Genomic DNA, 114601 nt, shown 5'->3' with positions numbered 1-114601 from the left:
CGCTGTGGCCCGTCAGATCAACCCTGATCTGAGCGCCCGCGAGCTCTCCCAGAAAGTGCGCGAGCTCAAGAGCAAAACCGGTGCCGCCGGCACCGCTCGCAATGCCGGCACCCGCCCTTCCGGCCCCAACCGCCACGGCGCCAAGCAGGCCGCCGAAGCCTCCCTCAAGGTGGGCGTGAGCGAAACCCTCTCCGGCCAAGTCGTCACCGGCACCCAAGCCAACCGTTCGGTGAAGACCACCGGCAACGAGGCCGCCACCTGCCGCACCATCACCGGCACCGAATATCTCGGTGCGGAGGTGTTCCAAACCTTCTGCGGCACCCAACCCGCCGCTCCGATCCAGCCGGCCAAGGTGCGTGTCACCGCCACCACCCACGGCAACCGCGTGACCGGCAACGAAGTGGGTCGCAGCGAAAAAGTCACCGGTGATGAGCCCGGCACCTGCAAGAGCATCACGGGTACGGAGTACGTGTCGGCCAACCAGTCCGCCGCCTATTGCGGCGGTGCCACCCCCTCTGTGCGCAAGGTGGGTCGCAGTCAGACCCTGGGCGGTCAGGCCGTGAGCGGTGTGATGGTGGGCCGCAGCGAGAAGGTCACCGGTGATGAGCCCGGCTCCGGCCGTCAACTCACAGGCGATCAATACCTGGGCGCCGAGGCTCCGGCCGCGGGTCAAGCCCCCGCGAAGGTGAACAGCTTCAACACCCTGCGCGGCACCGGTGTGACCGGCACCGCCGTGGGCCGCAGCCAGAACGTGACCGGTGATGAACCGGGCAGCTGCCGCAATGTGACCGGTGACGAATACATCGGTAGCGAGCAATTCCAGGGCTTCTGCGGTGATCGCCCCGCGCCTGAAGCGGCCAAAGTTGGCTTCAGCATCACCAACCGCAACCAGGTGGTAAGCGGCACCCGCACCGGCCGTTCCTCGAAGGTGACTGGCGATGAGCCCGGCACCTGCAAGGTGGTGACCGGCACTCCCTATGCAGGCCTCGAGCAAGCCGGCGACTTCTGCAACGCCAACGCCGTGCGCGCCACCCGCGAACGCACCGCCGTGCGCAACGCCAGCCGCATGACCGGCATTCAGCCCGGGATCGGCGGTGTGATGACCGGCGCAGAGCGTGGCGCCTGTGAAGACGTAACCGGTACCCCCTATGTGGGTGCTGATCAGCAGACCGCCGCCTGCGGCACTGCCCCCAGCCGCGATGCTGATTTTCCTCAGGCCCTGAATCAGGCCGCCTGGCAGCAGTTCAGCGTTCAATCCCCCGCCCGCGCTGCCCAAGTGGAGCGTGAGCGCACCGGCGCGGTAACCGGCAGCACCTACGAGCAAGGCGGGAGAATCACCGGCCCTTTTGACATGGCCGGCGGCAAGGTGACCGGCACGGAGCAATTCCGTTTCGATCGCCGCGCCGACCAGCGTCTTGCCGCCGCCAACGACATGGCTCCGGTGAGCATGGATGAGGATCTGCGCCCCGCCTCCCGGGTCACCGGTGAGGGCTCCGGCACCAAGATCACCGGCGACGACTGGGATCGTGGTGAGCGCGTGACCGGCACCGAGGGCAGCTCCGCCCGCCGGCGCAATCCCACCCGTGTGGGCCCGATGAGCGCCATGCCTGGTCAACAGAACAAGCGCAACCAGGACGTTCCCCCTCCCAACAGCAAGATCACCGGCTCCAGCGGCAGCACCGATCAGGGTTCCCTGATCACGGTGTCCGGCGGCGCCCGCGGCTGAGGGGAGAGAGACAATGCGTCGGAGAACCGCTACCAACGAGCGGGCCATGAGCCCTACGGCTCCCCGACGCCGCTTCGGCAGCAACGGGAGTACCGAGGCTCAAGATCAACCGCTCGCTGAGCTCAATCCCAGCTCTTCACTGAGCAAAGTGCTGCGGCAGCGCGAACTGGCCAACGCGGCCCGCGTGGGGAATTCCCGCAGCAGCCGCATGGCGGCCGCAACAACCGCACCCCCCCAGACCAGCAGCAGCTCGCCTCGGAGGGTGCGTCCTGTGGCGACTCAGGTGGTGATCAAGCCGGCCCAGCGCTCCTTCGGTGGGTTGCATCCCCTGAGCAATGGCCAAGCCAACGCCGCTCTGCGGGCATACGAAGAGCGCACCCTCGGTGCCTTTGATCGGGTGGTGCCGGTGCTGAAGCGGATTTCCGCTCTGCAACACGAGCCTGATTTCATCGCCCAGGCGCAACGCCTGGCCGTGGCTGAACTAGGCCACGAGCTGCCCCAGCCGGTGCTCGACACGGCCTGGACCAGTCAGCTCGACATGCGCACCCTGTTTGCCTGGTGCGTGTTCGAGGCCTATGAGCAAACCAGCCTCGCCTTCTTCAACAACGACCCTCTCGCTGCCCAGGCCGGCAGCACCGACGCAGAAGCCTTCAACGCCTTCCTGTTGGAGTGCGGGTTCCATCTGCTCGACATCACCCCCTGCGCCGATGGGCGCCTAGCCCACGCCATCGCCTACGCCCTTCGCCTCCCCTTCAGCTCCGTGCGTCGCCGCTCCCACGCAGGCGCCATGTTCGATGTGGAGAACACGGTGGATCGCTGGGTGAAGACCGAGCACCGCCGCTACCGCGAAAGCGTTCCCAACCCAGCCCACAACGACACCCGCTACCTGAAGGTGGTGGTGTACCACTTCAGCTCGAAAGATCCCTGCCACGAGGGCTGCGCCGCCCACGGCAGCGACGACAAGGCTGCAGCGGCCCAGGGACTGCAACGCCTCAAGGATTTTCAGCAGGCCGTGGAGAACAGCTTCTGCTGTGGTGCCTCCGTGGATCTGCTGCTGCTGGGCATGGACACCGATACCGACGCGATCCGTGTGCACGTGCCAGGCCGCGATGGCAGCACCGACCTCGAAACCTGGCTCGATGCCCAGGCGGTGTACGACGCCACCCGCAACCTGCCGGCGGAGCAGGCCCGCACCACGATCCAGGAGCTGGTGCATGGCGCCGCGGCCGCCACGCCCGACGCCGGGATGGTGCAGCTGATCGCCCGCTTGATCGAGCACAACCTCTCCCAGATCGACTACGTGCGCCAGTACCACGGCGGCAGCTACAGCGATTTCGGCCATGCCGAGCGCTTCATTGGCGTGGGAATCGGCTTCAAGGAAGTGCACCTGCGCAACCTCACCTATTTCGCCTACATGGACACGGTGGAAGAGGGTGCTCCCGATCTCGATGTGGGGGTGAAGATCTTCAAGGGTCTGAATGTGTCGCGCGGGTTGCCGATCCCCGTGGTGTTGCGCTTCGACTACCACGGTGCCGTTCCCGGTGCCCGTGAGCGAGCGATTACCCACTGCGAGCGTGTAAAGAGCGCCATCGAGGCGCGCTACAGCGACCTCTGCGCCCAGGGGCTGCTGCACACGTTGCTCACCGTGCGCGATCGCGACCGGCACGTGCCGGCCGAAACCGTAAGTTCCTCAATCACGTTCAACACCGGAGGGGGGCACTGAGATGTTGATCTGCAAAGTGGTGAAGCCGCTGGTTTCCACCAACCGCATCGCTGATTTCCAGCACAAGCACCTGCAGGTGGTTCTCGATGGCAGCACCCAGAAGGTGGCTGTGGATGCGGTGGGTGCGATCCCTGGCGACTGGGTGATCTGTGTGGGCAGCTCCGCTGCACGCGAGGCCGCCGGCAGCAAGTCGTATCCCAGCGATCTCACGATCGTGGGGATCATCGACCACTGGGATCCGGATGCAGCCAAGGAGATGGCCGCCGGCAAGCCGGCCAACCCTGCCGCTCCCAGCGGCAGCGGGGGTGCCCAGTAATGGAAATCATGCAGGTGATGGGCTCGCTGGTCTGCACCAATCGGGTGGAGGGCTTTGCCCACCAGAACCTGCGCATCCTGCGCACCTCCAAGGGCAAGCTCAACGTGGCCTGCGACCCGGTAGGAGCCTCTCCCGGGAACTGGGTGTTCACCGCCAGCGGGTCCGCCGCCCGCCATGCCACGGGCAACGCCAACCTTTTCACCGATCTCACGATCGGCGGAATCATCGACCACTGGTCGCCCGACGGCTAAGGAACAGCTCTCGCTTTGTTCCTCCCGGCCTGAGCCGGGTCCACTCCGTTTCTCCGCGACCGCTCACGGGCACCGCCCATCACCGCCATGGCCACTCCCAGATCCCGAGCCACCAACACCTCGGCCTCCGGTAAGGCGGCAGCTGCCAAACCAGCTGCCACCACGACCACGCCGGTGACGGCCATCCCTGCACCGGCCTCCACACCGGCGGCTACCCAAGCCGCGGCCCCCGCCTCCAAGGCGGTGACCGTTACGGCGCAAACCGTGGCCACCACCGCCGTTGCCAGCAAGCCCGCCGGCACCAGCCGGACCGCAGCGGCCAAGCCCGCCGCCACCGCCCGCCGCGGCGGTGGCAGCAGCGCCAGCGGTGGCGGCAACAACCGTTCTTCCTCATCCAGCAGCATCTCCCCCATGGCCTCTTCCGTTCAGGGCATCGCCCTCGGCATGATCGAAACCCGCGGTCTGGTGCCGGCCATCGAGGCTGCTGACGCCATGACCAAGGCTGCCGAAGTGAGCCTGATCGCCCGTGAATTCGTGGGTGGTGGCTATGTGACCGTGCTCGTCCGCGGTGAAACCGGCGCCGTGAACGCTGCGGTGCGCGCCGGCGCCGATGCCTGCGAGCGCGTGGGCGACGGCCTGGTGGCTGCTCACATCATTGCCCGCCCCCACAGCGAAGTGGAGCCCGTCCTGTCCGGCACCAACAACCGCCGCGCCTGATGAGCATGGACGCCGTTCATCCGCGCGTCCTGGCCTATCTGGGCCGCGCTCTGAGCCTTGAGCTCACCGCCGTGCAGCAGTACATGACCCAGGCCTCCCTCGTGGGGCTCTGGGGTGATGAGGCCTCCGCCGAGCGCTTCCGCGAGGAAACGGTGGAGGAGATGCAGCACGCGGAACGGATCGTGCAACACATGCTGCAACTGGGGGTCGCACCGGCGGCCTCCCAGCTGCAGCCCGTCACCCACGCCCCTGATCTGGTGGGTCTGCTCGAGCAGAACGCTGATCTCGAACAGCAACTCGTGGATCACTACGACGAAGCCTCGCGCTTCTGCCGCGTGATCAACGATGAGGCCAACGGCGCCTTCTTCCAGGCCCTCCTGGAGGACGAGCAGCACCACAGCAGAGACCTGGAAGCCTGGCTGCAGCAGCTCGGTGGTCGCCGCCGCCGCGGCTACGCCCGTTATGGCACCCGCAGCAACGCTCGCCGCGATCCCCGCGCCCGAGCCAGCTTCTAAAGCTGCTTAGAGTCCGCCCCCAACAGGTCAACGCTTTTTGAGCGACGCTCTCCCGCTTCCGCTGCAATTGATCTGGCTGGTGCCGCTTTACGGCTTCAGCGGCATGCTGCTGTCGCTGCCCTGGGCCACCGGCTGGATCAAGCGCAACGGGCCTCGGCCCGCGGCGTATCTCAACCTGCTGGTCACCCTGCTGGCGGTGTTGCACGGCAGCCTGGCCATCTCCGAGGTGGTGGCCCTTGGCCCCCAACACCTCGACTTTCCCTGGTTTCAAGCGGCCGATCTCGATCTGCGCATCGGCTTCGACCTCTCCCTCACCAACCTGGCCGCCCTCGAGCTCGTCACCACGATGAGCCTCGTGTGCCAGGTGTTCGCGCTCGGCTACCTCGATAAGGAGTGGTCGTTGGCCCGCTTCTACGCCCTGGTGGGCTTTTTCGAAGGTGCCATGAGTGGCGTGGTGCTGAGCAGCAATCTGTTCATGAGCTATTTCCTGCTGGAGATGCTCACCCTCTCCACCTATCTGCTGGTGGGCTTCTGGTACGCCCAGCCCCTGGTGGTCACAGCCGCCCGCGATGCCTTTCTCACCAAGCGCGTGGGGGATGTGCTGCTGCTGATGGGCGTGGTGGCCGTATCGGCCTGGGCCGGCTCGATGGAGTTCGACGACCTCTATGCCTGGGCAGCCCAGGCCCGCGAACAAAACCTGATCACGCCCCTGGCCGGCACCCTCCTGGGCCTGGGCCTGATCGCCGGCCCCATGGGCAAATGCGCCCAATTCCCCATGCACCTCTGGCTCGATGAAGCCATGGAGGGGCCCAACCCCGCCTCGATCCTGCGCAACTCGGTGGTGGTGACCTGCGGCGCCATCGTGCTGTTGAAGCTGATGCCGGTGGTGGCTGTGTCGCCGATCGCCACCGATGTGTTGCTGGTGGTGGGCAGCATCAGCGCCGTTGGTGGTGGCCTGGTGGCCATCGCCCAGGTGGATCTCAAGCGCGCCTTCAGCTACTCCACCACGTCGTATCTGGGGCTGGTGTTCATCGCCATCGCCCTGCAGCAACCGGGGCTGGCGCTGCTGCTGCTGTTCGCCCACGGCCTGGCCCGTGCCCTGCAATTCATGAGCGTGGGCAGCATCATCGCCACCACCAACTGCCAAGACCTCACTGAACTCGGCGGCATTGGCACACGGATGCCGGCCACGGCCACGGCCTTTCTTGTCGGAAGCGCCGGCGTGGTGGGGCTCCTGCCCCTGGGGGGGTTCTGGTGCTACGGGCTGCTGGTGGAGGATTTCAGCCATCTGGCACCCGGCTTTGCCGTGATCTTCCTGATCACCAACGTGCTGGCTGCCGCGAATGTGGCGCGGGTGTATCGCTCGGTGTTCCTGGGCCCGGCCATGCCCAAAACCAAACGAACCCCTGAAGCCAACTGGCTGATGGCCCTGCCGATGGTGAGCCTCACGGTGATCGTGCTGTTGCTGCCGGCGATCATGCAGCGCATTGATCCCGTGCCTGGCATCAATGCCTTTTCCCTGCCCGTGGCCGCAGCGGTGGTGGCCAGTGGCGTGCTGGGCGTGGTGCTGGGAACGCTCACTCCACTCGACAGCTTCTGGTCACGCTCCCGCCAGCCCGTGGTGCGTGTGGTGCAAGACCTGCTGGCCTACGACTTCTACACCCCTGAGATCTACCGGCGCACCGTGGTGAACCTGGTGGCCTCGATGGCCCGCTTCACCCGTTGGTTCGACATTCAGGTGATCAAAGGGGGCGTAGACGGCATTGGCCGCCTGTCGATGGCCACGGCCAATGGCCTGAAGCTCACCGTGAGCGGCCAACTGCAGAGCTATGTGCTCACGGTGATTGTGGCGGTGGTGGTGTTCATCGGCGCTTTGCAAGTGGTGCGCGGCGGAGTGTGACCACGATGTTGTTGACCTCCCTGCTGCTGATCCCCTTCCTCGGGACCCTGGCTCTCCTGGCTTGGCCCGGCAGCCCCACGCCTGCACAACTGCGGCAGATCACGATCGGGATCCTGGTTGCCCAGCTGGCGCTGAGCCTGCTCACCGCCCTGCAGTTCGACCCCAGCGTGGCGGGATTGCAGCTCACGGAACACCACAGCTGGGTACCGGGCATCGGCCTGGATTACGCCCTGGGGGTGGATGGCCTGTCGCTTCCGTTGGTGCTGATCAATGGAGCGCTCACGCTGGTGTCGGCCGTGATCACGCGCGACATCAACAAGCGCCCGCGGCTGTATTTCGCGATGCTGCTATTGATCAGCGGTGCGGTGAATGGGGCCTTCCTGGCCGACAACCTGCTGCTGTTCTTCCTCTTCTATGAGCTGGAGCTCATCCCACTCTGGCTGCTGATCTCGGTGTGGGGCGGCGTGAACCGTGCTTATGCAGCCACCAAATTTCTGATCTTCACGGCCGTGTCGGGGATGCTGATCCTCGGCGCCTTCCTGGGGCTGGCCCTGCTCACCGGCAGCGTGGATTTCAGCCTCACGCCGGTGCTGAGCGAACGGCTGGCGATGGGCGGCCAGTTGTGGCTGCTGGGGGCCATCCTGATCGGCTTCGGCATCAAGATTCCATTGGTGCCGCTGCACAACTGGCTGCCCGATGCCCACACCCAGGCCTCCACGCCGGTGTCGGTGTTGCTGGCCGGGGTGCTGCTGAAGCTCGGCACCTATGGCCTGCTGCGCTTTGGCCTGCAGCTGTTCCCGGAGGCCTGGGCCTTGCTGGCACCAGGTCTGGCGATCTGGGCCGCCGTATCGGTGCTCTATGGATCTCTCGCTGCCATCGCCCAGACCGACATGAAGCGGATGGTGGCCTACAGCTCCGTGGGCCATATGGGCTACGTGCTGCTGGCAGCGGCGGCCGATACCCCCGTAAGCCTGCTAGGGGCGGTGTTCCAGATGGTGAGCCACGGTTTGATCTCGGCGTTGCTGTTCCTGCTCGTGGGCATCGTGTACCGGAAAACCGGCACCCGTGATCTCGAGGTGCTGCGGGGCCTGCTGAATCCGGAGCGGGGCCTGCCCCTCACGGGCTCGCTGATGATCGTGGCGGTGATGGCCAGTGCGGGCCTGCCGGGCATGGCGGGCTTCATCTCCGAGTTTCTGGTGTTCCGCGGCAGCATTGGTGCCTTCCCCTTGGCCACGCTGCTGTCGATGGTGGGCTCGGGCCTCACAGCGGTGTATTTCCTGCTGCTGGTGAACCGCGCCTTCTTCGGGCGGCTGGCGATCACCCCCCCCAGTGGCGATGCCACTGCCGACGCACGCCTGGATGTGCAGCTGAGCTCGGTGGCCCCCCGTGAAACCATCCCCGCCCTGGCCCTGGCGGCCAGCATCGTGTTCATCGGCGTGGTGCCCAGCAGCCTGGGGAACCTGAGCGAAGTGGCCAGCACAGCCCTGGCCAACCTCACAGCAGGAGTGAGCTGAGATGCCCGTTGTTTCCAAAGATCTCGTTCAGGCGAATCTCTCCATCGATCAGGTGGAGGTGAAGCGCCGCCTGCTGGCCGGGCAAACCCTGCTCACCGACACCCCCGATCACGTGTTGGAGGTGGTGGGCGTGCTCGAGAGCTATGGCGAGGTGCTCGATGCCTACAGCATCAACCTCATCTATCAAGCCGAGCAGCAGTTTTTGAACCCATTTCCGGTGTTCAAATTCCTCGATGGCGATCTCAACCCCGCCAAGATCTGGCGCCATCTCAACCACGACCGCATCAACTTCGAATACGCCGAGTACTGCCAGAAAGCGATGTTCTGGCATGCCACTGGTGGCATGGATGCCTACCTCGATTCGCCGGAGTTTGCTGAGAACTGCCGGCGGATCATCGCGGCCAAACGCCGCCGCGACCCGCTGCTGGCGCTGCTCAACCCGCTCTTCCCGGGCTTCCTGCCGGAACTGATCCGCTCGGCCGCCACCACCCACGCCCTGGGCCAGTTCTGGCGGGTGATGAGCGATTTATTCCTGGATCTGGCGGCCGCCGAACGCGGTGGTCGCGTACGCACCATTCCCCAAGTGGTGGACTTCATCAAAGACGGCCTGGTGGCCGCCGCGGCCAATCCGATCCGATACGGGGTGGAGATCCACGGCGAGCACTTCTGGGTGCTGCCACCGGAGGCCGGCCTCACCTTCCTGGTGGATGTGGCCGTGCCCTATGTGGAGGCGGTGTTTCTGCGGGGCATGCCGTTCCTGGGCACCGTGAGCTTCAACGCCCAGGCCCAGCAGATCTCACCCGACCAGGCCAAGTTCACCTATGGCGCCCTCTACGCCGATGCCCTGCCGAGCATGGGTGCCGGGATCCCGCCGAGTTTGCTGATGCAGGACATGTATCGCCACCTGCCGGAGAAGCTGCACCAGTGGTATCTCGAGCGCACCCGCGGCGAGGGGGATGTGCGCGTGAAGATCTGCATGAGCTTCCAGAAGTCGATGTTCTGCGTCACCAACGCAGCCATTAACGGCACCATGCCGCACCCGCTCGACAGCAGCGATCCAGACGCGATGGCGGCCAACGAGGCCTATGCCGATGCCTGGGCCCAGCGGCTGGGCATCGCCCGCACCGATTGCCTGGCGGCCTAAGGTCGAGCCCATGGATCACCAGTGGAACCCTCGGCCCAAGCCCGATCGCGTGGAGTGGCTGGAGCGCCGGATTGAATTCGAGGATTACGCCAGCAATCGCGCCTTTCTCGATCGCCTCAACGACTTCTGCGAGGCGCAAGGCCGCTACCCCGACATCAGCTTCGGGCGTACATACGTGAACATCACCCTGCGCGCAGACGGTGAAGGGGCGGCCATCGGCGAGGCTGACCACGCCTTCGCCGCCGCGATCGATGGCCTCGTCTGAGCAACAGCCCGCGGGCCACACCCCCGACGACACGCCCGTGAACCTGCAGGCCGCCTACGAGGGCGCCCAGGTGCAGGACGTTCTCGAGCAGCTGGATCAGGAGCTGATCGGTTTGCGCCCTGTGAAAACGCGCATCCGCGAGATTGCGGCGCTGCTGGTGGTGGACCGGGCCCGCAAGCAGGTGGGGCTCTCCACCACAGCTCCTAGCCTGCACATGTCGTTCACCGGACGGCCGGGCACCGGCAAAACCACGGTGGCAGCAAGGATGTCGCAGATCCTGCACCGCCTCGGCTACGTGCGCAAAGGCCATGTGGTGACCGCCACCCGCGACGATCTGGTGGGCCAATACATCGGGCACACGGCGCCAAAAACGCGCGAAATGCTCAAAAAGGCGATGGGCGGCGTGCTGTTCATCGATGAGGCCTACTACCTCTACCGGCCTGAAAACGAGCGTGATTACGGCGCCGAGGCGATTGAGATCCTGCTGCAGGTAATGGAGAACAACCGCGACGATCTGGTGGTGATCTTCGCCGGCTACAAGGAGCGCATGGATGTGTTCTATCAGAGCAATCCCGGCCTCTCCTCCCGGGTGGCGAACCACATCGATTTCCCCGATTACACCGCTGACGAACTGCTGGCGATCGCGCGGCTGATCCTGGCGGAGGAAAACTACCGCTTCAGCGAGGAGGCGCTGGCTGCCTTCGCCGACTACATCCAGCGGCGGATGCAGCTGCCCTTCTTCGCCAACGCCCGCTCGATCCGCAACGCCATCGATCGCGCCCGCATGCGCCAGGCCAACCGCCTGTTCAACCGGATGCATGGCGGTGAGCTCACCAAGCTCGATCTGATGACGATCGAAGCTGACGACATCACCGCCAGCCGTGTGTTTTCCGGCCAGGTGGAAGGGCTGGATCCCAGCGAACCGATCACCGGCTGAAGCTCATTTAGTGCGGCGACGCGAATCGATCTGCAGCAGGTCGCGCACCTGCTGCACTTGCCGGCCGAGCTGCGGATCGGCATTGAGCTTCTTATCGATCTGCTCCACGGCATACATCACGGTGGAGTGATCTTTGCCGCCGAATTCATCGCCGATGCGGGGCAGCGACAGGTTGGTGCCCTGGCGCATCAAATACATCCCCACCTGGCGCGCCTGGCTCACGGCCCGCTTGCGGCTCGGGCTCTTCATCTCCTCCACACTCACACCAAACACCTCGGCCACCTTGCTCAGCACTTGAGCTGGGGTCACCTCCACCTCCACACCGGCGGGATCGAGCATCGGCGCCACTGATTCCACGGTCATCGGCAGGCCGGTGATTGAAGCAAACGCCACCGCACGGGTGAGTGCCCCCTCGAGTTCGCGGATGTTGGAAGTGAAACGGCCCGCCAGGTACTGGATGAGATCGCGCGGCAGATTCACGCGCTCGTGCTCGGCCTTCTTGTGCAGGATCGCCATGCGGGTTTCCAGATCCGGGGCCTGGATGTCGGCGATCAGCCCCATCGAGAAGCGGGAGATCAGCCGCTCCTGCAGCCTCGGGATTTGCGACGGGGGCCTGTCGCTGGCGATCACGATCTGGCGGCCGGCTTCGTGCAGGGCGTTGAAGGTGTGGAAGAACTCCTCCTGGGTGTACTCCTTGCCTTCGATGAACTGGATGTCGTCCACCAGGATCAGATCCGCAGCGCGGTAGCGGTCGCGGAATTTCTGCATGCCGTCCTTGCGGATGGCCTGGATCAGATCATTGGTGAAGGTTTCGGTGCTCACATAGGCCACCCGCGCCTCGGGATCGATCTCCAGCCGGTAGTGGCCGATCGCCTGCATCAGGTGGGTTTTGCCCAGGCCCACACCACCGCAGATGAACAGGGGATTGAATTCACGGCCGGGAGCCTCCGCCACCGCAAGGGCCGCCGCATGGGCCATGCGGCTGTTGGGCCCCACCACGAAACGGTTGAACACGTAGCGGGGGTTGAGGCCCGGGGCCAGCTTGCGGGGCGTTTCGCCCGTGGGCAGCCGCTGAGACGCAGCGGTCGCCCCACCCGGCAGCGATGACTCCCCAACCGGGCTGGCATCGCCCGGGGCCGGCGAGGTCTGGAAGCCATGGCCATTCAGGCCCTGGGCAACGTCTGGATCCGTGCCGGCCTCCACGTGCACGCTGATGGGGCGTCCAGCGATTTCGCTCGCCACCGACGCGATGGTGACCAGATAGTTCTTGCGCAGCCAGCCGCAGGCAAAGGCGTTGGGTGCCAGCAGCTGCAGCTCGGAGCCATTGAACCCGGCGCAACAGGCCGGGCGGATCCAGGTTTCAAAGGTGGGTTTGGAGAGATTGCCCTGGAGCGCTTCCTGCACCTGACGCCACAGCGTTTCCCCTTGCTGCACCGCCACTGAACCCCGCCGGGCCACGAATATAGGGGCAGTGCCCAGAGGCGTCCGTCTCCCATGATGCGCATCGCAAGCCGCCCATCCCTGCTCACGGCCGTGCTGCTGACAGGCCTGCTCAGCGCCTGCAGCGGCGGGCTGCCCGGCCGGCGCGGCGGCGACCCCACCCGTGTGAGCGATGCCCCACCGAGTGCGGCGTTGCAACCCGGCAACAACTTCATCGTGAATGCCGTCGACAAGGTGGGGCCGTCGGTGGTGCGCATCGACACGGTGCGGCGGGTGATCAACCCCCTCGGCGGCCTGTTCGGCGGCGGCCCCTCGATTCAGCAGCAGCAGGGCCAGGGTTCCGGCTTCATCACCCGCTCCGACGGGGTGATCCTCACCAATGCCCATGTGGTGGAAGGGGCCAGCGAGGTGGGGGTGACCCTGCCGGATGGGCGCAGCTTCCGCGGAAAGGTGCTGGGCAGCGATCCGATCACCGATGTCGCCGTGGTGAAGGTGGCGGCCGCCGGCCTACCGGTGGCGCCCCTGGGGGATTCAGCCAAGGTGCGCCCGGGTGAATGGGCGATTGCCATCGGCAACCCCCTCGGCCTCGACAACACCGTGACCGCGGGGATCATCAGCGCGGTGCAGCGCACCAATGCCGTGGGTGAAGGGCAACGGGTGCCTTACCTGCAGACCGATGCAGCCGTGAACCCTGGCAACAGCGGCGGCCCGCTGATCAACGAGCGCGGTCAGGTGATCGGCATCAACACCGCCATCCGCCAGGCGCCCGGTGCCGGCCTGAGCTTCGCGATCCCGATCAACCTGGGCCGCCAGATCGCCGCCCAGATCCTGGAGAGCGGCCGTGCCTCCCATCCCTATATCGGCGTACGCCTGCAATCGCTCACGCCCCAGCTGGCCCGCGAGGTGAATGCCACCAATGCCGAATGCAAGCTGCCGGAAACCAATGGCGTGGTGGTGGTGGAAGTGATGCCGGGCAGCCCCGCAGCCCGCGGTGGCCTGCGCTCCTGCGACCTGATCGAACGGGTGGGCACCACCGAGGTGGACAACCCTTCGGAAGTGCAGGTGGCGGTGGATCAAGGGCGGGTGGGAGACCCCCTCACCGTGCAGGTGCAACGGGGCGATCAACAGCTCAACCTGCAGGTGAGGCCCGCCGAACTGCCGCGCCAGAACTAACGCCATGGCCAATGCCCGGCGTCAGCTGGTGGTGCTGGCCCGCTGGCCGGCGCCCGGGCGCTGCAAGCAACGCCTGGCCGCCAGCTGCGGCTCCAGCGCGTTCGCTGCAGCGATGCAGCGGCGGCTCAGCTGGCATACCGTGCAAACCGCCGCCGCGGCCGCCCGCCACTGCAGCAGCGAGCTGCGGCTCTCGGCCTCGGGGTTGGGGCCGCGGGCCCTGCGCCGCTGGGGGCAGCACTTGCAGCTCACGCCGCAGCAGCTGGAGCTGCAACGGGGCGGCAACCTGGGCTGCCGCATGCACCGCCAGCTGCAGGCGGGCTTCAGCCGAGGTGTGCTGCAGATGGTGTTGATCGGCAGTGATCTGCCGGATCTGCAGAGCAGCGATCTCGAGCAAGCCTTCTGTGCGCTCGAGCAGCACGATCTGGTGCTGGGGCCCGCCAACGATGGGGGCTACTGGCTGATCGGCATGAGCCGGCGAGGCTTTCAGCGCAGTGGCGCCGCTCTGTTCACGGGGATCCCCTGGAGCACCGATCAGGTGCTGCCGCTCAGCCTGCAGCGCGCAGCGGCGCATGGGCTGCGGGTGGGGCTGTTGCGACACCAGAGCGACCTGGATCGCCGCTCGGCCTTAGCCCCCTGGCTCGAGCGCCTGCGGGATCGATGATGCGTGAACGCGCAGCACGCCGCTGATGATCTCCCCGCCACCCAAGCTGGCCCATCGCAATGTGCTGCGGGTGGTGGGGCAACTGGCGCTGCGCATGCGCTGGGATCTGCTGCTGATGGCGGTGCTCTGCGGCGCGGCCGTGCTGGTCGACCAGCTCAACCCCACCATGGAGGTGCGTTTGATCGATGGTGCAGGGCTCTCGATGCTCGGCATCGCGGTATCGATCTTTGTGGCCTTCCGCAACACCCAGGCCATCAACCGTTGGTGGGAAGCACGCATCCTTTGGGGAGCCATCACCAATTGCAGTCGCCACTGGCGCGACAGCTTGCAGACCCTGCTGGGGGGAGACAGTCGACGGCGGCCCCTCCAGCAGCAGCTAGTGGGCTTGCAGGTGCTGCAGTGCTGGCTGCTCAACTTTGAGCTGCGGGGCTTCTGGCGCATCGATGCGCACGCGCGGGTGAGGGATCTCTGCCGTGCTCTGGGCTTACCCGATGACATCACCGTGCAAGAGAGCATGACCGTGCGGGCGAACCTGATCAGCCAGCTGCACCAAGAGGGTGCCGTGAATGACTGGGGCAGGGACGCGCTGCTGCGGGGCATGGAGCAGTTCACCAATGCCATGGGTGGCTTGCAGCGCATCCGCAACACGCCGCTACCGCCCACCTACGACGTGTTCATCCGCCTGATCTGCTGGCTTTACGGCTTCACGCTGTTCGGCACCTTCACAAGCCAAGGCTCGATCTTCACCGGTGTGGTGCTGTTTCTTGGCTTTGTGAGCGCTGAGCGCATCGGGGCCTATGTGGAAGGTCCCTTCGATCAAGACGGCAGCAGTTTCTGCGTGCCCATGGATGTGGTGTGCCGCACGATCAGCGCAGACCTGCTGGGAGCCCATCACCCCCTCGCCGAGCTGCCGATCAGCCGTGACCCCAGCCGCTGGTCATGACCGCGGCCCCGCTGGCGGTGGTGATCCCCAGCTTCAACGAAGCGGAACGGCTGCCATCACTCCTGGCGGATCTGGCGGCAGGGCCAGCGGATCTGATCACAGACCTGGTGGTGGTTGATGGCGGCAGCAGCGATGGCACGCCCCAGCTGGCCCGGCTGGGAGGAGCGCAGCTGCTCCAAGCTCCAGCCGGCCGCGGTCTGCAACTGCAGCGCGGCATCGCCGCCACAACGGCTCCCTGGTTGTTGCTGTTGCATGCCGATTGCCGCCTGCATCCCGGATGGGTTGCAGCACTTCGGCGGGCGATGGCCAGCCCCGAGGCGGCCTGGGCCTTTGATCTGGCGGTGGAGGGGCAAGGTTTGTCGCTGCGGCTGCTCGAGCAGGCGGTGCGGCTGCGCACGCAGCTGCGGCAGTTGCCCTATGGCGATCAGGGTCTGCTGCTGCAGCGCAGCCTGTTGGAGCGGGCCGGCGGCATGCCGGCTCTGCCCCTCATGGAAGATCTGGTGCTGATCCAGAAGCTCCAGCGCTTGGCGCCAATCCGCCGGCTGGGCTGCCCGCTGCAGGTGAACGGGCGGCGCTGGCGGCGCCATGGGGTGCTGGGCACGGCGTGGCGCAACGGCCAACTGCGGCAGGCCTGGCGACGCGGCATCAGCGCCGAGCAGCTGGCAGAGCGCTATTACGCAAGTGATGGCTCAACGCGTTCGCCCTCGCCAGAATGACGTTCAGCCATTGCGGGGCTGAGCCATGAGGACGCTCGCGCTGCTGCGCAGCCTGCGCCGCGAGTGGCAGTGCCAACGCCGCGACCATCCGCGCCAGCTCAACACCGCTCTGTTGCTCTGGGCCGTTCTCAGTGCCGCGCTGGCCGGGGTGCTGGTGCAACAGCGGTGGCAGGTGTTGCAGCAACGCCAGAGCCGCCAGGGGCAAACCGATCAGGGCCTCCTGGAGCTGCGGGTGAACAGCCACAAGATCACGGCCCTCGATTGGGGGCACTGGGATCCGCTCTATGCCTACGCGGCAGGAGCCGACCCAGGCTTTCCAGCCCGTGAGCTCGACAACTCCTCGATCATTCAAGACGGCCAGGGCTTGATGGTGGTGGATGCCCAGCAGCGGGTGCTGCTCAAGCGCGGAAGCGCCGTTGGGTCAGGGGTATCGCCGGAGCTGAGCCGTTGCCTTCAAGAGCATCTTCAGCAGTTGGCGCTGCGCAGCCAGGCGGGCCAGGGCGATCGGGCCTACGGCTTCTACTGCCAAACCGCCACACAGCCGGTGCTTGGCGCCGGCACCTCGATTCGGCGCAGCGGCGGCACAGGCCCAGAACGGGGCTGGCTCCTGCACATCAGCCGCATTCAGAGACCCAGCTACAACACCGCGGTGAATCAGGCTTTCAGCCGCATCAATGCCAGCCTGAGCAGCACTCCGGGCCAGGCGGGAACCGCGGCTCCTGCGGTGAGCGAGTTGCTGCCGGCCTCTCACGTGCTCACGCTGAAGCCAGCGAGTCCGGCCTGGCGGCAGCGCATCACAGCCGTGGAGGGAATGGCACCGGGCTGGATCGGCGTGAATGGACTCGTCGCAGCAGCGGCAGCGGGCACGCTGCTGAGCCTGCGGCAATTGCGCCAGCGCGACCTGCAGATGGAGCGCGCCAAGCGCAACCAACTGCGCCTGCTGCGGCAGGAGCTACCGGGACCGCTGCTGAGCCGCAGTGAACTGCTCCAGGCCATCCAGCAACCCGAAGGCGCTGGGGAGGGCGGGCTGAGCGAGCTCTGGATCGCGGCCCTGCAGGTGAAGGTGATGCTGTTTCGCGAGGCGATCCGCCAACGGGGCGAAGCCCAGAACCAGGCTCTGGCCTGGCTTGGAGAACGGCTGCAGCAACTGACGCCCACCCGGCACCTGGCCCTGGGGGAGAACAACACGCTGCTGCAGGTGATCCATCCCTCCAGCGGCGACGCGCGCGACGAACATCGCCAGATCGAACACCAGCTGCAGGAGCTGCAGCTGGCCATGGCCGAAGTGATGCAGCTCTCGGTGGACGGCATCCTCACCCGGCTGGACCGCCATGACGTGACGCAGCAACTCGCCGATCTCGCCCTGGTGCTCTCCCTCTCCGAGAGCTCCGGCGGGATCCGGCACATGCCGAGCGGCGTCGCCGATTGGGCGCGCGACCTGCGACAACAGCAGAGCCGCGACTTTGATCTCACCCGCTCCTTCGAAACCCTGCAGGACCACCGCTATGCGCTGGAGCCGGTGCTGCAGCAGCAGGGCGATGCCTGGGAAACGGCCTACAGCGAAATGCTGTTCCGATTGCCGCAGGAGCTGGAGGGCTCCATCAGCGTGCAGGAACTGGTGCTGGCGCTGGAGCGCAACCACAACATCCACCTGCTGGATCAGCTGATGGTGCGGCGGGCCATTGCCCTTTTAGGCGAACCCGAGGGCTCCAGCCAGCAGTTGGGGGTGAACATCTCGGCGGTGAGCTTCGGATCGGAGAAGCACATCAAGGCCCTGTTCGCCCAGCTGCGGTCTCTGCCCGCGGCGGTGCGCCACCGCTTGGTGCTGGAGGTGACCGAAACAGCCCTGGTGAATCGGCCTGAACTGTGGGAACAGCGGCTGCAACAGCTCCGTGACTTCGGCGTGCGCATTGCCATCGACGACTTCGGCGTGGGGTATGCCTCCATTGCCTACTTGTTTCAGTTCAAGCCCGACTTCCTCAAGCTCGACCTCAGCTACAGCCAACGCCTCCATGACGCGAATGTGGACGCGCTGGTGACCTTCCTGGTGCGCTACGGAGAGCTCAACCACTGCGGGCTGATCCTGGAGGGCATCGAAACCGAGGAACAGCTCCAGTACTGGCAAGCCCGCGGTGTGCGCCTCTTCCAGGGGTATCTGTTCCGCGACCGCCCCAGGGGGTGAGCCGCTAGCCGTTCAGGTCAGGGTGCGTACCAAAAGGCGCAGCGCCGCTGCTGGGGCTCCAGCTGCCAGCCCTGGGCGCCGTAGAACTCCACCACGCCTGGATCGGCGAACAGCGTGACCCGCTCCACCTGCTGATCGCGCAGCAGATCGATCACGTAGGTCATGAGCTGTTTGCCCAGGCCAACGCCCTGATACAGGGGATGCACCGCCACATCCCAGACGGTGGCTTCAATCACCCCATCACCGGTGCAGCGGGCGAAACCCACCAGACGGGGCAGCCGGGGATCGTGACGCCACAACCCCACCACCAGCAGGCTGTTCTCAAGGGCCTTGCGCACCCGGCGCAGGGGCCGGCGACTCCAGCCCACCGCATCACAGAGCTGCTCGAGCTCGTAGAGATCAATCTCCCGCTCGGTGCTCAACACCAGGCTGAGCTGAGGATTGGGGGTGGGACACAGCCGATACCCCTGGCCGTAGAGACCATCCAGCTCGGTAGGAGGAGAGCTAAGCATTGCCATGATCCTCTCCCACTCTGGCCAAAGCTGATGCAGGCTGGAGACCCTTCAACCACCGGAAGCCCTCTGGAGCGCTCTCCCCTGTTGGTGTGTGTACACGGCTGGCTGCTGTCAGGCCGGCTGTGGCAGCCCCTCAGCGATGCCCTGAGGCCGGAGTGGGAGTGCTGGAGCCCGGATCTCCCCGGTTTTGGCGAGCAGCCAAGGCCGCGGGGCCTACAACCGAGCCTGGCCAGCTATGGCCGCTGGTTGGCCGAGGCCGCCCGGGAGCGAGCCGGTGCGCGACCGCTGGTGCTGGTCGGTCATTCCCTCGGCGGCAGCTTGGTGGTGCATGCCGCGCCGCATCTGGGCGAGCAGTTGGCCGGCATCGTGCAAGTGGCCTCCGGCGGCGGGGTCTTTCAACCGCGGCCCTTTCGGATGGTGCGGCGCGGCGGTGCTGCGTTCCTGCGCTGGCGGCCGGGTTGGCTGGCCCAACTGCCGGGCACCGAGGCGATCCGCAGCCCGCTGGTGGCCGAGCTGCGGGCGGCTCGCGGCCTGTTGGCGTCCAGCATGCAGCGCGGTGCGGTGCAGCAGCTGCCGGGCCTGGTGGCCCAGCTGCAGGTGCCAAGCCTCTGGGTGGTGGGCAGCCGCGACACGGTGATGGAACCTCGCTACGTGCGGCACCTAGCGGGCTACAGCCCTGAGCATCAGGTGGAGGTGCTCGAGGGAGAAGGGCATTTGCCGATGCGCACAGCGCCAGACACCTTGGCTGCGGTGATGCGCCAGTGGTTCAGCGAGCAGGGCTGGTGCAGCCGTTCCGCTCAGAGCCTGGCGAGCCCACGCTCCTGGAGTTCCGCCAACTGCGCATAGAGGCCTCCGGCCGCGCGCAGGCTGATGTGGCTGCCTTGTTCGATCAGACGGCCGCGCTGCAGCACCAGGATGCGATCAGCGGCCTCCACGGTGGCGAGGCGGTGGGCGATCACGATGGCGGTGCGATCGCACAGCAGCCGGTCGAGATCGCGCTGGAGGGTGGCTTCGGTGGAAGGATCGAGGAAGGCGGTGGCCTCATCCATCACCAGCACCGAGGGATCGCGGATCGCCACCCGGGCAATGGCCAGCAGCTGACGCTCGCCAGAGGAGAGGTTGCCGCCTCGCTCGCGCAGCTCGGTGTCGAGGCCTTGGGGCAGCCGCTGCAGCAACGGCTCCAAACCCAGATCCCGGCAAAGCTGCTGGAGTTCCACGTCGCTGATGACCGCATCGAGGCGGAGGTTGTCGGCCACGTTGCCGCTGAAGAGGAAGGTGTCTTGCAGCACCACACCAAGCCGTTGGCGCAGGGTTGGGATGGGCAGCTCGCGAATGTCGATGCCATCCAGCAAAATCCGGCCCTGCTGAGGTTCGTAGAGGCGGCAGAGCAGGCGGATCACGGTGCTCTTGCCCGAGCCGGTGGGTCCCACCAGCGCCACGTGTTCTCCCGGGGCGATGCGGAAGGAGAGGTTGGAGAGGATCGGATCGTCGGGCCGGTAAGCGAACGACACGTTGTCGAACACCACTTCACCGGCGCTGCTGCGCTCACGGCCGCTCAGCACCGCTGCCGCGGAGCGCTGCTCCTGCGGGAGCTCCTGAATCTCAATCGGCTCTTCCATCAGTTCGCCGATGCGCTCCACGGCGGTGAGACCGCCCTGAATCTGGGTGAAGCGCTCCGCCAGCTGGCGCAGCGGATCAAACAACCGCTGCGAATAGAGGATGAAGGTGGTGAGGGTGCCCAGGCCCATGGCACCGGCGGTCACCATCCAGCCCCCCAGGGCGAGCACCAGGGCAATCGCTCCGAGCGACACCCACTCGATCAACGCCGAGATGGCCGAGTCGTAAAAGATTGTGCCGTTCACCGCCTGGCGATAGGCATTGGTGGTTTGGGCGAAGCGGGCCGCGTTGTAGCCCTCGCGGCGGAACATCTGCACCACCTCAAGCCCCTGCAGGTTCTCCTGCAGATCGGCATTGAGCTGGCTCAGCTCCTCGCGCACCCGGTAGTTGGCCTTGCGATAGCGCTTCTGCAGCCACAGCATCGTGAGCGTGACCGGCACCTGAGACCCCAGCAGCAACAGGCCGAGGCGTGGCTCGATCGCCACCATCGTGGTGGCAATCACGAGCAGGGTCACCAGATCCGCGAGCAGGCCCACGGCGCCGCTGCCAAACACCTCGGCCAGCGCATCCACATCACTGGTGAGGCGCGTGAGCAACTTGCCCACCGGCGTGCGGTCGTGAAACCGCAGCGATAGATCGAGGGCGTGGGCAAACAGGTCGTTGCGGATGCGGGCGGTGAGCCGCTGGCCCACGGCCTGCACGTTGAAGCTCTGCAGCCCCTGCAGGCCGAGACGCACCATCACGGCCGCCAACAGCAGCAACACCAGGGTGCGCAGCTGCTGCGCCAGGGGCATGGGCTCGAGCCAGGCCAGCACCGGCTCCTGCCGCAGCGCCGAAATCGCCTGACCCACCAACAACGGCTGCACCGCTGCCGCTCCCGCCACGGGAATCAGCAGCACCAGGGTGAGCAGCAGGCGTTTGCGATCGCGGCCCAGGTAGGGCAGCAGGCGCAGCAGACGTTGCCGGTCGCGAGGAGCCATTAGGCCGCTGGCCGGCTGGACACAGCCGCGATCTGATCCACGATCCCCTGCAGCTCGCCCCCATCAAGGCGCAGCGAGAGGGGGTGCCCCACCAGACGGGCCGTGGAATGGAAGAGGTCTTCGATGGCGATCAGTCCGTTCTCCACGAGGGTGCGGCCGGTGGCCACCAGATCCACAATCGCCTCGCTCATGCCGGTGATGGGCCCCAGCTCCACCGATCCCGCCAGATGGATCAACTCCACCGGCAGATCAAGGGCCTCGAAATACTCCTCTGCGCAGCGGGTGAATTTGCTGGCGATGCGGCAGTGGGCGGGCAGATCGGCGGCCCGGCGGTAGGGGCTGGTGGCCTTCACCGCCACGCTCATGCGGCAGCCGCCGAAGCCGAGATCCACCAGATGAGCCACCGGCAGCTGGTGCTCGCGCAGCACGTCGTACCCCACCACACCGAGTTGGGCCTGGCCGTAGGCCACATACACCGGCACATCGGCGTTGCGCACCAGCAGGGCCCGGGCGCGGCCGCAGGCGCTGGGCACCATCAATTGCCGGTTGCCTGGCTCGAGCACAGCGGCGAAATCGAGCCCGGCAGCGGCGAAGCGCGCCACTGAATCCTTGAGGAGGGCTCCCTTGGCCAGCGCGACGGTGATCATGGGAGGCAGCCTGAACCGGGACTTTAACGATGCAGCCGGCCCTCACCACCGCATCGATCGCTCAGCGCGTGTCGCTGATCCCGGTGCTGAACGACAACTACGTGTTCGTCCTGCACGGCGATGGTCACGGCCCGGCCGTGGTGGTGGATCCAGCCGTGGCCGAGCCGGTGAGCACCTGGCTGGAGCAGCGGGGCCTGGAGCTCAGCGCCATCCTGCAGACCCATCACCACCACGACCACATCGGCGGCACACCGGGGCTGCTGGAGCGTTGGCCCCAGGCGGCCGTGATCGCCAACGGCGCCGATCAAGCCCGCATCCCCTTGCAAACCCACGCGGTGCAAGGGGGCGACCAGCTGGAGCTGCTGGGGCGAGCGGTGCAGGTGATGGCCGTGCCGGGCCATACCGCCCATCACATCGCCTTTTATCTGCCGCCTGCTGCAGGCGATCGCGGCCACCTGTTCTGCGGCGACACCCTGTTCGCCGCCGGCTGCGGGAGGTTGTTTGAAGGCACCCCGCAGCAGATGCAGCAGTCGTTGCAGGCGCTGGCAGCCCTGCCGGAGAGCACTTTGGTGTGGTGCGCGCACGAATACACCGCCGGCAACCTGCGCTGGGCAGCGGCGCAGCAACCTGGCGATGCCGCGATTCAGATGCGGCTGGCGGAGGTGGAAGCCCTGCGGGCCAAGGGCGCAGCCACGATCCCCAGCAGCATTGGCCTGGAAAAGGCCACCAACCTGTTTGTGCAGGCCCGTGATGCCGAGGCCCTGCGCCGGCTGCGCGGCAGCAAGGATCTCTGGCGGGGCTGACCTACAGGGGAGGCACGTCGGCGGCGGCCACCAAATCCACCCCGGCCGGAAACAGCCGCACCGGTTCACCGGCCCGCAAGCGCAGCCGGGAGCGCTGTCCGCGGTTGTAGTCGTACTCCAGGGGCAGACGCAGCCGCAGTCGCCCCTGGCCCCATTGCACCTGATAGAGCCACTCGCGTCCGAGGAATTCACGGCCCAACACCCAGGCTTCCGCGTTGTCGTCCGGGGTGAGCAGGAGCCCCTGGGGGCTCACCAGCACCTCGAGATCATCGGCAGTGGATGGCGGCGGCAGCTGGACGCCGGCCGGAGCTTCAAGGGCGCCAAACGCCGTGGTGAGGACGCCTCCCTGCCAGCGGGCCGGCAACAGGTTGCTTTGCAACACAAACCGGCCCACAAACGCGGTGGCCGGCGCGGCCACCAGCTCCTGGGGGCTGGCGCATTGATGCAGATGGCCCGATTCGAGCACCGCCACCCGATCACAGATGGCCAGAGCCTCCTCGGGGTCGTGGGTCACGATCACGCCGCTGGCACCGCAGCGGGCCAGTACACCGGGCAGCTCGGCCCGCAGACGCAGGCGCACCTCCACGTCGAGGTTGGAGAAGGGTTCATCCAGCAGCACCAACGAACAGCCCGGCGCCAGGGCGCGGGCCAGGGCCAAACGCTGGCGCTGACCGCCCGAGAGCTCATGGGGGTAGCGGTGTTCAAGCCCCTTCAGCCCCAACAGCTCCAACAACCAGGCCGCCCGGCTGCTGTCCTGTCCGCGGCGCAGGCCGAAGCAGGCGTTGCGCCAGGCATCGAGGTGCGGGAACAGGGCGTAGTCCTGAAACACCATGCCCACCCCGCGGCGCTCCGGCGGCAACCAGCGGTGGGGGCCAGCCACCTCCTGACCGGCGATACGCACTACACCGCGATCAGGCTTTTCAAAGCCGGCGATCAGGCGCAGCAGCGTGGTTTTGCCGCAGCCGGAGGGGCCCAGCAGGCCAACGAGTTCACCGGGGCGCAGTTGGAACTGGATATCGCGCAGGGTCCAGTCGCCGTTGGAGGCACGGCCGCTGTAGCGGTGCCACAGCCCATCGAGCTCCACCTGGGGCCGCAGCGGCAACTCAGGGTTGGACAGCTCGATTCGCATCAGGCGCTCTGGCCATAGGCTCAGCGCCCATCTTCCCTCCAGCATGACCAGCCCCACGATCGAAGCCGTGACCACCAGCGCTGCTCCGGCACCGGTGGGCCCTTACAACCAAGCGGTGAAGGCGGGCGGGGTGCTCTATTGCAGCGGTCAGATCGCCCTGGATCCAGCCACCGGCGCGATGGTGGGCGGCGGCGATGTGGAGGCCGAAACCCGCCAGGTGCTGAGCAATCTCAAGGCGGTGCTGGCAGAAGCGGGCTGCACGCCCCAGCAGGTGGTGCGCACCACCGTGTTTCTGGCCGACCTCGGCGATTTCGCCAAGGTGAATGCCCTCTACGCCGAGGTGTTCGGAGCCGGAGTGTCGCCGGCGCGGGCCTGCGTGGAGGTGGCGGCGCTGCCGAAGGGCGCCCGCGTGGAGATCGATTGCATCGCGGTGCTCGGCTGAGTCAGGCCGGCCGAATCACGCGAAAGGTGAGGTTGATCCGCTCTTGCTGCACCCGCGCCCGCGGCGGCAGCGCGTGCTGCCAGTGGCGCTGGCTGGGCGGATCCATCACCAGCAAGTCGCCATCCGCCAAGTTGATGGCGAAGGGTGCTGCATCGCCGCGGCGCGGCCGGAAGCGCAGATCGCGGGCCGCGCCGAGGCTGAGGGAAACGATCGGAGCCTGATCGTCGAGCTCGGGCTCGTCATCGGCGTGCCAACCCATGCGATCAGCGCCGTCGCGGTAGCGGTTGAGCAGCAGGCTGTTGAAGCGCACGCCGAGCTGATCCAGCAGCAGCTGGCGCAGGGTCTCCAGCTCGGCCGTCCAGGGATGGATGGCTTGCTGCAGGCCGCTGTAGCGATAGGAGCAGCCGGGATCCGCCACCCAGCAGGTGAGCCGCGGCGTGCGGTGCTGCTTGCCGTACACCGTGACCAGCGGCTGCTCCCAGGCCAGGCTCTGACCTAAGGCCTGGCGCAGCTGCGGGGTTTGGAGGCCTTGCTGCTGGAGCCAGGCCACACCATGGCGCAGCTGCAGGCCGGTGCGCTCGATCCGGATCAAGGCGAGGGGAACGGGATCCCCTGAGCCTGCTGCAGCGGCGGCGGGGCCTGCGGCAGCAGGCGTGTGGCCTGATCAATCAAGGGCGTGGGATCGAGCGCCAACATCCGATCGCCATCGCGGCGGCGCAGCTCCACATGCAGATGCGGTCCACTGGCCCTGCCGGTCTGCCCCACCTCACCCAAAGGAGTGGCGGCGGGCAGAAAGTCGCCTGGCTGCACCGAGGCCGACTGCAGGTGAGCGTAGAGGGTTTGCCAGCTGCGGCCGTGATCGAGCACCACGGTGAGGCCATAGCCATCGAGCTCCTCCACCAGCACCACATGGCCCGGGAGCATCGCCAACACCGGTGTGCCTTCCGGCGCAACGAGATCCTGACCCGCGTGCATGCGCCAGGCCTGACGGCTGTCGGAATAGCGCCAGCCGTAGGGATCCACCTCCTCGGCCTGAATCGCCAGGGGGTACACCAGGCGCAGGGGCTCACCTGGACGCAGCGGCCAAGCAGCCTCTCGCGACAACTCCGCCGGCAGCGCCGAGGCGAGCACCACATCCGCCACCGGCGTTTCAGCTGGTACTTGGTCCGGCCTGGGAGGCAGGCCAGCGTCGAGCACGGCATCAAGCCCAGGCTCAGCCCGCACAGCGAGGCCGAGCGCAGCCGCGAGGCCCAGCACCACCAACAGCCATCGCCGCGCGCGCAAACCAACCCCCGAGGTTGCAAGCGTTTTAACGGGCCACTAGAAAAACGCCAGATGCCACGCAAGGATGCGCCTGATCGCTCTGTGGGCCCTTACAAGCCTGGCCCTGCTCCATTTGCCACCTGCGCAGGCCGGCTCGGCCACCGCCGGGTCGATCCTGAGCAAACAGGCGGCGATCGCCATCGCCACCAGCTCGATGCCGGCGGGCAACAGCGTAACCGGCTCGCGCTGCACAACGATGGTGCGCGCCCTGTCAGCCCGCTACAGCTGCACCGTGTGGTGGAGCCCTGCACCCCTCTCGGGCGACGGGTAAGCTCCGTGCTGACGGGGCGTGGCGCAGCTTGGTAGCGCGGGTGCTTTGGGAGCACTAGGTCGCAGGTTCGAATCCTGTCGCCCCGACTGACTTTTCAGGGAATCGACATCGCAGGTGCACCCAAAATGCACCCAAGCGACCTAATTGACGGTCCTGTCTGCCCGCAGTGGACGCCGGGTCCGCCGCCCGTCCTACGGTCAGCGACTCCCCGATCGTCAACACCGCATCTAGCGCCGGAGAACAGCAGGCAGGGGTTGTCACGCCACCCCTGGACAAACCGAGCTAATATGCATAGACCAATTCGGCTGGTAGCCCTTGAGGTCGGCAGTCGAGGCGCAAATGCGCTCGGGGCCACGGCTGCCAACCGGCTGGAACGAAGATTGGGGCTTCTTCCCGAAGCGGCTGTTTCCAAACAACCAATCGAAGGAACCAGTCATGAGGTCTCGGAGTCGCTACACAAACAAACAGAGAATTGACGTACCTGCCTCCCAGCAGCGCAAATCAAATTCTTCCGCTCACGCGATAGCCACAGCGCGCTTTTTCGTATCGCGACTTGAGGCTGGATCAATGAGCAAGAAAGATATTCACAGCTACCTGACTAGCTGGGGGCAGAGTGCACTGCCACTAAAAGCTGCGCTCAAGGCAGAAGGAGCTCTCTAGGAAGAAATAATGAAAAATCTGGATTCTTCGTGGCAGCCCCAAAAGGTCGCCGCGAGCTTGCTTGGTGTTAGCGAGCGAACTCTTCATCGCTGGCGCACAGCTGGCTTTCTCAAGGCGGGCACCCATTACAGGCGCAAGTTCCCCACTAACAATTCGCCCCTCCTTTATCACCTAGAGCAGTGCGATAGGACAATGACGGAAGCGTTTGCACGCGACCATCGCACACTTGAGCTGACGGGGCCCTGAATAAGCCCCCCTGCGAAACCAAGGAAGTAAGGCTGAACTGACTGTTTACATCGTACTTACCCCAAAAATATCCAGCCTGGCTTCCCGACCCAAGTTGCCTATCTGCTCTGCGGTCAGAGCTTGTCCTTTTCTATTCGGTTTGGGCTGGGATTTCAAGGCCTCAATGCTGCCCAAATGGCAAAAGCATCCTGGTTTTGCTAGTGACCAGTCAATTTCAACTCGCGGCATCTGCTCAGCTGGTTCCCACATAGAAAAGCAGAAGAAGTAGCTGGTGTGTTTTGAAGTTGATGGCTCCTCCGCTCTTGGGCCGTCCGCATGAGCAGAACAAAAACCCCGGTTGCGAGCCGGGGCGTTGATCAATGTATTTTCAGTACCCATCATGACACGCAAACAACTCGAGAGGTATCACGCCACAGTTACGCAGGCAACTGTGAAACGCTCCGCTTCGCTGCGGCACACACAAGTGGAGCATGTGGAGCGTTGCTGGCAGCACAAGTGCCTGAGTCAGGCCCACATCAATGAACTCAGACAGTCGGCAATTCAATCAGAAGGGATCCAACTTCTGGGCTATTACACCGGTCGGCGCGGCCAGCTTGTTCTACCCTACCTTCGGCCTAATGGGCAGCCAGAGGAGAGCAAGCAAGGCACTCCTTTCCTGCGGTGGAAACCGCAGCCTGCAGCACAGCGGAAAGTGGCTGGTTTTAAACATACACCCAAGTACTTGAGTCCAAGGGGGTGTGGTAATCGTCTCTACCACTCCCACATCGCCATCCAGACTGGCAGGTATTTCGAGCGCTTAGCTGATATCAACGTCCCCCTGGTGATCACCGAGGGCGAGAAAAAGGCAGAGGCGCTCACCATCCACTGGCCCAAAGCCATCACCATCGGCTTGTCTGGTGTGTGGAATTGGCGTGATCGTCGTGGTGATGGTAACGAGAGTGCACCGCTCCCAGAGCTAGAGGATCTACCGGTGCAAGGGCGTGAGATATTTCTGCTCTTTGACTCAGATGCAGCTCTGAATAGCAAAGTGCTAGCTGCCTTGCAAGCGTTAGCAGAGTATCTGATTGAACGCGGTGCCCACATTCAGATCATCCGCCTGCCAAGCGAGCTCGATGGGCAGAAGAACGGAGTCGATGACCTGATCTACCGCCACGGCTCTGCCGCACTGAAAACCTTGGTCGGGATTGCACAACCCGCCTTCCGCATCAAGAAAAAAGAAGGGCGTGAGGTGTACGTCTTCCATTTCCCTCGGGATCCAGAAGAGAGCCATTTCAAGGCGGTGCTTGCGGCGGCAGTGCTGGGACGTGACTACAAAATCCGCCCTGGGATTGGCGTGATGCATTGGGAAGGTAGCCACTGGGTTCAGCTCCCAGGAAAGGAAACCAAGGTTATGGGTCCGGTTCTACATCAATTCATGGACAGCCAGGGGTGGCAGAAGCGCAGTCTGGGGGTGCAGAACGCGGTGCTCCAGGAACTAGTGGATCGCATCCTTGTGCAGGAAGAGAATTGGGCAAATGGTGGGTTGAGCAACTTCGCCAATGGCACCTACGAACAAGCCAGTGGACGCCTGCGGGACCACCGACGTCGTGATTACCTGGTGGGATGCCTGCCTTATGACTTCGCCCCTAACGCCACCTGCCAGCGCTGGGAGGGCTTCATCTCAGAAGCCTGTGGTGGTGACGCTGCAGTGATGACGTTGGTGCAAGCAGTATTTCGCTATGTGTTGGAACCCAAAGATCGGCTTACGCCATTCCCTCTGGAGAAGTGCTTTGACTTCGAGGGGCGGAAGGGAACTGGAAAGGGCACTTGCGTCGAGACCCTGATGGCACTGGTGGGAGAGAATCTGGTTGGTCCTGGTGGCCCCAAGACATTCTGCGACGACCGTTCTCTCGCAGCACTGGTAGGCAAGCTGATGGCTTGTGACACCGATGCCGCTGGACACCTCAGTGATGCAGGTCTGCTCAACAAGGTGATCAGTAACGAGGCCGTGTTGGTGCGATTTCTCTATCAAGAGCAGCGAATGATCCGGCTAGGCGTCGTCCTGGTTCGGGCGTACAACGACAGCCCCACCGTTGCAGGAGGTGGTGTTGAGGGCCTGGATCGCCGCATCGTGGTGATTCCATTCCGGCACCGTCCGGAGCATCCTGACCCCAACCTCAAGGCTGCACTGCGGGCTGAACTGCCAGGGATCTGGCAGTGGGCGCATCGCCTTCCCATTGAGGAGGCCATCAGGGTGATCCGTCATGCCGGATCCATTGAGGCTATTGCCCAAAGCTCGGTAGAGCGACACCTGGATAACAACCCCGTGACACGGTTTGTCATTGAGACCTTCCCCCAGGGCATCAGCGAAATCGGCGGTAGGCAGCTCTATCGCACTTGGTGCAATTGGTGCGAAGACACCGGTCATCAAGCCGGTAGCGAAACGTTATTCGGACGCCGAATCAAGAAGCTCACCGACTTGGTATCGGTGCGTAAGCAGCACACCCGCGTGACCTATGCCATTGAAGCTGCTGCGCAGTTCGATCTTGCTGCTCACCTTGGCGTCAAGCCAAACTCTCTGACTGATCAGAGGGTTGCGCCTAAACCCTCTGCACCCAAATCACCTGCAACCACTGAGGGAACAGAGGGTTCAGATAGTTCAGGAGGTTTTTCTAAAACCATTCATCTCCAAAGTTTGGGGAATGAAAAGCCAGAGCAAAAGCAGGTGGCCCCCAAACCCTCTGAACCCTCTGATTTTGCTAAAACTGACTGTGCCGCAAACGATCCCAGCCAGAGGGATGAGCAAAGGGTTTCAGAGGCACTATCACCTGACCACCCGGCCACCGCTGCGGAGTGGGTGGAGCTGGCCAAGGCGAACCTGTTAGCAGCAAAGCAGGACGTCGATGCTGGTGCCATCCACCAGTGGCTGTTAGCGCGTGACGCTGGTGTTTCTCGCTCTCAGGTGGATACCCATTGCCGGGATCTCGCCGCACCACCGTTGGAGAACATGTTGAACCAGATGACTCTCTTCCCTTGCGAGCACACATGATGGACATCCGCATGACTCACCGCTGGCTTTGTATGCCAGCTTCAGCGCCGCAGCCTGATGCCTTGCAACTGGAGTTAATCGTGCACTCGCTCAATCGCTGCATCGCCCTGGCCCACGCTGCCCTCAATTGTCTCGAGAACTGTCATGACGATCCCTGAACTGTTGGATGGCATCCACTTACCTACTGGGGTGTGGCCGACGCCCAGTTGGCGACCTGAGAACCGCACCCGCCTGGCAGATGAGATGAAGTTGGTGTGGCTCTTGGAAGGCGAGAGCGACCCACCCTGGGTGCGGGAGTTCGTGTTGCCTACTGGCTGTGAACCACTCGATGGCACTGCCTTGGCTGGCTACACCTTGGATACCCATGGCGATCAGGTGCGTGCCTGGCTGGTCAGCGACCAAAGCATGACCGCCTACAGGCAACTACAAGCGAGTGGCGCAGGAACCTGCCCCATCGAAGCAGTTCTCCCCTGGACACTTCATGAGGGATTGCCATCACTACCCGCCCATCTCTGCGGTGGGCAGAACCCCTACCATGCATCGCCAGAGGCTCTGATGCAGTTTTGGGCCATGCTTGCAGCCGGAGTGTGGGGAGAGAAGGTTGGGCTGATCGTGGGGCTACCTGAACTACTGGCCAGCATGGTTTGAACAATGACTGCAACCACAGGCACTGTCAGCCTCAGAGCCGCAGCCAAGGCCCTTGGGATACCGCCCACCAGCCTTTCGCGTTTACTGGAGAGTGAGCCCTCCCTCACTGCTGCGGTGGTGGAACAGCCTGGGCCCAGACAGGCAATGGCGATCAACTTGGAGCTCTTGCAAGAGGCATGGGCTGATCTCCACTGTGGTGCTACCCCAGTGGAACAACTCAGTGACCGTGAACGGCTACGCCGTGAGCGTCAGCAGCGTCTGTACTGGCAAGGGCAGGAACTCAAGCAGCAAGTGCTTGCTCTCGAGCAACAGCATGTCCTCGCCAGTGAGGTCGCTGAGGCACGAAAAAAGCTCCTTGCCCATCTTGAACACCGACTTGAAAGCTGGCTCGAGGAAGTCGCATCCTTGATACTCGGCCTAGGGAGGCAGGAGGCTTTCCAGACTCTGAGTCAGTCGATCCATGCGTTGTTGATAGAACTGGCTGATTCACCTACGCCGGATGTATCCCCCCTGCCAGAAGAAGAGTCACTGGATCCTCAGCAATCTGAAACCCATTGCCGGATCTGGCTCGAGCACTACCGCGCTCGCCTCCATCAACTCAGGGCACGTATCACAAGTAAAGAGCTTGCCTCTGCAGCAGAGGTTAAAAGCAAAGCATGGGCAGAAGCACGGCTGTTCAGGGATCGGCTTCTGTCAATTCCGGCAAGATGCGCAGCGCAGGTGGATGATCAGAGAACCCTGAACAGAGAAGTCATAGACTGTCTGCCCCGCCGATGATTTCGAACCACTAGACGAAGACTGGGCGCGTGGCACCCGCATCTAGTTAGTCCACGAAGGACCCAAGATGGTATCCATGGGGCTGACATTTTGAACCCTGCAGAAGATAAGTTACCTCGGAAAGTCACTGGTCTTGCCTGCTAGAACCTTGGCGCAGCGTTCTGGTAGGTGCGGGCAATCAAGGTTTGACGACCCACACCACATCGCAATCATCATGGGCCCAGGGTCATCGCCTAGGGTCTTTGTGTATCCAGCGATCGGTTCCACTCCCCTTAATCAGAGCCCGAGCGGGCTACAGCAATCAATCATCCGAGAGCTGGTGTTGGTCATAGCGAATGCCTACTCCACGGCTAGCGGCCGCCCACAACAAACCGGAGTCACTAAATCACTCAGGAATCAAGAGATCGTCCCTGCTGCTGAAGCAGTAACGCTTCAAACGCCTCTGCACTGAGGGGCTTAGCAAACAGGTAGCCCTGGAAACGCGGCACGCCTAACTGCTTGAGCGCCGCAAACTACGACTCCGTTTCAACGCCCTCAGCCACGAGACGGATGGATTCGGCTTCCGCCATCTCCACCATCGCCTTCACAATGGAGCGGTTCTGATGTGATGCTTCGATCGCATCCACGTAGCTCTTGTCCACCTTCAACTCAGCCAGCTGAAAATCGCGGATGAGAGAGAAGGATGAATAGCCGGCGCCAAAGTCGTCGAGAGAAAAAGAAAAACCAGCTGCCACGATTGCTTCAAGAGCCTGCTGGAGCTTCGGGCCCTGTTTGAGCAGGGCTGTTTCCGTGATTTCCAGGCAGAGCTGATCGGGCGACAAACCACAACAGTCCAGCTGACTCTGCAGCTGCTCGAGCAGAGGTGGGATGCCCGCTGCATCCTCAAATTGGCGCGCTGACACATTCACGGAGACATCCGGCACCAACAAGCCTTGCTCCCGCCACGCCGCCAATTGGAAACAGGTGGCCTGAAGCACCCAGGCGCCAAGGCGATGGATTTGCCCGGTGCGCTCAGCCAGGGGAATAAATTCCGCCGGACTGACAGGTTGCCCCCCGGAGCTGGTGAGACGCAGCAACACCTCAACACCAACAATGCGGCGCTGCGCATCCACCTGAGGCTGATACATCAGATGAAAGCGCTGCTCCACCAGCGCGATCTCCATCTCTTGCTCCAGCTCCAGCCGGCGCTGAATCAACCGCGAGAGATCGGCGTCATAGAACTGAACCGAAGCCGGCCCCGACTCCTTGGCTTGCTGCAAGGCTGATTCCACACGGCTGAGCATTTCTAAGGCGCCGCCAGGAGCTTCCCGCTCAAGGAGTACACCCAGCGAGAGGCTGAACAGCAGGGGAAATTCCTGCTCGCCTCGCATGTCAGTTCGCGCCAGCTCCTGAATCTGGCGACACCACTCCTCGGCCTTCTGCCTGCCTGGCGCAGCGTCCGCAGCAGATCCCTCAGCGATCACCACCAGAAATTCATCACTGCCCAAGCGGGCCAAGTACGCACTAGGCGGCAACAGCGCTTGCAACCGTTTGGTCAAGGCGATCAACAGTTGGTCACCACATTGCTGACCAAAGGAATCATTAATCGCTCTGAAATCATCCACATCGAGGTTGATCAAGAGCCAGCGCATCTCCTGATCGCTCTGCCTCTGCTCCTCCAACCAGGCCAAGGTGGCGGATCGATTGGGGAGACCCGTGAGCGCATCTCTGTAGGCAAGGCGAAACAGCTTCTGCTCATACCGCTGGCGTTCGCTGATATCGCGAACGCGTGCAATGATCATTGCCCCTTCTGAGAGTTTCATCCGCTGCAGTAGCACCTGCCCAAACCACAGCTCTCCGGAATCATGGCGGCGATGTTGCCACTGGAATTCCCCACTCCCCTGCTCGTAGCAACGCTGGACCATCTGAAATGAACCCTCAGCACTGGGGGTGCCATCGGGCTGGACTTCTGGCATCCAGTCCGGCAATGAGGATGCAATGAATGCGGCGCGATCCTGATAGCCGAACAGCGCAGGGGCAGCGTCGTTGGCATCGATGATGCGGGCATCGTCGGTGAGCAGCACCACCGCATCCAGGGATCCCTGGAAGAGCATCTGGTAGCGCTCGGCCTGGCGATCAGCTTCCTGGCGGTAGCGATCCAGGTCATCGGTCCCCGTGCACTGCATCAACAGCAGCGTGGAGCCGCCGATCTGAAACCGATGCGCCCTGCACTGCAGCTCGCGCCACTCACCACCATCTGCCGTTGGGTAGCGCCAAGCAAACGCAACATCGCCTTGCTGCATAGCTTGAGCCAACCAATGGCTCTGGCCAGGCTCTGCCAAGGCCTGGGAGAACGTGCGCTGCAAGGCCGGCAGATCTGAACACCCCAGGCGATCCAGAGCCGCCTGATTGCCATCGAGAAGCTGGAGGCGTGGAGCCGTCTCGCTCTCCAAGACCTCGATCCACAGCCATGGGTCGGATGCTGTGCTCCACAGCCAATGGCCGGCCTCGTTCCACGGATCACCCATCAAGGCCAGATGCGATGTGGCGGAGAAGCCTTCTCGGCTCACGAGCTCTGATCCATGGCCAGATCAACCCTTGATAGCGAATCCAGCCAGCTCGACAACGACTCCACCGGCTCCTCAGCGCACCGAGTGTCGCGGGCGCGGCAGCAGAAGCACCACCCCGGAGATGATCACTACCAGCGTGGCCAGGCCCAGCAGGATCGAGTAGTAGGGCTGGAGATTCAACGGTCCAAAGCGGCCCGTGTGGATCTTGAGCAGCCAGAAGGCATCCACCCCCTGCTCAAGCAGCAGGCTGTAGAGCGATCCGCTGGCTGCGGTGAGCAGCAGTGGCGCGGCGGCCAGGGGAACCAGGAGCCGATGCAGCCGGCGAGCGCGAGACACAGGTTTCATTCCTCTCGCAGTTCCTTGTGCAGCATCGCCTCATTGCTGCAGGGCATCCACTGACCGTTGTTCTGATGCACGCCCTGGCAGCCCAGTTGCTTGGCGCGCTGCTCAGCCTCCGCCTGGGTGGCGTACAGACCTCTGCTGTGAGACCAGCCGGCCTCAGGATTAACGAGCAACGCCACGCCGATGGCCACAGCGGCGAGGTTGGAACGGTGAAGCACGTGCTGATTCACAGGGAAAAAAGCGCGTCGTACTGGTAATAGGAAGGCTTGTTGAGACCGTCGTGGCGGAGCATGCGCCGCAGCTCAAGGATTTCGCGGCGCTGGGCCACGATGATCTCCCGCGCAAGGCGGCGGATGGTGGGGTTGCTGCTCTTGTCCAGGGCGTCGTGGGCCATCTGCAACGCTCCGCCGTGATGGGCGATCATCCCCTCCAGGAACCAGGTCACCCGTGTGTCGGGGCTGGGCGCCGTGCCGGCCATCTGCATCGCTGCGATCTGCGCGGTGGACATGCGCCGCAGCGCCGCCAGGCTGTTGGGGTCGCCGCCCGGCGGCAGCGTCACCGGATACACGGGCGCCTGCGGATACCAAGCTTTGCGCCATTGCCCCATCGCCTTGATCTCGCGGGCTTGATCGCTCCAGATGGTGTTCGCCAGAGCCCCCACTCCCGGGGAGCCCACGTTGAACACGAACTCACTCATGCGCAGCGCTCCGGTGTGGTGCTGCACCATCGCGTCGATCCAGCGCAGGTCGTAGGTGCTGCCAGCCGGACCCACGTCATGGCCATGACTGCTGTGGGCGCCATGGTCGCTTGAGCCGCTTGTCGGCATCGGCATGGCGTGTTGCCCATGATCGTGGTGCTCCTGGCCTGATTGAGCCAGGACCGGCGGCGCGAGAAGGGTCGCGGAGGCCGCGAGTGCAAGCAGAAGGCGCATGAGCGGTGACGCAGTTCACGTATGATGCACTCTCCTCCAGGTGGAGAGTCAAGGGGTATGGGTGCAGCAGTGGCCGCAGAGCTCCTCAAGATCGGTGCGGTGGCGCAGCGATCGGGCGTGCCGGTGAAAACGATCCGCTTCTACTGCGATGAGGGCCTGCTGCAGCCCACCTCGCGCTCGGAGGGGCGCTACCGCCTGTTTGACCAGAGCGTGTTCGCCGAGCTGGCACTGATTCGCAACCTCAGGGCAATGGATCTTCCCCTCAGTGCGGTTCACGGTGTGCTCAATGCTCGCCGATCAGGGGTGTGCACCTGCGCCGATCTCCAGGCCACGATCCGCGGCAAGCTCGGTGAGATTCACAGCCGGATCGAGGATCTCCAGACCCTGGAATCGGATCTGCAGGCGATGCTCGCCGGCTGGCAATCCTGCGGTGGCCGCTGATCAGGCCTCAATCAGGAGGTTGCCCATCATGCCCAGCTCCTCGTGATCGAGGATGTGGCAGTGGTACACGCTGCGACCAGGGAAATCGCGGAACTGCGTTCGCACCCGCACCGTTTCACCGGCGCGCACCAATACCACATCGCGCCAGGCCGGGAATGGCTCCGGCTGTCCGTTGCGGCTGATCACCTGCATGGGGTTGACATGCACGTGAAAGGGGTGATCCATCACTCCGGTATTCACCAGCTCCCACTCCTCGATCTCACCCAGGCGCACGCGGGTATCGATGCGTTGATGGTCGTAGGCCTGCCCGTTGATCAGAAACACCATGCCCATGCCGGGGGCCATGCCATGGTTCATCACAAAGCGGCGCGTGCGCACCGGATTGTTGAGCGGCTGGACGGGAAGCAGTTGTTGAGGGAGCGGCTTTGGCGTTGTGGCGCCATCGGTCTGAACCGTGGCAATGGTCTCCTCACCCTGGGAGGAAGCCATCATCCGTCCCATACCCATCATCGAGCGTCCTATGCGGTTGTAGGCGCGATTGCGCAAGCGGAATCGTCCGCCAGTCGGTGAGATCTGCACAAGCACATCGGCGCGTGCACCGGGTACCAGCAGTAAATCCTCCACGGCAAACGGCCGCTCCAGTGCACCGCCATCAGTAGCGATCAGATGAAGACGATGCCCTTCCAGCGCCAGGCGCCAGAAGCGTGCATTGGAGCCATTCACGAATCGCAGCCGGAGTAATCCCCCGGCAGGGATCTCAATCCTGGGGTTCACCTGCCCATTCACGGTGAGCACGGAACCCTCGCGGCCAAGCATCGCTCCACCCATCGATGGCTCCCGGTCGGCTGGGAGATCCTTGAGAAACAGCACCTCCTCCTGGGCGGCCTGCACCTCCGGAATGCGGTCGAGAGCGCCGCGCACGATCAGGGCACCACCAAGCCCGCCGAACACCTGATCGGCCACCGTTCCGTGGTGATGGGGGTGGTAGTAAAACAGGCCGGCAGGGTGATCCTCCGGAATCCGGAAGGAATAGCTCTGGCTGGCCCCGGGCTGAACACTCAGAAAGACGTTGTCGGCATTCCCCTCTGGCGAGACATGAAGGCCGTGATAGTGAAGGTTGGTGGGTTGTCTGAGTTGATTGTGCAGAAGGATCTGTACAGCGTCACCAGCCTCTAATTCCAGCAACGGCCCTGGCAACAGGCCGTTGTAGGTGAGAGCGCGACCAGCCGTTCCTGGGATCGCGATCCGCGTTTCCTGCGCGACGAGATCCAGGTTCAGAACGCCTTGGCTGGATCGCACAGCCGTAGAGGCACCGGCCGCTGCGACCTCACGGGCATGACTCAGCCAGCGCTGACCCACCAGCCCTGCAGAAGCGGCGGCAGCGCCACCGGCCGTCAAGGCCAGAAACGAGCGGCGGTTCATGGCAATCCACTCCACGGCAAGCGATGAGCAACGGCATCCAGTGCCATCGCCGCGCCCATCAGAGTCATGATCAGATTCTCGGCAAAACTCACCACGCCGAGCGGTGTACGCGTGTTGCCGCCCACGCAGGCGCAATTGAGGGCGAGGTGATCGATGAACACCGCCTTGCCCACCGACAGCATCCCCATTCCGCCCAACACCACCGCCACCGCTCCCACCAGCCCATCCAGACCGAAGGGTGACGGCGGCGTGAGCATGCCCAGCCCCACCAATAGTTCGATGCCTGGGTAGAGGCGGCTCCAGGCTCGCCAGCGCTGGCTGAGCAGGTCGTATTTGAGGAAGCTGGCGGCAAATGCGGGCACATCCATCAGCTTGAGCATCGCCAGCAGAGCGATGGCCAGGCCCATGAAGCCGCGCACACCCACGCCAAGGGCAAGGGCCATCAAGGCCGCGGTGGCAAACACGACAATCACCGGTGTGTAGCTCACATCTGCTCGCTCGGCCCGAACCCCCAGCCGTGCCGCCAGATCGCTGTAGCCACCGATCCGTTCCGGGCCGCTGAACACCTGCGGGGTGGTGCTCACCCCGTGGGCGCGTTTGAACGCTTCCACCTCCTCAGGGCTGCGCAGGCGGTGGTCCTCAAACGCAATGCCCTGGCTCTGCAGCAGGGCCACTGCCCGCAGCCCCCACGGGCAGGCGTGATCAGCCGTGTCCATTCGGTAGAGCCGCACATCGCGCAGAGCTGCGCTGCTACTGAGCGGGGTCTGCTCCATCAACCCTTCACCGTCTGGAACGGCTTGATCACCCCTGTTCTGGTGAAGGTGAACACGGTGTAGGTCTCACTCCGCAGCGTCGACTCCATGCCGGGTGAGCCCAGGGGCATGCCGGGCACGGCGATGCCAGCCACCTTGGGGCGCTCCTTGAGCAGCTTCTGGATCGCCGACACCGGTACATGGCCCTCAATGACATACCCGTTGATCGTGGCGGTGTGGCAGGAGCCGAGGGCGCCGGGAACGCCGTAGCGCCGCTTGATCGCCGGCAGGTTGTTCACGACGTGGTCCTGCACCGTGAAGCCGGCTTTCCTGATGTGATCGAGCCAGCCCTTGCAACAACCGCAGCTGGCGGAGCGGTAGGCCGCCACGACCTCTGCGGCGTGGCTAGGTGCGGTGGCCGCTACGGAGAGGCCCGCCAGAGCGAGGGCCAGAGGGAGCGTGGGCATCACGGGATCAGGCATCTCCATCAACCGTATGGTCTCCAGTAGGTGGAGAGTCAAGGCGATTGGACGGCTTCAGCCGGCCGCTGGCAGCAGTGCCGTGAATGTGGCTCCGTGCCCCGGTTCTGACGCCACGCGGATCTCTCCCCCATGGCGGTTGGCGATCGCCTGAGCGATGGCCAGCCCCAGGCCACTGCCGCCGTTCTGACGCGAGCGATCCGGTTGCAGGCGTGTGAAGCGCTCAAAGATCCGCTGTTGATCCTCCAGCGAGATGCCGGGGCCTTGATCGCGAACGCTCAAAGCCAACCAGCGGCCCTGAGTTTCCAGGCGCACTTCCACCGTTCCACCACAGGGTGAGTGCTGCAGCGCATTGCTGATCAGATTGATCAGAAGCCGGCTCAGTTCCCGCTCGTTTCCGCGCAGCGTGGTGGTCTCTGCTTCCAGCGCCATCGACAAGGTCTGCTCCGATGCCACCGCGATCTCGGACCAGTCCTCCACAACATCCGCTGTGATCTCAGCCAGGTCGCAGCGCTGCATCGGCGTCTTGGCGCCGGGCCGCTCCAGGCTGGCCAGTAGCAACAGATCGGCGATCAGCTGCTGCAGCCGTTGGCCCTGAGCCAGAACCCGCTCGATTCCAGGTTGGGCACGTTGAGCCTCAGCAACAGCAAGCAAGTTGGCCAGGGGCGTGCGCAGCTCATGGGCCACATCCGCGCTGAATTGCTCCTGGCGCTGGTAGGCCTCGATCAACGGTGCCATCGCCAGGCCGGCCAGCCACCAGCTCGCCAGCGCGATCACCACCAAGGCCAGCACAAACACGCCGTGGCCGAGCCACCACAGGCGCTGTGCCTCCGCCTCCAGGCCAGCGAGGCTGCGGCTGAGGCGCAAGCTGCCCCAGTCCTGTTCCTGATCGCCGTGAGAGCGGTGCAGCACAACGCTGGTGGTGAGCATCAGCGAACCGGGGGTTGGCTCCCGAGATGGTGGGGATGTGGCCACAACCTCTCCCTCACCGTTGAGGATCTGCAGCTGAAACCGTTCCGGATCGGTGACGCCGAGCGCATGGCGCTCGATCAGGGTTGTGGGCACAGGGCAGGGGCGATCCGCCAGGCAAAGCCCTGGCAGCACCGTGGCCAGTGAGGCAGGTCCTGCTGAGGGCGGCGGGAGCACGGGCTTGAGGCTGTCGTGCAGGGTGCCGGCCAGGTTGACCAGCTCGCTCTGCAGGGCCTGTTCCTGGGCCTGCAGCAACAGCCGGCCCATCGAGAATCCCGCTGCATAGAGGATGCTCCCCATCACGAGCAGGGAGAGGCCCGCCAGCCGCAGACGTGCACGCCGGATCAAGTTGTGCTCAAGCCCTGCCATCAGCTCGGCTGCAAGGCGCTGCCCGTGGCGTCTGCATCAAAGCGATAGCCGCGGGAGGGCACCGTGGTGATCGGCGACGGCAGACCGTGATCGGCGAGCTTGCGGCGCAACAGCCGCACCTGCGCCGCCACCACATTGCTCACCGGGTCCTGATGCAGGTCCCACAGCTGGTTGCGCAGGCGGGAACCGCTGAGGATGTCTCCGGAGTGCTCCATGAAATAGGTGAGCAGCTGCAATTCCTTGGCCGAGAGCGGCACACGCACCGCGCCAGTTGGCGCCTGCACCGTCAGCTCGCTGCGGGAGGGATCCAGGCTGTAGCTGCCAACCTGCAGCTGCGGTTCGCGGTAGCCCGGATGGCGGCGCTGCAAGGCGCGCACCCGGGCGAGCAGTTCCTCCATGGCGAACGGCTTGCTCAGGTAGTCGTCCGCACCCGCATCGAGTCCTTCCACCCGGTCGGCGGTGCCATCGCGGGCCGTCAACAACAACACCGGCACGGTGAAGCCTGCGGCGCGCAGGCGCCGGCAGAGCTCAACACCACTGAGCTGCGGCACCATCCAGTCCACAAGCGCCAGCTCGTAGCGCGCCAGATCACCGCTGAGCAAGGTCCAGGCGGAGAGGCCATCGCTGCAGTGGTCCACCACATGGCCCTGCTGCTCCAGAACGGCGACCAGGGATTCAGCCAGATCCGGCTCGTCTTCCACCAGCAGGATCCGCAAGGGCATGGCGTGCGGTTCAGATCGCCAAAAGGCTAGGTGGGGCAGCGGATTTCATCTGTTTTTCATCGCGCCTGCGCCATCCTCCGGCCAGCGTTTCTCTCTCAGGCCTTGATCCATCGCATTGTTCAAGGGAGTGCCTCCGCTCTGGTCGCCTCCGCGGCGTTGCTGCTGACGGCCCCTGCCTGGTCCCACGTGGGCCATGGGGATGAATTTCAGCAGCAGGGGGATGTGCGCCAGGTGAAGGCGAACACCGAAACCGATGCCCTGTTGGGTGTGACGGCCACTCCACCCCAACAGGGCCCGGAGGGTCTCAGTGTGCCGACGGCCGCGGTTGTTCAGGCGGATGGCAAACCACTGGTGTTCGTGAAGACGGCCACCACCTACGACCCGGTCTTCGTTCAGACCGGTCCCACCCTTGGCGATCAGATCGTGATCACCGAGGGCCTCGATCCCACCGACGACGTGGTGGTGAACGGCGCCCTCTCGCTGTATGCCGAATCGAAAAAAACGCAGCAGGCCGAACCCTCCGCCGCTGAGGCCAGTGCCGATCGCCCAGCTGATCAACCTGAAGGCAACAGCGCTCTGATCGCTGGTGGCGTCGCTGCTGCCCTGGTGGTGGCCGCCGGGGCAACGCTGACCCTGCGCCGCAAGCAGCAGGGCGAATGATCGAAGCGCTGCTCAACACCACCCTGCGCTTCTCGATCGCCCGCCGCTGGCTGGTGGTGGTGGCCGCCGTGGTGGTCAGCGTTGCTGGCCTGGTGATGCTCCGCCAGATGCCGCTGGATGTGTTTCCGCCGTTCGCCCCACCACAAGTAGATGTGCAGATCACAGCCGATGGCCTGTCGCCGGAGGAGGTGGAAACGCGCATCACCCTGCCGGTGGAATCGGCGCTGAATGGCATCGCCGGCGTGGAGACCGTGCGCTCCTCCTCCAAGGCGGGGCTCTCCATGGTGCAGGTGGTGTTCAACCAGAACGCCGACATCTATCGGGCCCGCCAATCGGTGTCTGAGCGGATGCAGCAGGTGGAAACCCAGTTGCCGGCCAATGCCGCAGCGCCGGAGATCTCACCGCTGGTGTCGCCTCTCGGCACGATTCTTCAGGTCGCCTTCACGGTGGAACCCGGCGGCACCACGTCGCTGATGGATCTGCAACAGCTGGTGCTGCGCTCCTATCGCAACCCGATCCTGGCGGTGCCTGGGGTGGCGCAGATCACTGTCTATGGCGGGGAAGAAGCGCAGTATCAGGTGCTCCTTGATCCGCAGGAGCTGCAGGTGAAAGGGGTCAGCCTCAAAGCTGTGATGCAGGGGGTCTCGGCGGCGATGTCCACCAGCCCGGGAGGCTTCCTGGTGGGCGGCGGCCAGGAGCGCCTGATCCGGCCGCTGGCTCAGATCCAGCAGACGAGCGATCTGGCGGATGTGGCGGTGGCTGATCAGCAGGGCCGGCCTGTGCTCCTCTCCACCCTGGCCGAAGTCAAGCGAGGACCGGCTTTGAAGCGGGGCGACGCCAGCTTCAACGGTCAACCGGCGGTGGTGCTGATGGTGATCAAGCAGCCGGATGTGGATACGCCAACAGTCACCCGTGCGGTGGAGCAGCGCATCGCTGAGCTCAATCGCACCCTGCCGAAAGATGTGCGGGTGAAGCGCACCTTCCGGCAGAGCAATTTCATCGACACCGCGCTGCGCAATGTGAGCGAATCGCTGTTGCTCGGGATCGTGATCGTGTCGCTGGTGATCGTGGCCTTTCTGATGAACTGGCGCGCCGCCGTGATCACCCTCAGCGCCATTCCACTGTCGCTGTTGATCGGCCTGATGTTGATGAAGGCCTTTGGCCTTGGCCTCAACACCATGACCCTGGGCGGTTTGGTGGTGGCGATCGGCTCGGTGGTCGACGACTCGATCGTCGACATGGAGAACTGCTACCGCGGTCTGCGCCGCAATCAGAGCAGTCCCACACCACGATCGCCGCTGCAGGTGGTGTTCGACACCTCGGTGGAGGTGCGTCAGCCGGTGCTGTTCTCCACCTTGATCATTGCGGTGGTGTTTGCTCCGATCTTCTCGCTCACGGGGGTGGAGGGCCGCATCTTTGCGCCGATGGGCCTGGCTTATCTCTTCTCGATCGGTGCCTCCACCCTGGTGGCGGTGACGCTCTCGCCAGCCCTTTGCGCGATTTTGCTGGCGCCGGTGCAGCTGCCGCCCGAAAACACCTGGATCGCCAACCGCTGCGAACGGATCTATCGGCCCTGGCTGGCGATGGCCCTGGCGCAACCGCAGCGGCTGCTCGCGATCGCCCTGAGCCTGGTGGTGGGCACCGCGCTGATCCTGCCCAGCCTGGGCCGGGTGTTCCTGCCGGAGTTCCGCGAGCAGTCGCTGGTGAATTCGATGGTGCTCTATCCAGGTGTGTCGCTGGAGATGACCAATCGCGCCGGCCTGGCGTTGACGCGCTCCCTGCAGGACAGCCCGCTGGTGGAGTGGGTGCAGCTGCGCACCGGCCGTGCCCCCGGCGATGCCGACGGAGCCGGGGTGAACCTGGCCCACGTGGATGTGGAGCTGAGCGCCAAAGCGATGGACAACAGGCCCGCCGCGATTGCGGAACTGCGCAAGGCCTTCCTGAAGATTCCCGGAGTGGCCCCGAACATCGGTGGCTTCATCTCGCACCGCATGGATGAGGTGCTCTCCGGTGTGCGCAGCGCCATCGCCATCAAGATCTATGGCACCGATCTGGCGGAATTGCGGCGCCTCGGCGAAGCCGTGGTGAAGGTGGTGGAGCCGATTGAGGGGGTGGTGGATCTACAGCTGGAGCCCCAACTGCCCATCCCCCAGATCCAGATCCACTACGACCGCCCCCTGGCGGCTGCCCTCGGGCTGAGCATCGAGGATCTGGCCCAGGCCGTGGAGATCGCGCTCAACGGCAAGGTGGCGGGCCATGTTGTGGAAGCCGGCGTGCGCAGCGATGTGCTCGTGCAGCTCAATGCCGCCAGCCGCAGCAGCCTCGATGCCATCCGCGCCCTGCCGGTGGCCTTCTCCAATGGCATGACCGTGCCCCTCGGCAGCGTGGCCTGGGTGGAAGAGGGTCTCGGCAACAACATCGTCAACCGGGAAGATGTCTCCCGCCTGATCGTTGTTTCCGCCAACGTGAGCGGCCGCGCTCTGGGTTCGGTGGTGCGGGACATCCAGAGGGCCGTGGCTCGCGATGTTCGCCTGCCGCAGGGCTACGCGATCCGCTACGGCGGTCAGTTCGAGTCAGAAGAACGTGCCACAGGCAGCCTGGTGCTCTACAGCCTGGTGGCGGCGGTGGTGATCACGTTGTTGATGATCACAGCCGTGAAATCACTGCCCGCCACTGTCGCGATCATGCTCAATCTGCCGCTGGCATTGGTGGGTGGTGTGGTGGCGGTGCTGCTCAGTGGTGCGGTGTTGTCGGTGGCCTCGCTGATCGGCTTCATCACGTTGTTCGGTGTAGCCGTGCGCAATGGATTGCTGCTGGTGGACAACTACAACCGCCGCCATGCCGCTGGTCAGCCTCTGCACACCGTGATTGCGGAGGGAAGCCTGGAGCGCCTCAACGCCATCTTGATGACGGCGCTGTCCTCGGCCATGGGAACGCTGCCTCTGGCTGTGGCCTTTGGCGCCGGCAGTGAAATCCTGCAGCCGCTGGCGGTGGTGGTGCTCGGCGGCCTGATCACGTCCACCGCGCTCACCCTGCTGGTGATCCCGGCTCTCTATGCCCGTTTCGGTCGCTGGTTGCTCCCCGCACCACAGCTTGCATCGCTCTCTGCAGACCTCTGATCCCCCATGACCAACACCCTCGCAAGAACGCTCACCCGGTTCACCGGGAAGCTGGATGCCAGCCCGCAGAAGGCCTGGTGGATCGCCAACCGCGCTGTGACCTTGCCCGTCATGTTCGTGGCGGCATTGCTCCTCGCTTTCGGCCTGGGCCGCCACAGCCGATCACCGAACAGCACAACGCCGCAAGCCGCTTCGGCTCAGATTTCAGGTGAAAACCGAACCATTCCCCTCACGGAGCAGCAACTCCGCCAGGCGGGCTTGACGCTGATCCGGCCTGAACTGAGCACCACCATCGAGCGGCCGATCACCGGATTTGTGGAGGCCCAGGTGGGTGCACGCGCCCAGGTGGGGATGCCGGTGACTGGTCAGGTGATGCGCTTGCTCGTGGCTCCGGGACAAAGGGTGCAGGCCGGAACAGTGCTGGCCGAGGTGCGTAGCCCGGAGGCGGCAGCGATCCGCGCTGAAGCCGACGGCTCCGCCGCCACGGCGCAGTCGCTGGAGCAGCAGTATCAGCGGGCCCTGCCGATGGCCCGCCAGGGTGCCCTGGCCTGGCATGAGCTCGAAACACGGCGGATCGCCAGCGTGAAGGCGCGCACTGATGCCCGCTCGGCGCAGGCGAAGGTCCGGGCCATCGGTTCTCCCACGAGCGCTGGTGTGCTCCAGATCCGCAGCCCGATCACCGGCACGGTGGCCGCCCTCGATGCCAGTCAAGGATCGGTGTTGCAGGCCGGTAGTGATCTGGCGGAGATCACCGATACCTCGGGCCGTGAACTGCGCTTCATGGTGTCGCCTCTGTTGGCCGCCAACCTGCAGAGCGATCAGGTGCTGCGCGTGAAAGCAGGGAGCCAGGAATTGCGCGCCCGGGTGGTGGCCGTCGCGCCGGATTCCGCCAGCGCCAACCGCGTGATGATCGTGCGCGCCACGCCCGTGGCAGGGGCTTTACCCCCTGCTGGCACAGCGGTGACAGCCTTTGCCCTGGTGCCGTCGAGCGAGCGGCAGTTCACCGTGCCGCGGCAGGCGGTGCAACTGCTGAACGGTGAGCCGGTGGTCTATCGCTATCAGCGCGGCTCCGCCCAGCCGTTGCGGGTGGTGCTCGGGCCAGCCCGATCGGATCAAGTGGAGATTGTGCAGGGGTTACAGGGCGGTGAGCAGATCCTCAGTGGCAACACGGCTGTGTTGCTCCAGGGCGATGCGCCTGCACGCTGATTCGCAGGCGCGAGGCCAGTGGGCCGGGCTGATCGCTGCCGTGCTGTTCGGTTGCAGTGCTCCAGTGATCAGCACGCTCACGCACGCAGGCTCGGCCCTCAGCCTGGCTGGGCTGCTCTATGGCGGTGCGGCCTTGGTGCTTTGGCCGCTGCGCATGGTGCAGCCCACCGCGACGCAGGAAGCCCCGGTGCAACCGAGCGATTGGAAGGGTTTGGCGGCGTTGACGTTGCTCGGCGGGGTGATCGGCCCTCTAGCCCTGGTGCATGGCCTGGCTCGGTTGCCCGCTGCCTCCAGTTCACTCCTGCTCAATCTGGAAACCGTGTTCACCTTGTTGATTGCTGTTGTGATCGGCAAGGAACATCTGGGCCGGCGTGGCCTGCTTGCCGCAGCACTCACCCTCGCCGGCGCCGCCGTGCTCTCAGGCGGATCGCTGGCAGGAAGCACCTGGCCTGGCACCGCATTGATCGCTCTGGCCACCCTCGCCTGGGGCATCGACAACAACATCAGCCAGCGGTTGTCGCTCCGGGACCCAGTGCAGATCGCCAGCTTCAAAGCGATCGGAGCAGCCCTACCGATGCTCGCGCTGGCGTGGACGCTGGGGGAGCGCTTTCCGGCGCCTGCCCAGATGGCTCTGGTGCTGCTGATTGGAGCGCTGGGCTATGGCCTCTCGATCTGGCTGGATCTGTTGGCATTGCGTGCCCTTGGTGCTGCCCGGGAAGCCGTGATCTTTGCCACGGCGCCCTTCGTTGGAGCGCTCTTCTCTGTGGTGGTGTTGCGAAACGCGCTCACCCTGCCATTGGCGATGGCCGCAGGACTGATGGTCGCCGGTGTGGTTCTGCTGCTCAGGGACGAGCACAGCCACAGGCATCACCACACGGCGCAGCGCCATCACCATCGCCACCGCCATGACCCGAGCGACCCAGATCCCCATCACAACCACGCCCATCCTTCCGACGCTCAACTGGCTTATCCAGGCGATCGGCCCTATTGGCATGCCCATGAACATGAGCACGAGGAGCTTGAGCACAAGCATCCCCACGTGAGCGACGCGCACCACCGTCACAGACACCAGTGAACACGCTCCTCTGGTTCCTGAAGTGGTGATTAGAGCTGGCAGTCTGATCAGTTCACATGAACCCGAGCCTGCCTGAATCACCACTGAAGGGAGATGCAGCAAGGTCTTGAGACATCAGGCCAGGGTCAATCAAAAACCCCCGAGCAACGCCCGAGGGTCATTGGTAAATCACGTCGAATGAAGCGTTTGGTCTGGATCGAAGCTGCTGGCGTTGGCACCTGGGGCCGAACGCTCCAGGTGTGGGCTCTTGTTTCTCCTGGGGCACCTGTGGCGGTGCAGATGGAGTGTCGAGCAGTCAGGCGCACAGGTTGAGGCGGCTGTTGATGCCATTCCTCCTCTTGCCCGGCTGAACGACCCGCCCAGGGTTAGGTAAAGACTGTTGGAGCAGGGGCCTGCAGTCAGCGTGCTTCTGGCTGGTAGCGGGGTGGCGTGTCGTCCATGCGGGCGCCTCCTTGGTTGATGCCTGCAACATCGCCACGGCGGGCACCCCACGGCAATCGGGATTTACGCGCATTGCATTGGCGCCCGAGCGGGAGCAGGGTGGGATCTTTGGGCATGCTTAGCGGCCCGATCTCGGCTCCAGCGGTGGCGGTGGTTGCCATTGCGGCGTGCAAGGTTTCCAGCCCTCAGCCAGACGCTTGCGCCAGAGCTTGATTGCCTGCTCGCTGGGTATGCACACACGCCGCTGCAGCAACGGCACTGGTTGATCCCGCAAACCTGGCCGGTGGTGATCTCGAGCTCCTGATGCCAGCGGTCCCAGATCACCGGCTTGAAGTGCAGTACCCGCTGGCCATCACTCAGCCAGCCCCCAGCCGGAGCTAACGCTGGAGCACAGGCATCGACCTATCGCTGCTGCACTGGCTGCTGCTGGGTCGAGGGTGAGACTCCAGACCAGTATTGAGCGCCGCCAGGTGTAGCTCGAGCAATTATTCGCTTATTGACTCTGGAGTAGCCGGGCCCGCGCGAAAGCATCTGTTGTGCTTGTAGCGCTAGCCCATGCATAGCTTCGGCAATGCACTTCGATGCTGTGCCCCATCGAATCAGCGATGGCCCCCGTAGGGATGCCCAGGCGATGCCCGCGGAGGCTGTAGCTGTGCCGGAAGCTGTAGGGCACCAGCCGCTGGCCCTCTTCAGACAACACGCCCTTGAGTAACTTCCACCCGTGCTGGCGGTTCAGATAGGTATTGAACGCCTCCCCGACGCTGTTGCCCCCAAACGGCGGCAGCTCGATCAGTCCAGCTTGCCAGCGGAGCAGGAGATTCCATTGCTGAAGCTGGCCATCGAGATTACGCAAGGGCAGCGGATGAACCCTCCTGGGTGCCGTCCTGCCACCACCGCTGCGTTTTTCGTAACTGCACCACCAGTGCGGCTCGCGGGTGATCGGATCGGTGCGGACCTCAAGGTGCAGCAGCTCCACTGGTCTGAGCCCCAGCTCAGCCAGCAGTCGCAGGGCATCGGCCCATCGTGAGCCAGCAGCATCGCCCGGAAGGCTGTCGATCAGCGCCACCAGCTGGTGATCCTCAACGGCATCGCCGGCCTGGCTGGTGAAAGTTGCAGGCTTCATGCCGATGTGATCCCGCAAGCTGGCCGGTGGCATCCAAACCGTCGGGAACCCTTCGCGGGTGACACAGTGTTTAAGGAATTGAGCTAACGACTGCGCCCGGATCTGCCGTGCCCTGCTGCCCGGCTGCCACTTGCGTATGCACGCATCGATGAGATCAGCTGGATTCTTAGGGGGCTTTTTTGACGTAAGCAATGCAATGGCATCGGCCAGCACCGGGGCGTAGCTGTGCTGCCAGGTGTTGGGTTTGATCGTGGCGCCGTGGTGGGTTTTCTGCTGGTGGAATCGGGCGACTGCAGCGGCCCAGTCGATGGTTGTATTGGGTGCTTTGCCTGCGGCGATCTCGGCCGCGGCCTGCAGGCTGTGACCATCGCCGGCCACCAGCTTGTAGATGTTGCGGATGCGGATGTAAGCATCGCCCGACTCACTGGCGGTCCATTCAAAAGGAAGGGTGATCGCCTGCTCTGTCTCGCCTCTGACCTTGAGCATTACCCGCCCGCTTTTCGGTGATTCGCGGACGGTCCAGCCTTTAGCAAGCTGGCGCACTTGGTCACGGAGGGCCTTGGCCCAGGGTGCCACGTTCCTGATCCTGGGCATAGAGGACACCCAAAAAGCACCCAAAACCTACCGAAACCGACCAGACAAGGCGAGACAGAATCAGCCAGTAGATCTGCAGGAACAGCAAAGCGTGGCCAGGGTGCATACCCTGCAACTCGCTTTGGGAGCACTAGGTCGCAGGTTCGAATCCTGTCGCCCCGATTGACTTTTCAGGGATTGAGCTCAAACCTTCCGCTCAAATCCCGCTCAAAAATCGGTCCGGAGCAGTCCGGGCATGGCATGGGTTGTCAGGGCCGTCCCCCGTAGCCTCCAGCGCGAGCAAGCCTCAACGGCGGCGATACCGAGCTGCGTCACCCCTGAACGCATCCATCCCCTTTCGCCGGATCCGCTGATGGATCGATCGCAGATCTCCGATCCCCGGAGCTCCTGTCCTTCGCATCCACACCGATGACCCACACCCCCCACTGGTCCGTGCAGCGACAGGCCGCAGATTGCCTGGGCGTGAGCGAGCGGACCCTGCACCGCTGGCGCTCCGCCGGCCTGCTCAAGCCGGGCGAGCACTTCCGCCGCAAGTTCCCCTCGCCCAACAGCCCGCTCCTGTATCACCTGGAGCGCTGCGAGGAAGCCATGAACCACGCCTGCGCGCGCCCCTGGCAGCAGATGGAGCGGGCTCCCCAGTGCTCCCGGGAAAACCTCAAACAGCGCTAAGCATCGCCTTCACGGCTGGCCCTGCCCCCGACCGCTCACAGAGCTCCCAAGGGCCAGGCCAGCCAGGATGCTGAGCCCTTGATTCACAGCGTCATCAATGCGCCCCTGGGGGCGTGTGCAAAACAGCGCCACGGGGTGCTCGGGAGTTGAGCCGCCAGAGGGTTGCTTTGTTGCATCGGGGTCAACGACTTCAGGCCGACCAGAGAGCTCATCCACGCGCCGCTCCAGCGCCGCCAACCCGTTCGTGCGCACGTACAGCCAACTCAGGGCAGTGCAGTTGAGCAGGTCAAAGGCCAGCGTGGCCCCCTGGAACCCAAGGATCCCGGTGGAGATCCAAACCACCAGCCGGCGGGAATCCATAGCGCACGTGGTCAAACAGTGCCTAAGGGTTCCGGGGTTGATGCTCAGAGCAGATCGGGGAATTGCTGAGGGGTCAAACCTGCATCGCGTGCGATTGCGCCCATGGTGATGGCGTTGATCGGGTCATGGCGTGGGATGACCAGTCGGCGTTCTCCGTTGCTCATGATCAGGTGACCCGACTCGCGCACAACGCGGTAGCCGAGTTTCTGGAAGACCCTGACCGCATCTTTTTGACTGACCCCGGGCAGCCGCGGCATCAGACCGCCAACTCCAAGGTTTCCACTGTTTTCACGCCAGCTTCCTCTGCTTCTACCTCCAGCCAGAGCTGGATGGCCTCACGGATGTTGTGCAGCGCCTCATCGCGCGACTCACCCTGGGAGTGACACCCCGGTAGATCCAGGCAGCTCACCGACCAACCCTCGTCGGTCTCGAGCAGGCGTATGCGGTACGACATCCAACCCTTGCCGGTGCTTTCACCCTATCGAGTCTGGCGGGCTCCAAGCCGCGGATTATTTGGGACGCCGGAACCCTCAGGTGTTCTTCGCTTCCTATGGATGCCACTCACCCCCGAGGGCTGGACCCTGCTCAAAACCTGGGAGGGCTGCCACCTGAGCGCCTATCCCGATCCCGCCAGCGGCGGTGCTCCCTGGACCATTGGATACGGGCACACCAGGCCCGATGTTGTTCCTGGCCTGACGATTACGCAGCAACAGGCCGACCTCTGGCTGCAAAAGGATGTGGTCCATGCCGCCAGCGTCGTGGAGCGGCTCCTACCTGGTGTGGCGCTGCTGCCTCGCCAGCGCGATGCCCTGATCAGCTTCTGTTTCAACGTGGGGGCGGGGGCGTTGGAGCGCTCCACCCTGCGCAAGCGGCTATTGGCCGGAGAGGCACCAGCGGTGGTGATCGCCCAGGAGTTGCCCCGTTGGTGCAAGGGACCGAATGGCCCGGTGGAAGGACTCAAGCGCCGCAGGGCTGCGGAGGTGGCTCACGCTGAAAGCGGTAGTACGTCGTCTCCGTCTGGTGAACCTGAGACAACGCAGCGGGAGCAATCCACCACGCCCATACAACTGCTCGACGCCGTGCGTCATCACCAAGGCCTGCCCCACCAGCTGGAAGCCTGGCAACTGCTCCAGCGCGGCCTTACGTCTGAGCAGCTGGGTGCCTTCGCAGAGACGTTCCGCAGGTCACCCGCGCCCCAGAGCAGTAAGGGAGCGGAAGGCACGGAAACCGCCCATGACGGTCTGATCCAGCTCCCCGTTCCCTACCTGAGCCAGAGCGACAGCGTCACCGGCCAGGGCAGCCGGATGTGTTTTGCCTCCACCTGCGCGATGGCGGCATCCTTCCTCAGGCCAGGCTGCCTCAACGGTTCCGGTCAGCTGGATGATCAATTCCTGGCGCTGGTTCAGCGCTATGGCGACACCACCAATGCCGATGCTCAAGTAGCTGCGCTGCAGAGCCTCAGTATTCAGGCCCGCTTCCGCACCGATGGCGCCATCGATGACCTGATCCATCAACTGGAGTTCGGAATCCCCTGCCCCGTGGGTTGGCTCCACAAAGGTCCAGCCTCGTCACCTACAGGCGGCGGCCACTGGAGCCTGGTGATCGGCTGGGATCCAGCAACCCGCCAGCTGCTGATGCACGACCCCATTGGCGAAGCTGATCTGGTGAACGGTGGCTACGTGAACACGGCTATCGGCAGTGGCCAAGCCTTGCGTTATTCCGAGCGCAACTGGGGCCGGCGATGGCAAGTGGAGGGCCCGGGTAGCGGCTGGTGGATTGAACTCAGCCCGGCGAATTGATCGCCGCATGGGCCTGCGGGGACAGGGTGGGGAACCTTTTAAACAGTTGCCCGGGCCTTCATCATGACCTTCACCCCAACCACCGCCACCATCTCGCTCCACAGCCACCACCATGTGCGCCAGGGGCTGGAGGCCCAGTTGCGCCAGTGCTGGGCGATGTACAGCGCTGTTCCCTCAGAAGCCAATCGCTATCAGCTGGTGCGGCTCGAGCGCTTGCTCCAGGAGATCTGAGCTGGCGGGTGATCGCCAAAGGCGTTAGAACCGCGTCAATGCAGAGGATGACACCTGCACGCAGAAGGAGGTCTGAGGAGGCCTCCTTTTTTGATGGCTGGAATCGGCAATCCAAGTTCGCCTCTCAGCCTTCTGGGCGTTAATCTCTCAGCAAGTTTTATCCCCACCCATGCTCACCGGTTCTGATCTGCTTGCCAAAGTCAAGGAGCTGGGCGATGTCTCCAAATCCGATCTGGTGCGCAGCTGCGGCTATGTGAGCACCAAGAAGGATGGCGGCGAGCGCCTGAACTTCACCGCCTTCTATGAAGCCCTACTCGAGGCCAAGGGTCTCAGCCTCGGTAGCGATGGCGTGGGCCGGGGCAAAGGTGGCCGCAAGCTCAGCTACACCGCCACCGTGCAGGGCAACGGCAATCTGTTGATCGGCAAGGCCTACACCGCCATGCTCGATCTCAAGCCGGGTGATGAGTTCGAGATCAAGCTCGGCCGCAAGCAGATCAAGCTGATCCCCTCTGGCGGGGCTGACGAAGAGGAGTGAGCCAGCGCCTCACCGGTGAGTATGGATGCGCTGGATCGTATTGAACCTCAGCCTGATTCAGAATCGATCCAGGCACTCCTGAACACGGTGCTGGCCTGAGGGCCCACGATTCCTGGCCCGGCTGCTTCGGATAGCCCTCGGCTGATCGTCATGGTTTTCAATTTCATTGGCCTACCTCACGAAACTCCTCGATGACAACGCCGTCGTGATCCAGCAGTCGGTAGACGCGGCCTGTTAGACGGGCTTTAGCTCGGGCTGTCAGATAGGCGGCGAGGTGATTCCGCTTCCACATTTCATCGCGCCAGACAAGCTCATCCCTCGCGCGGCTCTGGATCACGACAGCCATAATCTTGAAAAAGAACACCTGTATAGAGTCACGGTCTCAGCTAGAGCCGCACAAACAATAAACCTGGTGATGAACTGGGAGATCAAACAGATCCGCTCTACGCCTGAAGCCCTCCCGCGCCTAGTTACCTCGCGGCGGAGGCCCCTTTGCCATACCGCAGTGGCCGACTCCCGTTCACGGTGGTGATGACTTCGTCTCTCTTCAGTACATCCTGGGCTGGTCATGCAACGGTGATGGGAGGCGGGTCGCAAGCGGCACAATCCGACTGCGGGCGATCAGGAGCGAAGGTGCGTCATCGACCCCAACTCGAACAAGGCCGCGCCGGTAGCGAGACATTGGTGGCCGGGGCCAAGCTCAGCAGCTGTTGAAGCAAGCTCGAAGTCGCCATGATCAAGACGGGGATCAAGAAGCCCGTGAGGGATTGCCGCAACCAGACCTCTCGGTGACTCACACTCCACTTTGACCACAAATAGCCATACTCAGAATAGAGGAAAGCGCATTTATGCAGATCCTGCATAGACCTCTCTCATCTTATTACAACCATCGGTTGGCGTGATTTTAGCGCGGATGGCAATTCTTATGCCCCCTCCGCTTGCTGGGCTGAGCCACACAACAAAGCTTGAGCGGGCCAGGGATACCGTGTCTACACGTGCTCGAGGAGCCTTGTCTCAAGAGAAGCGATTACCCACCACAAGTCAATACCAGGATGCGGCTTCATTCATAGAGAGTTATCTCGCAAAGCATTACCGCGACAGGATAAGGATATCCGATCTTGCTCTAGCAATCTCGATGAGCATCAGAAGCGTGCAGAACGTATGCCATAGCCAATGGGGATGCTCGCCATTACGGGTCATCAAGAATTACCGCATGCAAAGGCTCTTTGAAATGATTCGGCATGATCCCTGCCCTGCCTTGCGATATCACCTTGATCGATGTGGGCTGATCGGTACACAGGCAGACAGGAGGTTGTTTGAGGAGATCCACGGCATATCGATGAGGAACCACCAGATGAACAGCCGTGACGTTCAGGCACAAGAGAACAGCGACTGAAAATCCGTGGATGTCACCCTGGCACCCGGGGCGACAACAGACTCGACACTGTGGTCTGTAACGCCCGAGATCTGTAGCCCAAAAATCGTCGCACTGCTCTCAGTCATCCGGAGATGTGGCATCCAGTTCCCGGAAGGTCTGCCTGCAGTTGAGGTCGAAAATCACAACCGATTGGCCTGGCATGCATCGTTATCTGCATCTGCCCCCCCTTTGCCACTTAGCTTGCACAAAGTGCGATCGGAGAACCGGCCATGACCGAATTCAGGGAAATGAGCGGTACATCCGGCAGCCCTCAAACGGCGAGAGCAAGGAGGAGTCTGCCCAGGGCCTGCACCTGATCAGGACCTACAACCAAGCCACCGCAGAGGGTTGCGCGGCTGTCGCTGTGGAAACTCGTCTGGTTGCGAATGCAAGGCACATCACCGTCAGAACCATGTCCTAGATCGCGGCCCTGCCGAATCAGACATCCACAACCGCCGTGCGCCGCACAGCCCGGCGCTGGAGCAATGAAAAGGGGGGTGTCAGCAACACATTCCAATGGCTACGAGCAAGTCTTGTGATTAATCACACCACAAGCAACTAGTTTGAATAATTCGCAAACCAGCCTCACCGTTCAGCGTTCAGTAGCGGACACCGCCCATGAAACCCAATAAGTCAAAGCAACAATCATCGCTTTAAATCAGTTCTTCCGTAGCGGTCCTCGAAGCGCACGATGTCGTCTTCACCGAGGTAGGGCCCGCTCTGCACCTCGATCAGTTCCACAGGGATCTTGCCGGGGTTGGAGAGGCGGTGCTTGCAGCCCAGGGGGATGTAGGTGCTCTGGTTTTCGCCGATCAGTTCTTCCACGCCATCTTTTTCAACCAGCGCTGTTCCGCTCACCACGATCCAGTGTTCGGCGCGGTGGTGGTGCATCTGCAGCGAGAGGCTGGCGCCGGGGTTCACCACGATCTTCTTCACCTGCCAGCGCTCGCCTTCGGTGATGCCGTCGTAGCTGCCCCAAGGGCGGTAGATGCGGCGGTGGGCCTTGCTCTCGCGGGCGCCTTCCCGTTCCAGTAGCCCCACGATCGTTTTCACATCCTGGGCGCGGCCTTTGTCGGCCACCAGCACCACGTCGTCGGTTTCCACCACCACAAGGTTGTCCACCCCCAGGCCCACCACCAGGCGGTGCTCGCTCCGGAGATAGCAGTTGCTGCTGCCCTCGCTGATCACGCGGCCGCGCAGCACATTGCCGTCGTTGTCTTGCTCGGCTGTTTCCCAGAGGGCACTCCAGCTGCCCACATCGCTCCAGCCGGCATTAAGCGGCAGCACGGCGCCGCGGTCGGTGCGCTCCATCACGGCAACATCGATGGCCACATTCGGGCAGGCGGCGAACGCTTCCCTCTCCAGCCGCAGGAAATCGAGGTCTTCACTGTCGTGCTCCAGGGCGGCGCGGCAGGCGCTCACCACATCCGGCGCCAGCCGTTCCAGCTCCGCCAGGATCGCGCTGGCCTTGAACAGGAACATGCCGCTGTTCCAGGTGAAGCGGCCGCTGGCCAGAAACTGTTCCGCGGTGGCTCGATCGGGCTTCTCCACAAAGCGAGCGATCGGTACCGGTGCTGTGGCGCCTCCCAGCGGTTCAGCGGCCTCGATGTAGCCGTATCCCGTTTCCGCTGCGGTGGGCACGATGCCGAAGGTCACCAGCTGGCCGGCTTCAGCGGCAGCCATGCCGGTTGTCACGGCGGTGCGGAAACCAGAGGCGTTCTGGATCACGTGGTCGGCGGCGAGCACCAGCAGCAGCGGGTCGTCGCCATGGGCGGTGGCTTGCAGCGCTGCAACGGCCACCGCTGGTGCGGTGTTGCGGCCCATGGGCTCCAGCAGGATCGCCCCCGGCTCCACGCCGATCTGGCGCATTTGCTCCGCCACGATGAAGCGGTGGTCTTCGTTGCAGATCAGCAGCGGTGGCTGGAGGCTGGCGATGCCCTCCAGGCGCTGGTGGGTTTGCTGCAACAGGGTTTCTTCCCCGCTTCCGGCCAGGGCCCAGTACTGCTTGGGGTAGGTCGCCCGCGAGAGGGGCCAGAGCCGGGTGCCGGTACCGCCGCAGAGGATCACGGGAACGAGTGCGGTCATGGGTGAACGGAAACTCATTCAATGCAAGAGGCACGAAGGCCAGGCAACCCGTGCAGGAATCGAAAGGAGGTGGGCTTTGGCTTAAAACGCAATGGAAAAGATTGGAGCAAAGAACAAATACTTGGAGTTCCTGAGAAGAGCAGGGATACAGGGCATAATGGCGAGTGACGCAATAAGACACACAAAACTCAAGAAGGCATACCGATGCAACTCAACGATCACTACAAGTGGTGCCTGAAGCAGCTGGAGCTGAAGCAATGGGAGGCCGCAGAAGGGCGGCTACTATGGCTAAGACATCAGCTCGGTGCATCAGATCAAGCCATTGCCGATGCATTGAGCTATGCCCTTCTGATGCAAGGCGCCTACGAACAGTGCTTAGCGGTCTTGCAGCCTGTTTTAGAGAGCCCTAAGCGAACATTCTGGATCCATCACAAATATGCTGATGCAAAACGGGGGCTTCATCAGCTCAGGGATGCCGCCAAGCATTACCGGCGTGCCATCACGGATGGATCAACCAGCCCTCTTACAACCGGCAACCTGCTAGAAGTACTCTTCACTCTTGAACCGAATGAGGCGATTCATGAACTGAACCATTGGAATAAACCCTTCAGCGATCAGCACATCCAAGGTATTACCAGTGCTGCCATATCCGTACCCGGCCTGGAGATTGCACGATGGCTGCAGGAACGTGATTTAGCCAATAGTGCTGTACTCCGCAGGCTCTTCGAAGCTCACGCTTGGTCCCTAGATCTTAAAAGTCTTGAACGGATTTCAGTGATATACTCGAATCGATCGAAGGCAAGGAAGCGAACTGAACCGGAAGACCAGAGAGGTGACAACCACGAACTTTGGATGGACGCGGTCGGTAGTCGCTTGAAGGGATTGTCCGTACTTGACAGTCAATTCAGTGATTGAACAGCAGGAGAAGCCGAGTGCAGGAGCTCGCGGCGCGTCGGTTTGAGCAAAAGAGTGCCTAAGCGTTGACGCATAATCGGCGCAAGTCGCGTGAAACTTAAACGTTCACGCACAGCAGCAGCCCCACGCACAGCAAGGCTGGCGCCAACCTGGTGATCAGTCGCGAGATCACGCATCCAGGTTGCCGCCGCGTTGAGATCCGGATCTGCCCACAGCCAACCTCGACGGTAATCACCAGAGGTGTGATCAATCGGGATCAATCTCCATGGAATCAGCGCAGCGCTCCCTTGGGGCATGAACTCAAGATTGCCGGAGTATGCCGTGGCAATCACCGGCAGACCAATGGCCATCGCATCTGCCAACACCAGCCCGAAGCCTTCACTGCGATGCAAACTCACCAGGACATCAGCACTGAGCAAGAGCTCATCCAATTCATCTGAGCCAAGCAACTGATGTTGCCAATGGATTCTTGGATCGTTTGCCGTCTTGGCCATTAAGCGATGACAGGCCCCAGGGAACTGCTCTGCACTACTAGTTTTGATCCAAAGCTCTACAGGAACAGGGTTGGATGAGCCCGGCGGGAATGCCTTCCAGAAGGCATCAATCACACCATCTGGATTCTTACGCTCGGTTGTGCTCCAGAAATCAAACAAGCAAAGGAACCTAAACGTTTTGCTGGCACGGGGAACACGAGCGCGACGACGTTCTTGCAACACGTGCAGACGCGACCAATCGGGATAATGGGGGACGCTGATCACAGGGATTGGACTGCGCTGCACCAACGCTTGTGCCGTGAAGGGACTCGGACACCAGATTTCATCGTAGGAGGCAAAGAACGATTCCCAGCCTTCAGGAAAAGATTCAAGCTCCCAAGCCCAATAACCGATACGGAGTGGAGCCGTAAGATCTGCGGAGCACAGCAAACCTGGGTCCGCACGCAACAGATTGGGATTGGTGTGAACCAGATCAACTTGAACGGGCAGCGTTTCGGATTGGCTACACAGCGCCGGCTGAACCGCTGGATGGGTCGCCAAGGGCAAGTCGTGACAGGTAACGCTGCAGCCGATTTCTCGAAGGAGCCGAACCGTAGCCGCTGCCCCACCTGCCAAACCAAATGAGGCACAGTGATGCCCCCAGACGCGCAGGCTGATCAAAACCGCATCAAGCCCTCATCCACTTCAGACAAACTCAATGCCACCTGGATTAAAGGGAGTTCCTCCAGAGATAATTTCAATCACACCACCTTTCTTGGTTGTGATCGTCAACTCATCAGTACCAATACCGGTAACCCGCCGTGGACTGGTCTCCAGAATGATATCGTCACGAGCCGAGTCGAAGTCATCAATTATAATCTTGGCACGACGCTTTGAACGCCTTATCGCACGCTTTGAAACCACCAGATCATCGCTTCCGTCAGCACCAGCATTGCCACCGGAGCCATCCATTGTTAACTTGGTTTTGGCTTTCGATAGAACCGAGTCTGCAATGAAAACATCATCCCCGCCACCCCCGATGATAACGTCCTTGCCCTTAGAGAGAATAACTCCATCGTTGAACTCAGTGCCGAGCAGGTAATCATCGCCACGCGACAATTCCGTCAAAGTATTAAGAACCGGCACATCGACCTGAAGCGCTGCCGACGCGAGCGCGTTCGACATCAGACTTACAGCAGACAGACCTGCAGCAAAGATGCGCGACAGGACGGGCGGTAGGCTCTCGGGTGGAACAGCCTCCGTTGCCAGGCCACCTTCGAGAGAAATTGATAAGCCATTCGCAGATTTACCACGAATCACCAAGCCACCAATCTGAAGAAAATTACCTTGTTCATCAACACCGACTCGTATCTGAACACCCGTCGTAGCCAATTGCCTAGAAGCTTCGGTCGCCTCGAAGGCAAGATTAACATTGGCAGTTGCGATCGCAATAAAAAGATTTTCAACCTCTTCGACAAATTGTGGGTCTAAAAGAACCTTAACAGGGTTCGCGGCCGTATTAGGATCAGTAATAGCAACTGTACTGCCTTGGGAGGAGACACCCGTGAAGACTACGGTCGTACCTGCAGAAGGTTGAGGCACGGAATCATCAACCGTGATCTCACGAACAGTTGTGTCAACAAAATCAGGTGGCGAAAAAGACATTGCTATCTTTTGAGTGCATCCAGTCTAGAGAAAGGGAGAAATCGCCTACCCCTTATTCGTAGCATGCATACCTGTATTTGCATTCCGAGTATCAAGCAGGTTCATCTGCAATAGCTCAACCATTGAGATCTAAAGCCAAGTGGTTGGTGGGCATGTCCAGCACAGGGCACGCCATGTGTACTCGCCTATCTCTGACGTGGGAGCCTTTAGCTTTCGAGCATTCACAGGCCTGTCAAGGCCGATGGTTCCAGATCAAGCGGCCACTCCAGGGGACCGGCGTAGAGCAGGTCCTGAAGGATTTGCGGGGTTACAGCACCCAAGCAGCGGCGATGACGTTGGTTGGCGCTGACGAGCAGGCTGGTGCTGTAGGGCGGTTGATAGCCGGGATTCATCAGCTCGATCACCTCTGACTTCGGCCGCATCAGCAACAAGTTGGCCATCGCACCGCCATGTGCCATCACCACTCGCTCGGTGCGCTGAAGGGCACGGAGCTGCTGAGCCACGCTGCAGCCGAGGCTGGGCTGGTACAAGCCGAGCTTGCGTGTGGCGAGCAACCAGCGCTGATGTTGCAACAAGGGGCGGCGCTGCGCCGGTGATCGCGAAAGAAACACCCCCAAGCCACTGGTGTCAGGCTTCGGAAGCCGCTCGGTAATGGCGCCCCAGAACCCACGCAGCCAGCGAAGGCTGCACACACCCGGGCGGCCAAACGAGGAGCTATAGCTAGGGACCAGAAGCAGGCTTGCCTGCAAATGGGGATGGCGGTGGGCACACAACAGTCGCTCGGCGGGGATGCCCAAGTGGCTGAGGGCCTCGCTGATCCAAGGCGCTGAACCGCCGTTATGCCAGAGCCGCAACCCTGGATAGTGAGCACTCAACTGCTGCCAGGCGCGGCCTAGCCGCGGCATCAGCTCCAGCTGTGCGTGGTAGTACAGCTCGGCGGAGAGGTCTGCCACCGCCAACACCGGCTCCTTGAGTTGAAGGGCTGCAGCGGGCCGGTGATGGGGATGAGCCATCAAGGCCAAAACATGCAGCTGATGCTGCTCGACAACAAGGCAATCGGGCCAATGCCACGGGTAGCGCCGTACCAGAGAAGGAATCAGTCGACCATCGGCCTGGGCAACTGCCACGCCGTGGGTCTGGCCCAGCTGCGCATGGCGTTCAATCCAGATACGACCGTTTTCGAGACAATGAACCTGCAGATCAGGCTCATCCGGTAGCGGATTCGTCGTTAATGCTGCGGAACAGCGCTGGCAATGCAAACCAGCGCAGTGGCGCTTCGGCCAGGGAGGCTGACGAGGGTTTGGCACCGCTAGTGCATGGGCACCGGCTGCAACGCCTTGGCGCGCATAGAGGTCGGCCAACTGCTGATTCAGGAGTGGATCCGAACCACAAGCCCAGGCCCGCTCGAGGAGCTGCAGCGACCGTCCTGGGGCGTGATCGAGGCAGAGCGCAGCCCAACCGCGCAACACCTGGCCCAATAGGTTGACGTCATCCTCGCCGGGGTGCCCCGCCTGCAGCTGCGCGAGCAGACGCAACACAAGGCGGCGCTGCTCAGCAAGGGGGTCTTGCGCTAGGGCCTGATGCGCTGCCTCGATGCAGGCGGCGCATCGCTGGCAGTTCAGCAACTCTTCACGCCACCGGCTTAATGCCTGTCGAGGCAGCCCACGGTCAAGCAGATGCCAAGCCTCTGAAGCTGCCGTGCTCAAAGCGGTTGCAACAACAGATCTCTGGCCTGGTGCCAGAAGGGACTGGCACAAAACCTGGCGTGATCAAAGCCGATGCCATCACGCCGGCAACTGCGGCTGATGTGTTCGAGGAAATGCACGGGCCGGCGTACCAGGGGTAAGGGGCATCTGAGGCGAGCGCGCTTCAGGGTTTGCAAAGCCAGGCTCTGATCTCCACTGCACCAAGCTCGCCAGGCACCCCAGGTGAGGGTGCCGTAAAAGATCTCGTCAGCCCAGGGTTGGGGCTGATCAATCAAGTGACGCTCCACCACAGACGCCAGACCATCAATCACCGCGCTGGTGTGGGCGCTAGCGGCGGCGGGATGCACGCGATAGCGCACCAAGGGTTCATTCAGCCAACTGCCGCGGTGGCCTGCAGCCGCTAGACGCAACAGGAGATCCACATCCTCAGCGTGGGAGAGGCTCTCATCGAAGCCGCCCACAGCAAGAAAGGCGTCACGGCGAAGGGTCCAAGCGCTTGGCAGCACGGCTTTGTGGGTGAGGGCTGAGCGGAGATCAAAACCCGCTCCATCGCGCCAGGGTTCAACGGTGCTCAGGGTTTGGCCACTGGGGCTCACCCGAAGCCAGCCTCCATGCACGTGGCTGAGATGAGGCTCGGCACGCAACCGCTGCAGGGGTGCCTGCAAACGGCGGGGAAGAGCCACATCGTCGGCATCGAGCAGGGCAATGATCGGTGCTTGGGTGGTACGGAATGCGATGTTCCGCGCCGCTGCCACACCGATGCCAGGAGTTCTGAGCAGGATGCATTGCTGCGCAGGCCATTGAGCAGTGAGGCGGCGAAGCAGGTGCCCACCTGAATCGGTAGATCCATCATCAACCGCGATGAGTTGCCAGCGAAGGTTTTGAGCAGCGCTGACCAAGGCGAGCAGTGTCTCCGCTAACCAGCGGTGCGCGTTGCGATAGGGAAGAACCACCGCAAGATCAAACGATTCAGGTAACAATGGTCGGATTGACGGTGAGAAAAACGGTGGGCAAACGCCAAGCCAAACAGCGCAGCAAAGCGGGCAAAGCTCCTGTTCAGGCAGCGCCTGTTGCATCAGCCCCAATTGCGGCGCCAGATGCTCCACTCAGCTCCCACACTGAATCACGCCATAGCCTGATCCACCGTTATCTGCAGATGGCGGAAGATCTGAATCAACGCGGCGCGATGGAGATGGCGGTTCCGTTCTACCGCCAGGTGATTAGTTTGCTGATGGGGGCCGAGACCGGGATCCAGCCAGCGGCTGTTGTTCAGGCCGAACGTCAGAGCACAGTTATCTCGCAGACGGTTGTGCGCGACGGACCGCTGAGCGATGCACTGATGGAGCCGGAGCAAACTGAGGAGGATGCGGCGAGAATGGAGCTCAACCGCCAGTTGGCCGCCATCATTGGACAGCTTCAGCCCCACACCAGTGCAGAAGCGGAAGCAGCCCTGGCGGAGTTGAGCGAGCGCTGGGCACAACCGAACGATGCTCTCCTCGCTGCGCAGGCCAAGGCGGCGCTCCTACAAGGAAAGATCGAGATCGCCCTCGAGCACTTCGAGCAAGCCCTGGAGCTGAATCCGCACAGCGTGCAGCACCGGCTCAATGCAGCCTCAGCCCATCTCGCCAGCGGCCGCCACCAGATGTGTCTGGCCCTGCTGGAGCCGCTCGCGGCACAAGAGGCGGTGCTGCGCGAGCTGGGTATTTTGAGCAGCTTTCGCAACAACTGGATCCTGGCGCAGCTGGCAGACGGAAACGTCGAAGCCGCTAACGAAGCACTGGCGCAGTGGCTACGTGATGAGCCAGCGAGCGTGAACTTGGCAACCTGGATCGAGCAGGCTAAGCAGTTAATCGCTGATCAACACCTGCGCCAAGCGAAACAGCTGCTCAGCACCCTGGCGGAGGGAGCGAACGCCGAACAACGTCGGATGGTGTTACCACCTCTTGCCGAACTGCTGGATGAACTGGGAGAGCACCGCGACGCAGCTTTGCTTTATCGAGAACTACTCAGGCAAGAACTTGAGACCACCCATTCAATGCATGCATAACTGTATTCAGTTCATGCATTGATAGAGCCAAACGGATTGGAGTGTTTGTTGAATGATCAAAATGCACAAACTGTGTGTCCAGTGCGTCATGGGTGCAGCTTTACCGGACGGCTGATGCACTTGTGCAATGCGGGCAGTGGACTGAAGCAGCGCCTCTGCTTGAGGAAGTTTGTGCGCTCAAACCCGACCATGCCAGTGCCCATCACCTCCTGGGCAAGCACAGAGCAGCCTGCGGCCAATTGGACCGCGCGGAATGGCATCAGGCCCTGAGTTGTCAGCTCGATCCACAGCTGGGTTGGAATTGGTTCGCCCTGGCGGAGCTGTTGCTTGAGCGCAAGCGCGAGACCGAGGCCTGGGCTTGCTTCCGGCGCGCCAGTGCGGCCCTTCCTGAAGAGCACTGGATTGCAGACCATGCCGCTGAGCTACAGCTCAAGCGGCTGCTGGGTGGAGAGACGCTGGAACAGGGGGGCTCAGCGAGCAGCTATAGGTTGTGGTGCGCAGAATTAGAGCCGCGGTTGCCATTGAGCAGCCAGCGACTGGTGCATCAGTGGTGGCTGGAGCCGATGCCTGCGCTGCCGCAACAGGGCTGGATCGTGCTGATGCACAAGGCAGCGCAACTGCGAGCCGGTGGCCTTCAGGCGATCGAGCAGTGGTTGAAGCAGTGCCCGGCAGACAGCCAACCCGACCTGATCTATTGCGATGAAGATCGACTGGTGGATGGCGAGCGGGCCGATCCCTGGTTCAAGCCGGGGTGGTGCTGGGAGAGCTACTGGGCGATGCCCTGGTTGGAATCGTTCTCAGCCTGGAGAGTCAGCTGGCTTCGGTTGCACCAATTGGCACTGCCACCGCTGGATCTTGGCGAGCAACAGCAGTGGATCTGGCGGGCCTTAGAGCAACGGCCGCGCGCAGCGGGTGTGCCCCGGGTGCTGGTGCATCGGCTGGATGGTGCCTCAGGCGTGCCCACAGAGCAGGTGAAGGCCTTGCAGGCACACCTGCGCCGGATGGGTGAGGGGGATGTCAAGGTATCTCGCTCCAATCAAGTGATAGGGGCGATGCACTTGCAGTGGCCTATCCCAAACCCACTGCGCTGCCGCATCGTGATCCCCACGCGCAACCAAGCGAAGCTGCTGGCAGCTTGCCTCCAAAGCTTGAAGACCACCCTCAGCGGTGATGCCGTGAGTTGGGAGATTGTGGTGATTGACAACGGATCCACGGAGCCAGAGCTCGCCGCGCTTCTGAAGCAGTGGAACGAACAACTGGCAGGGCGCTTCGCCGTGATGCGCGACACGCGAGCGTTTAACTGGAGCCGCCTGAACCACCTCGGGGTGCAGCACACATGGGCAGCGCAACCTGCGCCTGAGCTCTTGCTATTCCTTAACAACGACGTTGAGGCGCTCGAAGCGGGATGGCTAGAAGCGATGGCTTCCCACGCCTGCCGGGAGAGCATCGGCTGTGTGGGAGCGAACCTGCTCTACCCCGATGGGGGCTTGCAACACGGCGGTGTCGTGGTGGGGATGCACGGGGGCGCCGATCACGCCTATCGCGGTTTACCGCTGAGGCATTCCGTCCATCGTGGGCGCAGCCAATTGTTGAGCAATTGGGGCGCAGTAACCGGGGCTTGCCTGATGGTGCGCCGCAGCCTCTACGAACAGGCCGGCGGGTTTGATCCGGCGCTACCGGTTGAATTCAATGATGTGGATTTCTGCCTGCGGCTCGGGCAGGCAGGCTACCGGCATGTGATTCCACCGGATGCGGTGTTAATCCACAAAGAAAGCCAAAGCCGTCCTTGCCATAACAGCCCAACAGAACAAAGTGCGCTGCGATTGATGCAATCGCGCTGGGGCAAGCGGCTGACAACCTGCAGCCCCTGGTGGCCCGAGTCGAGCGATCCGAGCGCTGCGGATGGGCGGGCGAAGGAGTGGCGCTCAGCGCAATGAGTGGGCAGGAATCAGAGCGGCGGCTTCATCTGCAGTGGCAAGCACCTCTTGATAGAGCTCGGCAACCTCAACAGCGCACTCCGCTGACGTGCGCACTGTGCTGTCTGGTGGAAGGATCCGTCGCCGGCGCTCGTACACCCAGCGCAAGAGAGGCCCTCGTTCGAAGGCAGCGTTGAGGGCCTCGCTCCAGCCGGCGGGATCTGCCGCATCGAGGAGGAACACATGGCTCCGGCCATCTAGCTCAGCCAAAGCACCGGCGTTGGAGACAATCAACGGCAACCCGTAACAGAGCGCTTCTCGAGCGATCAAGCCATACACCTCAGGCCAGAGAGAAGGCATGACCAGAAGATCAAGACCCGCGAAGATCGCTTTAAGCTGATCGCGCTGGTAGGCGCCATGCCAGAGGATGAGCTCCGGATAGCGAACCATCAAGCCTTTAAGTCGCTGCTGTGGACTTGAATCACCATGGTATGTATCAGGAATCTGACCATAGAGATGCAGCTTCACATCAGCTCGCCATGGAGTACTGAGCAGAGCTTCGCAAAATGCCAGTTGCCCCTTTGAGGGCGCAACATTGCCCAATAGCCCCATGCGAATCGGACCATTTTGGATTGAATCAACCGATTCTTCAAGCAGGCCATTGAGCAGCCCAGAGGGATCGATGCCGTTTTCAATAACACGAATCGGCTGGCTGAATCCATAGTTCAGAAATGTGGCTGCGGCTGCTTCAGAGGGGGCGACCAAACGGCGACAAGCCGAGAGGCAGCGGCGGCTATAGCTCTGCCATGTCTGCATCAGACGTGGCGAATCAACCCGGTCTAGATGTGTCGTTGGGTTGTAGTAGTGCAGCTGGGAAAGGCTTTGGCGAAACAGATGCGGCCATGTCTGCCGCACACCTGCTTCCCAAGCTTCAGCAGTGAGAGTGGCTCCGGGTTGGGAGGCGAAACCAAAGAGCTGTCCTCGGGGATCGAGCAACCAGTAATCGTGAAGGGTAGCTACAACTGGAACCTGCGCCGATAGGGCCGGCAAGGCACGAACACCCACATAGAGGGTGTGGTGTACATCCACGAGCTGGAGCTGGTAATAGCGCACCCACTCACGCAGGATCACCTCGGCCTGATCAACGCATTGAAACCCCGCAAGAGCCTTGAGATCCTGGTAGGCGTGATTCAGCTCCTGCACGTGAATGCCGTCCTCAATCCAGCTCCGCGTTTCAAATGGCGGTGCCTGAGGGTCGGTGTTTACGCAGTGCACAAACACCGCGTAGCCATGATCGCGCAGAGCATGGGCCAGATCCACCACATGGCTGCGTAGGCCGCCAGGGTGATCAGCTGTCCACGCGAAGCTGACCAAGCCAATCCTGGGCTTCAAAACTTCACTTCAACCGAGGCTTGAACACTGAGCCTGGCGCGCTGTGTGAGCACAGACGAAGGCAGTGCAAAGCGTCCCTCTGCACCTGGCATTGGCACTTTGCAACCGGCATATTCACAGTTCTGCACGAGGCTCTGAACCATGGGTGTGATCACAAAACCCCATTGGGGCACGGGCCGCCAGCTCATGCCGAGATTCAGATTTCGGCCTGTCCACTCCGTGATCAAATTCACACCTTTGTACACCTCAAGACCGAGGGATCCGATCGGATTGATCGTGCCGTAGTTGCTTCCGGATTGAATGGCACGGTTGAAGGCGTCTTGACTGCAGGGCTTTTTCGGCGTGAAGCCATAGGTGGCGCATCCGGCGGAGCGCAGTGCTGCTGTTTGAGCCTGCACGATCTGCTCAATCGGGCGGTAGTCACCATTGCCGATCCCTGCCGTTAGGTAGAGACTGGAGAACCAGGGCGAGCGCTCATCGTTGATACGGATGCGCTGGGTAGCGACGGCATAAAAGCTCAGAGGATCATAAAACGCGCTGTTGCTATCCCAACGAATCAGGTTATCGATGCCTGTACGGATCGATGTATCGGGGCCAAAGGCCTTCGCCAGATGCACTCCAGTCTGATTACCGGTGAACACACTAGAAGTCTCTAACCGACCAGACCTAACCGCACCGACCAAGTTTTCAGAGCTGTTGTTGAGTACAACAGAAAAGGCTTTGATCGGATCGCCGAAACCAATCACTTGTTGCAGCTGGCCGCTACCCAAGGTTTGAATCGAGCTTTGCCACGCCGAGTAGGTGGTGAAACCAGGGCATTCGCCTTTGCCAGTCTGGCAGTCGAGGGCACGGCCATAGAGGCTTAGCATCACACCTTTGGGGCCAAAGCCCACAGGTACAAGACTGGAGATCTGCGGCAACCAATCACCATCGCGCCAAAGAGCGCGGAAGTTGGCATATGTAGGCCCGCTGGGCTTGATGATCCGCTGGGGGTTGCGTTGCTGAGCCGCGAGCTCGAGCTGCTGTTGCTCGCGCTCCCGCAGCTCCTGCTGAAGCTGTTGCTCATTGAGGGTGCGCCAGTTGAGGCCACTCGCGGTCGCCAGCGCAGCGTCATCAACGCCTCGAGGCTGCGCGAGGTCTTTAGAGCTGGACGCTTTGGGTACAACCCGCCAGGGCAGCCCAGCTGGAGCAGCGGAACGACCCAGGCCGCCGGGAGCCGGAGCAGGCTCCTTTGTCTCTGTGATGCGCCATTGCAAGGCCTGCCCGGGGACAGGGACTAGCGCCAAGAGCAATGGAGCGAGGTGCAGGGCAGTCGCACACCGACGAAGCACGTTGCCCACACCAACATTGGCTATTTGATCAAGCTTGGAAGTCTTAGGCCGCACAGCTTGGGGGTTATTCCAGGGTTGCATCGCCGTATTCGATTCCGAGCGGCGAGCTGGTATTTCGCTCCTCAATACGCATTCACCGACCTCAGGTGCAGCACGGTTTTGATCAGGATCTTGAGGTCAGTGGTGAGGCTCCAGTCGCGCTGGTATTCGAGGTCGGCAGCGATGCGGTTGGCCATGGCTTCGAGGGTGGCGGTTTCGCCGCGGAAGCCGCGGATCTGGGCCAGGCCGGTCATGCCCGGTTTCGCCAGGTGGCGCTGCATGTAGCCGGGGATGAGCTGGCGGTATTGCTCGTTGTGATCCACGGCATGGGGGCGCGGGCCCACGATGCTCATGTCGCCTTTGAGCACGTTGAGCAACTGAGGCAATTCATCGAGGCTCCAGCGGCGCATCACCGCACCGAGCGGCGTAATGCGTGGGTCGTTGCGGGTGGCCTGGCGTAGGCCCTGTTGATCACCGGCCTCCACCACGCGCATGCTGCGGAACTTGTAAATGGAGAAGCGGCGACCATCAAGGCCGTAGCGATCTTGTTTGAACAACACTGGGCCGGGGCTGGTGAGGCGGATCGCAAGGGCCAATCCGACCAGCACAGGAGTGAGCAGCGTGAGCGCGAAACCAGCGACAGCCAGATCAAACAGGCGCTTGAGCACCGCGTCCAATGCCGACTGGTTAGGGCGCCAGAGATCAATGCAGGGTTGATCGGCTACTTGTTCCACTTCAAACCGCATGCCCGGCATCACCCAGGCCGGCGCGTAGGTGACCGGAATGCAGGTATCGCCAAGAAAGCGGAGGAGATCCTGCATGGACAGCTGATCGGTGCTCACGTGGCTGAACACGATTTGATCAACGCTGTGGTGTTCAAGCCAACGGCGTAGATGGGGCAAGCTGCCGCCCCAGGGGGGCATCTGCGCTGGCAGTGTGCGGCCGTTGGGTGGCAATGGGCTGAACCAGGCCGCCAGCTTCAGGCCCAAATAGGGCGCTTTGCGCAATCGCTCATGGAAGGCCACAGCAGCATCGGGCGTGCCCCAATAGAGCAGGGCACGGCTGTTGCCACCGCGGATGCGCCACCAACGCAGCAGCTTGCGGCCGCCCACATGCAGCGTGAACAGGCCCGCCCAGCCGAGCAGGGCCCAGCTCACCACCGCAATCCGTGAAAATTGAGCGGAGAGCTTGGTGGCAAACGCCAGAGCCAGCAACACCGCAAGAAGCAACAGCCAGCTGACGCTGAGCCGCCGCGTCAGGGTGAACAGCGATTGCTGCCGGTAGCTCTGATACAGCTTCCCCTGGGGCAGGATCAGCGCCGGTAGCACCGCCACGATCGCCAGGATCAACAGCGCCTGCGCGAGCGGCAGTGCGCGCACCTGGCTGAGCACCAGGCCATCGAACAGCAAGGTGACGTAGAGGGGGTCGACGAAGCGCTGCAGGCGGTTGAGGTCGTTGCCATAGAGGCGCAACCAACCGCCCCAGCGGCGCCGGCCGGGGGTGTGTGGATGGGGCATCACAACAAAACCGCCGTTGCACTCACGCGATGGCGAGCGCAGCGGCGGCGGCTGGGTGGAATGAGACGACGCAGCGCCTACAGGCGACGCTGCAAGGCGTACAACAGGGTTCCTGCGGTTTCACGCAGGGCGAGGCGGTTGCGCTGGCCTGGGCTGAGGGAGGGCTCAACCGCTAACGGCTGCACGTGCAAGCCCTGGCGGCGGAAGGCCGCGGTGGCACGCGGCAGCTGCCATGGATCGGTGAGCAACAGCACCGGAGAACGGGGATGGTGGCGGTGCAACCAAGCCGCGGTGCGGGTGGCGTTCTCCCAGGTGGTGCGGGCGCAGGAGTCACCGCTGATCTGCTGGGCTGGGACCCCCTGGCGCTCCAGGGCTTGAGCGGTGCTGATGGCATCGCCGCTCACATACACCGCTGCAACAGAACCCTGCGATGCGATGGAAGCGGCGACGGCGGTGGTGGCTGCCGCCACCTGAGGCCCGCGGCCCACCAACACCACCACGGCGGGCACGGAATCCCGCGGCGCCGGATCGGAGAAGGGCGGCAACTGCCGATCGAGCCAAGCACTCAGCCAAGCGGTGCCCATCGGGCTGTAAAGCAACGCGGCCAAAACCATCAGCGCCACCACAGCGGCGATGCGCGCCTGGGTGGGCAGCGGCCCGCTCAAACACCAGCTGAGCCCTCCCAGCAAAGGCAGCACCAGCCAGGGTTGATAGAGCAGCTGCAACAACGGCTCTCGCAGCTCCAGCCAGAGCAGCGGATCTGGCGGGCAATAGCTCCAGGCGATCGCCAGGGGCATCGTCACAGGCGGGGCAGCAGGCAGAACAATCGAATCAGCCAGGTCATCGAGACAGGAGCAAGCCTGGATGAGAGAAATCTGGACCTTGCAAGCCGCCAAGCAGCGCTGCAGTGCGGTGGAGGCTGCAAGCGATGACGAACGCCTGAAGCAACTGGAAACGCTGCATCAGCCGAGCCGCACGGAGCTGCTTTTGGCTATCCCTCATGACGATGCATCCTTTGAAACCCCTGAATTGGAAGCACGGGCTTACAAGCTGCGCAAAGGGCAACGCGATCCAGTGGTTGTGGTTTGGTTAGAACAACACGCAAAACACTGAACCTGAGTGTGATCAGCGTGAAGGAAAGCGAACGTGGGAGTCGCGTCAAGCGTCGCCGTAATCCGGCTTTTGCACAGCGGCTCGAGCAAGGACCCGATGAACTGCTGCGGCTGTATGCGGATCGCATCCTGCCAATCAACACCACGATTGCGCGGCACTGGGGGCAACTCTCTGCCGAACTCGGCCGCCCCGGCGCCGATCTGATGCTTGGGAGTACGGCCGTGAAGTACGGCATGCAGGTTGCAACGCGCAAGGATCGCCATGTCCTGCCGACAGGTGTGGCCTTGGTGAATCCGGTCTCCACATGAAGCGCTGGATCCTGCGGTTGCGGCTCTACCGGCTGGCGGCTTGGCTCTATGAGACCTATCGCCTGATCGCGAAGCCACGCACCCACGGCGCACTGGTGGCGATGTGGCATCAAGAGCAGCTGCTGTTGGTGGTGGCCAGTTACCGGCGCGAGCTGTCGTTACCTGGTGGCTGGATCAGCAGGGGCGAAACGGCACGGAGGGCCGCACAGCGTGAACTCGCAGAAGAGCTGGGTTTGCAGGTGGAGGAAAGGCAGCTGGGTGAGCCCTGGGCGTTCACAGAACGCTCCGCCCGCGGGGTGAACACGGTGACAATCTTTTCTGTGGAGCTGGCAGAACGGCCAACACTGCAGGTGGATGGGCTGGAAATCCTGCGCTGCCTATGGCTGAGGCGAGCTGAAGCGCTGGAACGCCCGATCACCGGCCACCTGCGCGCCTATCTGCTTGGCCAACCAGAGCCGTGAGCTGCTGCTCAAAGCGACCGAGAACGGCATCCTTGCCGAAGTTCTTTTCCACCAGCAGGCGTGCAAGACGGCCCGCATCGGCGCGGCGCTGGGGCGAAGCGATCAGGTCCCGCAGTGCTGCTGCAAAAGCGCTGGCATCACCGGGAGGCACACAGGCTCCGGCCTGGTCGGCTAGCGCTGCAAGTTCCGATCCCGGAGGGGAACTGGCCACCACAGGCCGGCCACTAGCGAGGATGCCGAGCAGCTTGGAGGGAAGCACCAGATCGGCAGCTTCTGCCTTCTGGGGAAGAAGGTGAAGATCGGCGGCATTCAGCCAATCATTGAGGCGTTCGATCGGTTGGAGGGGGAGATGGCGCACCTGGGGTAGGCCCTGGGTGGCTGCCACAAGCTCAGCTTTGGTGGGGCCTTCTCCGGCCAGCAGCCACACCAGCTGGGGCAGATCCGCGAGCTGGTGAATCACCTCCACGAGCAGATCGAGGCCCTGCTTTTTGTTCATCGAGCCTGAATACATCAGCACCAGCTGATCCGGCCCGATCCCGAGCTCACGCCGGTATGTGTTTTCGAAGCGGGCTGTGCCCAGCTGAGGCTGGATCACCTCCAGATCCACCCAGTTCGGAAAGAGCAGGCTGAGAGCAGGGTCGACGCCCTTGGCCTCAAGCCGCTGCACCATGGCGGCGCTGATACTGCTCACGCGCTCAAAGCCGCGCAAGGTGCGGCGTTCCCAGGCTTCAGCCAGCGAGCGCAAGAGCCGACCCTTGAGCAGGCCAAGCTCGAAAGCGGCATCGAGTTCAAAATCCTGGATATGCAGCCAGGTGATGGTGCGGCGCCCGCAAAGGTGCCCGAGCAGCAGTGCACCGGGCGCACAGAAAAAGGCTGGCGCCACGGTGATCACCACATCGGGGCGCCAGGCGCACTGAGCGAGGAGCGGCCCAAGACTGGAGAGCGCGAAGCTGGCGAGATGCAGCAGGCGGGTGAGGCCACTGGGCCGGCGCGGCACCCAAAGGGGACAACGTCGCACACGCACGCCTTCGCGCTGCTTGAGGGTGTAGCCGTTGCGATGGGGGGCTGATACCCGCCAGCCGGGGAAGTAGGGCGGCGCCGTGATCACCCGCAGCTGATGGCCACGAGCCGCCAGCCAGGGGCAAAGTTCACCGCTATATTTGCCGATACCAACGGGTTCAGGCGCGTAATTGAGGCCGTAGAGCAGAATTTTCATAGGAACAGAAACACCCCCACCAACTCGCGATCAGCAAAGCCACTCCTGATCCCTCTCGGCGTCAAGGATCCAAGAGATCGGGCGGGCAATCAACGCGTTTTTGCGCACTAAGGTATTACGAGCAGGTCGATTCAGACGAGCTGATGGATTGGATGCTTCCTGCGAAGCCTCGAGGCGTTGATCTGCCTCTCGACGGCGGGATCATGTCGCCAGTTGAGCGTCTGCAACCACAAGCGCCATCGAGGCAACGATGAACCACACACCCCATTGCTGCTGGAGCCGAAAGCTAATGCCTGCTGAGACTGTTCTGAATTAAGTACTGACCGCTCAGAACCCTGCCACCGGCCTGAGCGCCAACGCCTGCTCGATCGCCTGGGCCAGGCAGGCCTGACCGGCTGCGGTGTAAGGATGGATACCGTCTGTGTAGAGGGTGCTGATCGGCCCGCAACGGCGAAAGATGGGGCCGGCCTGGACGGCGGGAACAGCTTCCGATTGCAGCAGCTCAGCGATCCAGCGGTTGCCGGGCTGGAGCGTGCCGGTGGCGGCTTCTTCGCGATCCGCGAATTGCACGGCCACCACACGGGCACCACTGGCGCGAGCGCTCTGGATCAGGGCACGTAGATCCGCGAGGCCGCGTTGAACCCGTGGATCGTCTGAACTGGTAGGCGAAGCTACGGGTGAACGCGAATCAGCCGGTGGCGGCGAGGGCAACCAGACTTGCAGTCTTGGCAGAAAATACCGGCTAAATCCTTCCCACAATGCCGATGGAGGCGGGTGCAGAGGATGGTTCCGATCTCCACGGAAGGATTCAGAACTAGGATTATCCGCAGCGTCGTGGGAGCTGATCACCAGCACCACCGTATTGGCATCGAGGAAGCCAAAATGCTGAGACCAACCGAGCCAGTTACCCGGCCCCCAGCTGGGGGCTGCCACATTCCCAACCTCACGAATACCGGGGCGATGGAGTAGATCGGTGGCTATCAACCCTTGATCCAGGACTGAACCACCCCACACCACGCTGTCACCAAACACGAGCACGCGGCGCCCACCCAAGGGCAGTTGAGGCGATAGGTTCGTTGAACGCATTGACTGGCCATTGACCATGATGCGATTGCCAAAGCGGCGAAGACTCTGATTTGGTTTGAGGCGATATTCTGTGAATGGATCAGCTACATAAAGCGGTGGTGTGCCGAGGCCAAATCGGTGCCTTGCGAACAACTCGCCCATGAGAAGCAGGCAGACCAGGCCAGACAGGGAGATCACCAGGCATCTGGATTGTCTTCTTGGAATGCGGGGGGCGATCAGCGAGCAGTAGTGAGGGCTTGCTGCTGCTCCAGCTCGCGCAGGCGGCAGGCGATCTGGGTGAAGTAGCCAGCCTTGAGCAAGCAGAAGGCGAAGCCGGTGCCGCCGTCACGCCAGCCGCCCATCAGGAAGAAACTGCCGAGAAAGAAGGCCAGGCCGCCCCAGGGGGAGGTGATTAGCCGGTACTTGAGGCGCTGGTGGGGTTTCCAGCTGGCGCTTGCGTGGGGCTGGTGACGATGGCCGAACAGGCGCTGGGCTTCCCATGCGGCGTACTCGTTGTGCTTGCGCATGTAGGAGTCGATGCCGCGCAGGTCGCGGTGGTCGATGCGGGAGCGGATCAGACCCACCGAACCGCTCACGAGCGGGTATTCGTGCACCTCCATGTCGCACTGCGACCAGTGATCCTCTTCGATGCACTCGTATTCTACCTCGCCCACGCGGAAGAGGGCGAGCTTGCGCAGGGGATAGCCACCGCGCAGGCGGCGACCGAGGAAGTAGTTGGTGTAGCTGAGCAGAAAGCCCTGGTAGCTGCTGCCCGGCAGGGTGGCGGCAATCTCCCGCTTCGCCGCCGGGGTGAGAATCTCATCGGCATCGAGAAACAACACCCACTCCGTACTGGGGGTGTGATTGCGAAGGAACCAGTTGCGTTTCTTTGGGAAGTGGCCGTCCCAGCGGAACTCAATCACCTCGGCGTCATGGCGACAGGCTACCTCAGCAGTTCCATCGGTGCTGACCGAATCAATCACCACCACGCGCTGAGAGAAATCAGAGCCAACGGCCTGCAGACAGACGGCCAGGTTACGCTCTTCGTTGCGCGCGGGGATGGCGATGGTGAGATCAAGCATGATAGCACTATTCAACTTGCTGGCATATAGCTTGGAGGCATGAGCAGGTAATTGCCATTCTCTTCAAGAGATTGGATGTCATATCCCAGAGTCCGCATCACCTCGAGCTTGGAGGGCTCGAAACACTCCACGATGATCACCGGTAGCGTTTGGCGGATCAGATCCATGGCGCCGGCCAGCACAGAGGCCTCGGCGCCTACCACATCAATCTTGATCAGCACACGCTTGCCATAGCAGAAATCGGCGAAGAGATCCAAAGGCAGGGTAGGCACAGCAATCGATTCACCCATGCCGTAGGCGGCATGGAGCGAGTGCGCATTCAGGCGATGATTTTCAAGGCTGCCAGTGGCGCCGCTGGCCAGATCGGGATAGAAAGTGGCAACGCCAGCCGATGTAGAGGCAGCAAAGGGCACCAGGAATACGTGTTCGAGGCGGTTGGCACGCAGTGTGCGCATCAACAGACGGCAATTGGCGGGATCCGGTTCAAACATGAAAATATCATTCACGCGATGCTCCTTTGCCAACCAGGAATAGGAACCGATATTGGCCCCCACATCGATGAACACATCAACACAGCCCCCCCACCCTAAGCACGAGGAGAAGGCTTGTTGGGTTGCCCTTTCCTTGCCTTGATGGGGAAGGATGAGGCTTAGGTCTCGCAACAATTTCAGATAGACCTTAAAGCCATTCATCCTGATCGCTACATCAGGGTCAACCAAATCCTGAACTTTCCGATACCAGGCCCATTGTCTGAGGCGCCAAAGGGGATGAAACCGTTTTCGGATCTGGTTAAACATGGGATCGAGCGTCAGTGTGGCTGCAAGGGTTTCCACAAACAAACAGACAACTTGCCGAACTGATCAATAAACCACTGCTTGCTCGGTGGAGCGGCGTGATGGCTCACATCCAGGAGGGAAAAGCTGAGGTTGTGGCGATGGGCGAACAACTGCACGTCATGCGCCGAAACCCAGTGAATGGCATCGGCATCACGAACGAAGGGGCGATCCAGGCAGGCAGGTGCGGTGTCGATCACGAAAGCGGGTTTGCGACGCAGCCTGGTGAACCAGCGGATGAGCAGCAACCGGAGGCCCAGGAGAAGCCGCGAAACGGGCGGGAGATTGACGCACGAGGGGCTTAGGTAGAAGGGCAGGTCGTAGCGGGGGGCGAAGAGCAGCAAGGCACCGCCCGGCTTGAGCAAGGAGATGCAGGTGTGCAGCAAGGCTTCAGGCCGTGCCACATGCTCGAAGCAGTGGGTGCTGAAGATCAGATCGAAACTGCCCGGATGCAGCACGCCTCTTACCAGAGGGGCGATCAGCACCTGGTCGGCCACCTGCTGGAGATAGGCCTCATTGGTGGCGGTCACGTCCTGGCAGGTGATGTTCACCAGAGAGGTGGCATCGGAGCCGAGTTGCTGGCGCAGCCAAGTGGGAAAGCCTGAACGACCACACCCGAATTCCAGAATGGCCACGGGCTCCCCCCCCCCCCCGCGATGCGACGGCGTACCTCGTTCAGCAGATGCCGCCACTCCAAAGCGTGATGCGATGGAGCGTGAAAGGCTGGGTAGTCGGGAACGGCGGCGTAGTAGGCCTGCATCCGCTCTTCGAGCTGGCTCAGTTGCGGGGCCGGGATACGCCGAAAGGGTGCAAGGCGGGGCATGGCGCAGGGTGATGAATTAGAGATCGGCCGGCTGTACCGGCTCAGGCAAAGCCCGAGCGAGCGGCCGAGCCGGATTACCAACTACGGTTGTGGTGGCCGACACGTTGCGGGCCACCACGGCACAGGCGCCTACGATTGCCCCCTCTCCCACGTTCACACCGGGCAATACGAAGGCCCGGGCGCCGATAAAAGCGTCGGCGCCGATATGGATCGGGGCGGTCTGTAGGGGCCTATGGGTAACACTGAAATCGTGGGTTCCTGTGCACAAATAAGCCTCCTGAGCCACACAGGCTGCCGGACCGATCTCTACAGCGCCGAGGCAATAGGCATGGGCGCGAGCACCAAGGCAAGCTTTGTGATGGAGAGTAAGATTCCAGGGATGATCGATGCGGGCACGCTGGTGCACGAACGGCCGGCCATGCAGCGTGGCCCCAAAGCAACGCAGGATGAACAGGCGCCAGGGATTGAACGGTTTAGGCGTCCAGCGGCACAGCAAAGACCAGCTGTAATCCCAAATCAACAAGCGCAGGCGGTAGGTTCGGCTCCAAGGGCTGGCGTAACGGCTGACCTGGACATGGGTATGCATCAAAGAGGCTGTTGCTAGATCAACATCTGAAAACACTCGATGAACTGGCGAGCGATCGTGGCCGGGTGGTGGCTATTTCGTACGTCCAAGGCCGCTTCCGCCATTGCAGCTCGGCGATCGGGGTTGTGGGCAAGGTTGATGATCTCCTGCGCGAGTTGGGAGGCAGGATCGAGGGAACGATGATTGAATGCCAGGCCGTTCAATCCAGAGGTGATGAAATCGCGGAAGCAGGCAAGGTCGCTCACAATCGGCACCGCTCCGCAGGCCATCGCCTCAAGAGGTGCCAGGCCAAAGGTTTCACCACGCTCCGCCAACGACGGGTAAGCAAACAGCGCTGCCTGCTGGTAAAGCCGCAGCAGCTCCTGCTCGCCATAGACTGGACCTATCCACTGGATCGGTAGGCCCACCGCTTTTGAGCCGGCCAGCAGACCCTCCAACCAGCTCAATCCGCCACCACCAGCTGCCGTATCGGCAGGCCCTACCAGCCGCAGCGTCCAGCCGCTGAGGCCCCGCTCGCAGGCGAGGCGGAAGGCCTCAAGCAACAGAGCGATGCCCTTCTCTGGATGGAGACGGCCGCAATAGAGGATCACCGGCTCCCGACCAGCCGCAGACAGCTGTGGCGGCTGGAAAGGTAAGGGATTCGGGATGGTGCACACCAAGCCAGACAGGTGGGGAGCTTCCTGTGCAATCGCCTGGGCCACGGCGCTGCTGTTGGCCCGCAGGCAGGCAGCGCGGCGGTAAAACCGCATCTGTCCCTTGGGCATGCGTGCCACATCCACCACAATCTGCCCGAACCTTTGCTGGCGCCGTGCGGCCAGGATCGGCAGCCAGAAGGAATTGGTGATCAGGATGTCGGCCGGTGGCAGCACCCGCAGTGCCCGCAGCGAATAAAGCAGATCCAGCAGTTTGAGGTGCAGACCATTGGCCGGTGTGTGGTAACCCTTCACCCGCAAATGATGCACACCTTCAATCAGCTCCTCCTGCGGCAGCCCCGGAAACCGGCGCGACACATGGCACACCCTGTGCCCCTTCTTGCTGAACTGCTTGCCCAGTTCAAACCACATCTTCTCCACGGCGCCGCCGCGGAGTGGGGGTACAGGCAAAAAGGCACCCTGGAGGATCGTGATGCGCAAGAGATGGCGTTAGTAGAAGAACATCGCAGTGCTTGTCACGCCAATCCGGCATGGGCCAACAGACTCAAACACCCGGACAGACTGGGCACAGTTGGACGCAAGTAACTCCTCGTAACGCCAGAAGTCATCAACGAGAATGATACTGCCGGGTTTCATCAGTGGTTCGGCTTGCCGGAAGCAGGTGATGCGCTCACGGAATGACTTATCCTGCCCGTCGATGATCACCACATCCCAGTCGCCAGCATTCATGGCCTGACAGTATGCGGAGCCAGCGAAGTTCTCTGGGCGATCAAAGTTGAAAGGAAGATGGCGCAGGGTTACTCGATCAGCAACACCATGACGCTGAAGCGCCTCCTCGACAGCGGCAAGCCAAGCAGCATCGTCTTCGATAGCTGTGATTTTGGCAGCCTTTTTGGCATAACGCAGGGTGGAACCACCACTGCCCCATTCGAAAATACGCTTACCGGGAAACCTTCGATCAGCTTCACGGATTGCATCAAAACTCCACCAGGGCAGATGTTGCGCGAGTGGTGAATGCCGCGAAGACGAAAGATTACTTAACAAATAGAGGGGGGTATTTTGGGGTTGGCGAAGCAGTGCTCCGGCTAGCTTCAAGGCACGCTGGGTGTTAGTGAGATTCATGAACTGGAATGGGAGATGAATGATTGGTCGAGCAAGGGCAACAGAGCCCTTGCCACAGAAGCAAAGTCGTATCGATCTGCAAACAACTGCCGGCCGCGCTCGCCCATCTCAGCTTGGGCAGCCGGTGCCATCGCCAGCCACTGGTGCAGGGCTGAGGTAGTGCCAGCGGCGGTGTCGGCATGAACGATCCCGGCATCAGCTGCGGCCACATCAGTAGCAATATTCACCGGCTCGGCAATCGACACCGGCAAGCCACAAGCCAGCGCTTCTGCCACCACGATGCCGAAGTTCTCCTGGTGCGACGGTAAGCAGAACAGTTCGGAGCAGCGGAAGGCACCCCACTTGAGCTCACCGCTGAGCATGCCGGGCCAGGTGATTCGGTCGGCGATGCCCAGCGCTGCGGCGCGTTGTTGCAGGCCAGCCTGCAGACCCACCTGATCCGGTCCGGCGATCACCAGCTGCAAAGCATGGTCTCTGGAGGCCACGGCTGCAAAAGCCTCGATGAGTAGGTCGACCCCCTTTTTGGGATGGATCCGGCTGAGAAAAAGGAGGATGCGCTGGCCGCGCAAATGGGGAAAGCGCTCCAGAAAGGCGGCACGCTGCCGCTCCGCATCCGCTGGAGGCGCCGAGGTGCCGTAGCCCACGACAACTTCATTCGCCCGATACAGCCAGAACGACTGCCTTGCCAGCAACCGCTCTTGCTCGGTCGTGAACAACACAGTATTGGCATCACGCAGCACCCGGTAGTCCGCCCAAGGCCAATAGGCCCATTTCTTCAGGTGTTTGAGCGGATAGGTTCGCTTGAACCAGGGATCGAGCATCCCGTGGGGATACACGAAATAGGGAATGCCGGTGCCCCGCAGAGCGCGCCAAGCGGCCAAGGCGTGATACTGCCAGAGGCCGTGAATGATCACCGCATCGTGACTCTGCGCCAGGTCGAGCATACGGGCGGGCAGATCACGCCTGTAGCCGTAGCCACCAGCGCCCGGGCCGAGGCCGATGGCCTGAAACAACTGATCCTGCAGCCAGGTGGCATCAGGGGGGTCCAGGCTGGCCACAGTGGTGGAGACACCCAGAGCATCGAGATGCGGCGTGATCTGGCGGACACCTTCAGCTGGACCACCGCCTTCAGGGTTGAGGGAGGGGATTAATCGGAGGAGCTTGAAATTAGACGCAGCAAGCACTACCAACAACTCTTGAGATGGTCGAGAAGCTGCGGCAGACTCCACTTAATAGAGCCGGCGGCAATCCATGAAAGGAGAAGGCGAGCAATGGAGCCGAAACGCTCGTCGGCATTCGGTTCTGACGCAAGGATGATCAACTGCTTCACTTGATCAGTATCGGCACCATCTTTCACATCATTGATCAAACGTGTAATGAAGGGGACAGGAGCCTGAGGACGATTGCCGTCGGATGCATCTTCGTCGTGAGCCGACAGAACCCTGAGAAGGTCGCCAAAGGGAATGAGTAGATGATCGCGGTGAAAGCTCGCATCTGGAGTGCCACCTTTGGAGGCAAGAAAACACTCGAGAGACTGACGCGTCAAACGATTTGGAACATAGAGCCTGAGTATCCCCTGAGTTAAATCCTTGGGATTCTGCTGAGAACGGCCAAGCAGATAATTCATCTCGTCGAGCACTAGCTTGGGAGAAAGCTCGGCAGATCGCTCTAGCAATGCACATTGCTGAATGCTTGAAACAATTCGCGCCGGGGTCAGCGAAAGCGCGAATGAAAGCGAAGAGATATGCGATACATCTAATCGCATCCAATTAAAAGAACCGTCAGATCTCCACAGATCCGATGAGGACAAAAACTCAAGCTTAACAACCGCAGAAAAGGCTGGGAGATCTAGCTCTGCTTTTGCAACCTTGCCAAAAATAGAACGAGTATATGCCCGCAAGACAGACGACGCGAGCTCCTGCTCAATTTCACGGCGATTCATTGCTGGCGCAGTGCAGGTAGCGAAGGGGGCGATGAGCCAGACAACAAAATACTCATCATTTCTGAATTATTTGTCGCTGCAAGAGCAAGGCCACAAGAGACAACGATTAACCCGAGAGAGGTCGGCTGAAATGTCTGACCAATCATAAGCGGCAAAAGACATGAGCCTGTCATGATTAGAGGGACAGTATTCTGACAATATGCAGAAATTAGCGCCAGCCACGCAAGATAGAGTGAAAATATAAACCTCCATAGAATAAAAGCAACTCCAAGAACTAGCCCCATTTCCGCGACAGAAGCCCCCCAGGCATTTTCTGATAGCAAAAACTGGAAATCACCAGTCAGACGAACTGCGCCAACATTGGTTCCAGCCCCAATTCCAGCACCAATTAATGGATATGAATCAGAAAATGGCTCAATAAATTGAGACAATACACGATTCTGCAACGTTCCGGATACACCCTGTTCTACACCATTAACACGACCGTCAGCAGCAATGGCCATATCCCAGCGAGCAGCAAAAGCATCTTGTGTTTCACGAAAAGCAGGCACAGACGTAGCCACTACAAAACCCAGAAATAGCGCAGCAAAACCATAAAGAAACGTGACGGGAGAAGATCGAGATGCAATCAGCGCGATCAGCACAGCCAGCACGACTTGAGCATAACCAAAAACAAGCAAACGACTAATAGAAACAGGTGCAGCTACCAGTAGAGAAACGCTGATCAAAAAGAGCAGTGGAATCGAGAAGCGTTGCCGCTTGGTACCATAAGTCAAAGAAAAGAAAGAAGCAGCCGCAATCGGATAAAAGGCAGCCAATTGGGCGACAAAAGTAAAAGCACCGGATGGGCGAAAGCGATCAAGAGCCCCAGAGAGAAAAGCAGAGGTACCGTCACCACCTGGACCCTGATTGAGAAAATGCGTTGGAGGCAACCCAGACTGAATGGAAATTAGAATTGTCATCGGGATTGCCGCCAATGCCAAGAACCATGCGAATGCGATAACGTCCGTTCTGTTAAAAACAGATGCAAAAAGGAAGATGAGAGGAAACTGCAGAACAAGAATCCGCGCACCAAAAAACGCCACAAACAGATCCCCGTGTCCGAATAATAACGCAAACACGAAGGCCGATGATCCAATCACAAAAAGAGAATTAACCCACAGAGACCAGCGTGGACCTTGTAGAAGTGGCCAACCCCACCACAACGCCAATAGGGCCAGAGGATCACGCGCAACGAGAAGTGGTGTTGAGAGGCCGGGAAAAAACCACTTGCGTAGAACTCCTTCAAAAAGAACGATCCAGAAGTAAAGCCAAAGCAGCATCCGGAGCCTTTTTATTAGATGTAGAGGCATAACCAGATCAAGTGGGATCAAGTATTTGGGTTAGTGAATCGATGAGCTTTGCGTGGTAGCAACTCCAGCTCAAATCAGCAGCCCGTTTCAAGCAGGCCAATCGCATCGCAGCAAGATGATCTCGGTCATCAATCAGCAGCTGGAGGCGCTCAGCGATGGCCAGACTGTCGCGAATTGGCACGATGAACCCTTCCACGCCGTCACGCACGGAACTCATACCACCGGAGTTGGGCGTCGTGATCACGGGCAGCCCCTGGGAGAGCGCCTCAGTAATCACAAGGGCATAGCCCTCAAACAGCGAAGGCAACAGCAATACATCGTGCTGACGCATCTGCTCGAGGATCTGGGAATGGGGCAGGGTTTCAATCCAGTGGTGATGTTCCAGAGCTACCACCAGGGGGCGACAATGCGACGCCGTGACCTTCCCGACCAGAGTGAGACTAACCTGGCTGCCAAGGGAATTCACGGCATCGAGGGCGTAGGAGAGGCCCTTGCGCTGGCCAAGGGACCCCACATAGAGCACCCGCAACGGGCCAGCGCTGAGGGGCGGGGGGGGCTCAGCCAGTGGCTGCGGTGATCCAAACGGAACAACGGCAATTGGTGCGGCCGTAGCACCGTGCTCTACAAGGGTAGAAAGAACGAACTCGCTAGGCACAACCACCAAATCGGCCAGCTGAAGTTCGAGATCCTTTCGCTCCAGCTTGGCGCGGCTGTCGTTCAGGCCGGTGAGGGTGCAAGCCCATTCGGGCTTGAGCTCACGCTCCTCTTGAAAAATCTGCTGGGCAGAACGCCAGTAGCCGATCGGCAAGTCGTAAATCCGGCGCAGGCCCAGGCGCTCAGCAGCCTGAAAAGTGCATAAAGCACTGTCTTCATAGGCATACACACTACGGAGGCGCTGCAATTGAGGAAGGCGCGCGGCAACATGGTGATCGAAGCTTCTATAGATGGCATCAATAGAGAGGGGCCCTTGCTCATGGCGCGCCAACTTTGGCAAAAACCGAGACACACCCCCCAGTCGCAGGAGTTCGCGCCAAGGATGGCTGTGCTGCAGGTGGCGGGGCAGATCGGCAAAAGAACGCCGGTTGAGCTGGGCAGAAAGGGGGGTAGGAAGCAGGCGAGCAAGGGGGTTGCTGGGGTTCCAGCTCACACAAGTGTGGAACTCTTGCAGCCAGCCGGCATCCAAAAGAGCCCGCGCGGCAGCCCGAGTATTGACGTTGCCAGTGGGATGTGCAAGCAGGAGCATGAAATCAGACCACAAGGCCGGTGCTGCGGCTGAAGTAGGCAGCCCTGGGATCGATGTTCTTCAGGCGCCGGGCTGGCTGACCTGCGTAGAGGCCCCACGCCTCTGTGTGCGGCTTGTTGAGTAGAGAAAGGGCTCCAAGCACGCAGTGATCGGGCAGCACGCTGCCGCCGAGGATCACGCAGCTGCTACCCACGAAGCAGTAGGCACCGATGGTTATCGGCTCACTGTGCTGGCGGTTGTAATGCAGGTCGATCGCATGGCTAAGCAACTGAGAGTGATAGCCAGCGATGGTGGTGTGAGGACCGATCAGGATCCTGTTGGTGCAATCAACGTGGTGGTTCTTTGTGATGGCGGCATGGTCACCAAGAGATAGCTCGGCGCGGCGGTCGGGCTGGTGGGCAAAGTGGGGGGAGGCGGTGCCGGTGGGGAATCCGGTGATCCAATTGCTGCGGCCGATCGAGGCCTGCTCGCCGAGCTCGAGCGCATCCAGGTTCACTGCCACCGTGAGGGCTGCAATCCGCGATCCTGCAGCCATGCGCAGCATGCATGGGTAGATCCAGGCCAGGCCGATCCGTGCCGTTCGATGAAGCTGGTAACCAAACAAGCGCTGGAGAAGCAGTCGCTTCAGGGGCCAGGGCAGCGGCACGATCAAGGCCTTGCCAACCAGCTGTAAGCCACGAACTGCGTTGGTCATGAAAAGGCGAAGCTCAGGTAAGCCTGTTCGATCAACTCGGGGGCAAAGCGCCTGGCGTTGCGAAAGCCCTCGCGGATCAAGGAAGCGCGGGAGTAGGGGTCCTCAAGGGCAAGCACATGGCGGCTGAAGGCAGTGGCGTCGTGGGGGTCGGCATAGAAAGCGCCCGTGCCGGCCACTTCGGGGATCGAGGTGGTGGTGCTGGCAATCACCGGGCACCCACACACCTGAGCCTCCACCACCGGCCAGCCGAACCCCTCGGAAATGGAAGGGAACAAGAGGGCATGAGCTCGGCAGTAGAGCTGATTAAGCAGGGCATGGCTGGGGCGCACCAGCGAGAGCAGGCGATAGCCAAGGGGATGGCTGCGGCGAAATGCCTCCTCTGCTGGACTGAGCGGGGCACCAGCGAAGACCAGCCGGTAGGGAACAGCAGTACCGAGTTGCTGCAACACTTGCAGGGCCAGGGCACGGTTTTTGCGGGGCAGCGCCGATCCCACCATCAGCAGGTAGGGCTCTGCGGGCAGCTGGGATCGTTCGGCGTGGCTGAGCGGCAACTCCTCGGGATCGGCCGTGAAGGGAGCATTGATGGAGTTGGGAATTACCGCATTGCGCTGGCCTGGGGGGCCGCCACCGAGCCGCTGGTAATCCGCCAGGGTGGCCTGCGACACGAACAACAGGCGTCCGCTGCGCCGCAGCCCGGCCATGATCAAGCGCTGCAGCCAGATGCCGATCGGCGAAGTATCACAGGCAGCAGCAGCATCGCCCATGGCAGCGCGCACGGCAAGCAGATCGTGGCAGGTGACGATGCAGCGCCGGGGCGGAGAGCAAAAGGCGTAAAAACCATTGCTATGATCAGCAATATGCACCAACTGAAAGCGGCGGGCAGTGAAGTAGAGCCAGAGGGGAAAGATCAGCAGTTTGTCGATGTAAGCGAGATACTTGCGCGCCAGCGGCGGAAGACCGGACAGGCCCCCCACCAGCACCGGCGGCCGCACCAGCCGGACATCCCCATGGGAGGCGTAGAGGCGCACCAGCAGCTTGGCGTAGCGCTCCATGCTTTGCAGATGATCAGGCGGGTAGTTGCCTACCACCAGGATGCGGTGGATGGTGGTGATCTGGTTTTGATTAGTTGGCACAGAATGTAAACGTGATTCCGAGCCTAAATCCTGCAAGCTGTGCAATGAAGTAACTCAGGATAATAATGACTATTGCGGAGCCTTGTGAAGCTCCCGCTTCGAGCTACAACAAATCGGGGGGGGGGGGGATCCAGGCCTGTCTGCCGTGAACGCGTGTTTACACAGCGTTCCCACTGGTCCAAGAAAACGCCCCCCACGGATCGTAGGACTCTATGCCTAAGCTTGACCTAAAAGATCCTCTGATCTGACAGCCGGCGACGGACTTTCCAGAGACAGATTGAGCAAGCTCCCAAATCTCCCAATCAGCACACCAACCAGCCTGAATCTTTGCCAACAGCTCAGTGGAGATATGCGGCACTGAAGCCCTGCTCATAAAGGGATTGTGGTTTAGGTGCTGTAAGGGTGGCAATCTTACCTTTAGGTAACCTTTAAGATCCTCATAGAAATCGTCTAATCGGTGATAGAGGCCAATACGGTCAACCAAAAGACGCCCTTGATAGTCACATACCATCATGGCTTGGGATGGCTTGTCGTCTCCTAGCTCCAACATTTGATCAATATAAACTTCAAAGCTAGAGGGAGATGGTCTCAGACTGCCCTTAATCGATGAGCCTCCAAGCAGAAAAAACTTGTAGCAAGAGAATAACCAGTCCAGCGGATCTCGGCAAATGGCAAATCGCTTGAGTTTGGCGAAGCTTTCTCGCCCAAGCGATTTCAGTGCTTTGGAGCAAGTGGTGTGTGGACGATTCGCATAGTCATAAAGTAATGCCGTTTGACCAAGCACTGGCAGCTTCCTAAGGGCTCGAGAGGCTAGCGAGGTTTCGCGCCATGACCTGAAAGGAAGAAGTGCTCTGCGCATTGAACTGCCTCCGGTCTTGGGCACATGGCAGAAGAGAAAATGGTATCGAGGCGAGTAGATCATCTGACAAAAGCCAAGTCGGTAGAATTAAAATGAGGTACTTTTTCACTCTAGGCGCCCTTGGATTCATTAACAGAATGAGACCGGAGTGATGCTCGCAAGAACAATCGCGGGCTGTGCACTCACCAGACCCTTCAAAAGAGAAGAGTGCATGGGAATCAGACCTAAGGAACGCCTGGCTTGGATGTCATGGATGATATCCAGTGGTCAACATTAGTTTTCGCATTGCGAGTCGTTACCCAAGACAGGGCGGTGCGTATAATTTAGAAGAACCAGTCTCTAGGGCAGCGTAGTGCATGCTGCTCACGCAGTAGGTACGTTAAATGGGCTGAAGCAAGAGTAATATCAACTAGGAATACCTAATGGGCTTGACGAGAAAGCTTTGCCAGCCAGACCTGGCCAAGGGAGATTAGAGGCGCACCAGCAGCCGGGCGTAGCGCTCCATGCTCTGGAGGTGATCAGTCGGGTAGTTGCCCAACACCAGGATGCGGCGGCGGTAGTCATCGCCCGGCCTGGCACCGCCTCAGGCGCTTGGGAAGCTGCGCCTGCGGCCCAGCCAGCACGTTGGCCACACCGGAAGGGCCTGCTGCTGGCAGTCGCGTGAGGCTGTAGGCCGGCCGATTGCAGATCCATGCCCATGGTTGCTCGGCACTGAACAGCCAGAAGCTGTAATCCTTGGGGACGGCATTGATCACCTGCTCGAAAGCCGCGAGGGCGTTCCACTCGAAGAACACCAACGGCCGCTGTACTTGAAGTGTTTGACGGAGCCCATGCAGAACGGCTAGCTCATGGCCTTCCACATCAACCCTGATGTAATCGATGCGAGCAAGCTGCTGGATGGCCTCGCAGTGATCACCTGGCAGTACCTGCACCTGGATGGCCTAGTCGCCAAGGCGATTCTCCAGTTAGGCGGTGCCAAGATTGCAAACACCCGGCAGATGCAATGGCATCATGCCCACGTGACCGGACAGCGCCAAAGAGAGCGTTAGCCAACCCTCACAGCCATTGGAAAGAAGCTTTGCTTAGGCCATTTAAGCCGCCTGGGGGTTGGGCTCAAACGCCAGGCCATTGGCGCCAAACAGCGCATAAAAAGGGAGTGATGCCCCACGTTGGACCCTACATCCAGCACAGTCGACCAAGGCATGTTGCCGCGAAGGGGGGAGAAGCATTCAGCAAAGAGCCGCAACTCTCCGGGACTGTAGGCTCCGAAATAGCGGTAACTCCAGTCAATGAAATTAGCTGCGTGGCCCATTTATTAGGTGCCACCGAATAGGGCTGGCTGAAGGGCGCTCCTGGAGTTGTGTCCGGGTTTTCGACCAGGCGAGCGAAGCGATCGCGAATGCCAAAACGAATCCACTGCTGTCGGCCGAGGATGCGGGCGAAGCCGTGAACGATGGAATTTTCATGGTTACCTACTACTGAAGGCCTCTTCGAGCACCGCCAGGTAGCGATCACACACCGCCTGCTGCTGGAACGCTTCCAGGTGGGCAGGCGTACGGGCGCGAAGCATGGCACGCATCGGGGCATCATCCATCAATTGCGCCAGCTTCCGGGTGAGGTCAACCTCATCCCCGCGCTTGAAAAGCAGACCGGCTGGGCCCACGGCGTCCGGCAGGCCGCCGCCGTCAGAAGCGAGCACCACGCATCCGCAAGCCAGGCCTTCCAGCGCCACCACTCCGAAAGGTTCGCGCCAGCGGGAGGGCACCACCATCAGTTCATGCTGATTCAAAAGGCGGACCAACTGCTCACCCTGCATAGCCCCCAGGAACGACACGGAGTTGCCGAGCTGAAGCTCCTGAGAGAGCGCCTGCAAAACCTTGCGTTCGGGTCCATCGCCCACGATGCTCAGCCGCCATTGTGGCCGATGCAAAGCGGCAAAGGCCCTCAGCAGCATGTCGACGCCCTTGTCACTCACCAATCGGCCGACAAACACAATGCTCCGCTGGCGTTCGAGCTCAGGCAGCAAGCGAAAGAGCCTGCTGCGATATGGATTCCCGATCACCACTGCGTGCCGGCAGGAATCGACGCGAATGGCTTCGCTGCAGGCGATCACCGTACTGGCTCTGCTCAGGCTCCACTGTTTCACGCGCTGGACGGCACCGCGCTCGCCGTCCACGTCTCGGATCCAAGTCTGCAAACCGATCACTACCGGCTTCCTGATGAACAGCGAAGGCCAGAGCTGGCGAACTTCCAGGTTGTTCTGAAACACCACATCTGCCCATCGATATGCTGCCAGAAGCTCACACGACGAAAGTTGGCGAAAGACAGGAAATAGGAACAGGGCGTGGTCTTCGTCTACAGAGCCTGGCGATTGGGTCACCAACCGCACAGCATGCCCAGCAGCAACAAAGGAGCGGGCAAGCAGATCAGAAATCCCCTCGATCCCACCGATGTCAGGGTGGAAGCGATTTGAGGTGAGAAGAATATTCACGCAGGGCTACGAAGATCCTCGATGAATTGCCGAGCTGTGAGTGGCAGCTGATCATGGGGTGGATACTTTCGAGCCTTCAGCAAGGCTGCTTCAAAATCGGAATCGAACAACACAAACCTGCCACTTGCCTTCAGCTCATGATCCCACGCCTTGCTCTTGCTGGAAAGTCTGGGAACGATCACAGGCAGACCGTGGGCAATCATGGCAGCAACAGATCCACTTTTACCCAGTAGATGCGAAGGCACTGTAGTGATGCCAAAATCAGAATTCTTCAAAAGAGAGGAAATCTGGTTCTTGGAAAGTTTTCCTAGCATTTGAAAGCGGAAGAGCGGGTAATCTTGCCGCTCGAGATCTGTCCATAACCTCTGCCCATGAGCACCGGAATTTCCTATTGACAAAAACAAGCATTGCGAAAGTTGCAGATCCTGGCTAACTGACGCAATTGCACCCAGCAGATGCATCGGCTCCCATTCAGGATGAATAGCACCAAAGAAGACAAATATCCAGACACTGCCCTTTTTTGCCACCTCGTCCAGCCCGCTAACCAGAGATATATTGCTGAACAAAGGCAGGATTATTGGCGCCAATCCGGCACGCTGAAGGAGAAGCTGATAATACGGATTAGAAGCATGAAGAGCCTTGGGAGCCAATGAACTGATCAACCGGCATACGACAATTTTCTGAATCTTCGAAATCAAGAGATATGCAAGATTGACACTTGGATCTACCCACAATTCATGAATCATAATATTCCAATTAGCTCTGGAGGAAATTTTCGCGAGACCACTCCGGAGCTGAATGGGCAGGCCTTTATCATGAAAGGCGTAGGGAACAAACTGAAGGCTGATCCAATCGGGCTCAAAATAAGCGAGCTGGTTGGAAAGGTGAGTGAAACGCTCTACCCATGGAGATGAAGAACTAAAGCGTAAGACCAATAAGCCAGATGAACTGAATGGCTCTGGGCGAATGCTGTCAGCCTGGCCTACATAGCGATCGTTGATCGCAATGCATAGACAGAGATGACCGAGCTTCTGAAGTTCAAGGGCTAGGGTCCTTACATAATCACCAACACCATCACAGCCGGGCTCCAGGGAACCGCATAGAAATGCCAACCTCAAGTGATGATTCTTATCACTATTCATTGATAGAGCCAAGGGTGATATCGTGAAAGTCAATGAGAACAAACGCATCCAAGGCAACAAATGACGAAGCTCCAGCCCATAAAAGAGCCAAATATAGCTGAAATAGCATCTTGAAAACGCGAGGCATCACTCAGACCTTTAGAATTCACGAGGTTCTATATGCAGTAACAACGTGTATAGAAAGAGCAGCTTTCATGCAAGGAAGCCATTATTGATAAGTTCTACTTGAATAAAGAGGAGCAGCACTCGCCATCGACAAGACCCTATCACGGAAAAAGCATGCAAAGAAGCAAGGCTTGCCAGCCATACCTTTGCAACTTCATTGAGAATGAATATCTCAATGAAGTTCAAGAGACTTTGTGCGGAGTCATGATCAACTTTCGGAATGGCAATGCAAGCTGGAACGGGTATGTACTCAAACATCTTCTTAAATAGACAGAGGAAAAGGAAGGGGAGGCCGGCGGACTTGCGTCAAGTGCTTCTCGCCAAGAAGACTTAAACGATGAAACCGAACGACCTGTTCCCTCATAATAATCAAGATATTTGAATGAGGACTCACTAGAAACAAATGGATGCACAGGCACAGAGTATGCGTCGGCTAAAATAATGCCGTGCAATGACGAAGAAAGAACACGTGAAGATGTCATTATCTCATAAGCAATGACCTCAGGGTGAAGAAAGGGATGAATCAACTTAAAACCAGGCGGATGATCTTTGCGAAATTCATTCATCATCATATTGTATTCATTGTAATGGGGTATTACCAGGATTTGCTCTTGGGGATCCGAGTAAGGTTCGCATTGAGGGTGCAAGATCGACTGTATGAGTGGAAATAGAATAGCGGGATCAAAATATCTTGAAAAGCCTACAGGTAGCTGAATGCCAGCATTCAACAAAGCTCGCCTAGTCAAGGGGCCGCGAATAGCACAAATGTTAACATTTTCACGCTGATTAATAGAATCATACGAACGGGCACCAGACCCCCAAACAATATCAGAATTTTCTAACGCATTCAAAATGGTTCCAATAGCTAATAGCTTGCCACTTCGAAACGGTGGCACCAAGCGAACAGGCGCAAAAGACAATGCTTTAGCGATATAAAAAGACATGTAGTCTCCGAAGTTATGAAAATGACCTCTTGCTGTATATCTGATTTTTTCTTTTGCATATCGAATAACATTAAGAGGACTGGATTTTTCATCAAGCCTTCCAGATGGAAATCCCCAGGCATATAAGCGTATTTTTTCAATGCTTGAAATGTTATTCACGATTGAAAAATAGTGGAATAAGCGATCAGGCGCTGAACAGCTCGCGCCGGCGAGCCAGAAGCTGGAAAACGCTATTACCTGCCAGCAACTCGCCGTAGCTGCCGAGACCGACGATGCGCCCATGCTCCAGCACGAGGATGCGATCGCAGCGCTGCACGGTGCTGAGGCGGTGAGCGATTAGGATCACCGTGATCTGACGGTTGAGCGCCTCAATCGCAGCCATCACCAGCTCTTCCGTATAGTTATCAAGTGCGCTGGTTGCTTCGTCAAGCACAAGCAGCTCGGCTTGCTTGTAGAGCGCTCGCGCCAGACCGATCCGCTGCCGCTGTCCGCCACTCAGTCGTACCCCCCGCTCACCCACCACAGTGGCGTAGCCCTCGCTACTGCTCTCGATCAACTCGGCAATCTGAGCCTGTTCTGCCGCCTGGCGCACCCGACGCTCATCGATCTGCGCTTCCGGCACACCAAAGGCAATATTGGACGCAAAGCTGGCATCGCTCAGATAGATGCTCTGGGGCACATGGCCCACTCGCCGCTGCCAGGCCGCCAATAGTCCCGGTGTGGCCTGCAGATCCTGGCCATACACCAGCAGTCGCCCCTGCGTGGGCTCAAGCAATCCCAGGATCAGATCGCTGGTAGTGCTTTTGCCACTGCCTGTGCTGCCCACAAAGGCAATCCGCTCGCCAGGCTGAATCGCCAACTCCAGATCGCGCAAGACCCATGGGCCTTCCGGGCTATATCGGAAGCTCAGTTGATGCAGCTTTAGCAGAGGAGCCGCGTTGGTTGTGGCTGGGAGCCGCAGCGCTGGGGAAATTTGCCCTGTCTGAGTGAGATGGGGCCCACACAAAAACGGCTGCAGTCGTTGTAACGGCGACTGATTGACCTGAAGGCTGCTCAGCCCACTGAAACACTGCTGCAGCGGCTGGAGCAAACGGTAAGCGCCCAAAGCCAAGGTGCCTAGCAGAGGCAGTTGCTGCTCGATGCTCTGGCCTCGCAGCGCCAGCGTGAGGGCAAGACCCACGATCAGTACAACCGCAAAGCCCTCGATCATGTAGCGCGGTACCTGTGCCTTGGTGTTGATCGCAGCCGCGGCGAGCCGATAGCTGCGATTACGGCCCCGATAAGCCTCCAGAAAAAAAGGCTGACTGGATTCGATCAGCACATCGCGGATGCCACCAAGACTTTCCTGCACCACCTGCAGGGTGCTCTGATAATTGCTGGTAAGCCGTTGCCCATCGGCTGTCAGCGTCCCCCGCGTGAAGCTGAACACCAGGAGGTAGAACCCAGCCATCAGGAAACCGATGATGGGCATCAAGCCCGGTGCCAGGGCGATCAGCGAGCCACCCAGGAGCAATACAATCGCGAAGTTCACCAACACGAGAAGCAACGCCTGAATTCCGCCACTCACTTGATCAATGTCTTTGGTGACATGAGCGAGGACAGTGCTGCTGTTGTGCTCCAGATGCCAGGAAAAGGGCTTCTGCAACACCGCCGCGAACACCTGCTCGCCAAGATCTGCTGCAATCAGTGCCGCCAGCCGCAGCTGGGAGCGGATCGTGATCACCCGTAGCGTGGTGCTCAGCGCCACCACCAGCACAAAGCCCATCCCCAGGCTGAGCAGAAGGTGTTGCTCCGGCAGCGCCCGCAGCGGGGTGGCCAAGGGCCCAAGGGCTTTCAGGCCTTTCGTGGGGTTGGCCAGCAACCGGAGCACGGGCAGGAGTGCGCCAAGGTTGGCCACCTCACCGGCTGCTGCCGCCAGGCTGAGGATCTGCAGGCTCAGCAACTGGCGCCGCCGGCGGGGGCTCAGGGCTTGCCAGAGGGGCTGCAACTTGTACAGAGTCTGGGCGAACTTTAAGCGAATTGGGGAATCGGTCCGGTGAAATACATGGCGACTCTTTGTAATCTTTAGGAGTTTCATAATTAGGGCTTTCTACCGATAATGAGCGGTGAGAGCATCAGCCTTGCCTTGAGGAGCGGCCCACTCTTTTCTGTCCCGTTGAACAAGCAGACAGAGGTTGTCGCCATGTGCGATGGGTGAGCGCAACACAGGCCGCAGCAGACGTGAGGCCCATTGCATCGCACGCCGCGACGTGGGTGAGCTGCCATCCTCAGGGAAACCCCAGCTCTTCAGCACATCGAAGCCATGGCGGTTAAGCAGTCTGGTGAAGGGAAACATCAAGATCGGTGTGATGTGGGTGGGATCACCCTTAGCGTCGAACTGTTTGAGCCGATCACCGAGGGCAAACAGCAGCTTTGCTTGGGCAGAATGCAGGTTTGGAGTCGTCAACAACGCCAGCCCACCAGGTTTGAGCAGTCGCGCCAATTCCGCGAGAAAAAAACCGGGGTTCTCGATATGCTCAATCACCTCAACCGCCGAAGCCAAATCAAACGACCCGTCGGCAGCATTGAGCTGGAACAGATCCAGATCCGCCTGCTCATAGCGAATCCACGCTGAGGCAGCCGGTGGGCGGATATCCACGCCCGTGAGCTTCCGGTAGCCCATACCTGCAAGCCGCTCCAGCAAGGCACCACTACCGCAGCCCAGGTCAAGAATCCGGGTGTCAGGGTCTGGTGCCAGCGCCCGCACCTTGGCGGCGACATGGGAATGAAGCAGGGGCGTGGAGGTGCGCGGTTGGGCAGGGGGCATGGTGTTCAAACACGCTGGCGGGATGCGTCTCTGGAGAGCTTGAAGGAGCTCTGCGGACGCAGTGGTTGCAGGCAAAATTTGATCAGTCTGGTGATCAGCAGACCCAGCACCTCGCTGGCGATCGCCACAGGCGAGCGCATATTGCGGCAAAGCGTGCTTTGCGGTTCAAATGTGGGCGGCCATGGGTTCCAGTTACTTCAGGGTCAACGACTGAATCTGGCTGGTGTTGGCGTCATTGCAACCGATGCCAGCTCCAATGGAGGTGGCTCGGATCAATGCTGATCTCGCTCATCCATTCGCAGCACCGACTGGCCAGCCGCCTTGCACCAGGAACCGGTCCTGCAGGAGCGTGAAATCCCTGCGAAGGGCACCTCGAAGGCTTCCACATCGAGTTGACGCTGCTGCCCTTCCTTGCTCTAGGGCAGGAGCCCGCTGGGCTCCAGGCTGGTACGGCGCAGTACAACGATGTCGCCCAATTCCTCCTTGGACAAACCCACCTGAAACGGTGAGGCGCAACAGGCACCCCGCGCCGGGTGATCTCCGCATCTTCACCGGATTCAACGGCATCTAAAAGGGCCGACAGCTGGGATTTCGCCTGGGCAGCGCTGAATGTTAAAACTCTGGAAATGTTTGGTCAGAGGACCTTCAAAGCTGTGAACAGGCAATACCACTCATGTCGGCCGTGCCCTGGATCTGGGTGTTACCAGCGTCTCTCAGGGGGCTGCAGCGGCGGGTGAGTTGGCGGAGGGTGACGGCCCTCGGCCAGCCAGTCCTGGGCAACCCGGGTGTGGCGCAATTCCTCGGGAGGGATGCCGGCGATCACACCATGCCGCACCCCACACGCCAGTGATTGAGGCCAGCCAGGCAAACAGCGAGCGAATCCGTAATCGCTCGGGCATCGAACACCCAGGCCGGCTGACGCATCAAAGGGGCCAAGGCATCCCAGCACAGCTCCGAATAGCTCTGCCATTCCGTGAGAATCACGGCGGCATCGGCACCAGTAACAGCATCAGCCACCGCATCGCAGTGCAACCAGCTCTCACCAACAGGTTGGCCGAGGTCCAGCGCAATCTGATCAGGGTCCACTTTCGGGTCGTGAATGGCCAGGATGGCGCCCTCCTCCAGCAGATCGCGGCACACGCGGATCGCCGGTGATTCACGCGTGTCGTTCGTATCGGCCTTGAAGGCAAAACCGAGGATCGCGATGCGCTTACCAGTCACGGTACCGAACAGCTTCTGCACCACCAACGCCGCGATGCGGTGTTGGTGCCAGGTGTTGAGCGCCACCACACTCTCCCAATAGTCGGCCACCTGCGGCAGGCCGAAATGGCGGCAGAGATACACCAGATTGAGGATGTCCTTCTGGAAGCAGCTGCCTCCAAAGCCAGGGCCAGCCTTGAGGAATTTCGGGCCAAGGCGGCTGTCGGAGCCGATCGCTCGCGCTACCTCCTCCACATCAGCTTCGGTGGCCTCACACAAAGCAGCGATGCTGTTGATCGAGCTAATCCGCTGCGCCAAAAAGGCATTGGCAGTGAGTTTCGAGAGTTCACTGCTCCAGAGATTAGTGCGCAGGATCTTCTCGGGTGGCACCCACTGGCCATACACACCCGCCAGGGCATGAATTGCGGTGGTGCTCTCACCGCCGATCAACACACGATCTGGGTTCTCCAGATCACGGATCGCCGTGCCCTCGGCCAGAAATTCTGGGTTCGACAGCACGGAAAAGCTGCGGGTCGTGTCTGTGTCTTCAGCTGCTTCGAGGATCGCCTTCACCGCCTCAGCGGTGCGCACCGGCAGGGTGCTTTTCTCCACAACAATGGTGTGGCCAACAGCAGCCTTGGCCACCTGGCGGGCGCATGCCTCCACCCAGCGCAGATCACTGGCCTGGCCGGCACCGATGCCGCGCGTTTTGGTAGGCGTGTTCACAGCGATGAACACCATGTCTGCCGCAGCAATCGCTGCATCCACCTCAGTGGAGAAGTGCAGGTTGCGGCCACGGCAGCGCCCCACCACCGCATCGAGCCCTGGCTCATACACCGGCAGCTTGGCAAGGTCATCGTCGTTCCAAGCGGCGATGCGGGTGGTGTTCATGTCCACCACAAGCACCTGAATATCGGGGCAGCGATCGGCGATCACCGCCATCGTGGGGCCGCCTACATAGCCGGCTCCGATGCAGCAGATCGTGCGGATCTGGGGTGGAGCGATGGTGGTCATAAAAAAAACCCCGGCGCAGGGCCGGAGGCTGAACGTGGCGGTGGAACTGGATAGAGCCGCTGAATGGCCCCGGATCGGCTGTCCAAAGCCGCCATGTTGGCCTGCGTAGTCAGGCGGACCAGATCTCAGCCAGATGGAGCGACAGCCCAGGGAATTCAGGTGGGGCTGTGAGGAGCACTGGACTCTCCAGGCGCTGAGGATCCCCGGCTGAGAGCCATACTTCAACAGCGCGCTCCTCTGGCAGGACAAGCCAGCCGAGCCGGGCGCCGTTGCGCTGATACGCGGCCATCTTCTGCCGCAACGCAGCAACTCCCCTCGGCCCCTCGTCGCTCGGACTGGCCAGCTCCACCACCAGGTCGGGGCACAGGGGCGCGAAGCGGCGACGCTCTTCAGCACTCAAGGCCTGCCAGCGATCCAGGCGAACCAGGGAGGCATCAGGGCTGACAACCGAGCCGTCAGGGAGACGAAAACCTCCTGAGCTCTCAAACACTTTCCAGCTACCGCTTGCCTTGGCGAAGCGCTGGAGCTGAAACAACAGCTCGCTGTTCCGTCCACTGGTTTCACTGCCTGTCGGCGTCATCGCAATGACATGGCCATCCGCGGCCAACTCAAGCACTGCCTCGCGGTTTTCAGCACACAGCAGTTCGAACTGTTCGGGGGTGAGCCGCAGACCTGCAGGGAATCTCAGCCGCAGGAGATCGGGATGTGGGCTGGTGGTGAGGGTCATCGTCGATGGCCGGTGCCACTTTGACGCTAGCTGGAAAGAGCGTCGCGGAACCAGGCGATTGTGGCGTCGAGGCCGCGCTCCAGCGGCACCGTGGGCTGCCAGCCGAGTTCACGTTGCGCCAAATCGATCACCGGCTGGCGTTGCAGCGGATCATCCTGGGGCAGCGGTTGTTCGATGAGTTCCAACTGCGGATTCACTTTGGCGCGCACCAGTTCGGCCAGCTGGCGGATCGTGAATTCGCTGGGGTTGCCGATGTTGACCGGGCCGCAGTGATCACCGTTCATCAGGCGGATCATGCCCTCGATCAGATCATCCACATAGCAGAAGCTGCGCGTTTGGCGGCCATCGCCATAGAGGGTGAGTGGTTCACCGCGCAGGGCCTGCACGATGAAGTTGCTCACCACGCGGCCATCATCCGGCAGCATGCGTGGCCCATAGGTGTTGAAGATCCGCATCACGCGGATCTCCGTGCCGTGCATGCGCTGGTAATCGAAGCACAGGGTTTCGGCGATGCGCTTGCCTTCGTCGTAACAGCTACGCAGGCCGATCGTATTCACGCAACCGCGATAGCTCTCCGGCTGCGGATGCACCTCTGGATCGCCATACACCTCACTGGTGCTGGCCAACAGCAACCGTGCACCCACCCGCCGGGCGAGGCCGAGCATGTTGTAGGTGCCCAGGAAGCTGGTTTTAGCGGTTTTGATCGGGTTGAACTGGTAGTGCACCGGCGAAGCCGGGCAGGCCAGATGCCAGATCCGGTCCACCTCGATCCGCAGCGGTTCCGTCACGTCGTGCCGGATCAGCTCAAAGCGCGGATGGCCGATCCACTGGGCGATGTTGGCCTTGCGGCCGGTGAAGTAGTTGTCGAGGCAGATCACCTCTTCACCGGCCTCCATCAACCGGTCCACCAGATGGGAGCCGAGGAAGCCGGCGCCACCGGTGATCAAGTTGCGCATGAGTGCTGCTGGCATGGGATCAACGGCGCTGATCAAGCCAGCGGAACGCCTGCTTCGAACGCTCGGCCGCGTGTTGCAAGCGTGGATAACGCTTCAGCCAGGCCTTCCATTGCTGGCGTTGGCTGGAGCGCGCGGGCGCATAGCCATAGCCATAGCCATAGCCATAGCCATAGCCATAGCCATAGCCATAGCCATAGAGGGACACAGCAGGCACCGTTTGGTTGGTGATCACACCCAACAGATCAGCGCTGGATTCCTGAACACGGGCCAGGCTCTTCGGCGGCAAGCCACGATTGATTTTGCCCAAGCTCACCAAGAACAACAGGCCATCGAGGTGATCGGCGAGCAGCAAGGGATCCACAAGATCCAAAGCCGGCGGAGTGTCAAACAAGATCAAGTCAAATTGCTTGAGGTTGCGGATTTGTTGCACAACCGCAGCGCACGCGTTGGAGCTGAGCAACTTGGCGGCATCCGGCGGCCGCGGACCCACCGGCAACAGAGCCAGGTTGGCCTCCGGCCATTGCAACAGCTCCTCCACAGCCGGAGGGTGTTCGGTGAAGAGCTCACTCCAGCCACGTTGGTTAGCCAGGCCAAAGCGTTTGTGGAGTTGCATCTGGCGCAGATCTCCGTCTACCAGAAGCACCTTGGTGCCGAGATCCGCCAAGGTTTGCCCAAGCAGAGCCACCGAAGTGGTTTTGCCCTCACCACTGACGGTGGACGTCACTGCCACCATGCGCAAGGTGCGACCGGCACGTAACAGCTGCAATGAGCGATAGAGGTTGCGCAGTGATTCACGCAGTCCAAAACGCTGTTGATCATCAAGGCCCTCCCACACAGAACTGATCGTGCTCTCAGCATGAAGCGGAAGGAAGGGAATACTGCCAAGCAGGGGCTCATCAAGGGCCTGCTGCACGTCTTGCGGGCGATGAAACACGTGGTCGAGCCGATCGCGCAACAACGCTGCACCAGCACCGCCAATCAAGCCAAGCAAAAGCCCAAGCATCAAATTACGCCGAAGATTCGGCTTGACCGGTGTCGGCAGAAATTCCGGTGGACTAATCAGTTGCCAGGGCAGGGTTTTCTGCGCGACCTCAAGCCGGAAACTTTCGCGAGCTTTCAGGTAACTGCTGAGGTTGTCGCGTGCAATTTCAAGCCGTTGCGTTAGGGCATCGTATTGCTTCACCAGTTCCGGGCCCACCACCTTGAAGGCCCGCTGTAATTGGCCCAGCTGCAGCTTCACCTGAGTTTGTTGGGCCAGATTTTCCTGCAGCGCTGAGCCCACCGCATCCAGTTGGCGCTTCTGCAAGAGCGGACGCATGCGATTGCGCTGTGCCGTAAGGCTTTGCACCAATGGCGAACTGCTTTTGAAGGTGCCACTGGCCTGAGCCAGCTGCTTCTCCACATCTGCGAGATCACTCAGCAGCTGACTGAAGGCACCACTCGCCAATGCTGGTGTGAGATCGGCGCCAGTGGCGGCCTTCAATCCGCCGCCGCCTGCCCCTGAGGCCTGTTGAAACTGCGGTGAAAACAGCTGACCGCGGCGCACCGAGGCCTGCAAGCCAAGTAATTGAGCTTCGCCTTGCTGCAACTGACGCAACCGACCTTCCAACTCAGCACGCTCAGCCTCAATCTGCTTGGCGCGATCTTCGGGCACCAGCAATGCATTGGCACGGCGGAAGTCAGCGAGTTCCTGCTGGATTTGATTAACGCGTTGCTGCAAGCCAGGCGCCTGTTCATCCAAGAACTTCAAACCTTGCGCTAATTTCTCCTGCCGCTGCCGCAGCGAGTAGGCCAAATATTCCTTGCTTAAGGCCTGAAGCAAACGTTCACCCTGCTGCGGATCACCCCACTCCAACGTCACATTGAGCACGCCATCAGCGTCGCGCTGCACTGCTTTGGCACTCACTCGGCCCGCCAAGGCATTAGCCGGCAAACCTTGCGCTACAGCCAGGGGCTGCAGCAGCCTTGGGCTACGCAACACTTCAATCAGGTTGGGCAGATCCACCGATCCCGCATCCACGAGAGCCAGCTGATCAAGCTGATTACTCGATTGCCGTTCCTCGCTCAGTGGATCCTTCACCAACAACGTAAATGACCCCTGATACGTCGGGCTCAGGAGGCGCTGCACCAGTGTTCCTGTTCCCGCCAGCGCCAAGCAGGTGCCAAAGGTCACCACAAACCAACGACGGCGGCGCAACAAGCTCTGCCAAAGCTCCTGGGGCTTGATCTCGCCAGAGCGATCCAACAGCGCTGCTCCCGGCCAGAAGGCTTCAAGGGCAGCCGGAGTTGCAGAAGCTTTCGTGGTGATGGAGGCAGGGGTGGAGGTAGAGCTCACGGTTTCAACACAAGGGGATCAAGCCGCATCGGGCAGACGACCAAGATGAGCAAAATGGCGACGCATCTGCATGGGCTGGCCAAACCAGGGCCAAAAGGGCTGGTTAAAAAAGCGATAGAAGAGTGCAACGTCAAGATGATCAATCGGGACACGGTGACGCTGTGAGAGAGCCGTGAGCTCATCAACCGTGGTGATGGAGCGAACCGCGAATTGGAGATGCAAGTGCGCTTCAACAGCATCACAAAAGCGCTGTACGCGCTCTTCTCGGTGATGCAGCTCTCGAATGAAGGATGAACGGCCTTGGTAGTCCATCTCGACAAAATCAACGCGTGACAAAGCGCTGCATGTGCCAAGTCCAGGCATGGGCAATCATGGTGTGGAGATCTGTGAACTGCGGCACCCAGCCCAGTTCACGCATCGCCTTAGCCGCGGAAGCCACCAGCACGGCAGGATCACCGCTGCGCCTTGGTGCGACGTGAGCCAGCAAACCACATTGCGTGACGGCCTTCGCGCAGCTGATCACCTCCTGCACGGAGTAGCCCAAGCCATTGCCCAGGTTGTAAACCTCATAGCCTTGGCCGACGCTCAAGATGCGCTGCAAGCCCAACACATGTGCAATGGCGAGATCACACACATGGATGTAATCACGGATGCAGGTGCCATCAGGAGTGGGGTAATCGTCACCGTAGATCTGGAGATAGGGGCGATGACCAGCCATGGTGTCAAGCACCAGCGGGATCAGATGTGTTTCGGGATCATGGTGTTCACCCAGATCGCCGTCGGGATGGGCGCCAGCGGCATTGAAGTAGCGAAACACCACCGCTGGTAAATCATGGGCTGAAGCAAAGTCAGCAATGAACTGCTCCACCATCAACTTGCTTCGGCCATAGGGATTGATCGGGAACTGCGGACAGCTTTCCTCAATCGGAATCTGGTCGGACTCTGGGATGCCATAGGTGGCGCAGGTGCTGGAGAAGACCAGCGGTATCGGCTTCGCGCGCCGGCGACCTTCAGCCACCATCGCCTCAAGCAGATGAAGCGACTGAACCACATTGTTGCTGTAGTAGCGCAGGGGATTGGCAACGCTTTCGCCCACATAGGCAAAGGCAGCGAAGTGCAACACAGCCTGCACTGGTGATCCAGCTGTGGCCGGATGCTCACCTCGTAAAATTGATTTCAGGAGGTTCCGATCACCTACATCCCCTTCCACAAAGGGAACATTCAGTGTGGTGATGATGTCGTGGTGGCCGTACACCAAGTTATCGAGCACCACCACATCGAAACCTTGCTCCTGCAAAGCACGTACGGTGTGGGAGCCGATGTAACCAGCCCCACCTGTAACCAAAATCATCAAGCCACTCCTAGAGGCGAACCTGTTGCGCCTGCAACTGCTGACGAAACAGCTGCACGGTGGCCTCGATTCCCGTACGCAGGGGGATCCGGGCACACCAACCCAACTGGGCCAGCCGCGAACAATCGAGCAATTTGCGAGGCGTGCCGTCAGGTTGGCTTGGGTCCCATTGGATCTCACCCCTGTAACCCGTGGCTTGCGCCACCAGGCCTGCCAGCTCAGCAATGCTGGTTTCTTCCCCTGATCCCACGTTCAGCAGTCCAAGCGGCTGGCCGTCGTCGTCCTTGGGCGCATCAGGCGCAGTGGGATCCCAATGCTCCAAGGCGAAGACACAGGCTTCACCGAGATCATCAGCATGGAGGAATTCACGCAACGGCCGCCCGCTACCCCAGCAACGCACCACTGGATCCGCAGCAACAGCAGCCTCGTGGAAGCGGCGGATCAAAGCAGGGAGCACATGGCTATGGGTGGCGTGATAGTTGTCGCCTGGGCCATAGAGGTTGGTGGGCATCAGGCTGATGGCATCAAAGCCGTATTGCAGCCTCAGGGCGTCACACAGTTTGATGCCTGCGATCTTGGCGATCGCATACCAGGCATTGGTGGGCTCCAACGGACCACTGAGCAGTGCTTCCTCGCGGATCGGTTGCTCGGCGTATTTGGGGTAAATGCAGCTACTACCAAGAAACAACAACCTACGAACGCCATAGCGCCAGGCTGCTTCGATCACGTTTTGCTCAATCTTCAGATTCTCCAGCAGGAAGTCGGCCGGGTAGCTGCGATTGGCGTGAATGCCACCGACCCTAGCCGCCGCCAACACCACCACATCCGGTCGCTGTTGGGCAAACCAGCGCTCAACGGCGCCTCCATCGAGGAGATCGAGTTGATCGCGCCCAACCAGCAGTTGGCGGTCATAGCCGCGGCGGCTCAGGGCGCGGCTGATGGCCTGGCCAGCCATACCGCGAGACCCCGCCACGAAGACGGTGTCACTGGGCCGCAGCAATGCTCTTGAATCTGCGGTCATCGTGAGGCTGCCGCACTAGCAGCCAACGCCGCGTCGGAGCTGGGTGGATTTTCCATCGAACCCACCACCACAAAACCCTGTCGACGCAGCAAGGCCTCCTTCGCGGCCTCCTCCTGATCGGTCTCCACCATCTCAGCCACAAGTTGCTCCAGCGTGGTGGTGGGAGTCCAACCCAGCCGTTCGCGGGCTCGGCTGGGATCGCCTAACAGGGTCTCCACCTCAGTTGGCCTGAAATAACGCGGATCCACCTGGACCACCACAGCACAGGTATCAGCGCGACGCCCAATGGTGTCTACGCCGCTGCCCTCCCAGAGCATGCCGCCCCAACCCAGCTGCGTTGCAGTGAGTTCAATAAAGCGGCGCACCGATTCCTGCCGGCCCGTGGCGATCACGAAATCTTCGGGTTGATCCTGCTGCAGCATGCGCCACTGCATCTCTACGTAGTCACGGGCATGGCCCCAGTCCCGCAGGGAATCGAGATTGCCCATATACAGGCAGTCATCCAGGCCGGCGTCGATCCGAGACAGGCCGCGCGTGATCTTGCGTGTCACGAAGGTTTCGCCACGCCGCGGGCTCTCGTGATTGAACAGGATGCCGTTGCAGGCATACATGCCATAGGCCTCTCGGTAGTTCACCGTGATCCAATAGCCGTAGAGTTTGGCCACCGCATAGGGGCTACGGGGATAGAAAGGAGTGGATTCACGTTGCGGGATCTCCTGCACTAATCCATAGAGCTCACTGGTGCTGGCCTGGTAGATGCGGGTTCGCTCCGTGAGACCCAACAGCCGCACGGCTTCAAGGATCCGCAACGTGCCGAGGGCATCACTATTAGCGGTGTATTCCGGGGCTTCAAAACTGACCGCCACGTGGCTCTGAGCCCCGAGGTTATAGATCTCATCAGGCTGCACCTGCCCGATGATTCGGATGAGGTTCGTACTATCGGTTAGATCGCCGTAATGCAACACCAGCTGGGGCGATGCGTCGTGGGGGTCTTGGTAGAGGTGATCAATACGAGTGGTGTTAAAGCTGCTGGCGCGACGCTTGATTCCATGCACCTGATAGCCCTTCGCCAGAAGCAGCTCTGCCAAATACGATCCATCCTGCCCAGTAATCCCTGTAATCAGAGCAACGCGGCCTGAACAGTTGAGACTTGAGAAGTCGGTCATCATGGGTAATCCTGCTGGCGGGTGTGATGGCCACCATCAGAAGAGCGGCTCAAAACCTCAAGGCGAGCCTTTAATTCCTCAACATTGTCAGTGAGATCCAGAAACATCTGATAGAGAATCTGATGGCGCTCACGCCACAGCTGCAACTCGAGCAGCAGTTGTGGATCGCTGGCATCCTTCATCGACGCAAAACAAAGCGATCGAGGTCGTTGGCAAAACGAAACCGATGCCAAAGCCAGGCGTGCTGAAGAATAGTCTGGAGATTGGAGTAACGCAAGCGCCAACCCAGCTCCTGCCTAGCGCGGCGTGGATCAGCCACAAGATGCGCGATGTCACCGCGCCTACGTGGTGACAAGTGTATGAGCAAGCCATGCCCCGTGAGCGCCTTGGCAGCTTCGACAACCTGCAACACCGAGTGCCCCGTGCCTGTGCCGATGTTGTAGATGTGACTGCCGCCGACATTCAGCACTCGCCGGACCGCAAGGACATGAGCTTCAGCAACATCACAGACATGGATGAAATCGCGGATTGGGCTGCCATCGGGTGTGGGGTAATCCACTCCATAGAGCTCAAGACACATCCTGCGGCCCGACATGGCTTCGAGAATGGAGGGAATTAGATGAGTCTCAGGCAAATGATCCTCACCGAGACCTCCCTGCGGATCAGCACCTGCCACGCTGAAGCAGCGCAAAATCACATGAGGCACAGCCATATCGCGACCTAGATCGGCTAGAAGCTGTTCGTTGATCCAGTGGCAATAGCCACTCGCACTGAGCGGATGGACAGCATGACCTTCTCTGCGATGCTCGTTTTCTTCATCTGAAGGTCCATACACACTGGCGCTACTGGAGAGCACGATCGGGACTGCCGCTTGCCCTGACCTCTGCCCAGCGCGAGCGCAGGCATCCAGCAAGACCATGGTGTTCTCAAGGTTGGCCTGGCAGGCGAGGGAGGCCAGCTCATCGGGGCATCCACCGAGATCGCTAGCCGCACAATGCACCACAGCAGCGATCGGTCGATTCTGTGTCGCTGGATGATCACCACTGAGGAGAGCCTCCACAACAGCGGCGTCCCCCAGACTGGCTTCGACCAAGGGCAAGTTGAGGCTGAGGGCGAGATCCACATGACCTGTGGAGAGGTTGTCGAGCAACACCACGCCAAAGCCGGCGCTGCTGAGCGCCCTGGCCACATGGCTTCCGAGGTAGCCAGCACCACCGACCACCATCACGACGCGATGGTTGGCTGAGTCAAGCAATGGATGCATGAAATACGCTCAGCGCAACACGTCGTCAGACAACGTCAGTCGTTTGAGGAAGAAATCGCGATCACAGTTCATCAGATGCGAAACAATCACACACGTCCGTTCATCAATGTCACATCAAATAGGTGGCATAGACTGCATCAGATGCTGACCGCACTGGTCACACAGCGTCCCAGGGAGAAGCATCGACTCGTCACTGCTCACTTCGATCCACACATAACGCTTCGGAACATCGCTCCAAGCCGCCACAAGCTTCACGTGGACTGGTCTGGAGAAACTGGATTGTGCCCAGCAGAAAGCAGAAACTTGACGCTCCGTCGTGCCATCCTCATCGATCGTGAAACCCGCATCAACCAGGAAAAGAGCGATAGATTTACGAAGATCAAGACTGCAGACTTCTGAGATCCAACTCGCAACGGCCATGGATTGGCTGGGATAATGATGGGGTCGGACTACTAACGTGAGAGGAGCTCAAGCAAGCGGTAGGTCGAAATAGATGGTGCACAGCCCATGCATGAACAGACACACAATTCCTGCAATGTTGTGAAGAGACGCGAGCGGAGCTCAAGCAGTCGTCGATCACGCATTAAACATGATTCAAGGAGCCCCGCCCCTGAGCAGCAAATGGTGAAACTGCATACCGCCTTGCAACTGCAGCAAATCTGCATCCAGGTAGCGCATCAAGCAAATTCGATGCCTCGATGCAGAGTTATCACACCATTTTGGATGCACCCAAGTGCTAGATGATGCTCACCGAGATTTGGAGGATAAGCCGCTGAGAATGAGCTGGCTACGCACTCGGGTGCTAGCCATCGGTCCGCAACCACGGACTCGTGATCATTGGAATGAATTAGAACAGGCAGGAATTCGATCTGTGCTATGCACCAGCTTTCCCGACGAAGGCAGCTGGTGCCCACCTGATCACTGGCTGAGCGCCAGGATTCCGCTGACTGACCATCGAAACCCTGATGCACTCGATGATCAAGCCCTGCGGCGGGCGATGGATCAAGCCATCACACTGATGGAGAAAGCTCCAGCTCTTTACCTTCACTGCTGGGCGGGGGTAGAACGCTCGGCGTTGGTTGCAATCGGAACCTTGGCGAGGCTAGAGCAGATCGATCTGCTCACAAGCCTGGAGCAAGTACGACGGATGCACCCTACGTCTCGACCATTGACACAACATTTGCTCAAGCTCGAAAGAATTCTGAATCAACCCTGATCAAGACTGGACCAAGGGCTCGAGCAAGACGCAAGAACCCTAAGGACGTGACACCTTAGTTGCTCTATCAGCTTCTGAACGGAGGGGTTTGTACTGATATCGCTGCGCAGAATGATCCATGTTTCTTGCTCGACAGGCTGAGGCAGAGGACGGCAAACAAGTTCCGTGAGCTCAGGGATCATGGGCTCAAGCAACGCTGTGCTGTACGAGAGACCTGTTGGGTAAGCCATCGCTCCGTACCACTCTGACAACATAAAAGTTTGATGCCGACAGGCGGAGTTCCACAGTCCAAGTGGCCTGAGTGCATCTGCAGCCAATGGCGCGACACCTGATGGGTAGGCTGGACTTGGAAATGGACTCAAATCACTTGGGGTCAACACCGAGGCATCCGATAGCGGATGGTTAGGGTTAAAGAGTAGCTGAATGGGTTCACGGAAGAGGGGCACTGCAACCAACCAAGACTGTGACGTCGATTGAGCTTCAGCAAGCAGATTCCCAGCGACATCCAAACAGGAACTGACAATAAGATCAACACGCCGCATCATCAGATGCTGACGCAGTTGCTCAGGACGGTGAAACCAATCCCGCATCAAATCAACCGACCCTTCGAAACCGCGAAAAAGCGATGCGGCTGCAAACGTTGGATACACCTTGATCTGATCAGCATTAAGACGCCAATACTGATATGACCTTCTCAAATAAGTAAGGCACTCCGACTCGAATGCAGTTGTTAAGTCGTCGATACCCGGANAAGATGTCTTAGATATATTGNATTGCCCAATGAATTCAGCGACACGACNNCTAACCTTAGCCGCTGAAACACGGCGCAGACTTNCAACAGACTTCAAATTACCGNAAAGGCTCCAAANATCAAAGAGATCAAGGGCCTCGAAGTAACCCGGCTTCATCGCCGCACTCCCCAGAGAAGGGGGGGGGGGGNNNNGNNGNNCNAANANTAATCTGGTTTACTCTAGTATTTTAGTGGTGAATGCAATGTCCCCAAATGGGGATATTGTTATGAGGTATTAAGGAGAGGGCACAGCTGCCTGGTCAGGCAGAACGACCGGTTGCCTTAACGGCTCTGCTGCAACCACCATGACTTTGACTGTTCCTGGAGAAGCAGGTGACTGATCCGAGGCCCAGCGTTCGACCACGGATTTGACCTCAGGGCTTGCGGGAGTCACCAGCGAAGAACCACGGCCTTGGTCATCAACAACAAGGGGGATTTCTTGGCGTGCACTCACACCTGGTGCTGGCAAACGAATGGTGGCCACTTCACTCACCTCGGCTTCCCCCACTTCAAGGCGCATGGCATCGCGCCAATGCTTGGGCAAAGCTGCCATAGGATCTCCCGAGCGGCGCTGCATCAATCGCTCTGCTCTCACGGCAACAGGAACCAATGGCTCCTGGAGGCTGGACAAGGTAATTTCACCTCCAAGGCCATCTGCCATTTGCAACCGTTGCATCAAGCCTGTCTCTGAACGAGCAGGTAATGCTTCAGTGTCAGGAGTGCGATCAGACGAGAGGCGCAATGAAAGGGTCCTGTTACTTGGCGGAGTCACAGATGAGACAGGCAAAGCGCTGAGCTCAGGTATGGGTCTCGAGTTAACGGTCGGCTCACGCAAGGGATCCAGCAGCATCAAGTGCGCGAGCTCACCATCGATCGGCCGCGCAACCCCAGTGAACCTGTTGAGCTGCGAGCTGAAACTGATAGTCTGGATTCTGTTGAGCAGAAAAGGGCTAAGCCAAAGAATTGCATTCGCGAGGGAGAAAAGAAGCCAAGGGTGGACAGATCGGCGAATCATCATGATGCCTAGAACTAGTTTTTGCGTGACGAGTCGTTGATGAGCTGAATCAGGGCCCACACATTGACAAGACCTGTGACTGGGGTCGCAATAGCCGTTACGGCGTCTGTCAACACTGCATAGTTGCTTCGGTTGACAATAACTGTGTCGCCATTGCGCAGAGGGGGGTTGCGAGCAGAGCTAACACCTTGCGAATAATCAATGGAGAACATTTCACGTGTTGCCGATCCGTTGCGATTGATCCTTACGAGCTCAACGTTGCTGCGTTTGGCCCGCCAGTTCTTAGGACCACCAGCCGCCAAAACCGCCTCAACCAATGGTGTATTAGCTTGAACTTCGATGCGACCAGGATTAACAACTTCCCCTACAATATTGACCTGAATACTCTGGGGCGAGAAGTTTGTCGCAGCCAGCTCCATCACTTCACGGTCAGAAATCTCAGCCCGTGCAATCATGATTGTGTCCCCATCAAAAAGGAATGGATTCTGAGTTTTATCGCCTTGCTGGAGAAGCAGTGCGAGATTCAACGGAGCTTCTCGTATCTGCGTTGTCGCCCCAGGCAACCGACGCTGAAGAATGACATTGCGTAAATCCGCATTGAGCGTTAAACCACCGGCCTTCTGGATCGCTGTAACCACTGTTGGCAATCCGCTAATCGTCGTTGATGGGCCACCTTCTGTTTGGGAGATCTCACTGTTAGTGAGTGAATAGAGACCTGGAGATTCCACCTCACCAGCGATGGAAACCTGTATCGGTCTTGGGCGTGTCACTTGCAGATTGAGGGAGGGGCGCAGAAGATACTGCCCATACAAGTCCTGAAGCCATAATTTTGCCTGATTAATCGTAAGGCCTTCTAGGACGACACTCCCAACGAGAGCGAGGCTTGCACTACCGTCATTAAGGATTTCAAACCGTCCACCAAGATCTTTGGCGGAAGGATCTAACAGAACAATTTCGAGCTGATCTCCTGGTCCAATGATATAGGCATCCTGGGTTGCGAGTGTATGGCCCAAGAATGGCCCTGATCCTGTTGGATTACCCGATGCAGCTGCATATTGAACTGACGTCATCAGATCGCCGAGCACAACAAGCGAAGTAACTGACGCCAGCATTAGAGGGCCGGTCTTTAACTGCCTGCGGGACCAAGGCGTTAGCACCTGATTCATAAATGGGAGTATGCGGATTCTAAATGATGCGAAGCGGAATGACAGAAAGTATTTGACTCGTGAATATCGGAATACATAAAGAAAACTCGTCCAACAGCGCTTCACCCAAGCCAGCGCAGCCCAGATACCGTCGTGCCCAAAACCCTCTGAATCTCTGCTAAGAGACCGCGGAATGTTGCCCCAAATTTAGGGTCAGACAAGACATCCACGTGTCCGACTAAGGCAAGGCAATCTTTGATACCAAGCGGGTAGCGCACTGGACAGAGCTGATAGCGCTTCATCAGCTCGGGCAGGAGAAAGGGAGCTGCATAGCTCAAGCCAATCCCATTGGCAGCGAATCCTTCCCACTTACTTTCATGGTATTGCGTCAAACCTGACTGTTGGTTAGCCAGGCCATGCGCATGCAAGGCTTGCATCAGCATCGGGGCTGAGCCGATGCTGATGGCTGGGGATGGGTAAGTCGCAAGCTGATCTGGATTGATATTATCATTATGATCCAGCAATGGATGTTCAGTATGCGCTAGCAGCTGAAGCTCATAAATACAGAGAGGAATACACATCATGGACTGACCAATAGAGTGCTTGCCGAGCCTTAGTCGAGTCAGCGATTGCGTCATCATCCCCTGGAACTCAAGGATTCCCATAACAGCGACGTCCAACAACCGCTGCTCAAGCAATGAAAGCATCCGCCATGAATTCATCCATCGAACATCGAGATCGACTCCAAATCTCGTCAATCCCGGAAGATTCATTTCACCCATCTGCCATCCCCTCGAAAAGCGCATCTGAGCCTGACGCACTCGCATGCGCTGCGAGGCTTGCCTGAGATTGGATAGAATGTCTAGATTGCTAGTGGGTTGGTAGCGATCACCAATTCGGTCAAAATTAAATCCACACTGATCACTGAAAGCTCTGTATCGACGAGAGCAACTGCTTTGAGATATTCCCAAGGCCTCCGATGTCGCCACGGTGCTATTGAGAAGCTCAAGGTAATCAATAATTACCAGGTCCGAAACAAACTCTGTCTGCACGAGGATGGAAGAATTTGAAACCGACTATTCAAATCTGGCAGATTAGTAGCAATTTTACAACTGGGATGCAGATCGTGTATTTGCATATTCCGTGAATGCGGCTACCGCATAAAAAGCGGCCTGCGCAAATGCAAACTTGTTTACGCACCAGCAAGCGCTCGTCGCGGCTGAGCACTTGTCTTCACCGCCCGGTAGGTTGGGATGAATTCGTAACTACAAGAAAGGCGACATCGTCCGGTGCCACTCCGAAGTGGAAATGACTTCGACATCAGTCGTCATCGCTGTGACTCGAGCGTTTACAGCGCGATCATCCTCGGTTAAAGAGCGGTTCAGAACCACGCCACAGGGCGCACTACTCCCTAGCGCGGATCCCAGTAGCGCCGGCCGTCATGACGTTTGTGAGTCAACCGACGAGCCTGACGCCGCGTGAACTCACTGACAGTAGGGTTGGCCTGAAGCGGATCAACGTGAGCGACCTGCTGCCACAGTTCGCGTTTAGCCCAGCTGACTTGAAGGTCTCCGCTAGCCAAGCGGGTGACATGACACCAGGTCTTTTGTCCGCAGCTCTGACAAAAGAGCTCTTCGAGCCATTCGTTCGATAAAACCAATACTGGATAGGCCTGCATGACCAGCCGAGCTCGCTTGTCGCCCATCCCTCGCGACTTGAGCTCCTCAGGCGTAAGGAGGTGAATGTAGTATTTGCGACCATTTCCAATCAGCCTTTGCTCCGGGTGGGCAGGACAGCAGATCAGGCGGCGTGAGGGTCTCCGATTCCGAGCCCGTGCAGGCTGCCCAAGCTGGTTGACCGCATCCGCCTTCTGGTTAGCCGCCGACACAGAGCCGGAGGGTAACGAGAAGGAATCGGTTAAAGGAAAATCCACTAGCTAGAGAGTGCTTAAACCTATCGTGAATGATTAGGCTGGAATAGCTGGGCAGGACAGCCGCTCAGGGGATACGCCTATGCGCCCGACGGGTATCCCTAGGGAATTTGGCATTCATTGATACAAAGGTTGTTTTCCTTTCGTGGGGGCTGGCCTTCTCGGATGCCCCCGGAGCAACCGAGAAGGCATTTGAGCGCGCACTCGTCTGATGGCGTCAACGGCCCGGTGATCTACGACGACTTCCCAATAGAGATTTTGATCCTCATCTATCGATGGATGGGTACGAAGTCGTTCCAGCCATTGATCAAACCGAAATCATTCCACGAGACCTGCTAGGCCGGTTGGGTTCAGGCGCAAGGTGCATGAACCAATGCACACCGCGAATACGTTGATGTCGCATGATCCAAATGAGTCGAAGTCCTGTTTCACTACGCCACTTCCGCAATATCCAGCAGAAACTCATTGTATCTATTCCCCCCAAGGTGGCTGACTCATGGATAACAAGGGCTTCTAATCACAACTCAGAACCATCCAGCACCAGCTCACAAGGAAATCGAGCAAGGTGAAGGCGGGAGGCGGAGCCTCCCGAGACGGCTCAGATCACCGAGACGGTGGTGCCTTTGGTGCCCTGGAAATGACGGGCCATCGCATAGGCATCTTCTGCAGGGATCAGGCGGAGCCTTTTGACCGGCTTGCCGCGGCGACCGATGGGCGTGGTGATCCGCTCATGGCCATAGGCCTTGATGCCATCGGGATAGGTATGCAGCACCAGGAAGCGGATCTCGCAGCAGGGAGCGGTGGGGCGTGCCATGGAAGGAAAAGGCGTGGAACACCCCGACCGAGGCCCGCTGGGGCAGAGGCGGCAAGGACCGCGTTAGCGGCCCGGCCTGATCCTTGCCGCCTCTGACGCGGTGGGCACGCTGGGAGGGATCCACGCCGCTTCCATGGCACGCGCCGCCGCGGCTGTGTGGTGAGCCGAGCGCTGGTGCAGACCGTCAGGGGAGGGGATCCAGGCCGGCGGGTGTGGGGGGATCACTAAGGGGGTGAGCAGTCCGCCAGATGCACCCCACCGGCTGTCGGAGCACCGCAAGAAGCGCCGCGCCGGGCACCTCCAGGATCGCCCCTGGTCAAGGGCTGCGCGAGGCGAGCTGACTGGTTGGTGTGGCGCGATCGCCCCGGCGGTGCCGGTGCTCACCGCGCATCAGCGGATCGACTCGCCCCTTGACTGGCGGGGCGGTCCTGAAGGCGTCCCGTCGCTGCGCCGTAGGGCGTCAGGTCGTCATGGCTACGCATGTTCTGGGGTATGGCCCCGAGGATCCAGTTGCCCTGGTGGAGTCCTGCTACCGGGCCGTGGAGTGGCTACTCGCTACCCACACCGCCCGGGGGTTGTTGATCCCCAGGCCCTGGATCGATCACCCCTATGGGGAGGAGGAGATCACCCTGCTCGAGGAGGAGTTGCTTCCAGCGATGGCTGGGTTCCTCGCCCGGGTGGAGGCGATTGATCGGGCGATTGAGGCCGATCAGGAGCTGGAGGTGGCAGCTCACCAGGCGCGCTGAGGGCCAGGCCGGCAGGAGCCGGCCTTTTCTGCTGCTCCCGTTGGGGGGGTCAGGGAATCCGGAGCTCGCAGTAATCCCCAGACGCAAGATCAGCCACCACATCCACCACCTGATCGGCTGCGGCTTTGATCCGCGGCCAGCTGGTGGTGGAGAGCACCAGGATTGCGATGGTGCGGTCCTCCAGGTTCTGCTGATAACGCAGGTTGGTGTCGGTGGTGATCAGCAGGTCGTAGCCCTGTTGCTCGGCCAGGCGAATCAGATCGCCATTGGTCACGGTGGACCAGCCCTGCTCGTAGGCGGTGCTCACCTGATGGGCACTCAGCCATCGCCGCAGAGGCGCTGGTGTGCCCTGATCAAACAGGATGCGCACTACGCCAGGGCCACAGCCGTACTTCTGGCGGCGTGCTCGAGCACTTGGCGGGCCTGTGCTGCGCTCACCCCGGGGAAGAGTTCAACGAACTCCACCAGGGAAACGCCGTCCTCCAGGTTCTGGAAGAGTGCCGCCACGGGGATCCGGGTGCCGCGGAACACCCAGGCGCCGCTGACGCGCTGCGGATCCTGTTCCACAGCCGGGCAATCGGCCCAATCCAGATGGCTTGGTGTCGGCATGGCAAAAACCCAGTCGCCAAGCCAACAGTAGGCAGATTCCATGGATCAGGCGGAAGCCGCCTCCGCCAGGAAGCCCTCAATCCAACGCTGGTGTCGGCTGGTGGTGATCAATCCCGCCAGGGAGGGTTGGGCATCGGGCACGTGGAAGGCAGTGCGGAAGCCCTTGGAGAACGCCTCGAGTTGAGCAGGGAGCAGGGCTTTGATCTGCTCCTGTAGCCGGGTGATCACAGCAGGTTGGAGGGGAGCACCAGCCACCTCCGTATTGGGATCTTTGGTTCCAGTGGGTACGGGCGCCGGTGTGGCGGGAGCTGCACTGCTCACCTGCCGTTGCTGCTTGTCGTAGAGCGCCAGGCCAAAGGGATTGCCAAAGGTCATCAGGGCCCGCTTGGTGGCATCGGTTTCGGCTTCCTTGAGCGCTGATTCATGGGCCAGGCCCAGGTCGGTGTCGATGCCATGGCCAGCTCCGGAGCCCTCACGGATGAGGGTGCGGTTGCCGGCGGTGATGGTGATGCGCACGCGGGCGATGTAGGTCACGCCCCAGCCGCTTTTGCGATCACGGCCAATCGGCCTTTCGTGTTCCGCCACGCAGCGGCTGATCAGGGTGGAGCGCTCCCAGCCGTCAAAGCCAAAGATGCGGTTGGCTTCTGCAATCACCTGCCAACCCTCGAGGTAGCTCACGCGACTGCGGCCCTGCTCCCGCTGGCGCACGTTGGCGCGATCGAGGGGAGCAGAGAGAGCCGCGATCTGTCGGGTCGTGAATCCCGCCAAGGAGCCCAGGGCGCCGTCGTCATTAGGTGTCAGCGGTGATTGCGATGGTTGAGCACCGTCTGGCTTTTGGCTGAGGGATTCACGAAGCAGCTGAAGCGTGGAAGGCGGCCGGCTCGCAGGGCTCCGGCGCACCACAGGGGTGGCGTGGGTGGTGGCTGTGGATGTGATGGCCATGGGAACAAGTGGGTGTGTGTGGAGTGAGAAGCAAGTGGGGCCCGCAACTGCAAAACCCCATCGCAAAGGGGCCCCTGGCCCCCTCAGGTGATGGACCAGTGGCGGCGTTTGATGAGGCGTGCGCCGGGGATGGCGGTGGATGAAAGGGAGAAGGAGAGGTGAGCGGCTTCTGCTTTGGGGAGGCCAGCGGTGGCTGTGGAGATGAGGGCGCGGATACGGGCCTTGATGGAGGTTTTGTTGGGGGTGGTGGTGGTTTGGGTGGTCAGCAGATCTGGGGGGAGGAGACCTGCGTCATCGATCTCGATCGCTTCTGTGGTGCGTGAGGAGAGGTGGTGATCGGTGAGGTGGTGGGAAGTGGCGGAGGGATCGAGGCGGGAGAGCAGGTGGATGAGAGTGGATTCGAGGGCGTCGGCGCGGTTGTCTTCTCGTTTGGCCAGGGCTGAGAAGCGCTTGGATTGGGCCAGGTGGTAGCTGGCTTCTGCGCGGAGGCGCTCGATCACCCAGCAGGTGGCATCGGCCTTGCGGATGAAGGCCTCGCGTTTGTTGTCCTCCAGGGCCAGGGATTCCTCAAGATCGGCGATGGCGAGGGCGCGTTCGTCGTCGTCCTCGGTATCGAGGCGCTCGGAGAGGCGAGCAATCCAGTGGGTTTCGGCCTGGAGATCAGTGCCGAGTTCCCAGAGGGTGGGCAGCTGCGGCGTATCGGCTGGAGGTGTGGTGACAGCAATGGCAACTGACATGGGTGTTTGGGAGTGAGGAGAGGCAGAAGAGAGGGAATCGCGCAGGTGGCCTATGCCGCAGCCGCGATATCGATCACCTCGATCGGGATGGCTGAGCGTCGGCTGAGGCGGCGGGCCTGATCCACCAGGGAGGCGGTGCCGCGGGAACCCGGGAAGGCGATCACCAAGAGGCCAGCGCCCAGGGGTAGAGCGGAGGCCAGATCGAGCGAGCGTTCGAGCATCTGGCGATTGCGGATCGGGCCAGCGGCGCGGCCGTGCTGCTGCCAGGCAGCGGGGCAGGCGATCTGCGGCCAGCCGAGCTGATCGGCAGCCAAGGCGATCGCCTGATCAGCGCCGCGGGCACCGCCATGGAAGAGCGATTGCACCAAGCGGCCACGGGAAGCGCTGAGCAAGTGGGTGGCGATCAGCTCAGAGGGCCAGGCGAGTTCACGGCCACCACCGGCCACGATCACCAGCTGGCCACTGCCAGGGAGAAACAGCGAGCCGAATAAAGAAGCAGCAGGCGGCGCCAATGCGGCGGCCTGGGTGAGTGAAAGCATGGACATAAAAGAGCACAGAAGATTCCTTTCAAGGGCTCCGGCGACAGCGGAGGCGATCCCTTGATCACCTCTTTATTGTATCAGTACGGGCGTACTATGCGCCAGGTGGGACGGGTCTTTCGTGGCCCTCTTCTTGAATCTTTACGGCTCTAGATCTGGGTGCCTGGGGCATCAGCAGTGCGGCAACTCTTCTAAGAGCTGAGCATTCATCAAGTGCCCAGGACGCAGCCACCACTGCCGCTTCTAGGCGCTTACAGCAGGCCCAAAAGCGCCGGGCCACCGCAGCCGCGGGAGGACGCTATGCGTGATGAACCAACGCCACACTTCCCGGCGGCGGCAAGGACATCAGAGATCACGCGAGCGCCAGGGCCGGTGTCCGCGCAGCGGCCACCGGCTCGCGAAGCCCTGGCGCCGTGTGACATCCTGAATCACCTGCCGCCGGGTGGCGATCAAGCGCTGACGGCATGCGCTTGCTGAAAATTCAGGTTCCCGGAAGCTGTAGCCGAGACCTGCATACTTGCGCCACGGCAGCATCCATACGGTCAGCCTGC

The 114601-nt window shown here is 61.0% G+C and carries 115 protein-coding genes, 1 tRNA gene and 1 pseudogene (1 of these 117 cut by a window edge); 42 read left to right on the top strand and 75 right to left on the bottom strand.

All coding sequences use genetic code 11. The features are described 5' to 3' along the window. The 11 genes from KUL97_RS01745 to cbbX form a co-directional block, all read left to right on the top strand. A protein-coding gene (locus tag KUL97_RS01745; protein WP_217795199.1) for a CsoS2 family carboxysome shell protein crosses the window boundary here: on the top strand, window positions 1-1726 show its 3' portion. Its footprint begins 632 nt before the window's first position; 1726 of the gene's 2358 nt are visible here — the last part of the coding sequence; the start codon falls outside the window, past its left edge; it ends in the stop codon at window positions 1724-1726. A gap of 46 nt (window positions 1727-1772) precedes the next feature. Beyond that, window positions 1773-3449, top strand: a complete 1677-nt coding sequence (locus KUL97_RS01740) for a carboxysome shell carbonic anhydrase (protein WP_254896077.1) — start codon at window positions 1773-1775, stop codon at window positions 3447-3449. A gap of 1 nt (window position 3450) precedes the next feature. Next, the gene (locus KUL97_RS01735) at window positions 3451-3765 is read left to right on the top strand and encodes a carboxysome peptide A (protein ID WP_217795197.1); all 315 of its coding nucleotides are present in this window, start codon (window positions 3451-3453) and stop codon (window positions 3763-3765) included. Beyond that, window positions 3765-4016: a carboxysome peptide B gene (locus tag KUL97_RS01730; RefSeq protein WP_010306697.1), complete on the top strand. Its 252-nt coding sequence runs from the start codon at window positions 3765-3767 to the stop codon at window positions 4014-4016. Before KUL97_RS01735 ends, KUL97_RS01730 begins: the two co-directional genes overlap by 1 nt. 87 nt (window positions 4017-4103) lie before the next feature. Further along, window positions 4104-4733: a BMC domain-containing protein gene (locus KUL97_RS13805; RefSeq protein ID WP_303246101.1), complete on the top strand. Its 630-nt coding sequence runs from the start codon at window positions 4104-4106 to the stop codon at window positions 4731-4733. Between the two features lie 5 nt (window positions 4734-4738). Then, window positions 4739-5248 (top strand): ferritin-like domain-containing protein, encoded by a 510-nt coding sequence (locus tag KUL97_RS01715; RefSeq protein ID WP_368656056.1) that lies wholly within the window; start codon window positions 4739-4741, stop codon window positions 5246-5248. A 37-nt stretch (window positions 5249-5285) separates the two neighbouring features. Further along, complete coding sequence (locus KUL97_RS01710) at window positions 5286-7148, top strand: NAD(P)H-quinone oxidoreductase subunit F (RefSeq protein WP_217795191.1); 1863 nt, start codon at window positions 5286-5288, stop codon at window positions 7146-7148. A gap of 5 nt (window positions 7149-7153) precedes the next feature. Next, the gene (locus tag KUL97_RS01705; protein WP_217795189.1) at window positions 7154-8662 is read left to right on the top strand and encodes an NADH-quinone oxidoreductase subunit M; all 1509 of its coding nucleotides are present in this window, start codon (window positions 7154-7156) and stop codon (window positions 8660-8662) included. A gap of 1 nt (window position 8663) precedes the next feature. Further along, window positions 8664-9806: a CO2 hydration protein gene (locus tag KUL97_RS01700; RefSeq protein WP_217795187.1), complete on the top strand. Its 1143-nt coding sequence runs from the start codon at window positions 8664-8666 to the stop codon at window positions 9804-9806. A gap of 10 nt (window positions 9807-9816) precedes the next feature. Then, window positions 9817-10071 (top strand): 4a-hydroxytetrahydrobiopterin dehydratase, encoded by a 255-nt coding sequence (locus tag KUL97_RS01695; protein WP_217795185.1) that lies wholly within the window; start codon window positions 9817-9819, stop codon window positions 10069-10071. Beyond that, on the top strand, window positions 10058-11008 hold the full coding sequence (cbbX, locus tag KUL97_RS01690; RefSeq protein WP_217795183.1) for a CbbX protein: 951 nt from the start codon (window positions 10058-10060) through the stop codon (window positions 11006-11008). The genes KUL97_RS01695 and cbbX overlap by 14 nt, the downstream gene beginning before the upstream one ends. 3 nt (window positions 11009-11011) lie before the next feature. Here cbbX and dnaA read toward each other — a convergent pair whose 3' ends face one another. Beyond that, window positions 11012-12448 (bottom strand): chromosomal replication initiator protein DnaA, encoded by a 1437-nt coding sequence (dnaA, locus tag KUL97_RS01685; RefSeq protein ID WP_217795486.1) that lies wholly within the window; start codon window positions 12446-12448, stop codon window positions 11012-11014. A 54-nt stretch (window positions 12449-12502) separates the two neighbouring features. Between dnaA and KUL97_RS01680 the strand changes: the two genes are divergently transcribed. From KUL97_RS01680 to KUL97_RS01660, 5 genes are read left to right on the top strand one after another with little or no spacing between them, the layout of a single operon-like run. Next, a complete protein-coding gene (locus KUL97_RS01680; protein ID WP_217795181.1) occupies window positions 12503-13621 on the top strand; it encodes a trypsin-like peptidase domain-containing protein in 1119 nt (372 codons plus the stop codon). Between the two features lie 4 nt (window positions 13622-13625). Continuing rightward, a complete protein-coding gene (locus tag KUL97_RS01675) occupies window positions 13626-14282 on the top strand; it encodes a TIGR04282 family arsenosugar biosynthesis glycosyltransferase (RefSeq protein ID WP_217795179.1) in 657 nt (218 codons plus the stop codon). A gap of 25 nt (window positions 14283-14307) precedes the next feature. Continuing rightward, window positions 14308-15225 carry a bestrophin family ion channel gene (locus tag KUL97_RS01670; protein WP_217795177.1) on the top strand — a complete coding sequence of 306 codons (918 nt, stop codon included), beginning with the start codon at window positions 14308-14310 and terminating at the stop codon, window positions 15223-15225. Then, window positions 15222-15941, top strand: a complete 720-nt coding sequence (locus KUL97_RS01665; RefSeq protein ID WP_217795175.1) for a TIGR04283 family arsenosugar biosynthesis glycosyltransferase — start codon at window positions 15222-15224, stop codon at window positions 15939-15941. The genes KUL97_RS01670 and KUL97_RS01665 overlap by 4 nt, the downstream gene beginning before the upstream one ends. A 25-nt stretch (window positions 15942-15966) precedes the next feature. Further along, complete coding sequence (locus tag KUL97_RS01660; protein ID WP_217795173.1) at window positions 15967-18123, top strand: EAL domain-containing protein; 2157 nt, start codon at window positions 15967-15969, stop codon at window positions 18121-18123. Window positions 18124-18140: 17 nt separating this feature from the next. Here KUL97_RS01660 and KUL97_RS01655 read toward each other — a convergent pair whose 3' ends face one another. Continuing rightward, window positions 18141-18635, bottom strand: coding sequence for a GNAT family N-acetyltransferase (locus KUL97_RS01655; protein ID WP_217795171.1), 495 nt, complete (start codon window positions 18633-18635; stop codon window positions 18141-18143). A 33-nt stretch (window positions 18636-18668) separates the two neighbouring features. Between KUL97_RS01655 and KUL97_RS01650 the strand changes: the two genes are divergently transcribed. After that, window positions 18669-19484, top strand: a complete 816-nt coding sequence (locus KUL97_RS01650) for an alpha/beta fold hydrolase (RefSeq protein WP_217795169.1) — start codon at window positions 18669-18671, stop codon at window positions 19482-19484. Here KUL97_RS01650 and KUL97_RS01645 read toward each other — a convergent pair. Both KUL97_RS01645 and hisG read right to left on the bottom strand, forming a co-directional pair. Continuing rightward, the gene (locus tag KUL97_RS01645) at window positions 19436-21235 is read right to left on the bottom strand and encodes an ABC transporter ATP-binding protein (protein WP_217795167.1); all 1800 of its coding nucleotides are present in this window, start codon (window positions 21233-21235) and stop codon (window positions 19436-19438) included. The genes KUL97_RS01650 and KUL97_RS01645 overlap by 49 nt on opposite strands. Then, window positions 21235-21882, bottom strand: coding sequence for an ATP phosphoribosyltransferase (gene hisG, locus KUL97_RS01640; protein WP_217795166.1), 648 nt, complete (start codon window positions 21880-21882; stop codon window positions 21235-21237). The genes KUL97_RS01645 and hisG overlap by 1 nt, the downstream gene beginning before the upstream one ends. A 29-nt stretch (window positions 21883-21911) precedes the next feature. On the opposite strand from hisG, the gene gloB reads away from it, so the two are divergent. Continuing rightward, window positions 21912-22685 (top strand): hydroxyacylglutathione hydrolase, encoded by a 774-nt coding sequence (gloB, locus tag KUL97_RS01635; protein WP_217795164.1) that lies wholly within the window; start codon window positions 21912-21914, stop codon window positions 22683-22685. 1 nt (window position 22686) lies between these two features. Here gloB and KUL97_RS01630 read toward each other — a convergent pair whose 3' ends face one another. After that, window positions 22687-23814: an ABC transporter ATP-binding protein gene (locus KUL97_RS01630; RefSeq protein WP_217795162.1), complete on the bottom strand. Its 1128-nt coding sequence runs from the start codon at window positions 23812-23814 to the stop codon at window positions 22687-22689. A 43-nt stretch (window positions 23815-23857) separates the two neighbouring features. Here KUL97_RS01630 and KUL97_RS01625 point away from each other — a divergent pair, with 43 nt between their 5' ends. Continuing rightward, complete coding sequence (locus KUL97_RS01625; RefSeq protein WP_217795160.1) at window positions 23858-24256, top strand: Rid family detoxifying hydrolase; 399 nt, start codon at window positions 23858-23860, stop codon at window positions 24254-24256. Between the two features lies 1 nt (window position 24257). Here the strand turns inward: KUL97_RS01625 and KUL97_RS01620 are convergent, their stop codons facing one another. Next, window positions 24258-24848, bottom strand: a complete 591-nt coding sequence (locus tag KUL97_RS01620) for an alpha-ketoglutarate-dependent dioxygenase AlkB (RefSeq protein ID WP_217795158.1) — start codon at window positions 24846-24848, stop codon at window positions 24258-24260. Beyond that, window positions 24845-25540, bottom strand: coding sequence for a M23 family metallopeptidase (locus KUL97_RS01615; RefSeq protein ID WP_217795156.1), 696 nt, complete (start codon window positions 25538-25540; stop codon window positions 24845-24847). The genes KUL97_RS01620 and KUL97_RS01615 overlap by 4 nt, the downstream gene beginning before the upstream one ends. Before the next feature lie 64 nt (window positions 25541-25604). On the opposite strand from KUL97_RS01615, the gene KUL97_RS01610 reads away from it, so the two are divergent. The 5 genes from KUL97_RS01610 to KUL97_RS01585 all read left to right on the top strand — a co-directional run bounded on the left by KUL97_RS01610 (window position 25605) and on the right by KUL97_RS01585 (window position 31209). After that, the gene (locus tag KUL97_RS01610; RefSeq protein ID WP_217795154.1) at window positions 25605-25850 is read left to right on the top strand and encodes a hypothetical protein; all 246 of its coding nucleotides are present in this window, start codon (window positions 25605-25607) and stop codon (window positions 25848-25850) included. A gap of 12 nt (window positions 25851-25862) precedes the next feature. After that, window positions 25863-25936, top strand: a tRNA-Pro gene (locus KUL97_RS01605). A 1199-nt stretch (window positions 25937-27135) separates the two neighbouring features. Continuing rightward, window positions 27136-29784 carry a DUF3854 domain-containing protein gene (locus KUL97_RS01595; RefSeq protein ID WP_217795150.1) on the top strand — a complete coding sequence of 883 codons (2649 nt, stop codon included), beginning with the start codon at window positions 27136-27138 and terminating at the stop codon, window positions 29782-29784. Window positions 29785-29928: 144 nt separating this feature from the next. Beyond that, window positions 29929-30432 carry a hypothetical protein gene (locus tag KUL97_RS01590; protein ID WP_217795148.1) on the top strand — a complete coding sequence of 168 codons (504 nt, stop codon included), beginning with the start codon at window positions 29929-29931 and terminating at the stop codon, window positions 30430-30432. Window positions 30433-30435: 3 nt separating this feature from the next. Beyond that, a complete protein-coding gene (locus KUL97_RS01585) occupies window positions 30436-31209 on the top strand; it encodes a hypothetical protein (RefSeq protein ID WP_217795146.1) in 774 nt (257 codons plus the stop codon). Between the two features lie 512 nt (window positions 31210-31721). On the opposite strand, the gene KUL97_RS01580 is transcribed toward KUL97_RS01585, so the two are convergent. From KUL97_RS01580 to KUL97_RS01565, 4 genes are all read right to left on the bottom strand, one after another. Then, a complete protein-coding gene (locus KUL97_RS01580) occupies window positions 31722-33716 on the bottom strand; it encodes a bifunctional diguanylate cyclase/phosphodiesterase (protein ID WP_217795144.1) in 1995 nt (664 codons plus the stop codon). Between the two features lie 114 nt (window positions 33717-33830). Beyond that, the gene (locus KUL97_RS01575) at window positions 33831-34103 is read right to left on the bottom strand and encodes a hypothetical protein (RefSeq protein WP_217795142.1); all 273 of its coding nucleotides are present in this window, start codon (window positions 34101-34103) and stop codon (window positions 33831-33833) included. After that, window positions 34100-34318, bottom strand: coding sequence for a DUF3721 domain-containing protein (locus tag KUL97_RS01570; RefSeq protein WP_217795140.1), 219 nt, complete (start codon window positions 34316-34318; stop codon window positions 34100-34102). Before KUL97_RS01570 ends, KUL97_RS01575 begins: the two co-directional genes overlap by 4 nt. An 8-nt stretch (window positions 34319-34326) precedes the next feature. Then, window positions 34327-35031 (bottom strand): DUF305 domain-containing protein, encoded by a 705-nt coding sequence (locus tag KUL97_RS01565; protein ID WP_217795138.1) that lies wholly within the window; start codon window positions 35029-35031, stop codon window positions 34327-34329. A gap of 57 nt (window positions 35032-35088) precedes the next feature. On the opposite strand from KUL97_RS01565, the gene KUL97_RS01560 reads away from it, so the two are divergent. Then, window positions 35089-35472 (top strand): MerR family transcriptional regulator, encoded by a 384-nt coding sequence (locus KUL97_RS01560; RefSeq protein WP_217795136.1) that lies wholly within the window; start codon window positions 35089-35091, stop codon window positions 35470-35472. Here KUL97_RS01560 and KUL97_RS01555 read toward each other — a convergent pair whose 3' ends face one another. The 5 genes from KUL97_RS01555 to rppA form a co-directional block, all read right to left on the bottom strand. After that, window positions 35473-36894: a multicopper oxidase family protein gene (locus KUL97_RS01555; protein WP_217795134.1), complete on the bottom strand. Its 1422-nt coding sequence runs from the start codon at window positions 36892-36894 to the stop codon at window positions 35473-35475. Next, window positions 36891-37667, bottom strand: coding sequence for a MauE/DoxX family redox-associated membrane protein (locus KUL97_RS01550; protein WP_217795132.1), 777 nt, complete (start codon window positions 37665-37667; stop codon window positions 36891-36893). The genes KUL97_RS01555 and KUL97_RS01550 overlap by 4 nt, the downstream gene beginning before the upstream one ends. Continuing rightward, window positions 37667-38113, bottom strand: a complete 447-nt coding sequence (locus tag KUL97_RS01545; RefSeq protein WP_254896076.1) for a DUF411 domain-containing protein — start codon at window positions 38111-38113, stop codon at window positions 37667-37669. Before KUL97_RS01545 ends, KUL97_RS01550 begins: the two co-directional genes overlap by 1 nt. Before the next feature lie 69 nt (window positions 38114-38182). Beyond that, window positions 38183-39442 carry a cell wall metabolism sensor histidine kinase WalK gene (locus KUL97_RS01540; protein WP_217795128.1) on the bottom strand — a complete coding sequence of 420 codons (1260 nt, stop codon included), beginning with the start codon at window positions 39440-39442 and terminating at the stop codon, window positions 38183-38185. A gap of 20 nt (window positions 39443-39462) precedes the next feature. Further along, complete coding sequence (rppA, locus tag KUL97_RS01535) at window positions 39463-40185, bottom strand: two-component system response regulator RppA (protein WP_217795126.1); 723 nt, start codon at window positions 40183-40185, stop codon at window positions 39463-39465. Window positions 40186-40287: 102 nt separating this feature from the next. Here rppA and KUL97_RS01530 point away from each other — a divergent pair, with 102 nt between their 5' ends. From KUL97_RS01530 to KUL97_RS01515, 4 genes are read left to right on the top strand one after another with little or no spacing between them, the layout of a single operon-like run. Continuing rightward, window positions 40288-40845, top strand: coding sequence for an efflux RND transporter periplasmic adaptor subunit (locus KUL97_RS01530; RefSeq protein ID WP_254896075.1), 558 nt, complete (start codon window positions 40288-40290; stop codon window positions 40843-40845). Then, the gene (locus KUL97_RS01525; RefSeq protein WP_217795124.1) at window positions 40842-43964 is read left to right on the top strand and encodes an efflux RND transporter permease subunit; all 3123 of its coding nucleotides are present in this window, start codon (window positions 40842-40844) and stop codon (window positions 43962-43964) included. Before KUL97_RS01530 ends, KUL97_RS01525 begins: the two co-directional genes overlap by 4 nt. Before the next feature lie 6 nt (window positions 43965-43970). Then, on the top strand, window positions 43971-45170 hold the full coding sequence (locus KUL97_RS01520) for an efflux RND transporter periplasmic adaptor subunit (protein WP_217795122.1): 1200 nt from the start codon (window positions 43971-43973) through the stop codon (window positions 45168-45170). Further along, a complete protein-coding gene (locus tag KUL97_RS01515) occupies window positions 45154-46245 on the top strand; it encodes a DMT family transporter (protein WP_217795120.1) in 1092 nt (363 codons plus the stop codon). The genes KUL97_RS01520 and KUL97_RS01515 overlap by 17 nt, the downstream gene beginning before the upstream one ends. 559 nt (window positions 46246-46804) lie before the next feature. On the opposite strand, the gene KUL97_RS13855 is transcribed toward KUL97_RS01515, so the two are convergent. Next, window positions 46805-46924: a DUF1651 domain-containing protein gene (locus KUL97_RS13855; RefSeq protein ID WP_368656069.1), complete on the bottom strand. Its 120-nt coding sequence runs from the start codon at window positions 46922-46924 to the stop codon at window positions 46805-46807. Window positions 46925-47179: 255 nt separating this feature from the next. Next, window positions 47180-48352, bottom strand: a complete 1173-nt coding sequence (locus KUL97_RS01505) for a site-specific integrase (protein WP_368656055.1) — start codon at window positions 48350-48352, stop codon at window positions 47180-47182. Between the two features lie 459 nt (window positions 48353-48811). On the opposite strand from KUL97_RS01505, the gene KUL97_RS01500 reads away from it, so the two are divergent. After that, a complete protein-coding gene (locus KUL97_RS01500) occupies window positions 48812-49072 on the top strand; it encodes a helix-turn-helix domain-containing protein (protein WP_217795118.1) in 261 nt (86 codons plus the stop codon). Window positions 49073-49081: 9 nt separating this feature from the next. Here KUL97_RS01500 and KUL97_RS01495 read toward each other — a convergent pair whose 3' ends face one another. Genes KUL97_RS01495 through KUL97_RS01485 form a run of 3 tightly spaced genes read right to left on the bottom strand, consistent with a single transcriptional unit; the run spans window position 49082 to window position 49886 of the window. After that, a complete protein-coding gene (locus KUL97_RS01495; protein ID WP_254896074.1) occupies window positions 49082-49447 on the bottom strand; it encodes a hypothetical protein in 366 nt (121 codons plus the stop codon). Window positions 49448-49476: 29 nt separating this feature from the next. Then, window positions 49477-49689, bottom strand: coding sequence for a type II toxin-antitoxin system HicA family toxin (locus tag KUL97_RS01490; RefSeq protein WP_217795116.1), 213 nt, complete (start codon window positions 49687-49689; stop codon window positions 49477-49479). Further along, window positions 49689-49886 (bottom strand): type II toxin-antitoxin system HicB family antitoxin, encoded by a 198-nt coding sequence (locus tag KUL97_RS01485; protein ID WP_217795114.1) that lies wholly within the window; start codon window positions 49884-49886, stop codon window positions 49689-49691. Before KUL97_RS01485 ends, KUL97_RS01490 begins: the two co-directional genes overlap by 1 nt. A 100-nt stretch (window positions 49887-49986) precedes the next feature. Between KUL97_RS01485 and KUL97_RS01480 the strand changes: the two genes are divergently transcribed. The 3 genes from KUL97_RS01480 to KUL97_RS01470 all read left to right on the top strand — a co-directional run bounded on the left by KUL97_RS01480 (window position 49987) and on the right by KUL97_RS01470 (window position 51997). Further along, complete coding sequence (locus KUL97_RS01480; RefSeq protein ID WP_217795112.1) at window positions 49987-51231, top strand: lysozyme; 1245 nt, start codon at window positions 49987-49989, stop codon at window positions 51229-51231. Window positions 51232-51294: 63 nt separating this feature from the next. Then, entirely contained in the window at window positions 51295-51462 is a 168-nt protein-coding gene (locus KUL97_RS01475; protein WP_217795110.1) for a hypothetical protein, read from the top strand. A gap of 169 nt (window positions 51463-51631) precedes the next feature. Continuing rightward, on the top strand, window positions 51632-51997 hold the full coding sequence (locus tag KUL97_RS01470) for an AbrB family transcriptional regulator (RefSeq protein WP_217795108.1): 366 nt from the start codon (window positions 51632-51634) through the stop codon (window positions 51995-51997). 2062 nt (window positions 51998-54059) lie between these two features. Here KUL97_RS01470 and KUL97_RS01465 read toward each other — a convergent pair. After that, entirely contained in the window at window positions 54060-55499 is a 1440-nt protein-coding gene (locus KUL97_RS01465) for a mannose-1-phosphate guanylyltransferase/mannose-6-phosphate isomerase (protein ID WP_217795106.1), read from the bottom strand. 204 nt (window positions 55500-55703) lie between these two features. Here KUL97_RS01465 and KUL97_RS01460 point away from each other — a divergent pair, with 204 nt between their 5' ends. Beyond that, entirely contained in the window at window positions 55704-56414 is a 711-nt protein-coding gene (locus KUL97_RS01460; RefSeq protein ID WP_217795104.1) for a hypothetical protein, read from the top strand. Here the strand turns inward: KUL97_RS01460 and KUL97_RS01455 are convergent. The 3 genes from KUL97_RS01455 to KUL97_RS01445 form a co-directional block, all read right to left on the bottom strand. Beyond that, complete coding sequence (locus KUL97_RS01455) at window positions 56399-57448, bottom strand: glycosyltransferase family 4 protein (protein WP_254896073.1); 1050 nt, start codon at window positions 57446-57448, stop codon at window positions 56399-56401. The two genes, KUL97_RS01460 and KUL97_RS01455, sit on opposite strands and share 16 nt — an antisense overlap. A gap of 144 nt (window positions 57449-57592) precedes the next feature. After that, on the bottom strand, window positions 57593-58552 hold the full coding sequence (locus tag KUL97_RS01450; RefSeq protein WP_217795102.1) for a hypothetical protein: 960 nt from the start codon (window positions 58550-58552) through the stop codon (window positions 57593-57595). 221 nt (window positions 58553-58773) lie between these two features. After that, on the bottom strand, window positions 58774-59565 hold the full coding sequence (locus KUL97_RS01445; RefSeq protein ID WP_217795100.1) for a DUF563 domain-containing protein: 792 nt from the start codon (window positions 59563-59565) through the stop codon (window positions 58774-58776). A gap of 12 nt (window positions 59566-59577) precedes the next feature. Here KUL97_RS01445 and KUL97_RS01440 point away from each other — a divergent pair, with 12 nt between their 5' ends. Then, the gene (locus KUL97_RS01440; protein WP_217795098.1) at window positions 59578-59769 is read left to right on the top strand and encodes a hypothetical protein; all 192 of its coding nucleotides are present in this window, start codon (window positions 59578-59580) and stop codon (window positions 59767-59769) included. A 485-nt stretch (window positions 59770-60254) separates the two neighbouring features. Here KUL97_RS01440 and KUL97_RS01435 read toward each other — a convergent pair whose 3' ends face one another. Next, window positions 60255-61334, bottom strand: a complete 1080-nt coding sequence (locus tag KUL97_RS01435; RefSeq protein WP_254896072.1) for a glycosyltransferase family A protein — start codon at window positions 61332-61334, stop codon at window positions 60255-60257. Window positions 61335-61414: 80 nt separating this feature from the next. On the opposite strand from KUL97_RS01435, the gene KUL97_RS01430 reads away from it, so the two are divergent. Further along, window positions 61415-62305 (top strand): hypothetical protein, encoded by an 891-nt coding sequence (locus KUL97_RS01430; protein WP_217795094.1) that lies wholly within the window; start codon window positions 61415-61417, stop codon window positions 62303-62305. Window positions 62306-62544: 239 nt separating this feature from the next. After that, a complete protein-coding gene (locus KUL97_RS01425) occupies window positions 62545-64242 on the top strand; it encodes a glycosyltransferase (protein ID WP_217795092.1) in 1698 nt (565 codons plus the stop codon). On the opposite strand, the gene KUL97_RS01420 is transcribed toward KUL97_RS01425, so the two are convergent. The 4 genes from KUL97_RS01420 to KUL97_RS01405 all read right to left on the bottom strand — a co-directional run bounded on the left by KUL97_RS01420 (window position 64231) and on the right by KUL97_RS01405 (window position 69297). Further along, window positions 64231-65595: a glycosyltransferase gene (locus KUL97_RS01420; protein ID WP_303246100.1), complete on the bottom strand. Its 1365-nt coding sequence runs from the start codon at window positions 65593-65595 to the stop codon at window positions 64231-64233. The genes KUL97_RS01425 and KUL97_RS01420 overlap by 12 nt on opposite strands. Before the next feature lie 14 nt (window positions 65596-65609). Further along, window positions 65610-66533, bottom strand: coding sequence for a hypothetical protein (locus KUL97_RS01415; RefSeq protein ID WP_217795088.1), 924 nt, complete (start codon window positions 66531-66533; stop codon window positions 65610-65612). Between the two features lie 533 nt (window positions 66534-67066). Beyond that, a complete protein-coding gene (locus tag KUL97_RS01410) occupies window positions 67067-68500 on the bottom strand; it encodes an undecaprenyl-phosphate glucose phosphotransferase (protein ID WP_217795086.1) in 1434 nt (477 codons plus the stop codon). Window positions 68501-68577: 77 nt separating this feature from the next. After that, window positions 68578-69297, bottom strand: a complete 720-nt coding sequence (locus KUL97_RS01405) for a YdcF family protein (protein ID WP_217795084.1) — start codon at window positions 69295-69297, stop codon at window positions 68578-68580. A gap of 67 nt (window positions 69298-69364) precedes the next feature. On the opposite strand from KUL97_RS01405, the gene KUL97_RS13665 reads away from it, so the two are divergent. From KUL97_RS13665 to KUL97_RS01395, 3 genes are read left to right on the top strand one after another with little or no spacing between them, the layout of a single operon-like run. Beyond that, window positions 69365-69613, top strand: coding sequence for a hypothetical protein (locus KUL97_RS13665; RefSeq protein WP_254896071.1), 249 nt, complete (start codon window positions 69365-69367; stop codon window positions 69611-69613). Between the two features lie 8 nt (window positions 69614-69621). Then, on the top strand, window positions 69622-69921 hold the full coding sequence (locus KUL97_RS01400; protein WP_368656054.1) for a PIN domain-containing protein: 300 nt from the start codon (window positions 69622-69624) through the stop codon (window positions 69919-69921). Continuing rightward, on the top strand, window positions 69918-70382 hold the full coding sequence (locus KUL97_RS01395; protein ID WP_217795082.1) for an NUDIX hydrolase: 465 nt from the start codon (window positions 69918-69920) through the stop codon (window positions 70380-70382). Before KUL97_RS01400 ends, KUL97_RS01395 begins: the two co-directional genes overlap by 4 nt. Here KUL97_RS01395 and KUL97_RS01390 read toward each other — a convergent pair. From KUL97_RS01390 to KUL97_RS13845, 17 genes and pseudogenes are all read right to left on the bottom strand, one after another. Then, window positions 70336-71598, bottom strand: coding sequence for a WcaI family glycosyltransferase (locus KUL97_RS01390; RefSeq protein WP_217795080.1), 1263 nt, complete (start codon window positions 71596-71598; stop codon window positions 70336-70338). The two genes, KUL97_RS01395 and KUL97_RS01390, sit on opposite strands and share 47 nt — an antisense overlap. A gap of 327 nt (window positions 71599-71925) precedes the next feature. Continuing rightward, entirely contained in the window at window positions 71926-72174 is a 249-nt protein-coding gene (locus tag KUL97_RS01385; RefSeq protein ID WP_217795077.1) for a hypothetical protein, read from the bottom strand. A 725-nt stretch (window positions 72175-72899) separates the two neighbouring features. Next, entirely contained in the window at window positions 72900-73745 is an 846-nt protein-coding gene (locus KUL97_RS01380) for a glycosyltransferase family 2 protein (protein WP_217795075.1), read from the bottom strand. An 11-nt stretch (window positions 73746-73756) separates the two neighbouring features. Further along, a complete protein-coding gene (locus KUL97_RS01375; RefSeq protein WP_217795073.1) occupies window positions 73757-74542 on the bottom strand; it encodes an FkbM family methyltransferase in 786 nt (261 codons plus the stop codon). Between the two features lie 11 nt (window positions 74543-74553). Next, window positions 74554-75213: a methyltransferase domain-containing protein gene (locus KUL97_RS01370; protein WP_217795071.1), complete on the bottom strand. Its 660-nt coding sequence runs from the start codon at window positions 75211-75213 to the stop codon at window positions 74554-74556. A 204-nt stretch (window positions 75214-75417) separates the two neighbouring features. Then, a complete protein-coding gene (locus KUL97_RS01365) occupies window positions 75418-75987 on the bottom strand; it encodes a DapH/DapD/GlmU-related protein (RefSeq protein ID WP_217795069.1) in 570 nt (189 codons plus the stop codon). Between the two features lie 14 nt (window positions 75988-76001). Continuing rightward, the gene (locus tag KUL97_RS01360; RefSeq protein ID WP_217795067.1) at window positions 76002-77120 is read right to left on the bottom strand and encodes a glycosyltransferase family 4 protein; all 1119 of its coding nucleotides are present in this window, start codon (window positions 77118-77120) and stop codon (window positions 76002-76004) included. A 9-nt stretch (window positions 77121-77129) separates the two neighbouring features. Next, window positions 77130-77762, bottom strand: coding sequence for an O-methyltransferase (locus KUL97_RS01355; protein WP_217795065.1), 633 nt, complete (start codon window positions 77760-77762; stop codon window positions 77130-77132). Beyond that, entirely contained in the window at window positions 77759-78946 is a 1188-nt protein-coding gene (locus KUL97_RS01350; RefSeq protein WP_217795063.1) for a glycosyltransferase, read from the bottom strand. The genes KUL97_RS01355 and KUL97_RS01350 overlap by 4 nt, the downstream gene beginning before the upstream one ends. After that, window positions 78946-79704, bottom strand: coding sequence for a hypothetical protein (locus tag KUL97_RS01345; RefSeq protein WP_217795061.1), 759 nt, complete (start codon window positions 79702-79704; stop codon window positions 78946-78948). The genes KUL97_RS01350 and KUL97_RS01345 overlap by 1 nt, the downstream gene beginning before the upstream one ends. Beyond that, window positions 79701-81026, bottom strand: a complete 1326-nt coding sequence (locus KUL97_RS01340; protein ID WP_217795059.1) for a hypothetical protein — start codon at window positions 81024-81026, stop codon at window positions 79701-79703. Before KUL97_RS01340 ends, KUL97_RS01345 begins: the two co-directional genes overlap by 4 nt. A gap of 37 nt (window positions 81027-81063) precedes the next feature. Continuing rightward, window positions 81064-81957, bottom strand: coding sequence for a glycosyltransferase family 4 protein (locus KUL97_RS01335; protein ID WP_217795057.1), 894 nt, complete (start codon window positions 81955-81957; stop codon window positions 81064-81066). Between the two features lie 346 nt (window positions 81958-82303). Further along, the gene (locus KUL97_RS01330; RefSeq protein ID WP_217795055.1) at window positions 82304-82993 is read right to left on the bottom strand and encodes an acyltransferase; all 690 of its coding nucleotides are present in this window, start codon (window positions 82991-82993) and stop codon (window positions 82304-82306) included. Beyond that, window positions 82990-84126 (bottom strand): glycosyltransferase family 1 protein, encoded by a 1137-nt coding sequence (locus KUL97_RS01325; RefSeq protein WP_217795053.1) that lies wholly within the window; start codon window positions 84124-84126, stop codon window positions 82990-82992. Before KUL97_RS01325 ends, KUL97_RS01330 begins: the two co-directional genes overlap by 4 nt. A 157-nt stretch (window positions 84127-84283) precedes the next feature. Beyond that, entirely contained in the window at window positions 84284-85048 is a 765-nt protein-coding gene (locus KUL97_RS13850) for a sulfotransferase family 2 domain-containing protein (protein ID WP_217795051.1), read from the bottom strand. 497 nt (window positions 85049-85545) lie between these two features. Beyond that, on the bottom strand, window positions 85546-85782 hold the full coding sequence (locus tag KUL97_RS13660; RefSeq protein ID WP_254896068.1) for a hypothetical protein: 237 nt from the start codon (window positions 85780-85782) through the stop codon (window positions 85546-85548). Between the two features lie 18 nt (window positions 85783-85800). Next, window positions 85801-85845, bottom strand: a pseudogene (locus KUL97_RS13845) (hypothetical protein); the annotation flags it as partial. Between KUL97_RS13845 and KUL97_RS01310 the strand changes: the two are divergent. Continuing rightward, window positions 85834-86034: a hypothetical protein gene (locus KUL97_RS01310; RefSeq protein WP_217795525.1), complete on the top strand. Its 201-nt coding sequence runs from the start codon at window positions 85834-85836 to the stop codon at window positions 86032-86034. The pseudogene KUL97_RS13845 and the gene KUL97_RS01310 sit on opposite strands and share 12 nt — an antisense overlap. A 419-nt stretch (window positions 86035-86453) precedes the next feature. Here KUL97_RS01310 and KUL97_RS13840 read toward each other — a convergent pair whose 3' ends face one another. The 22 genes from KUL97_RS13840 to KUL97_RS01200 all read right to left on the bottom strand — a co-directional run bounded on the left by KUL97_RS13840 (window position 86454) and on the right by KUL97_RS01200 (window position 110477). Next, window positions 86454-87476: a glycosyltransferase family 4 protein gene (locus KUL97_RS13840; RefSeq protein ID WP_217795047.1), complete on the bottom strand. Its 1023-nt coding sequence runs from the start codon at window positions 87474-87476 to the stop codon at window positions 86454-86456. Continuing rightward, entirely contained in the window at window positions 87473-88666 is a 1194-nt protein-coding gene (locus KUL97_RS01300) for a glycosyltransferase (RefSeq protein WP_217795045.1), read from the bottom strand. Before KUL97_RS01300 ends, KUL97_RS13840 begins: the two co-directional genes overlap by 4 nt. Window positions 88667-88965: 299 nt before the next feature. After that, complete coding sequence (locus tag KUL97_RS01295; RefSeq protein WP_217795043.1) at window positions 88966-89886, bottom strand: polysaccharide pyruvyl transferase family protein; 921 nt, start codon at window positions 89884-89886, stop codon at window positions 88966-88968. A gap of 25 nt (window positions 89887-89911) precedes the next feature. Further along, window positions 89912-91714, bottom strand: coding sequence for an ABC transporter ATP-binding protein (locus KUL97_RS01290; protein WP_217795041.1), 1803 nt, complete (start codon window positions 91712-91714; stop codon window positions 89912-89914). A gap of 102 nt (window positions 91715-91816) precedes the next feature. After that, window positions 91817-92533: a bifunctional 2-polyprenyl-6-hydroxyphenol methylase/3-demethylubiquinol 3-O-methyltransferase UbiG gene (locus KUL97_RS01285; RefSeq protein WP_254896104.1), complete on the bottom strand. Its 717-nt coding sequence runs from the start codon at window positions 92531-92533 to the stop codon at window positions 91817-91819. 232 nt (window positions 92534-92765) lie between these two features. Further along, entirely contained in the window at window positions 92766-93161 is a 396-nt protein-coding gene (locus tag KUL97_RS01280) for a type II toxin-antitoxin system prevent-host-death family antitoxin (RefSeq protein WP_217795481.1), read from the bottom strand. 191 nt (window positions 93162-93352) lie between these two features. Further along, window positions 93353-94747 (bottom strand): nucleotide sugar dehydrogenase, encoded by a 1395-nt coding sequence (locus KUL97_RS01275; RefSeq protein ID WP_217795037.1) that lies wholly within the window; start codon window positions 94745-94747, stop codon window positions 93353-93355. A gap of 109 nt (window positions 94748-94856) precedes the next feature. After that, entirely contained in the window at window positions 94857-95474 is a 618-nt protein-coding gene (locus KUL97_RS01270; protein ID WP_217795035.1) for a Uma2 family endonuclease, read from the bottom strand. Window positions 95475-95500: 26 nt separating this feature from the next. Continuing rightward, window positions 95501-96445: a UDP-glucuronic acid decarboxylase family protein gene (locus KUL97_RS01265; protein WP_217795033.1), complete on the bottom strand. Its 945-nt coding sequence runs from the start codon at window positions 96443-96445 to the stop codon at window positions 95501-95503. A gap of 4 nt (window positions 96446-96449) precedes the next feature. Next, entirely contained in the window at window positions 96450-98765 is a 2316-nt protein-coding gene (locus KUL97_RS01260) for a GumC family protein (RefSeq protein ID WP_368656053.1), read from the bottom strand. 18 nt (window positions 98766-98783) lie between these two features. Next, window positions 98784-99077, bottom strand: a complete 294-nt coding sequence (locus tag KUL97_RS01255) for a hypothetical protein (protein WP_254896067.1) — start codon at window positions 99075-99077, stop codon at window positions 98784-98786. Window positions 99078-99087: 10 nt separating this feature from the next. After that, window positions 99088-100116 carry a UDP-glucose 4-epimerase GalE gene (gene galE, locus KUL97_RS01250; RefSeq protein WP_368656052.1) on the bottom strand — a complete coding sequence of 343 codons (1029 nt, stop codon included), beginning with the start codon at window positions 100114-100116 and terminating at the stop codon, window positions 99088-99090. 10 nt (window positions 100117-100126) lie between these two features. Continuing rightward, window positions 100127-101137, bottom strand: coding sequence for a GDP-L-fucose synthase (locus KUL97_RS01245; RefSeq protein WP_217795026.1), 1011 nt, complete (start codon window positions 101135-101137; stop codon window positions 100127-100129). Beyond that, window positions 101134-102303 carry a GDP-mannose 4,6-dehydratase gene (gmd, locus tag KUL97_RS01240; protein ID WP_217795024.1) on the bottom strand — a complete coding sequence of 390 codons (1170 nt, stop codon included), beginning with the start codon at window positions 102301-102303 and terminating at the stop codon, window positions 101134-101136. Before gmd ends, KUL97_RS01245 begins: the two co-directional genes overlap by 4 nt. Further along, a complete protein-coding gene (locus KUL97_RS01235) occupies window positions 102303-102485 on the bottom strand; it encodes a hypothetical protein (RefSeq protein ID WP_217795022.1) in 183 nt (60 codons plus the stop codon). The genes gmd and KUL97_RS01235 overlap by 1 nt, the downstream gene beginning before the upstream one ends. Then, complete coding sequence (galE, locus tag KUL97_RS01230) at window positions 102482-103567, bottom strand: UDP-glucose 4-epimerase GalE (protein WP_217795020.1); 1086 nt, start codon at window positions 103565-103567, stop codon at window positions 102482-102484. Before galE (KUL97_RS01230) ends, KUL97_RS01235 begins: the two co-directional genes overlap by 4 nt. Before the next feature lie 114 nt (window positions 103568-103681). Then, entirely contained in the window at window positions 103682-103987 is a 306-nt protein-coding gene (locus tag KUL97_RS01225) for a hypothetical protein (RefSeq protein ID WP_217795018.1), read from the bottom strand. Between the two features lie 786 nt (window positions 103988-104773). Continuing rightward, window positions 104774-105325 (bottom strand): LysR substrate-binding domain-containing protein, encoded by a 552-nt coding sequence (locus tag KUL97_RS13835; RefSeq protein ID WP_368656068.1) that lies wholly within the window; start codon window positions 105323-105325, stop codon window positions 104774-104776. 483 nt (window positions 105326-105808) lie between these two features. Next, window positions 105809-106249 (bottom strand): hypothetical protein, encoded by a 441-nt coding sequence (locus KUL97_RS01215; protein WP_217795014.1) that lies wholly within the window; start codon window positions 106247-106249, stop codon window positions 105809-105811. Window positions 106250-106602: 353 nt separating this feature from the next. Next, the gene (locus tag KUL97_RS01210) at window positions 106603-107673 is read right to left on the bottom strand and encodes an SLBB domain-containing protein (RefSeq protein WP_368656051.1); all 1071 of its coding nucleotides are present in this window, start codon (window positions 107671-107673) and stop codon (window positions 106603-106605) included. Window positions 107674-107855: 182 nt separating this feature from the next. Further along, the gene (locus KUL97_RS01205; protein ID WP_217795012.1) at window positions 107856-108785 is read right to left on the bottom strand and encodes a hypothetical protein; all 930 of its coding nucleotides are present in this window, start codon (window positions 108783-108785) and stop codon (window positions 107856-107858) included. Window positions 108786-110261: 1476 nt separating this feature from the next. Beyond that, on the bottom strand, window positions 110262-110477 hold the full coding sequence (locus KUL97_RS01200; RefSeq protein ID WP_217795010.1) for a hypothetical protein: 216 nt from the start codon (window positions 110475-110477) through the stop codon (window positions 110262-110264). A 470-nt stretch (window positions 110478-110947) separates the two neighbouring features. Here KUL97_RS01200 and KUL97_RS01195 point away from each other — a divergent pair, with 470 nt between their 5' ends. Continuing rightward, entirely contained in the window at window positions 110948-111223 is a 276-nt protein-coding gene (locus KUL97_RS01195) for a hypothetical protein (protein ID WP_217795008.1), read from the top strand. Window positions 111224-111272: 49 nt separating this feature from the next. On the opposite strand, the gene KUL97_RS01190 is transcribed toward KUL97_RS01195, so the two are convergent. The 6 genes from KUL97_RS01190 to KUL97_RS01165 all read right to left on the bottom strand — a co-directional run. Next, window positions 111273-111593, bottom strand: a complete 321-nt coding sequence (locus tag KUL97_RS01190) for a hypothetical protein (RefSeq protein ID WP_217795006.1) — start codon at window positions 111591-111593, stop codon at window positions 111273-111275. Next, window positions 111593-111874 (bottom strand): DUF433 domain-containing protein, encoded by a 282-nt coding sequence (locus tag KUL97_RS01185; RefSeq protein ID WP_254896066.1) that lies wholly within the window; start codon window positions 111872-111874, stop codon window positions 111593-111595. Before KUL97_RS01185 ends, KUL97_RS01190 begins: the two co-directional genes overlap by 1 nt. Before the next feature lie 3 nt (window positions 111875-111877). Beyond that, window positions 111878-112774 (bottom strand): RAD52 family DNA repair protein, encoded by an 897-nt coding sequence (locus KUL97_RS01180; protein ID WP_254896065.1) that lies wholly within the window; start codon window positions 112772-112774, stop codon window positions 111878-111880. An 83-nt stretch (window positions 112775-112857) separates the two neighbouring features. Then, window positions 112858-113511, bottom strand: a complete 654-nt coding sequence (locus KUL97_RS01175) for a siphovirus Gp157 family protein (protein ID WP_217795004.1) — start codon at window positions 113509-113511, stop codon at window positions 112858-112860. A 50-nt stretch (window positions 113512-113561) separates the two neighbouring features. Further along, window positions 113562-114050: an SLOG family protein gene (locus KUL97_RS01170; RefSeq protein WP_217795002.1), complete on the bottom strand. Its 489-nt coding sequence runs from the start codon at window positions 114048-114050 to the stop codon at window positions 113562-113564. A gap of 345 nt (window positions 114051-114395) precedes the next feature. Next, window positions 114396-114601 (bottom strand): hypothetical protein (locus KUL97_RS01165; protein WP_217795000.1); only part of this gene is annotated, 206 nt, incomplete at its 5' end.

It is taken from the genome of Synechococcus sp. HK05 (assembly GCF_019104765.1).
In the GTDB taxonomy this organism is placed as follows: domain Bacteria; phylum Cyanobacteriota; class Cyanobacteriia; order PCC-6307; family Cyanobiaceae; genus Vulcanococcus.
Note: the sequence above shows the minus strand (reverse complement) of the source record. Positions and strands in the feature narration are given on the sequence as shown.

Bases quoted from the DNA above. Each gene is read 5' to 3' on its own strand.
- KUL97_RS01740 (WP_254896077.1), top strand. From the start codon at position 1,773: ATGAGCCCTACGGCTCCCCGACGCCGCTTCGGCAGCAACGGGAGTACC.
- KUL97_RS01735 (WP_217795197.1), top strand. From the start codon at position 3,451: ATGTTGATCTGCAAAGTGGTGAAGCCGCTGGTTTCCACCAACCGCATC.
- KUL97_RS01730 (WP_010306697.1), top strand. From the start codon at position 3,765: ATGGAAATCATGCAGGTGATGGGCTCGCTGGTCTGCACCAATCGGGTG.
- KUL97_RS13805 (WP_303246101.1), top strand. From the start codon at position 4,104: ATGGCCACTCCCAGATCCCGAGCCACCAACACCTCGGCCTCCGGTAAG.
- KUL97_RS01715 (WP_368656056.1), top strand. From the start codon at position 4,739: ATGGACGCCGTTCATCCGCGCGTCCTGGCCTATCTGGGCCGCGCTCTG.
- KUL97_RS01705 (WP_217795189.1), top strand. From the start codon at position 7,154: ATGTTGTTGACCTCCCTGCTGCTGATCCCCTTCCTCGGGACCCTGGCT.
- KUL97_RS01700 (WP_217795187.1), top strand. From the start codon at position 8,664: ATGCCCGTTGTTTCCAAAGATCTCGTTCAGGCGAATCTCTCCATCGAT.
- KUL97_RS01695 (WP_217795185.1), top strand. From the start codon at position 9,817: ATGGATCACCAGTGGAACCCTCGGCCCAAGCCCGATCGCGTGGAGTGG.
- cbbX (WP_217795183.1), top strand. From the start codon at position 10,058: ATGGCCTCGTCTGAGCAACAGCCCGCGGGCCACACCCCCGACGACACG.
- KUL97_RS01680 (WP_217795181.1), top strand. From the start codon at position 12,503: ATGATGCGCATCGCAAGCCGCCCATCCCTGCTCACGGCCGTGCTGCTG.
- KUL97_RS01675 (WP_217795179.1), top strand. From the start codon at position 13,626: ATGGCCAATGCCCGGCGTCAGCTGGTGGTGCTGGCCCGCTGGCCGGCG.
- KUL97_RS01670 (WP_217795177.1), top strand. From the start codon at position 14,308: ATGATCTCCCCGCCACCCAAGCTGGCCCATCGCAATGTGCTGCGGGTG.
- KUL97_RS01665 (WP_217795175.1), top strand. From the start codon at position 15,222: ATGACCGCGGCCCCGCTGGCGGTGGTGATCCCCAGCTTCAACGAAGCG.
- KUL97_RS01660 (WP_217795173.1), top strand. From the start codon at position 15,967: ATGAGGACGCTCGCGCTGCTGCGCAGCCTGCGCCGCGAGTGGCAGTGC.
- KUL97_RS01655 (WP_217795171.1), bottom strand. From the start codon at position 18,635: ATGCTTAGCTCTCCTCCTACCGAGCTGGATGGTCTCTACGGCCAGGGG.
- KUL97_RS01650 (WP_217795169.1), top strand. From the start codon at position 18,669: ATGCAGGCTGGAGACCCTTCAACCACCGGAAGCCCTCTGGAGCGCTCT.
- KUL97_RS01645 (WP_217795167.1), bottom strand. From the start codon at position 21,235: ATGGCTCCTCGCGACCGGCAACGTCTGCTGCGCCTGCTGCCCTACCTG.
- hisG (WP_217795166.1), bottom strand. From the start codon at position 21,882: ATGATCACCGTCGCGCTGGCCAAGGGAGCCCTCCTCAAGGATTCAGTG.
- gloB (WP_217795164.1), top strand. From the start codon at position 21,912: ATGCAGCCGGCCCTCACCACCGCATCGATCGCTCAGCGCGTGTCGCTG.
- KUL97_RS01630 (WP_217795162.1), bottom strand. From the start codon at position 23,814: ATGCGAATCGAGCTGTCCAACCCTGAGTTGCCGCTGCGGCCCCAGGTG.
- KUL97_RS01625 (WP_217795160.1), top strand. From the start codon at position 23,858: ATGACCAGCCCCACGATCGAAGCCGTGACCACCAGCGCTGCTCCGGCA.
- KUL97_RS01610 (WP_217795154.1), top strand. From the start codon at position 25,605: ATGCGCCTGATCGCTCTGTGGGCCCTTACAAGCCTGGCCCTGCTCCAT.
- KUL97_RS01595 (WP_217795150.1), top strand. From the start codon at position 27,136: ATGACACGCAAACAACTCGAGAGGTATCACGCCACAGTTACGCAGGCA.
- KUL97_RS01590 (WP_217795148.1), top strand. From the start codon at position 29,929: ATGACGATCCCTGAACTGTTGGATGGCATCCACTTACCTACTGGGGTG.
- KUL97_RS01585 (WP_217795146.1), top strand. From the start codon at position 30,436: ATGACTGCAACCACAGGCACTGTCAGCCTCAGAGCCGCAGCCAAGGCC.
- KUL97_RS01580 (WP_217795144.1), bottom strand. From the start codon at position 33,716: ATGGGTGATCCGTGGAACGAGGCCGGCCATTGGCTGTGGAGCACAGCA.
- KUL97_RS01575 (WP_217795142.1), bottom strand. From the start codon at position 34,103: ATGAAACCTGTGTCTCGCGCTCGCCGGCTGCATCGGCTCCTGGTTCCC.
- KUL97_RS01565 (WP_217795138.1), bottom strand. From the start codon at position 35,031: ATGCGCCTTCTGCTTGCACTCGCGGCCTCCGCGACCCTTCTCGCGCCG.
- KUL97_RS01560 (WP_217795136.1), top strand. From the start codon at position 35,089: ATGGGTGCAGCAGTGGCCGCAGAGCTCCTCAAGATCGGTGCGGTGGCG.
- KUL97_RS01555 (WP_217795134.1), bottom strand. From the start codon at position 36,894: ATGAACCGCCGCTCGTTTCTGGCCTTGACGGCCGGTGGCGCTGCCGCC.
- KUL97_RS01550 (WP_217795132.1), bottom strand. From the start codon at position 37,667: ATGGAGCAGACCCCGCTCAGTAGCAGCGCAGCTCTGCGCGATGTGCGG.
- KUL97_RS01545 (WP_254896076.1), bottom strand. From the start codon at position 38,113: ATGCCCACGCTCCCTCTGGCCCTCGCTCTGGCGGGCCTCTCCGTAGCG.
- rppA (WP_217795126.1), bottom strand. From the start codon at position 40,185: ATGCCCTTGCGGATCCTGCTGGTGGAAGACGAGCCGGATCTGGCTGAA.
- KUL97_RS01525 (WP_217795124.1), top strand. From the start codon at position 40,842: ATGATCGAAGCGCTGCTCAACACCACCCTGCGCTTCTCGATCGCCCGC.
- KUL97_RS01520 (WP_217795122.1), top strand. From the start codon at position 43,971: ATGACCAACACCCTCGCAAGAACGCTCACCCGGTTCACCGGGAAGCTG.
- KUL97_RS01515 (WP_217795120.1), top strand. From the start codon at position 45,154: ATGCGCCTGCACGCTGATTCGCAGGCGCGAGGCCAGTGGGCCGGGCTG.
- KUL97_RS01500 (WP_217795118.1), top strand. From the start codon at position 48,812: ATGACCCACACCCCCCACTGGTCCGTGCAGCGACAGGCCGCAGATTGC.
- KUL97_RS01490 (WP_217795116.1), bottom strand. From the start codon at position 49,689: ATGCCGCGGCTGCCCGGGGTCAGTCAAAAAGATGCGGTCAGGGTCTTC.
- KUL97_RS01485 (WP_217795114.1), bottom strand. From the start codon at position 49,886: ATGTCGTACCGCATACGCCTGCTCGAGACCGACGAGGGTTGGTCGGTG.
- KUL97_RS01480 (WP_217795112.1), top strand. From the start codon at position 49,987: ATGCCACTCACCCCCGAGGGCTGGACCCTGCTCAAAACCTGGGAGGGC.
- KUL97_RS01475 (WP_217795110.1), top strand. From the start codon at position 51,295: ATGACCTTCACCCCAACCACCGCCACCATCTCGCTCCACAGCCACCAC.
- KUL97_RS01470 (WP_217795108.1), top strand. From the start codon at position 51,632: ATGCTCACCGGTTCTGATCTGCTTGCCAAAGTCAAGGAGCTGGGCGAT.
- KUL97_RS01465 (WP_217795106.1), bottom strand. From the start codon at position 55,499: ATGACCGCACTCGTTCCCGTGATCCTCTGCGGCGGTACCGGCACCCGG.
- KUL97_RS01460 (WP_217795104.1), top strand. From the start codon at position 55,704: ATGCAACTCAACGATCACTACAAGTGGTGCCTGAAGCAGCTGGAGCTG.
- KUL97_RS01450 (WP_217795102.1), bottom strand. From the start codon at position 58,552: ATGTCTTTTTCGCCACCTGATTTTGTTGACACAACTGTTCGTGAGATC.
- KUL97_RS01445 (WP_217795100.1), bottom strand. From the start codon at position 59,565: ATGGCTCATCCCCATCACCGGCCCGCTGCAGCCCTTCAACTCAAGGAG.
- KUL97_RS01440 (WP_217795098.1), top strand. From the start codon at position 59,578: ATGCAGCTGATGCTGCTCGACAACAAGGCAATCGGGCCAATGCCACGG.
- KUL97_RS01435 (WP_254896072.1), bottom strand. From the start codon at position 61,334: ATGCAACAGGCGCTGCCTGAACAGGAGCTTTGCCCGCTTTGCTGCGCT.
- KUL97_RS01430 (WP_217795094.1), top strand. From the start codon at position 61,415: ATGGCGGAAGATCTGAATCAACGCGGCGCGATGGAGATGGCGGTTCCG.
- KUL97_RS01410 (WP_217795086.1), bottom strand. From the start codon at position 68,500: ATGCCCCATCCACACACCCCCGGCCGGCGCCGCTGGGGCGGTTGGTTG.
- KUL97_RS01405 (WP_217795084.1), bottom strand. From the start codon at position 69,297: ATGCCCCTGGCGATCGCCTGGAGCTATTGCCCGCCAGATCCGCTGCTC.
- KUL97_RS13665 (WP_254896071.1), top strand. From the start codon at position 69,365: ATGAGAGAAATCTGGACCTTGCAAGCCGCCAAGCAGCGCTGCAGTGCG.
- KUL97_RS01395 (WP_217795082.1), top strand. From the start codon at position 69,918: ATGAAGCGCTGGATCCTGCGGTTGCGGCTCTACCGGCTGGCGGCTTGG.
- KUL97_RS01390 (WP_217795080.1), bottom strand. From the start codon at position 71,598: ATGAAAATTCTGCTCTACGGCCTCAATTACGCGCCTGAACCCGTTGGT.
- KUL97_RS01380 (WP_217795075.1), bottom strand. From the start codon at position 73,745: ATGCTTGATCTCACCATCGCCATCCCCGCGCGCAACGAAGAGCGTAAC.
- KUL97_RS01375 (WP_217795073.1), bottom strand. From the start codon at position 74,542: ATGTTTAACCAGATCCGAAAACGGTTTCATCCCCTTTGGCGCCTCAGA.
- KUL97_RS01365 (WP_217795069.1), bottom strand. From the start codon at position 75,987: ATGCATACCCATGTCCAGGTCAGCCGTTACGCCAGCCCTTGGAGCCGA.
- KUL97_RS01355 (WP_217795065.1), bottom strand. From the start codon at position 77,762: ATGAATCTCACTAACACCCAGCGTGCCTTGAAGCTAGCCGGAGCACTG.
- KUL97_RS01345 (WP_217795061.1), bottom strand. From the start codon at position 79,704: ATGAATCGCCGTGAAATTGAGCAGGAGCTCGCGTCGTCTGTCTTGCGG.
- KUL97_RS01340 (WP_217795059.1), bottom strand. From the start codon at position 81,026: ATGCTGCTTTGGCTTTACTTCTGGATCGTTCTTTTTGAAGGAGTTCTA.
- KUL97_RS01330 (WP_217795055.1), bottom strand. From the start codon at position 82,993: ATGACCAACGCAGTTCGTGGCTTACAGCTGGTTGGCAAGGCCTTGATC.
- KUL97_RS13850 (WP_217795051.1), bottom strand. From the start codon at position 85,048: ATGATCTACTCGCCTCGATACCATTTTCTCTTCTGCCATGTGCCCAAG.
- KUL97_RS01310 (WP_217795525.1), top strand. From the start codon at position 85,834: ATGGCCTTCCACATCAACCCTGATGTAATCGATGCGAGCAAGCTGCTG.
- KUL97_RS01300 (WP_217795045.1), bottom strand. From the start codon at position 88,666: ATGCGTTTGTTCTCATTGACTTTCACGATATCACCCTTGGCTCTATCA.
- KUL97_RS01285 (WP_254896104.1), bottom strand. From the start codon at position 92,533: ATGCCCCCTGCCCAACCGCGCACCTCCACGCCCCTGCTTCATTCCCAT.
- KUL97_RS01275 (WP_217795037.1), bottom strand. From the start codon at position 94,747: ATGACCACCATCGCTCCACCCCAGATCCGCACGATCTGCTGCATCGGA.
- KUL97_RS01270 (WP_217795035.1), bottom strand. From the start codon at position 95,474: ATGACCCTCACCACCAGCCCACATCCCGATCTCCTGCGGCTGAGATTC.
- KUL97_RS01265 (WP_217795033.1), bottom strand. From the start codon at position 96,445: ATGCCAGCAGCACTCATGCGCAACTTGATCACCGGTGGCGCCGGCTTC.
- KUL97_RS01255 (WP_254896067.1), bottom strand. From the start codon at position 99,077: ATGGACTACCAAGGCCGTTCATCCTTCATTCGAGAGCTGCATCACCGA.
- galE (WP_368656052.1), bottom strand. From the start codon at position 100,116: ATGATTTTGGTTACAGGTGGGGCTGGTTACATCGGCTCCCACACCGTA.
- KUL97_RS01245 (WP_217795026.1), bottom strand. From the start codon at position 101,137: ATGACCGCAGATTCAAGAGCATTGCTGCGGCCCAGTGACACCGTCTTC.
- gmd (WP_217795024.1), bottom strand. From the start codon at position 102,303: ATGACCGACTTCTCAAGTCTCAACTGTTCAGGCCGCGTTGCTCTGATT.
- KUL97_RS01235 (WP_217795022.1), bottom strand. From the start codon at position 102,485: ATGAAGGATGCCAGCGATCCACAACTGCTGCTCGAGTTGCAGCTGTGG.
- galE (WP_217795020.1), bottom strand. From the start codon at position 103,567: ATGCATCCATTGCTTGACTCAGCCAACCATCGCGTCGTGATGGTGGTC.
- KUL97_RS01225 (WP_217795018.1), bottom strand. From the start codon at position 103,987: ATGGCCGTTGCGAGTTGGATCTCAGAAGTCTGCAGTCTTGATCTTCGT.
- KUL97_RS13835 (WP_368656068.1), bottom strand. From the start codon at position 105,325: ATGCGGCGTGTTGATCTTATTGTCAGTTCCTGTTTGGATGTCGCTGGG.
- KUL97_RS01215 (WP_217795014.1), bottom strand. From the start codon at position 106,249: ATGCAACGGTTGCAAATGGCAGATGGCCTTGGAGGTGAAATTACCTTG.
- KUL97_RS01200 (WP_217795010.1), bottom strand. From the start codon at position 110,477: ATGGCACGCCCCACCGCTCCCTGCTGCGAGATCCGCTTCCTGGTGCTG.
- KUL97_RS01195 (WP_217795008.1), top strand. From the start codon at position 110,948: ATGGCTACGCATGTTCTGGGGTATGGCCCCGAGGATCCAGTTGCCCTG.
- KUL97_RS01185 (WP_254896066.1), bottom strand. From the start codon at position 111,874: ATGGAATCTGCCTACTGTTGGCTTGGCGACTGGGTTTTTGCCATGCCG.
- KUL97_RS01180 (WP_254896065.1), bottom strand. From the start codon at position 112,774: ATGGCCATCACATCCACAGCCACCACCCACGCCACCCCTGTGGTGCGC.
- KUL97_RS01175 (WP_217795004.1), bottom strand. From the start codon at position 113,511: ATGTCAGTTGCCATTGCTGTCACCACACCTCCAGCCGATACGCCGCAG.
- KUL97_RS01170 (WP_217795002.1), bottom strand. From the start codon at position 114,050: ATGCTTTCACTCACCCAGGCCGCCGCATTGGCGCCGCCTGCTGCTTCT.